This window comes from Acidiphilium iwatense (genome assembly GCF_021556475.1).
Lineage (GTDB): Bacteria > Pseudomonadota > Alphaproteobacteria > Acetobacterales > Acetobacteraceae > Acidiphilium > Acidiphilium iwatense.
Genome location: NZ_JAKGBZ010000013.1, coordinates 1 through 100,573, shown reverse-complemented (window position 1 = coordinate 100,573; position 100,573 = coordinate 1). Strand labels below are relative to the sequence as shown.

Sequence of the window (100,573 nt, the reverse complement as noted above, 5' to 3'; positions counted from 1 at the left end):
GGACCAGGCAGCTTCCCAGCCGCAAAAGCAGCCTCCTCCCCGCTCCACGCAACACTGCCCCCCAATACCGAAACCCCATACGATCTCAGCAATTCCTTCGCCTGATACTCATGTATGTTCATCGAACCGTCCCAATGCCCACGCTTTACCGGAAACCGTGTCCCTGGTGTGCAAGCTGTTATTTTGACTTACGAGATGAAAGCAAGGCAGGAGCGGCATCGCCGCCCCTGCCGGTCGCGACGAGCTAGATCAGCTTGGCGCCCCGCGCCCACTGATATTTCGCGCCGAGCACGGCGACCGGAATTTCAGTGGAATAGGCGTAGGACGGAATGCCGTGCGCATAGAGATATTCCGCGGCCTCTTCGACCTCCACATCTCCCGCGAGGGATGCCACGATGGGTTTTTCAATGCCTTTCGCGCGCATTTCCTCGACCACCTCGACCATGATCCTGGCGAACACCATCGGCGGGGTGATAATGGTGTGCCAGTAGCCCAGGATCAGGGCGTGAATGCGCGGGTCCTCAAGCCCGAGACGCACCGTGTTCTGGTAGGTCTTGGGCGGCTCGCCGCCGGTGATGTCGACCGGATTGCCCGCCGCGCCGAATGGCGGAATGAATTTCCTGAACGCCGCATCGAGATCCGCCGGCATGGTCATCAGCTTGAGGCCGTAATCCACGCAGGCATCGGATAGCAGGACGCCCGAACCGCCCGCGCCGGTGATGATGACGACATTCTCTCCCTTGGGAGTAGGCAGTTTTGGGATGCCCCTGGCGAAATCGAGCATTTCGCGCAGGGACCGGGCGCGGATCACGCCGACCTGCTTGAACACGTCCTCATAGATGCGGTCATTGCCGGCGAGCGCGCCGGTATGCGAGCTCGCAGCCTTCGCGCCGGCCGCCGTCCGTCCCGCCTTGAGCACCACGACGGGCTTTTTCTTGGTCACCCGGCGCGCCACTTCGGCGAAGGAACGGCCATCTTTCAGATCTTCCAGATGCTGCGCGACGATATGGGTTTCGTCATCCTGTTCGAAGAAGGTCAGCAGATCGTCTTCATCGAGATCGGATTTGTTGCCGAGGCCGACGATAGCGGAAACGCCCATCTTGGCCGACCGGCTGAAGCCGATGATCGCCATACCGATGCCGCCCGACTGCGAGGAGAGCGCCGCGTGACCCTTGACATCGTATGGCGTGCAGAACGTGGCGCAGAGATTGGCCGGCAGGTAATAGAATCCGTAGATATTCGGCCCCATCAGACGGATATTGTATTTGCGGCCGATCTCCTGGAGTTCGATCTGGCCTTCCTCATTACCCGTTTCGGCAAAGCCGGAGGGGATCAGCACGGCGCCGGAGATTTTCTTCTCGCCGCATTCGGTCAGCGCCGTCGCGACGAATTTCGCAGGAATCGCGAACACCGCGACATCGATCTCGCCAGGCACATCCTTCACCGATTTGTATGCCTTGTGACCCATGATCTCGTCGGCCTTCGGGTGAATCGGATAGATTTTGCCCTGGTATCCGCCATTGATGATGTTCTTCATCACCGAATTGCCGATCTTGCCGTCCTCCGCCGACGCGCCGATCACGGCGACCCCGCGCGGCCGCATGATGCGGGTCATCGAGGCGAGGATCTCCTCCCGGCTCGGCCGGGGCCGCGCCGCTTTCGGCGCAAAATCGAGCACGATGCGCACATCCGCCGCGATCGCCCCTTTCGCGGTCGCGAAGACCGGATTGAGATCGAGTTCGGTGATTTCAGGAAAGTCGCTGACCAGCCGGGAGACCCGCACGATCATATCGGCAAGCGCATCGCGATTTGCCGGCTCCGCGCCGCGCACGCCGCGCAGCATCTCGGCGGCCTGGATGCCGTCGATCATGCCCATCGCCTCTTGAGAATCGAGCGGAGCCAGACGGAACGTGATATCCTTCAGAACCTCGACCAGCACGCCGCCCATGCCGAAGGCGACCAGCTTGCCGAAACTGTCGTCGGTGACCGCGCCGATGATGACTTCCTGGCCGCCGGTCAGCATCTGCTGAACCTGGACGCCGTCGATCACCGCTTTCGCGTCGTAGTTGAGCGCATTGGCGAGAATGGTATCGTAGCCGCGTTTGACCTCGTCCGCCGATTTCAGGCCGACCAGCACGCCGCCCGCCTCGGTCTTGTGCAGAATATCGCGCGAGACGATCTTCAGCACCACCGGAAAGCCCATTGCCGCGGCCTGCTTCGCCGCTTCGTCGGCGGATTTGGCCAGCGCCTCTCCGGGCACCGCAATGCCATAGGCGTCGCACAGCGCCTTGCCCTCGGGTGCGGTCAGCGCGGTGCGGCCGTCTTTCCTGGCCTCGTCGAGAATCCGGCGTACCGCCTCGACCGATTGGTCTCCTCTACCCGTCTGCCCGTGCTGGGCAACGGCTGTCGCTGTGCTTGACATCATCTATCTCCTGGAAGTTTTAGGTCCCGCCATAAATTCATGGCGGTCGAAGCGGCACGGCCGGAACGGCGCGCCGAAACCATTCCGGCCGTGCCGCGAATCATTCGGCGGCGACCGCGGACGTCGAGCCGAGAGCCCCTGAATTATGCGCCTCATGCACCTGCCGGTCGTCGAATTTCAGGACGTCGCGCAGGATCTCGTCGTTGTGCTCGCCGAGCAGCGGCGACCGCCGAACCTCGCTCGGGCTGTCCGACAATTTGATGGGGTTGCCGACGGTAAGATATTTGCCGCGCGCCGGGTGATCGACCTCGACAAGGGTTCCGGTCGCGCGCAGCGACTGATCCTCGGCGATTTCCTTCATCGAAAGGATCGGCCCGCACGGAATGTCGTATTTGGTGACGATCTCCATCACCTCATATTTCGTCTTGGTCATCGTCCACTCCTCGATGACCGAGAAAATATGCTTGAGGCGCGGCAGCCTTGCCTTCGGTGTCGCATAGTCCGGGTCGGTGATCCATTCCGGCTTGCCGATCACCTCGCAGATCGATTTCCAGACCGGCGCCTGGGTGATGAAATAGATATAGGCGTTCGGGTCGGTCTCCCACCCTTTGCACTTGAGAATCCAGCCGGGCTGGCCACCGCCCGAGGCGTTGCCGGCGCGCGGCACCGCATCGCCGAATACTCCATCGGGATATTGTGGGTATTCCGTGAGCGGGCCGTGGGCGAGACGCTGCTGATCGCGCAGCTTGACGCGGCAGAGATTGAGCACGCCATCCTGCATCGCGGCGAGCACCTTCTGACCGCGCCCGGTTTTGGTGCGCTGATAGAGCGCCGTGACGATGCCGAGGGCAAGATGCAGCCCGGTGCCGCTATCGCCGATCTGCGCACCGGTGACCAACGGTGGACCATCATCGAATCCGGTCGTCGACGCGGCTCCTCCGGCGCATTGGGCGATATTCTCATAGACCTTGTAATCCTCGAACGGGCCGGGACCGAATCCCTTGATCGAGGCCAGGATGATGTGCGGGTTGAGAGTCTGGATGCGCTCCCAGGTAAACCCCATGCGGTCGAGGGTGCCAGGGGCGAAATTCTCGACCATCACGTCGCAGATCTTTACGAGTTCCTCGAGAATCTCTCGGCCCTTGCGGTTCTTCGTGTCGAGCGTGAGCGAGCGCTTGTTGCCGTTCAGCATGGTGAAATACAGGCTGTCGGCATTGGGCACATCACGCAACTGGCCGCGCGTGATGTCGCCCTCGCCCGGGCGCTCGATCTTGATGACATCGGCACCGAACCAGGCGAGCAACTGGGTACAGGTCGGCCCGGACTGGACATGGGTGAAGTCCAGGATACGCACGCCATCGAGAGCTTTTGTCATGGCTTCCTCCAATCGAATAGGCTGCGCGCGCCGGCAAGCGGCGCGGCGTCTTTTGTTAGATTCACTTATACATCGTCTGGGCTTTGGTTCCGGGGGCGTATTCCCGCGGATCGACCCAGATATTCACCACGGCCGAACGCCCGTCGCGCTTGACCGCCTCGCGCGCGCGGCGGAGTGCCGGCGCGATCTCGGATGCTTCGCGCACCTCCTCGCCATGGCCGCCGAGCATCGCGGCGAACGTGCCGAACGGCACATCGCCCAGCAGGTTGCCGACATTGCCGCGCTGTTCGCCGTATTTGGCGAGCTGTCCATAGCGGATCTGGTTCATCGCCGAGTTGTTGCCGATCACCGCGATATACGGCGCGCCGAACCGATTGGCGGTCTCCATGTCGAAGCCGGTCATGCCGAAAGAGCCGTCGCCATAGTAGCAAAGCACTTCCTTTTCGGGATGCGCGAGCTTGGCGGCCAGCGCGAAGCCGGTGCCGACACCGAGGCTGCCGAGCGCACCGGGGTCCATCCACTGACCCGGCCGGCGCGGCCGCACCGCCTGCGCCGAGATCGTCACCACGTCGCCGCCATCGCCGATATAGATCGTGTCGTCGTTGAGGAATTCGTTGAGTTCCCACGCCACCCGATACGGGTGGATCGGCGACTGGTCGGACTTGAACAGCGGCATCAGTTTTTCGGTCGCCGCCACCTCTGCACGGGTGAGTTCGGCCATCCATTCGCGCCGCTTCGCATGGGCGCCGCGATCGATCCGGCCGGATGCGGCATCGCGCAGCGCGGTGAGAATCGCACCCGGATCGCCCACCAGCCCAAGCTCGATGTCGCGGTTCTTGCCGACCGTGCGGTAATCCATGTCGATCTGCACGATCTTCGCTTCGCGGCTCAGCCGCTTGCCGTAGCCCATGCGGAAGTCGAACGGCGTGCCGACGATGATGATGAGATCGGCCTTGTCGAATCCGTAGCGGCGGGTGCGGTCGAAATGATGCGGATCGCCCGGCGGCAGCAGGCCACGGCCGGAGCCGTTGAAATAGGCCGGGATGTCGAGCGCGCGGACGAACTCGATCGCCGCATCGTGGCCCCGGCAGGTCCAGACCTGGGTGCCGAGCAGGATCACCGGGCGTTCCGAAGCGACCACCATGTCGGCGAGTTTCTCGATGTCGCGCGGATCGCCGACCGATTTGGTCGAGGCGCGGTAATGGCCCGGCTCGGGAATCACCGCGCGCGGCAGGTCGATCTCGCGGTCGAGCACGTCGCGCGGAATCTCCAGATAGGCCGGGCCCGGCGCACCCGCGAAACATTCCCGCGCCGCCATCGCGATCATGTCGGCAACCCGTTCGGTCGAGCGCACGCCGGCGGAGAATTTGGTGATCGGCCGCATCAGATCGACATGCGGCAGATCCTGCAGCGAGCCCATCATGTGCTGGGTCAGCGCGCCCTGGCCGCCGATATGGAGCACCGGGCTTTCCGAGCGGAACGCCGTCGCGATGCCGGTCACCGCATTGGTGCAGCCGGGGCCGGCGGTGGTCACCACGCAGCCGAGCTTGCCGGTCTGGCGCGCATAGCCATCCGCCGCATGCGCCGCGACCTGTTCATGGCGGACATCGATGATCCGAATCCCCTCGTCGATGCAACCATCGTAGATGTCGATGATGTGCCCGCCGCACAGAGTGAAGATCGTGTCCACGCCTTCATTCTTCAGCGCGCGCGCGACCAGGTGGCCGCCCGAGACGATATTGGGATCGCGGCTCTTGCGAACCAGCGTATCTTCCGCGGTCGAACTGGGTGCGGCGCCCTGCCGGGCACCCGGCAGTTGGGTCACATTGGCGGTCTGAGTGGACATGGACTGTTTCCTCTAGCAGTTACTCGGTCGTCGGAGCCGCCGCGACACGCCACGGCTTTCTCCGCTTGATGATCCGGCCGGCGGCGCGCCGGTCAGGCGTAGCGCCGCTTCCGGGTTTCGGTGCTCTGGAACTGATCCAGAAAATCGCCGTATTTCTCGATATGCGCGGCAAGCCCCAGCGTGTGCTCGCGTACCCGCCGCGCCGCCAGATCCGCGTCCCGCGCTTCCAGCGCGGCCACGATGTTCATGTGATCGACGATCGAGCGCTGCGCCCGGTCGCCCTGGCGCATCGTCACCGAACGAATCGCCCGCATATGGATGAACAGGTTCTCGGCCATATCCGACATCAGCCCGCAGCCGCTCATCCGAATGATCGTCTTGTGAAAGATCATGTTGGACTGCGAATATTCGTCGAGATGGGTGGACGGATTCTTCTTGAACTCGGCGATCGCGCGCAGCTCGGAAAGCTCCTCCGGCGTCGCCCGTTCGCAGGCGAGCCGCGCCGCCATGGCCTCGATCGCCGACCAGACGGTGATCATCTCGACGATCTCGCGCTTGTTCTTGCGCACGACATAAATACCCCGGCGCGGCACCGAGCGGACGAACCCCTCCTGCTCGAGCAGGCTCAGCGCCTCGCGGATCGGCGTGCGACTGACCCCGAGATCGCGCGAGAGCTGGCGCTCGTCGAGCCGGACCTCCTCGGGATGACTATAAATATCCATATTGGTAATCGCGTGCTTGATCGCGTCGGTCGCGAGCCGGCGCAGTCCGACGCTGGCTTCGAGCGGCTCGACCTTGATCTGCGGCAACTGGGGCGTGTCATCCATCGGGGCTTTTCCTGGCTGTGACGCGGCCACTGCCCCGAACGGGGAAACGTTCGCCGGGAGCGGCGGGTTTTCGACGGATTTTTGCATAGCAGGTATAATATACAACGGCAATCTTGCAATTTTCGCGGATTCATCAGAATCGCGCGAACAACCGGAGATACGCGCAACAACTGGTTCCAGAGCGCCCAAGTCAGTGAACCCGCGCATCGCCGGACGCGGCCGTTCCCTGTCCGAAGAACAGGATATCGGAAACGTCGATCAAGCCGATCGCCTGCTCTCGATCCATCACCAGCGCATGTTGGGCCGCCCGCTCGCGCATCATCTCGATCAGGGTCGGCAGTTCCTCGCCGATATCGCAGACCACAAGGCGTCCCTTGATCAATTTCGCTACCGGCATCGCGAAGGCCGCCGCCCCATGATCGGCCACGGCATCGGTAACATCCTGGCGAGTAAGCACACCCAGAACCGCCTCGCCCTCGGTCGCGCAGCGATCGATCACCACAACCGCATCGACCTGCTCCGCCCGCATCAGCGTCACCGCCGCCTGCAAGGTCTTGTCCATCGACAGGCTGACGATCCGCGGCCCCCGATGGCGCAACATGGTTTCGACGATCATCCCGCTCCTCCATTCCAACGCCGATCCGTCCGGGTTGAGGTTCCGTTGATGGATCATTGTATCGATGGGTAATGAATAAAGTATACCACGAAACAAGTCAAGTGCCTTTTGTGCGATTTCGTTCGTCGCCGCCGCACCAAGGTGTGAACAAAACTCGGGACCGGCTTACGCCGGCCCCGAGTCTCGCTTCAGTCCAGATTACTCAGCCGGCCGCTGCCGCTCCTCGAACCCCAATGCCACCTCGCCCGCGTGGTAGCGGGTTTCGGCCGGCCGCAGCACCAGAAGCACCAGCACCACCGCAACCACGTTGATCGCGGTGACCAGATAGAGGGCGGCGCTCCAGTTGTGGGTGCGCGCCACCAGCAGGCTCGCCAGAGGCACCAGGAATCCGGCTATCCCTTTCGAGGTGTAGAGGCAGGACAGGTTGGTGGTCGCGTATTTCGGCCCGAACAGGTCGGTGCACATCGTCGGGAACAGGCTGAAAATCTGCCCCCAGCACACGAAGATCAGTCCGGCGAACAGGATGAAGCCCACCGCGTAATGGCCTACCACCGTCATCATGAAATACGCGACGGCGCCCAGGCCGAACGAAATCGCCATGGTGTTGGAACAGCCGATATTGTCCGATACCCAGCCGAAGAGCGGCCGCGCCACCCCGTTCATCACGTTGGCGAAGATCAGCCCGACCGACAATGCGGTCGCGCCGGCGAACACCACGATATTGGCGACATGGTAGGATTTGGCGATCCCCGCCATATTCGCCGCCGCCATCAAGCCACCCGCCGCCATCAGTATGAACAGCACATACAATACCCAGAACACCGGCTGAGCCAGCATCTGCGGCGTGGTATGGCTGCGGGCCGATTGTTGCACCTTCACCTGGGTCACCGCGGGCGCCTCGCCCTGTTTCGGCGCCCGGATGAACTGCGAGACGATCAGCACGATACCGCCCTGGATCAGCCCGAACCAGAAGAGGGCCGTGGTATAGCCGCCCGCCGCGATCACCAAGCGGATCGGAATGATCGTCAGCGCGGCGCCAGCACCGAACCCCGCCGCGGTCAGGCCCACCGCCAGACCACGCCGGTCCTTGAACCATTTCACCGCATTGCCGACCGCCGTGGTGTAGACCGCACCGGCGCCGAGGCCGCCCAATGCGCCGCCCAGATACAGCATGCTCAGCGAGCCGGCGCGCGATTCGAGGATCCAGCCCAGCGCCACTAGCACCCCGCCGACTCCCATCACCACGCGCGGTCCCATGTCGGGACCCAGCGTATCGGCGAACCAGCCATCGATCGGCGTCGGCCAGGTTTCCAGCGCGATGAACAGGCTGAAGGCGACCTGGATGTCCGCCACCGCCCAGCCATGCGCCTTGTGGATCGGCAACACGAACAGCGTCCAGCCATATTGCAGGTTGGCGATCATCACCATGCAGATGATGCCCAGGATCAGGTACCACCAGCGCCGTTTGCTGACAGCCCCTCCCGCACTCCCAGGCCCACCAAAAACGTTACTGTCTGGAATTCCGTTGCTTGGCATTATTTCCTCCGTTCTCGACGTTCTGCGATGTTTATCGCTTGGAGCCACTTCGCCGCCCACTGGCGGCAACGTCTTGCGCACCTGCAACCCGAGCAGAATACCCGGATCGATCGCCAGGAATCTGCTCAGCGAAGTTAACGATACGCAACAAACTTTTCAGTCCGACTACATAGAAGTCAGTGCCGTCTTTTGCGCAATGTATACCACAATAATGAATATTGTCTAGTGTCAGATTTCAGATCGGCTCCCCGCTTACTGGACGCGACGAGAAACCAAACGCTCAGAAAGAAAAACACACGCGACGCGGCTTCGCCTCGCGTGAACGGTGCGCCGGGACGGTGTGAAATTTCAGGAATGGAAGGCTGCAACGGTTGCCCGATGCGGACCGCGCGATGCCGGCCGCAACCGGAATTTCCGTCGATGCAGCCGGGATCGACGCCCGGTTCGGCCGGGGCAGCTGCCGCATCCCGACCGTTTCAATAACGTCTATGAAGGCAGGAAAATTTTAGAACGGAATCTCATCGTCGAGATCGGCGCCGCTCTTCCCGGCATCCCAGCCGCCGCTGCGGGGTGCTGCTTGACCGCCGCCATAACCGCCCGCCGCGCGGGCATTGCCGCGCGGCATGTCGTCACCGCCGCCCGAGGCATTGGCGCGGTCGAGCAGCACCAGTTCGGCGCCGATTCGGCCGAGCATCACCTCGGTCGTGTATTTCTCCTGGCCGGACTGGTCGGTCCATTTGCGGGTCTGCAGCTTGCCTTCGAGATAGACCTTCGAGCCTTTTTTCAGGAAGCGCTCGGCGACATCGGCCAGCCGGTCGTTCATGATGACGACCCGGTGCCACTCGGTGCGCTCCTGGCGCTCGCCGCTGGTCTTATCGTTCCAGGTTTCCGAGGTGGCGACCGCGAGATTGACGATTTTCATGCCCGATTGGGTGGTCCGCACTTCCGGGTCCTTGCCGAGATTCCCGATCAGCGTCACCTTGTTCACGCTCCCCGCCATCACACACACCCCATGTTCTTCAACGCCGTTGAACCAAGCTCGTCCCCACGGCTTTAACCGATCGCCGCCGCCGAGACAAACCGCCCCCCTTTCCAGAGGACCGATTTTAGGCCATACCGACCGTGAACATATATGGAACATCGCCATGACAGGGTCCGGCTTCATCGCGGTGCGCGGTGCGCGCGAGCACAACCTCAAGAATATCGACGTGCGGATTCCGCGCGACCGCTTGACGGTGATCACCGGCCTGTCCGGCTCGGGTAAATCCTCGCTCGCGTTCGATACGATCTATGCCGAGGGCCAGCGCCGCTATGTCGAGAGCCTGTCGGCCTATGCAAGGCAATTCCTCGAATTGATGGGCAAGCCGGATGTCGATTCGATCGAAGGTCTGTCGCCGGCGATTTCGATCGAGCAGAAAACCACCTCGCGCAACCCGCGCTCGACCGTGGGCACGGTGACGGAAATTCACGACTATATGCGCCTGCTCTGGGCGCGGGTCGGCGTGCCGTATTCGCCGGCGACCGGGCTGCCGATCGAGGCGCAGACGGTGAGCCAGATGGTCGACCGGGTGATGGCGATGCCGGAAGGAACGCGGCTGCTGCTGCTGGCCCCGGTGGTGCGCGACCGCAAGGGCGAATACCGCAAGGAACTCGCCGAATTGCAGCGACGCGGGTTCACCAGGGTGAAAATCGACGGCAAGCTGTATGAGATCGGCGAGGTACCGGCACTGAACAAGAAGGTCAAGCACGAGATCGAGGCGGTGGTCGATCGCGTCGTGGTGCGCGGCGGCACCGAGCAGCGCCTGGCCGATTCGTTCGAAACCGCTTTGGGACTGTCGGACGGGATCGTCTATGCCGAAAACGCGGATAGCGGCGAGCGCACGGTGTTTTCGGCGCGGTTCGCCTGCCCGGTGTCGGGCTTCACCATCGAGGAAATCGAGCCGCGGCTGTTCAGCTTCAACTCGCCGCACGGGGCCTGCCCGGAATGCAGCGGCCTGGGCACTGAAACGTTTTTCGACCCCGCGCTGATCGTGCCCGACGAGACCAGGTCGCTGGCTGAGCAGGCGATCGCCCCCTGGGCGAACGCGCAATCGCCCTATTACGATCAGACGCTGGCGAGCCTCGCCAAGCATTTCAAGGTGAAGATGGCCACGCCGTGGGAGAAGTTGCCCGAGCGGGTGCGCGAGGCGATTCTGTTCGGCGCGGGCAAGGACGAAATCGCGTTTTCCTATAAGGATGGCGTGCGCGCCTATGGCGTGAACAAGGCGTTCGAGGGTGTGGTTCGCAACCTGGAACGGCGGATGCGCGAGACCGACAGCATCTGGGTTCGCGAGGAGTTGTCGCGGTATCAGGCGGAACGGCCGTGCAAGCGCTGCCACGGGGCGCGACTGCGCGAAGAGGCGCTGGCGGTGAAGATCAATGGTTGCAACATCGCCGAGGCTTCGGATCATGCGATCAGCGCGGCGCGGAATTGGTTCGCCACCGTGTTCGACACGCTGACGCCGCAGCGCCAGGACATCGCAAGGCGAATCCTGCGCGAAATCAACGACCGCCTGCAATTCCTGGTCGATGTCGGGCTCGATTACCTGTCGCTCGCGCGGGGATCGGCGACGCTGTCCGGCGGCGAGAGCCAGCGCATCCGGCTGGCGAGCCAGATCGGCTCCGGGTTGACCGGGGTTCTGTATGTGCTCGACGAGCCCTCGATCGGGCTGCATCAGCGCGATAACGAGCGGTTATTGGCGACGCTGCGCCGGCTGCGCGATCTCGGTAACACCGTGCTGGTGGTTGAGCATGACGAGGACGCGATCCGCCACGCCGATCATGTGATCGATATGGGGCCGCTTGCCGGCATCCATGGCGGCGAGGTGATCGCCGAAGGCACGCCGGCGGAGGTCGCGGCGAATCCGAAATCGTTGACCGGGGATTTTCTGTCTGGCCGGCGGGCGATCGCGGTGCCGGAGCAGCGGCGGGTGGTGGATTCCGGGCGGATGCTGAAACTTATCGGCGCGCGCGGGAATAATCTGAAATCCGTGACCGGAGAATTTCCGCTCGGCGTGTTCACCTGCATCACCGGGGTTTCCGGCGGCGGCAAATCGACCTTGGTGATCGACACGCTGTACAAGGCGGTGTCGCGCCGGCTGATGGGCTCTGGCCAGGTGCCCGCGCCCTATGACCGGATCGACGGGCTCGACCAGCTCGACAAGATCATTGAGATCGACCAGTCGCCGATCGGGCGCACGCCGCGCTCGAACCCGGCGACCTATACCGATCTGTTCGCGCCGATCCGCGACTGGTTCGCCGAACTGCCGGAAAGCCGGGCGCGCGGCTATAAATCGGGGCGGTTTTCCTTCAACGTCAAGGGCGGGCGCTGCGAAGCGTGCCAGGGCGACGGCGTGCTGAAGATCGAGATGCACTTCCTGCCCGACGTGTTCGTGACCTGCGATACCTGCAAGGGCAAGCGGTATAATCGCGAGACGCTGGAGATAAAATTCCGCGACAAATCGATCGCCGATGTGCTGGATATGAATGTCGAGGAAGCCCAAGGTTACTTTTCCGCCCAGCCGCGCATTCGCGACCGGCTGCGCCTGCTGATGGAGGTGGGGCTTGGCTACATCAAGCTCGGCCAGTCGGCGACCACGCTGTCGGGCGGCGAGGCGCAGCGGATCAAGCTGGCGAAGGAACTGGCGCGGCGGGCGACCGGGCGGACGCTGTATATCCTCGACGAGCCGACCACCGGGCTGCATTTCGAGGATGTGCGGAAATTGCTGGAAGTTCTGCACGCGCTGGTGGATGCCGGCAACACGGTGATCGTGATCGAGCATAATCTGGAAGTGATCAAGACCGCCGATTGGGTGATCGATCTCGGCCCCGAGGGCGGCGACGGTGGCGGCGAGATCGTCGCGGCCGGCACGCCGGAGGATGTCGCCGGAATCGCCCGCTCGCACACCGCGCGCTTCCTTACCCCCCTACTCGCCCCGCGCCGGCCGGAGCGGAAACGCAAGCGGGCGTGATGGTGGCGAGCGATTTTCTGTTGCTGCGCTGGCGGGTTTTTGCACTCGGCAATGCACTGCGAGATTTGACGCGGTTGGGAGGGCGCAGGTTGGTGGGATTCGGCATCCCGGCACTGGTTATAGCGTTTTATGGGTTTTTCTGGGTCAATTCAATGATTCGCCACGGCGTGGCTTCGCTGCACGTGGATGGGGAATTTTTGTTTGCCGCCGGCGGGCTGGCTTGCGTGGCCATGGGGATCGGTGCGGGACGGCTGGCGGTGATGCGTGATCGCGCCGCTATCGAATCTCCTTGGCTCGCTGTGCTGCCCTGGCCGGCATCGGCGCGACGACGTGCCTTGATCGTCTCCGTCGCCAGCGCTTTCCTGGTGCGAAGTCTCGCGATGGGGGTTGCTTTGGGGCTTGTCGTGATGTCGGCTCGGTTGGCGCATCCGGTTCGCGACGCAGTGATCGGCGCGTTGATGTTCGGCGTGGGTTTTGCGGGCGTGGCGGTTTTTCTCATGGCCTTTGAACGCCAAACGAAAGAGACGCACGAAGAGTCGGTCGGTGCCCCATCGCATGGCGTGCACGCCGCCCTTATCGATGCGATCGGGCGATATGACCAATCCAGCCCCCGCTGGGCGGGATCATGGACTCTGGGTCCGAGGCTTTGCGGCGTCGGCGCGGTGTGGCTTGCGACATTCGTGGTGGGTGTTCCGATCGCGTTTGCCGCCCATGCGGGCGATCCGCACGCCACCCTATCGCCGGCAATCGCCGTGATCGGCGCGGTCGCCGTGATGGTCGCGGCAACCCGCTGTGCGCCGCTGGTTTCGCCGGTGCTGCGCACCACATCGCTCGGCTATTGGCGTGCGTGTGCCGCGATGCTGCGGCTGCCGGCGCTGATGACGACGGCGTGGTTCGTCGGTGTCGTCGCGATCTCGCTGGCCGGCGGGTTGCTCAGCGCTCAAGCGATCGTCACGGCGGCGTTGAGCGCGGCCGGATTATGCGTATTTTATGCGATGGCGGCGCTGTCGATCCCCGCCTCGCCGCGTCTCGCTCTTGGGTTTTACCTGGCAGCCCTGGCGCTGGCCGCGGACGAATATTCCGAGATGCAGAATCTGGTATTTCTGATCCTGTTCGGGATTCTGGCGTTTCTGGTGCTGCGCGCAAGGACGATCTATCGTGCCGGGTGATAACGCGACGTTATTGATGGCGTCAGCGGTTTCGGCGGGATATCGGGGCGTTGCACGGGTCGCCGATATCGATCTGGCGGTCGAGCCCGGCGATTTTCTGGTTCTCCTGGGCGCCAACGGGTCCGGCAAATCGACGCTGATGCGCGCGGTCAGTGGGCAAATTTCACTCCTGGCAGGTGCCGTGCGGATTGACGGGATCGATATGGCGTCAACACCCGAGGCGGCGAAACGATCGATTGGGTATGCGGTCGAGCCGTACGATCTGCCGGAGACGCTGACGGGCGCGCAATATCTCGACCTGATCGCCTCGATCCGGGGCTGTTCGGCGCGGGACTGGCCGTGCGACGAGCTGGATGAGGTTTTGCAGTTCCGACCATGGCTGCGAACGACGATTTCGGCATACTCGCTGGGTACGCGGATGAAATTGTCGATCATGGGGGCGCTGCTCGGTGCACCGAAGCTGCTACTGCTCGATGAATCGCTCAACGGGCTCGATCCGCTGATGCTGTTTCGGGTGCGCAGAATATTTGCGGCGTTACGCGCGAAGGGGCATGGCGTCATTTTGTCCACCCATATGGTGGGGACGATCGGCGCGGATTGCACCGGCATCGTGTTTCTGGAACATGGGCGGTGCCGCCATCGATGGACACGACGCGAGATCGACGCGGCGCAGGGTCAACCGGGAGGGCTTGAGGCGATGGTGATCGCGGCACTGGAGATGGCGAATTGACCCTGCCTGCCTGGAAACGCGCGATGCTGCGCCTGCCGCCGCTGGCGCGGATCGCCGAACGCGAGGGGGCGTATCGCACGCGGATCGCCGAACTCGAAGCGCGTCACACCGCGCTGAAACCTCGCCTTCAGCCGGGTTTCGCGGTCGCCCATTGGGTCGATCATCTCTGGTGCGACATCCATGGGGTATTCGTCCGGGGCTGGGCGCACGCCTACGAGCGTCCGGTGCGGCGGGTCGGTTTGCGATCCGGCGATCATCGGGTGGCGACGGGGGAGTTTATAGCGCGCCCGGATGTCGCTGCGCATTATCCCGACCATGCGGGGGCGGCGCGAAGCGGTTTCGCGCTCTATCTGCCCTGCCCGCCCTTCGCGCCGGCGTTTCTCGACATCGAGACCGATGACGGCGTTGTTTCGGTGCCGCTCGACCTTCCGCCTCACCTGCAGCGGCAGGAACCCTACCCGCCGCTGCCGCCGCGCGCGATCGAACCGTTCATCGCCGAGATGAAGGCAAGGCGCGGCGCGGTGCTGGAAATCGGCGCGCGCATCGTCGGGCCGGAAAGTTTTGCGCGGATCGCCGAATTCACGCCGGAATGCCGCTACGTCGGCTGCGACATTCATGCGGCACCGGGGGTCGATCTGGTCGCCGACGCCCATGCGCTGTCGGCGGCGACCGGGTGCGGCGCGTTCGACGGGATTTTCTCGGTCGCGGTGATGGAACATATCGCGGCCCCCTGGATCGTCGCCGCCGAAATCAACCGCGCGCTCAGGCCGGGCGGGCTGACGTTCCACGTGATGCCGCACACCTATCCGCTGCACGAGACGCCGAACGATTTCTGGCGCTATTCCGACGAGGCGCTGAAGATCCTGTTCGGCCCGGCGACCGGCTTCGAGATCGTCGCGGCCGGGCTGCGCAAGCCGATCATGATGGCGCCCTACCCCGAATGGCGGGATTTGCAGGCGATGGAGATGACCAGCCTGCCCGGTTATTCGACCGCCCATGTGCTGGCGCGCAAGGTGGCCGAATTGCCGGACGGCGCGATCGCCATGCCGGCGGGATTCGATTTCGCCGCGCGCAGCCGGGCCTATCCCGCCCACGGGGCAGCGACGGGCGACTCCGAATAAATCAGGCTTTACGTCCGGCGCCGAGCGAAACCGATAGCCACGAGAGGCCTTTCGGGCCGTCGACCATGAGCGTGACCGAGCGCCGCTGCGCGAGCAGATCCTCGAGCGCCTTCGGGGTGGTGACGAAATCCGGCCCCACCGCTTCGATCACCATGTCGGGGCGCAGCCCGGCGCGCGCGGCGGGGCTGTGTTTGCCGACCTTGACGACGGTGACGCCCCGCGCACCCGGATGGGTTGTCACGGCGATACCGAGGGATGTGATATCGTATGGTTTGGGCAGGGCCTGAAGTGGTTTGGCGGAAGCTGCCGGCGACGCCGGATGCGGCGGCGGGGCAATGGTGATCGCGGCGTCATGGATGGCACCATCGCGCCGATAGGCGACATGAGCGACCTGGCCGGCCGGAATTTCCGCCAGAGCCACCTTGAATCCATGCGCATCGGCGATCGGTTTGCCGTCGATCGTGGTGATCACGTCGGATGGCGCGAGCTTGCCCGAAGCCGGCCCGTGCGGAACCACGCCGGCCACGACGACGCCTTTCGCCGATGCCAGATGCCAGGCCGTGCGCATATCCTCCGAGACGTGCTCGATCCTGAGCCCGGCCCAGCCGCGCGACATTTTGCCATGGGCGATGATCGCCTCGGCGACCGGCCGGACCATGCTGGAGGGGATTGCGAAGCCGATTCCCACCGAGCCGCCGGACGGCGAATAGATCGCCGAATCGACGCCGACGACATGGCCGTGCGCATCGAGCATCGGGCCGCCGGAATTGCCGCGATTGATGGCGGCATCGGTCTGGATGAAATCGTCATACGGGCCCGAACCGATATTGCGGTGCAGCGCGCTGACCACGCCGGCGGAAACGCTGAAACCAAGGCCGAACGGGTTGCCGATCGCGACCACCCAGTCGCCCAGCTCGAGTTTGCCGCTATCGCCGAAGCGCAGATAGGGCAGCGCGCGATGGGCGTCGATTTTCAGCACCGCGAGATCGGCCTTCTTGTCGGCGCCGATCCGTTTGGCGGTGAAAATCCGCCCGTCATGCAGGGTCACCTTGATTTCGGCCGCCCCGGCGATGACGTGGTGGTTGGTGACGATGTAGCCCTTGGGGCTGATGAAGAACCCGGTGCCGAGCGCCTGTTCGGCGCGCGGCGGGACGATCAAGGTGCCGGTATCGGCCTTGTGGGCGGTTGGTTTTCCGGCATGGGCCGGTTTTGCCAGCGCGCCCGGCTTCGGCTTCATCGGGTCGATGCTCTCGATATCGACCACCGCCGGAAGTGCGGCGCGCGCGATTTTCGCGATCGCCGGCGGCGCCGGGGGCGCGGCACGGCAAGAGGGCGCGACGGCGGCAAGTGCCACGACGGGCAGAAGCGGAACCAGGAGTTTCGGCAGAGTCATGCTCATCAGAGTGAGGCGATACGCCCGATCCGGCAAGAGATGATTTGCTTTATGTCCGCTTGCGTCATCCCCGAGGCGCGGAGGTCGCGCAGGGTCGCGGCCCGGTCGCGCTTGGCGAGGCGCCGTCCCGCTGGATCGGTGAGCAGCGCGTGATGAGCGTAAGCCGGCACCGGCCAGCCCATCAGGCGTTGCAGGAGAACGTGAATCGGCGTCGCCGCGCGCAGATCGGCGCCGCGCGTGACCAGGGTGACGCCCTGCACGGCATCGTCATGGGTGACGCAAAGGTGATAGCTGGCGGGAATATCCTTGCGCGCGAGCACGACATCGCCGAGCGGTGCCGGATCGGCGGCGATCCAGCCTTCGCCCACCTCGTGACAGCGCAGCACGCCTGCCTGGCGGATCGCCACGTCCATGCGCAGGCGCAGCGCGAACGGGTCGCCCTGCGTGATGCGATCGGCGCTGGCTGACCGGCCGAGATGCCGGCAAATCCCCGGATAGGGCGCATCGTACCCATGCGGCGCGCCCAGCGCGGCGGTGATTTCGGCACGGGTGCAGAAGCAGGGATAGAGCAGTCCCATCGCATCGAGCGCATCGAGCGCGGCGCGGTACTCCGCCATGTGGTCGGACTGGATGCGAATATCGCCGTCCCAGTCGAGGCCGAGCCAAGCCAGATCCTCGACGATCGCGGTGGTGTATTCGGGCCGGCAGCGGGTTGCGTCGATATCCTCGATGCGCAGCAGGTAACGTCCGCCCGCCTCTCGCGCGCGCCGCCAGCCGGTCAGCGCCGAGGCGGCGTGGCCGAGATGGAGATAGCCGGTCGGGCTCGGGGCGAAACGGGTGACGATGGACATCGGGACGCAGGGTGCTTACCTCGCGGCGAAATGCAAGGAGACGAGACCATGGCCATGCTGGACGGACCGCGCTTCGGCCCCGCGAGCGGCGAGGCGCCGAAACGGCTCGTGGTACTGTGCCACGGAGTCGGCGCGGACGGCAACGACCTGATCGATCTCGGCCCCTATTGGTCGCGCGCGATGCCGGACGCGGTATACGTCTCGCCCCATGCGCCGGAGCCTTACGACATGGCTCCGATCGGGCGGCAATGGTTTTCGATCGGCAATCTCGATCCGGCGACGCTCGGCAACGGCGTCCGGCGGGCTCGGGCGGCGCTCGACGGGTTCATCGATGCGGAACTCGCGCGGCTTGGCCTGCCGGACGATGCCTATGCGCTGGCGGGGTTCAGCCAGGGGGCGATGACCGTTTTGTTCACCGGGCTGCGCCGGACGACCAAGCCGCGCGCGATTCTGGCCTATTCCGGCGCCCTGATCGCGCCCGAGTCGCTGGGGGCGGAGCTTGCCGGCAGGCCGCCGGTGCTGCTGGTTCACGGCGAAGCGGACGAGGTGGTGCCGGTATCGCGTTCGCGCGATGCGGAGACGGTGCTGCGCGCGAACGAAGTGCCTGTGCAGAGCCTGTATGTGCCGAAACTCGGCCATGGAATCGACGAGTCCGGGCTTTCGGCGGGGGCGCTGTTCCTGCAGCGCGCCTTCGCATCCGATGCCCTCGCTTCATGACAAGCTGTTGACAAAGGCCGGTTATGCTTGCGGGCTTGGTCGGTCTTTGTCATAAAGCGGGCATGAATTCGGCGTGCCACCAGATATGGCGTGTGGGTTCCGGCAGCGCCCACCACATCTTGGCCCCGTTCTGGGACAGGTTCAGTCGTGCCTGACGGCGGGCAGAATTTTCCCGCTCTCGTGCTGAATGCGGATTTCCGTCCGCTCTCCTATTTTCCGTTGTCGCTCTGGGCCTGGCAGGATGCCGTGAAAGCGGTGTTTCTCGACCGCGTCTCCGTGCTGTCCGAATATGAGCACGAGGTGCATTCGGTCTCTTTCGCGATGCGCCTGCCCTCGGTGATCGCGCTCAAGGATTTCATCCCTTCGATGCGCCAGCCGGCGTTCACAAGGTTCAACGTGTTCCTGCGCGACGGCTTCACCTGCCAGTATTGCCATTATCGCCTGCCCGCGCCGGAGCTGACCTTCGATCACGTGATTCCGCGGGCGCGCGGTGGCCGCACGACATGGGAAAACGTAGTCACCGCCTGCGGCACCTGCAATCTGCGCAAGGGCTCGAAGCTGCCGCGCGAATGCCGGATGTTCCCGCGCGAGACGCCGCGCCGGCCGAATTCCTGGGAGCTGCAGGATCGCGGACGTGCCTTCCCGCCCAATTATCTGCATGAAAGCTGGCGGGATTTTCTCTATTGGGACAGCGAACTGGAGACGTGAGCATGGACGAACTGGTCTTCTATACCAACCCGATGTCGCGCGGGCGGATCATCCGCTGGATGCTGGAGGAAGTCGGGCACCCATATCGCACCGAACTCCTCGACTACGGCGCGACGATGAAGGCCCCCGATTATCTCGCGATCAACCCGATGGGCAAGGTTCCGGCGATCCGCCACGATGACGTGGTGGTGACCGAGGCGGCGGCGATCTGCGCCTATCTTGCCGATGCGTTCCCCGAAGCCGGGCTGGCGCCGAAACCGGGCGATAGGCTGCGCGGACCCTATTATCGGTGGCTGTTCTTCGCCTCCGGCCCGCTGGAAGCGGCGGCATCCAACAAGGCACTCGGTTTCGTCGTGCCGGAGGGTCGCGAGCGGATGATGAGCTACGGCTGCTATGAGGATGCCATGAACGTGCTCGAAGGCGCGGTGTCGCGAGGCGAATATTTGCTCGGCGAGAGTTTCACCGCCGCCGATCTCTATCTCGGGTCACATATCGGTTTCGGGATGCAGTTCGGCACGATCGAGAAGCGGCCGGCTTTCGAGGCCTATTGGGCGCGGATCGGCGCACGGCCGGCGGCGGTGCGGGCGCGCGCGATCGACGACGCGCTGGTCGCCGAGGCCGAAAAAGCGAAGGCTGGGTAGACCGAGCCGCGGTTTCGCTCGATCATCATATCGGCTATCCGGGCTGCAACGGAGAGCCGCGATGAACCAGCCCATTCCCAATTCCCTGCGCAACCTGCCCGACGAGCGCGGCCGGTTCGGCGATTTCGGTGGGCGATTCGTCGCCGAGACGCTGATGCCGCTGATCCTGGAGCTTGAGGCCGCCTATGAGGCGGCGAAGCGCGACCCGGCGTTTCAGCGGGAATTCGAGTATTATCTGAAACATTATGTCGGCCGGCCGAGCCCGCTGTGGTTCGCCGAACGGCTGACCGAAAAACTCGGCGGCGCGAAGGTTTATTTCAAGCGCGACGAGCTGAACCATACCGGCGCGCACAAGATCAACAATTGCATCGGCCAGATCCTGCTGGCCAAGCGGATGGGCAAGACGCGGATCATCGCCGAAACCGGCGCCGGCCAGCACGGGGTCGCGACCGCGACGGTCGCCGCGCTGTTCGGCCTGCCCTGCGTAATCTATATGGGCGCCACCGATATCGAGCGGCAGCAGCCCAACGTGTTCCGCATGAAGCTGCTGGGCGCCGAGGTGCGATCGGTGACCTCGGGTGCCGCGACCTTGAAGGATTCGATGAACGAGGCGCTGCGCGACTGGGTCGCGAATGTGCGCGACACGTTCTACATCATCGGCACCGCAGCCGGTCCGCACCCCTACCCGGCCATGGTGCGGGATTTCCAGTCGGTGATCGGCATCGAGGCGCGAGCGCAGATGCTGGAGGCCGAGGGGCGGCTGCCGGATGTCGCGATCGCGGCGGTGGGCGGCGGCTCGAACGCCATCGGGCTGTTTCATCCGTTCCTGGACGATGCGGTCAAGCTGATCGGGGTCGAGGCGGCGGGGCGCGGGCTGAATTCGGGCGAGCACGCGGCGTCGCTGTCGCGCGGGCGGCCGGGCGTTCTGCACGGCAACAAGACCTATCTGCTGCAGGACGCGGACGGCCAGATTCTGGAAGCGCATTCGATTTCGGCGGGGCTGGATTATCCGGGGATCGGACCGGAGCATTCCTATCTGCACGAGATCGGGCGGGTGGACTATGTCGCGATCACCGACGATGAGGCGCTGGACGCGTTCCAGCTTTGCTGTCGGACCGAGGGCATCATTCCCGCGCTGGAGCCGTCCCACGCGCTCGCGCATGTCGCGAAAATCGCGCCGGAAATGCCGCGATCTCAGATCATTCTGATGAATCTCTGCGGGCGGGGCGATAAGGACATCTTCACCGTGGCCAAGCATCTGGGAGAAAATCTGTGAGCCGGATCGCCGCGACCTTTGCCCACCTGAAAACCGAGGGACGCGCCGGACTGATCCCGTTCGTCGAGGCCTTCGACCCGGATCGGGCCACCTCGGCGGCGCTGCTCGCCGGCATGGCCGCGCGAGGCGCGGACATCATCGAGATCGGCATGCCGTTCACCGATCCGATGGCGGATGGACCGACGATTCAGGCAGCCGGGCGGCGCGCCTTGCGCGCGGGCGCGACCCTGGCGGGGGTGCTCGACCTGGTGCGGGAGTTCCGGGCGGTGAACGGCACGGTGCCGCTGGTGCTGATGGGGTATCTGAATCCAATCCTGTCCTATGGCGTCGAGCGCTTCGCGGCGGATGCGGCGAAGGCCGGGGTGGACGGGCTGATCGTGGTCGATCTGCCGACCGAGGAGGCCGATCTGATGCTGCCCGGCTTGCGGGCGAACGGGCTCGACCTGATCCGGCTGGTTGCACCCACCACGTCGGATGAGCGCCTGCCCGTGGTGCTGAAGGAGTCGTCCGGGTTCGTCTATTACGTGTCGATTACCGGGGTGACCGGCACGCGGACCGCCTCGGCGGAGGATCTCACGCGCGACATTCCGCGCATCCGAGCGGCGACCGATCTGCCGATCGCGGTCGGCTTCGGGGTGCGCACGCCCGAACAGGCGGCGATCGTGGCGCGCCACGCGGATGCGGCGGTGGTCGCCTCGGCGCTGATCGACCGGATGGCTTCGGGGCTGGATGAGTCGGGCCATGCGCCGCACGCGGTGATCGAGGCGGTGCTGGACGATGTTTCGGCACTGGCCGGCGCGATGCGCGGCGAGAAACGGGCGGCCTAATCACGCTTGACCGCAACGGATACTCTAACCGGATTTGCCTCAAGATTTCCCCTCGAAATCAGACGCAAGATTGTCGAGGGAATCCATGCCGCCACGATCTTGGAACACCCGGCTGGCCAGGATGTCTTCGGCTTCGATGATCATCAGCATCTCGGGCCTGACCGGGTTTTGCTGCGCCACCAGCCGGTTGGCCTGTCGCAGCCTTGCGCGGTCCAGGGCGTTGCGGATCGACCGGGCATTGGAAAAATGCGGCTGTTCACGCCGCCGGACAATGTAGCCTGTCATGGCTTCGCGCGCGCTGGGACTGAGCCGGTAATTCTGCCGCTCCAGCATGGTTTCGCCGATCGAGAACAATTCGCTGTCATTGTAGTCGGGAAAGTCGATGTGATGCGCGATGCGTGAGCGAAAGCCCGGATTGAGGGTGAAGAATTTGTCCATCCGGTCCGCGTATCCAGCCAGAATCACCACCAGATCCTCGCGCTGATTTTCCATCACCTGAAGCAGAATCTCGATCGCCTCCTGGCCGTAATCGCGTTCGTTGTCGGGCCGGTACAGGTAATAGGCTTCGTCGATGAACAGCACACCGCCGATCGCCTTTTTCAAAATCTCCTTGGTTTTCGGCGCGGTATGGCCGATATACTGGCCGACCAGATCGTCGCGCGTTACCGAGATCAGCTGCCCCTGACGCACAAAGCCCAACTGCCGGAGGATTTTCGCCATCCGCAAGGCGACCGTGGTTTTGCCGGTGCCGGGGTTGCCGGTGAACGACATATGCAGCGTCGGCGCTTCGGTGGTGAAGCCCAGCCTTTGCCGGATCTGTTCGACCAGAAGCAGCGACGATATTTCGCGAATCCGAGTTTTGACCGGCTTCAGCCCGACCAGATCGCGATCCAGTTCATCCAGGATCTCACCGATACCGACCTTCGCGAATTCCTCGCGAAAATCGATGTCGTCAATTGTCTTCGGAAACTCTTCCATTACAGCCGACATGATACGTCCTTACGGCTTGGCGTAGCGTGAGCCCTGCGGTTTCTCCATGACATAGGCGCGGGTTTCGTAGCGCAGGTTGCGGCCTTCCGTTTCCTGCCTCACCAGCATGAATCCGGGCTCATGGCTTGGCCGCTGCACGATGAACGAGATACGCAGCGACTCCCACGTATGGGACGCGTCGAATGCACTGAGGCGGATATAGCATTCCTCGTGCATTTTCCTACACTCGTTCAATTCGCCCATGATCGCCTTGGCATCGCGGATGTCGAACATCGGGTGGCCCCACATTTCCCAGAACGTGTTGCGGGGATGAGGATCGTCGGTATATTCGATGTTCACCGCCCAGCCCTGATCGAGACAATACTGGATCTGTCGGGTGATCTGAATCTCGGTCAGATCAGGCAGGAACGAAAAACAGCCTTGAGTGATGCGCATGATCGTTTTCCTTCAAACGGCCGGCATGGCGGTGGGCACGAAATCAGGCGTGTCGGTCGAGGCATAGTTGAAGGTCACATCCTTCCAGACCTCCAGCGCCTGGCGCAGCGGCAGGCAATGCTTTGCTGCGTCGGTCAGAATTTGCGGCCCTTCCGCCATGATGTCGCGCCCCTCGTTGCGCGCCAGCACCATCGCTTCCAGCGCCACCCGGTTGGCCGTCGCTCCCGCGGCGATGCCGAGCGGGTGGCCGATCGTGCCGCCGCCGAATTGCAGCACCGTATCCTCGCCCAGCAGATGCAGAAGTTCATGCATCTGCCCGGCATGAATGCCGCCCGAGGCAACCGGCATCACCTTGCGCGTGCTCGCCCAATCCTGATCGAAAAACACACCGTTCTCCAGATTCATCGGCACGCGGTTCTCGCGCAGGATATCGTAGAATCCGCGCGTGGTTTTCGGATCGCCTTCGAGCTTCCCGACCACGGTTCCCGCATGGATGTGATCGACCCCGGCAAGCCGCATCCACTTCGCGATCACCCGGAACGACACCCCATGGGTTTTCTGCCGCGTGTAGGTTCCATGCCCCGCGCGGTGCAGATGCAAGATCATGTCGTTGCGCCGCGCCCATTTCGACATCGACTGGATGGTGGTACAGCCGATCACCAGATCGATCATCACGATGTTGGAGCCAAGCGTTTTGGCGAACTCCGCGCGCTCGTACATATCCTCCATCGTTCCAGCGGTGACATTGAGATAGGTGCCTTTCACCTCGCCGGTGGCGGCCTGCGCCTTGTTCACCGCCTCCATGCAATACAGGAACCGATCGCGCCAATGCATGAAAGGCTGCGAATTGATGTTTTCGTCATCCTTGGTGAAATCAAGGCCGCCTTTCAGTGCCTCGTACACCACGCGCCCGTAATTGCGCCCCGAAAGCCCAAGTTTCGGCTTCACCGTCGCCCCCAGCAATGGCCGGCCGAACTTGTCGAGCCGTTCCCGCTCGACGACGATTCCCGTGGCCGGGCCATCGAAGGTTTTCACATAGGCGACCGGCAAGCGCATGTCTTCAAGGCGCAGCGCCTTGAGCGGCTTGAAGCCGAACACGTTGCCGATGATCGAGGCGGACAGGTTCGCGATCGAACCCGGCTCGAACAGGTCGAGATCGTAGGCGATATAAGCGAAATAGGAACCGGGCGCATTCGGCACCGGATCGACGCGGTAGCACTTCGCCCGGTATTTCTCACACGCCGTCAGCCGGTCGGTCCAAACCACCGTCCAGGTCGCGGTCGAGGATTCGCCGGCCACCGCCGCCGATGCCTCGATGGGATCGACGCCTTCCTGCGGTGTCACGCGGAACAGCGCAATGATATCGGTATCCTTGGGTTCGTAATCGGGCTCCCAATAGCCCATCTTGCGGTATTCCAGCACGCCGGAGCGGTAGCGGTCCTTGCCGCTCGGTTTCTTCGTGGCGGATGCTGCGATGTTCGTGTCCATGCTGGTCTCCTTATGCCGCCCGAGCGGCAGTGGTCCTGGGGTTGAGGCTGCCCGACGCATAACGTTTCGCCATTTCGGCGAGCGATGCAGGCTTGATTTTGTTGGCTTTGCCGGCGGTGCCGAAGGCTTCGAACCGCTCCCGGCAGAGTTGGGTCAGCGCCTTGGTGGCGGGAGCCAGAAACTTGCGCGGATCGAATTCCGCCTTGTTCTCAATCGCCGCGCGGCGCATCGCCGCGGCCATGACCAGCCGGCAATCGGTGTCGATATTCACCTTGCGGACGCCGAATTTTATGCCGGTCTGGATCTCCTCGACCGGCACGCCCCAGGTCTTCGGCATTTTCCCGCCCCAGCGGTTGAATTCCTCCTGCAAGGCCTCGGGCACCGAGGACGAACCGTGCATCACCAGATGCAAATCCGGCATGAGCGCATGAATCGCCTTCACCACATGCAACGCGAGGATGTCGCCATCGGGCTTGCGGGAGAATTTATAGGCGCCGTGCGAAGTTCCCATGGCGATCGCCAACGCATCGACGCCGGTTGCGGCTACGAATTCCACCGCCTGATCGGGGTCGGTCAGCAATTGATCGCGGCTGAAACTGCCTTCCGCGCCATGTCCGTCTTCGGCTTCGCCTTGGCCGGTCTCAAGACTGCCCAGCACGCCCAACTCGCCTTCCACCGAAACGCCGATCTTGTGCGCCATGTTGGCAACGCGCCTGGTGATTTCGATATTGTAGTCGTAACTTGCGGGGGTTTTCGCGTCCGCCATCAGGGAGCCGTCCATCATCACGCTGGTATAGCCGTGCTGGATCGCGGACAGGCAGGTGCCTTCATCATTGCCGTGATCCTGATGCAGGCAGATCGGAATATGCGGATAGGCTGCCTCCGCGGCGTTGATCATGCCGGCCAGCATCAGGTCGCCGGCATAGCTGCGCGCCCCGCGCGAAGCCTGTAAAATGACTGGCGCGTCGGCGGCATCCGCCGCGCTCATGATACCGATCACCTGTTCCATATTGTTGATGTTGAATGCAGGCACGGCGTAATTGTGATCGGCGGCGTGGTCGAGCAATTGCCGCAACGTGATGCGCGCCATTCTACGAAACTCCTTGTGTTGATTTCACCGTCATTTCGCCCGGTTCCGTCGCTCGATGAGCTGCATGATGACGGGCGTGAGGATGAGCTGCATCGCCAGATCGAATTTATTGCCGGGAATGGCGATGGAATTCGCCCGCGACATGAAGCTGTTGTGCAGCATCGATAACAGATACGGAAAATCGATGCCGTGAGGATTCCTGAACCGGACCACGACGATCGATTCATCCGCCGTCGGAATCCAGCGCGCGATGAACGGGTTGGAGGTATCGACCGTTGGCACGCGCTGGAAGTTGATGTCGGTCTGGGTGAACTGGGGGCAGATGTAATGCACGTAATCGGGCATCCGCCGCAGGATCGTTTCCATCACTTGTTCGGTTGTGTAGGATCGGCCCGAACGATCGCGATGGATTTTCTGAATCCATTCCAGATTGAGCACCGGCACGACACCGATTTTCACATCGGCGTATTGCGCGATGTCGATGTCGCCATGCACCACGGCGCCATGCAGCCCTTCATAGAGCAGAATGTCGGTATAGGCCGGCAGTTGCTCCCATTCGGTGAAGGTGCCGGGTTGCGCGCCATGGATCGCCGCCTCCTTCTCGTCATGGATATAATGGCGGGTCAATCCGGTGCCGGATTCGGAATAATTCCTGAACGTCGCCTGCAAATTTTCCAGCAGGTTCTCGTTCAGGCCGAAATGGCTGAAATGATTGTTGCCGGTCTTCTCTGCCTCGGCCATCCGCAGCTTCATCTCGGCGCGGTCATACCGATGGAACGCATCGCCCTCGATATAGGCGGGTTTTATATGCTCGCGCCGAAAAATCTGCTCGAATATGTTGCGCACGGACGTTGTGCCCGCGCCGGACGAACCGGTGACGGAGATGATCGGGTGTTTTACGGACATGCGAGACTATCCATCCGCATCGCCTGGGGTGTGGTGTGCTGGCGGAACAGGCCACGCTGGCCAAACAGGGGCGAGCGATCCGTGTTCGGTGCCCGAAACAACTCGATGATCCGCTCCACCTCGGCGGCGGCGCCGAACACCAGAGGAATACGCTGGTGGATGTCCTCTGGCACCAGGTCGAGAATATGACGCCGTCCGTCAGTCGCGGCACCACCGGCCTGCTCGATCAGAAAGGCGATCGGAAACGCCTCGTAGAGCAGGCGCAGGCGGCCATCGCGATAGGTTTCCCGCGCATCGCCAGGATAGAGATAGATGCCACCGCGAATCAGAATCCGATAGGCTTCCGCGACCATAGAGGCGATCCAGCGCGTGTTGAAATCGGCGCCGCGCGGCCCGGCCGTGCCCAGCAGACAATCGCCGATATAGCGCTGAACGGGCCGGTCCCAGTGCCGGCAGTTCGAGCCGTTGATGGCATATTCACGGGTCTCGCGCGGAATCACGACGGCATTGCCGCTGGAGACAAAACTGCCTGAAGCCGGATCAAGAGTAAAAATCAGCGTGCCATAACCGAGCGTCAGCACCAGTGCCGTGTGCGGCCCGTAGATCAGAAAACCGGCGGCAAGTTGCGCGTGACCCGAACAGAGGAAACTTCGTTCTGGCGGCCCTTGCGCGGGATCGGCGGGGAGAATGGTGAAAATCGTGCCGATCGGGGCATTGGTATCGATATTCGAAGAACCGTCGAGCGGATCGATCGCGACCGCGAGCGGCGCTTTCGGATCAAGCACGACCGGCGCATCGTCCTCTTCCGAAGCCAGCACCGCGACCGGCGAGGCCGCCAACACGTCATGCAGCATCGCATTGGCCAGAACATCGAACGCTTTCTGCACATCGCCATCACGTCCGATGTGCGGTTCAGCCCGAGCTGGACTCGAAAGATCGCCCAGGTCGCCTCTTGCCAGAAGCCGGGCCAGTTTGCGTCCGGCTTCGGCGATGGCCAGAACCACGGCGCCGACATCGGCATAATGACCACCATGCCTGGAAACGATCTGATCGAGATATTGCGCGAGGCGCACTGCGTGCGTCATCGAAACGGTCTCCTCCTCCAAGAATTGCGGCGCTCATTGGCTCCGCTTTCGGACGGATTTTCCCCGCGCATCGGTCCGTGGAAACTGTGGCAAGAATTCTATTGTCAGTAAAGTCAAATGATCTTATTCTCTAATTCAGAAAAACTTAAAATCAGCCGTCACCATGAAACATGTCACGCTGAAACAATTGCGCGCGCTCGCCGCCGTCGCCCAGCACGGCTCGGTCACCGTTGCGGCTCGTGCGCTCAACCTTTCAGCCCCTGCGGTGACTTTGCAGCTTCAGTTGCTGCAACGGCAGGCCGGCGCACCGCTGCTCCAGCGCACCGCGACCGGAATGCAGCCGACCAGGGCCGGGCTGGAAGTGATCGACGCTGCCGGCCATATCGAGGCGGCTTTGCGCGGCTGCGAAATCAATCTGGCCGCCCTCGCCGGCGCCGAACGCGGCACCATCAATGTCGGCGTCATCAGCACCGCCAAATACTTCGCACCGCGCAGCCTGTCCGCCTTCGCATCCGCCCATCCGGGGCTTGAGCTGAAACTTGTCGTCGGCAACCGTGCTGAAATCATCGAGGGATTGCGACATTACGAACTCGATCTGGCGATCATGGGCCGCCCGCCGAACGAGCTTGCGGTCAAGGCGGATATGATCGGCGATCATCCGCACGTCATCATCGCTCCGTCAGGACACGCGCTGACGGCACGGCGACGGATTGCGCCGCGCGATCTGAACCGCGAGACTTTTCTAGTCCGGGAACCCGGCAGCGGCACGCGCAGTCTGATGGAAAGTTTTTTCGTCGAAGCGCGGCTGACGCCAAGGATCAATATGCAGATCAGCAGCAACGAGACGATCAAGCAGGCGGTCATCGCCGGGCTCGGCATCGCCTTTCTGTCCGGCCACACGATCGAGATGGAGTTGGAGACAAACCGCCTCGCGGTGCTGGATGTGATCGGCCTGCCGATCGTGCGGCAATGGCATGTCGTCTATGCCGCGGACCGGACATTGTCGCCAGCCGCCCGCCTGCTCCGCACGTTTTTGACCAAGCAAGGGAAAAGCTATCTTCCGGGTTCGAAACCCGCCCAACGCTCCCGCGCTCGGCGTTAAAATAGTGCCCGCTTGATCGGGCGCTGAAAGGCATGACGTGGCCGATTCCGATCCGTTCGACCTGGGGCGTTTCCTGCGGGTGCAGGAATCCGTCTTCGGCGCGGTGCTCGCCGAATTGCAGGCCGGCCGAAAGCGAACCCACTGGATGTGGTTCATCTTTCCGCAACTGCGCGGACTGGGCCGTTCGCCGGCGGCCGAATATTACGGCCTGTCCTCGCTCGACGAGGCACGTGCCTATCTCGCCCATGCGCTGCTTGGACCGCGGCTGGATCATTGCGCCCGGATCGTGCTCATGGCCGAAGAACACTCGCTCCATGCAATCTTCGGTTCGCCCGACGACATGAAATTCCATTCGTCGATGACGCTTTTCGCGCTCGCCGCCGCGGACGAACAAAATCCGTACCGGCAGAACCTGGTCCGATGGTTCGGCGGGGGAATGGATGGCCAAACCCTTGGTCTGCTCCGGCGCACTGACCACCCTCGGTAGAGTTTCGCGCCACACCTTTGGGAGATGGTGCCGACACCCAGGATTGAACTGGGGACCTACTGATTACGAATCAGTTGCTCTACCGCTGAGCTATGTCGGCGACCGGCACCGCTATAGCGAGCCGCCGCCGCCCTCGCAAGACAATGCTCAAGCCGCGACGACGGCGCTCTCGCCCGACAGGATACGCCGCAAGGCAACCACCAGATCGTCCATCATCGCCTCGGTGTGCTTCGGTCCCGGCGTGAAGCGCAGCCGCTCGGTGCCGGCCGGCACGGTCGGGTAATTGATCGGCGTGGCATACATGCCGAACTCGCGGATCAGCCGCATCGAAACCTCGGTGGCCCGCGCGGCGTTGCCGATCATCAGCGGCACGATATGGCTCTCGCTATGCAGGCGCGGCAGTCCGGCGGCATCGAATTTTCGCTTGAGCAGGCTCGCCCGCTCGAACAGCACGGCGCGGCGCGCATCGTCCGCCTTGAGCCGGCGGATCGAGGCAAGCGCCGCTGCGACCGTGGGCGGCGGCAGGGCGGTAGTGAAAATGAACCCGGCCGCCGTCGAACGGATATAGTCGATCACGCTGGCATCGCCCGCCACATAGCCGCCATGGCAGCCATAGGCCTTGGCCAGCGTCCCCTCTATGATGGTCAGGCGCCCGGCCACGCCATCCCGTTCCGACACCCCGCCCCCGTGCGGGCCGTACATGCCGACGGCATGAACCTCATCGAGATAGGTGATGGCGTTGTATTTATCAGCCAGATCGCAGATCGCCCCGATCGGCGCGATATCGCCGTCCATCGAATACACGCTCTCGAACGCGATCATCTTCGGTGCGTCCCCGGGCGCCGCCGCGAGCAGCCGCTCCAGATCGGCCGGATCGTTGTGCCTGAACACATGCACCTTGGCCGGGCGGCCGCCCTTGATGCCGACGATCATCGAATTGTGGTTCTGCGCGTCGGAAAATACGTGCCAGTCCGGCAGCGAATTCAGGATCGCGCTGAGCGTGGCTTGATTCGACACGTAGCCCGAGGTGAACAGCAGCGCCGCATCCTTGCCGTGCAGCGCGGCGAGTTCCGCCTCCAGAGCCACATGAATCGGCGACGATCCGGCGATATTGCGCGTCCCGCCCGCGCCCGCGCCCATGGTGCGCGCCGCCGCGATCGAGGCCTCGATCACCTCGGGATCGGTGCCCATCGCGAGATAGTCGTTCGACGACCAGACCAGGATATCCTCGGTCTTGCCGTCCATGGTGACGCGGTAATACGGGAAGCGGTCGGCCAGCTTCTCCAGCGCCACGAACCGGCGATAGCGCCCGGCGGCGCGGATATCGGCCAAGGCCTTGTCGCATTGCGCGATAAACGGATGATCCCTGTTCATTCCCACACTCCAGCACGCAGCCCTTCGAGGCCGCGACATATCCCCGCATCCATCATATTCCGATTTTGGCTAAGTATGCGACAGGAAACGATCACATCCTTGCTATGCCCCGAGATGCCATGCGCAACGTCAGCGGCCCAGCACTGCCATCATTTCGGCCCATTCGCGCTTGGAAAGCCCCGATCCAGGCTGCTCCACCGCCTCGCCGGCCAGCATCCGGCGCAGCACGGCGAGCATCGACGCCGAAAAACTGGCCGCCCCCAACCGATACTCCTCGAAAGCCCGAAAACAGGCCGGCACCCAGGCGCGCACCATATCCATCATCGCCTCGGCATAGGCGCGGATTTCATATTGCGCATGAGGATCGGCCCGCAATGATAGGAAATGAAAAAGATTATGCAGATCGGTCTTCCAGTACCACTGGGTATAGGTGTTGAGGGTGAGGTTCATCCGCGCCAGCTCCCGCGCCAGCCCGCGCCGTGCCGGATCGGCCTCGCCCTCGTTCAACATGTGCTCGTAATGAGTATAATTCCGCTCCGCATCCTCGCGCAGCAGCGACAGCACCTCGGCAGCCTCATCGCCCGCGAGCACCGCGCCCCGGCCCTGGCGGTTGCTGGCCGACTGCGCCGCGAGATGTTCGGGGGCGGGGACATAAAACTCCCGATCCATCACCGAATAACGCGCGGAATACTCGTTCACGTTGGCGGTGCGATGCCTGATCCATTGCCGTGCCACGAAAATCGGCAGCTTCACGTGGAACTTGATTTCGCACATCTCGAACGGCGTGGAATGCCGGTGCCGCATCAGGTAGCGGATCAGCCCCTCATCCTCGCTCACCTTGCGCGTGCCGCGGCCGTATGAAACCCGCGCCGCCTGCACCACCGCCGTATCGTCGCCCATATAGTCGATCGCCCGGACGAAGCCGTGGTCGAGCACCGGGATCGGCGCGAACAGCATGGCTTCCAGCGCCGGCACGGTAGCACGCCGGGTCGAAGCGCTCTGGCCTCGCGCCGTGTCGATCTCGGCCTGGTCGGAATCGGAAAGCTGCATGGAGAGGTCCCTTTCGCCGCGCGATGCTATCACCTATATACGGGGTGTCGGGCAACCGACTACGGCGATAAACGGTGCGTGGAATAAGCGTTGTGGACCCGGGGGCAGTACCCGGCGCCTCCACCAAACTCTGCTGAAACCAGCAGAATACGGGGGCGAAACAGGCTCGACACGCGCGGTAAAGACCCATCTTTCGCTCGGCATGGTTCCGCCGTCATCGGGCCGTATCACAAGTGCCAACGATAACTTCGAGGCGCTCGCTATCGCTGCGTAAGCGATAAGCGCGGTTGGGGGGGCACCGGGCAACAGAAGCCCCCCGCTTTCACCGGGCAGCCTTTCAGGCATAAAAAAACGGCCGGTTTTTGGGCCGGCCGGCATCATTGCGATGCAATCTGAAGAGGCTCCCTAAACTTGGCGGCTGGCACTGTTCAGTCTCGACTTGCCGATCCCTCAAAGCGCCACGATCGTTAAATGACGGATAATCGTTTCCCAAGCAAGACCCTTTCGTGTCGTATATGGGGTTTTGAAAGAAAAAATGTATTACGTGCCGCGACGGTCATGCTTATTTATGATACATTTTCGGTCAGCCATACCGTCCGATCACCGCGAAACCAATGATGACAAAGCCGAGCAGCAGATCGATCGCGATCAGGCGGACAAGCCGCCGCGTCTCTGTCGTCTCTCTGTCACGATCGCGCGAGACTTCGGCGGCGCGCAGCAGCACCGGCTCTCCAAAGGCCGCGATCAGAAGCACCACACCCATCGCGATCCCCGCGGCCTGCATCGCATCGACCGCCCAGGGCCAGAGGCCCGGCGATCCGTCGGCCAGGAAAGCGAGTGCCCAGCCGGAGGCGAGCGTCACCGGCATCGCGAGCACGCCGCCGCGCAGCAACCGTTCCGCGCGCGCGCCGAACCCCGCCTCGTTGCGCGGAAGGAGCAAAATCCCGGCCAACAACCCGATCCATAGCGCCGCGCCGGCAAGATGAATGGCGAGCAGAGTCGAAATACCGATGAACGACAAGACTGAACCGCCTAAAAGAATTCGATTTTCGCCTGCCTCATAGCAAATCCCGCTCCTCCCGTCCCACATGGATTGTATGGAACCGCTCTTCACCCCGCGCGAGATGGCCGCGATCGACGCCGCCGCCCCGAATCGCGGCACCGCGTCGCTCGATCTGATGGAGAATGCCGGGCGAGCCGTCACCCGTGCGATCCTCCGCCGCTACCCGCCGTGCCGGGTCCTGGTGCTCGCAGGGCCGGGCAATAACGGCGGCGACGGCTATGTCGCCGCCCGCCTGCTCGCCGAGCGCGGCTGGCCGGTCGCCGTCGCCCCCATCGCGCGCCCACGCGCGGGGTCGGACGCCGCCATCGCCGCCGCACGCTGGGACGGCCTCCTCGTATCGCCCGAAACCGATCGCATCCGCGCCGCCGATCTCGTGATCGACGCGGTGTTCGGCTCCGGCCTCGCCCGCGAAATCGCGCCGGATATCGCCGAACAACTCGCCACGGCCGGAACCCTCGTCGCGATCGACATGCCGAGTGGGGTGGACGGCGCCACCGGCGCAATCCGGGGTTTCGCGCCGCGAGCCGCCCTCACCGTCACCTTCGTCGCGCGCAAACCCGGCCATCTGCTCTATCCGGGCCGCGCCCGGTGCGGCGAGGTCGTCTGCGCCGATATCGGCATGCCCGCCGGCGCGATCGCCCGTATCGCCCCAACCCTCTGGCGCAACGCACCCGGTCTATGGCGCCTGCCCGGCATCGCGGAAGCCGGCCATAAATACGATCGCGGCCATCTGACCATCCTCGCGGGCGCGATGCCCGGAGCGGCAATCCTCGCCGCCAATGCCGCCCTCCGCGCCGGTGCCGGGCTGGTAACGCTCTCGGCGGAACAAGCCATTGCCGGCGCACCGCCCGGCCTGATCGTCCGCACCGACCGATTGTCCGATCTCATCGCCGACACGCGCCGCCGCGTCTGGCTTTGCGGCCCCGGCCTCGGCGTCGAGCGCGCGGGCGCCGCGCTCGACGCGCTGATCGCCGCCGGCCGCGCCATCGTCGCCGACGCCGACGCGCTCACCGCCTGCGCCGATGCGCCCGAGCGCCTGCGCGGGGTTTCGGCGATCACCCCGCATGAAGGCGAATTCGCCCGGATTTTCCCAGGCATCGACGGCGACAAGCTATCGGCCGCCCGCGCCGCCGCCGCCCGAACCGATACCGTCGTCGTCCTTAAAGGCGCCGATACCGTCATCGCCGCACCGGACGGCCGCGCCGCGATCAACGACAACGCGCCGCCCACCCTCGCCACCGCCGGCTGCGGCGATACGCTGGCCGGCATCATCGCCGGGCTGCTCACCCGGAAAATGAATCCCTTCGAGGCGGCATGTGCCGCAGTCTGGCTGCATGGCGAAGCGGCGCGGCGGATCGGCCCCGGCCTGATCGCCGAGGATCTGGCAAACGCCCTGCCGGAGACGATCAAAGCATTGGCCGAGCGCCGCTCGTCATGACCGGCCGGTCTCGGGCGTGACCGGCGCCGGATCGATCGTCGCTTCCGGCGCGTCTTCCTCGGATCGGCCCAAAAATTCCATGACGATCCCGACCGCGTCCCGCAGTGAGGTGGGAAACCACTCTGCATCGATCGCCGCCTGAAACCTCGCATAGCGTTCGTAATCCTCGCTCGTGGTCCAGAAACCCACGGCCAGGGACGCGCCGGGCATCGCACCGTGGACGCGCCGCACGAGATAGCGCAGGCTCGAGGGCGCGGTGCCGGCATCCAGTGTGCAGATCGCGCCGACCTCGATGCCCGTGGTATCGAGCGCCGCGATCTGGCTGCGCGATACCGCATCGAACGATACCACCCGCGCACCGATCCCGCGCCAGCGCAGCAACTGCGTGAGCAGCGAAGCCGCCAGTTCGTCGAGCCGGCCGCGCCCGGCGAAGCATAGAACGGAGGGGGAAGCGAAATCGACGCGATGCAGCATTGCGGCAATCTCGTCGCGCTCGTCGAGCACTGTCATCAGTTCGTGAATCGTCGCCTCCACCCGCTCGATCTGACCCGGATAGAGAACGCCCCGGTCGGCATCCGCCGCCGCGAAGCGCAGCGCCGGCAGCACCACCTCATCGTAATACTCGCCGAGCAGGCGATCGCGCAGCACGATCTCCGCCTGGTCCGCCACATCGTCCGGGTCGCCGGCGAGAGCGCGCTGATAGAACGATTCGACCGCGGTCAACGCCGGCTGGTTGCCGAAAATAACGGCAAAAAATTCAAGCCGCTTGAAATGCTGGCCGAGCACGACGCCGCAGAGCGTCAGCGGTGTCGAGAGCAGCAACCCGATCGGTCCCCAGATGAAACTCCAGAAAATCGCCGCGACAAGCACCGAGATCGGCGACAGCCCGGTACTGTGCCCGTAAGCCATCGGCTCGACGACCTGTCCGGCGATCGCCTCCGTCACGATGAACAGCACGAGCGTCCAGATCACCATCGACCAGCCCGGTGCGATGGCGGCGGCAAGAAGAGCGGGAGGAACCGCGGCGATGACGCTGCCGATATAGGGAACGAATCGGGCCAGCATGGTGACCACGCCCCACAGAATAGCACCCGGCACACCGATCACCGCGAGCCCGACCCCGACGACGACGCCCGACCCCAGATTGATCAGGAACTTCGCCAGGAAATAGCGCGAAAGCCGGTGTGCGGCATCGTCGAGCGCGGTGGTTGTGCGGTGAAGATCGTGCGAACCGAACAGCCGGATGAGCCGGTCGCGCAGATCGTCCTGATAGACCAGAACGAAGCCCGCTACGGTAAAGACAAGGAATACCAGCGCGAGCGGGCCAAGCGTCGGCAGAACAATTCGCCGTGCCAGTTGCGTCCCGGATATCGGCCGATGCACGACGCGAACCCGCAGCGGCGGCGGTTGCGCGGGTGCGGCGGTCTGCTTCTTCGGCCTGGCGAGCGTGTCTCGTTTCAGTTCGTCACCGGCACCTTTGACCAGACGGCCGAGATTGCCGACGGTCATGGTCCGCAGCGTTTCCACCTTATGGACCAGCGCCGCCCGTTCCTGAGGTATATTCTGCACCAGACCGGCGACCTGCGTCCCGATGACCGCACCAAGTCCCGCCAGCACACCGAGCAGCAGAATCATCGTGACCAGCACCGCGGGGATCCGGCCGAGATGCCAGGAGCGCAGAACGTGAACGATGGGGGCGACGAGAAAACTCAGCAGCACCGCGAGCGTTATCGGAATCAGAACTTCGCGGCCCAGATAAAGTGCCGCGACGACAACGACACTGGCGACCAGCGTCGTCAACCCGTGCACGCCGGGAATCCCCGGTGCGGGTACCGGGATCACGGGTCTGAGCCGGCCTGTCGATCGCGTCTCTCTCATCAGGGTTTTCCTAAAGCATGCCCCCAATTCGACTCATTGCACAGCCGACGGCCATTGCGCGGGACGCTCGGCATGAGCGCGCTCCCAGATCCCCATCGTATCGCGAGTGATCGGCACGACGTCGCGACGCTTCGCAAGCTGCATCTGGAAGACAATGTTCGAGCGGTGCCGGAAGCCCACTTCGCAGAGAGCGAGATAGAACTCCCACATCCGGCAGAAGCGCTCGTCGTACAGCGCCGCCACCTCGTCGCGCCGCGCCATGAACCGCTCGCGCCACAGCCGCAATGTCCGCGCGTAGTGCAGGCGCAGGATTTCGAGATCGGTGACGATGAGGCCGCTGCGCTCGACCGCCGAGAACACCTCGGAAAGCGACGGCGTATCGGCGCCTGGAAAAATATATTTTCGGATGAACGGATTGATCGGACCCGGCACGCCATTATCCCCGATCGCGTGAAGCAATGCCACGCCGTCATCGACCAGAAGGTCGCGGAGACGCGCGAAGAACTCGGCATAGTTCTTCTTGCCGACATGCTCGAACATGCCGACCGAGACGATGCGGTCGAATGTCCCCTCCTGTTCGCGGTAGTCGCGCAAGGCGAACCGTACCTGATCGGTCAACCCTGCTTCGGCCACGCGCGCGGTGCTCATTTTGTGCTGTTCGGTGCTCAGCGTGACGCCGGTGACATCCGCCCCGGCCGTCTGCGCCAGATAAAGACCGAGGCCGCCCCAGCCGGAACCGATATCGAGAATCCGCAATCCGGGCTGGTCGAGCATCAGCTTGGACGCGATATGACGTTTCTTGTTCTGCTGCGCGGTCTCCAGGCTGTCGGTTTCGCTGGTGAAATAGGCGCAGGAATATTGCCGGTCGCGATCGAGGAAGATGTCGTAGAGTTTGTCGGACAAATCGTAATGGTGCGCCACGTTGCGGCGCGCCCGGCCGATCGGGTTGCGTTGCTGGATATGCGTGCCGAGCCGCGCGAGCAGGCCGAGCCAGGGATGGGTGCCGATGCGATCGGCGTTCCGCCCGATGACATCGAGGAAATCATAGAGTGTGCCCTGCTCGATCACGAACATGCCGTCCATGTAGGCTTCGCCGATCGAGAGGCTGGGGTTGAGCGCCAGCGTGATGTCGAGCCGGCGCGAGCGGAGCCGGACGGTGACGCGGGGTGGCGAGTCGTCGCCGATCGCATGGATGCGACCCGCGCCGTCGATCAGACGGAGACTGCCGGAGCGGACCACGTAATTAAGAATTTTTGCGAACATCCTGGACCGGCTCTCCGTGCGTCGTCGATCATGTGTTCACGAGAGGGTCCGGCCACAAGCCGTTCGACGGATTCGCGACCGAACAAAACCGGCGGGGAAAGCGTCTGTCCGCGCGCAGCGCCGGGTTGCGAAGCGGAAGCTTTCGGAGAACGCGGCACCGTCTATAGTCGGCCCATCATTCAAGGGGAGGACCGCCATGACCACCAATGCCAGCCTGCAAGCGCGCCGCGAAGCCGCCGTGCCGCGCGGGGTGGGCGTCGCCCATCCGGTATTCGCCGCACGCGCCGAGAATTCGGAGCTGTGGGACGAGGAAGGTCGCCGATACGTCGATTTCGCGGGCGGCATCGCGGTGCTCAACACCGGTCACCGGCACCCCAAGGTAATCGCCGCGGTCGAAGCTCAGATGGCGCGCTTCACCCATACCTGTTTCCAGGTTTCGCCCTACGAGCCCTATATCGCGCTCGCCGAACGGCTCAACGCGATCGCCCCGATCGAGGGGCCGGCGAAGACGATTTTTCTCACAACCGGCGCGGAAGCGCTTGAAAATGCGGTAAAGATCGCTCGCGCGGCGACCGGCCGGCCGGGCATCATCACCTTCGCCGGCGGCTATCACGGCCGCACCCTGCTGACCATGGCGATGACCGGCAAGGTGCTGCCCTACAAGAAGCATTTCGCGCCGATGCCGGCGGAGGTCTATCACGCGCCCTTCCCGTTCGAGCCGTTCGGTGTCACCGTCGCCGATTCCCTGCGCGCGATCGAGACGATCTTCCGCGCCGATATCGAACCGTCGCGCGTCGCGGCCATCGCGATCGAGCCGGTGCAGGGCGAAGGCGGATTCATCCCCGCCCCGACCGAACTGCTCCAGGCGCTGCGCAAACTCTGCGACCAGCACGGCATCCTGCTGATCGTCGACGAGGTGCAGACCGGCTTCGGGCGCACCGGCAGGATGTTCGCCGTCGAGCATTCCGGGGTGAAGCCCGACCTGATCGCGGTGGCGAAATCGCTCGCCGGCGGATTTCCGCTATCGGGCGTGATCGGCCGCGCCGCGGTGATGGACGCGCCGGAGCCCGGCGGCCTCGGCGGCACCTATGCAGGCAACCCGCTCGCCTGTGCGGCGGCGCTCGCGGTGCTGGACGTGATCGAGGAGGAAAAACTCGTCGACCGGGCCAATGCGATCGGCGCCGCCATCACGTCCCGCCTGCACAAAATCGCCGCGCGCAACGACGTGGCCCCGATCGCGGCGATCAGGGGACCTGGTGCGATGATCGCGTTCGATGTGGTCAAGGAGCGCGGCGGCTACGAGCCGGATGCGGAAAGGACCAAACAGGTTCTCGCCAAAGCACGCGAGCACGGGCTGATCCTGCTGTCCTGCGGCGTGAACTACAACACGGTCCGCCTGCTCGTGCCGCTCACCGTGAGCGACGCGGTGCTCGACGAGGGCCTCCTCGCGCTGGAACAAGCCCTCGCCGCATGAAGATCAGGTAAAGAACTTCACCGTCATCTTGATCATCTGCTTCACCCGCCCTGAATAGGGCGGGAACAGCATCGGGGTCGCGCTGAACTTGTCCGAGAGCACGGCCCGCTCATGCGAGAAGGCGCGAAACCCGTAGAACCCGTGGGCGTTGCCGATGCCCGAATTGTTCACCCCGCCGAAGGGCAGGTTGGCGTGAAGGAAATGCGCCATCGAGGCGTTCACGCAGGAGCCGCCGGCCGAGGTTTCAGTGATAACCCGATCCGCGATCGCCTTGTCCTTGGTATAGACATACAGGGCGAGCGGCTTCGGCCGCGCATTGATCTCGCGCACCGGCATGGCGAGATCGCCGTAGGGCAGGATCGGCAGAACCGGCCCGAAAATCTCCTCCTGCATGATCAATGAATCGGCCGAAACGTTCGATAGCAATGTGGGCGCGACGAAATTCTGCCCGGCATCGGCCGTACCGCCGGCATGGATCGTCGCCCCGCGCGTCGTCGCGTCGTCGATCAGATTCCGCACGCGCGCGAAATGCCGCGCATTGACGATGCGGCAATAATCCGGGCTTGCCGCCGCGTCGCCATACATAGCGGCGATCGCGCCGCGCGCCGCGTCGATGAATTGCGGCATCCGGCTTTCATGAACATAGGCATAGTCGGGAGCGATGCAGGTCTGGCCGTTATTGGCGAATTTGCCCCAGACGATGCTGCGCGCGGATTTCTTCAGATCGGCGGTCTCGTCGACGATCACCGGCGATTTGCCGCCAAGCTCCAGCGTGACCGAGGCGAGATGCTTCGCCGCCGCCGCCATCACGACCTTGCCGACCGCCGGGCTGCCGGTGAAGAAAATATGGTCGAACGGCAGATCGAGCAGAGCGGTCGCGACCGAGGCGTCGCCCTCGAACAGAGCGACATCGTCAGGCGCAAACGTGTCGCGCACGATTTCGGCCATCAGCGCGGCGCTGTGCGGCGTGAGTTCGGAGGGCTTGATGATCGCGGTACACCCGGCGCCGATCGCCGAGGCCAGCGGCCCGAAGGTCAGATTGAACGGGTAATTCCAGGGCGAAATGATCAGCGACACGCCTTTCGGCTCGTGACGGATCGCCGCTTTGGTACCGAGCATCGCGAGCGTGGCGGGCACCCGCCTCGGCGCCATCCAGGATTTCAGGTGCCGGCACGTGTGACGGATTTCCGACAGGATCGGCATGATCTCGGACAGATCGGCTTCCGCTTCCGGTTTGTGCAGATCGGCGGCGAGTGCGGCATAAATCGCGGCACGCCGGCCGAGAATGGCTTTTTCCAGGCGGCGCAACGTCGCGATCCGCTCATCGGCGGTGGAAACGCGAAGGGCGATCGCGCGCGTCCGCTGGCGCTCGAACACGTCTTCGATGCTCAGCGCCGGGGTGGCGGAACCGGGTCCCAGCGTGATCCTGCTGCCGACATTCATCGCGATTTCCCTCCATCTTTGTTTTTTTGCCGGGGGAGACAACCAGATAGTGACAAAAATGTCAATTTATTTCAGCTAACGATAGCGCGGCAAGGGATTCGCCGCCTCGATCCGCGTCCAGTGCGCGTGCAGCAGCGCGATCTTGTCGAACACGGCGGCCAGATCCATCATTTCCCGGTCGAGCCGGCGCGCTGCGGCAAGTCCGCGATGCGATGGTTCGCCCGAAATCAGCCGCGCCCCCGCCGACACCCGCAGCCAGCCGACCTGCCCGCCATCGCCGTCCGGCAATGCCACCGGCTGACCGATATGGCAGATCCGGGCGGCAAGGCGGCGCTCGTCAGCGGTATCGAACAGCGCGGAACAATCGGCATTCAGCCATTGATAGAGCTTGCGCATCGCGGCGGGATCGAGCAGCCGTCCCGACTCATCCGGCGAGCGCACGGCGAAGCCGAACACGCTGCGCAGCCCGTCCCATCCGTCGCCGTCGCGGCACGGGGCGGTCACGTTCTGGAGCACGAAAATGGAATGGCCGCGGATCGCCTCCCGCACCGTCGCCGCGAACCGCTCGAGCACCGCGATCTTGCGCATATCGCTCACCTTCGCGAAGGCGCGATATTCCGCCAGCGCCGCCCGCCAGCGGAGCACAAGCCCGTAATTGGCGGTCGGCGGCAGCAATCGTGCGGCGCGCGCGCCTTGCGGCCACTCGGCACGGCCGAAATAGGCATCGAGCCCTGCCGGCAGCGCGCCTGACGACAGGCGCTTCGCGAGCGCCGGCGGCAGCAGCGCCGCACCGGCGAACGGCGGTCCGGTGAGGAATTTCGAGCCGGTGATCTGCACCACCGCGCCGAGGTCGAGATAGGCCCGGATGTACGCGGGCGCGATGCGAAGCTGGCAGGCATCGACCACGATGTCGAGCACCGCGCCGAACCGCTCCCGCAACGCGCGCAGCAGTTCCATCGACGGCGCGAGCAGCCCGGTTTTCGACAAATCGAGTGCATGCAGGATCGCAAGCCGCCCGGCGCCGGTCGCATTGGCAACGGCCGCGACGATGTCGGCATGGATATCGTCCTGCGGCCGGATCGTCCCGGCGGCGTCGCGCAGCGGAATCGAAACCAGAACCGTGTCGGCCCTGAACCCCTCGATCGGCGCGGCACGCGACACGTCGTGCCCGTTCGCCGTATCGATCGCGAAATGCCGCCCGATCGCCGCCATCGGCACGCCGCTGCCGGTTTCCTCCGGCGCCAGCAGAATCGTGGTGATCGGCTTGCCCGCGTCCGGCAAATGGCCGAGCGCCAGGGCGAGCAATTCGCTGTCGGTGCCGGACGCCGCCAGCACCACCGCACCGCCGCGCGGAACCCCGAAGGCCCGGCCGATCGCGCGGCGCACCGCCGCCGCTTCCACCTGCACCGCGGTCCGATCACCGGTCGCGAGCATCGCCGCGGTCAGGCGCAGCCGCGCCCGGTCGGCCGCCTCGTAGCCACGCTCGGAGACCGACGACGCGGTCGAGGACGCGAAGGTGATCGCCCAGGGCCGAGGCCGGTGGCTGCACCCATAGCCGTTGAGGTCGGTCTGCGGGTCGCGCAGCAGGCGGATATCGCCGCCGGTTTCCATGATCGCCTCGGCGGTGCCGAGCACCGGCCACAGCGAAACGATCCGCACGGCGGCATCGGGCGGCAGGACACCGGACGCACCGGCGCAATGCGCCGCCAGCTCGCGCCAGATCGCCGCAAGGCGCTCGGCCGACGGCGGCAGATCGCCCGCCATGGTTTCGATCCAGCCGAATTGCGCCGGCCCAAGCCGCTCGGCCAGGGCGAACTGGGCGGCGGCGCGCGCGGCCGCCAACCCGGCCAAACCTATCGGCGCCCCGGCTTCGATCAGCCGGCCCCATTCGCCGGCGAGCCTGGCCGCGATCAGCAAACCGGTCTCATCGAGACGCTCATCGAGCACGACGGCACCGGCCGGACCGACCGAAAACGCCCGCCCGCACGGCCCGATCGTCCAAGGTCGTCCCCGCAGCGGCCAGAACGCGACATCGCGCCGGAACCGGGTTCGGATATCGGCGGCGACCCGGCCGCGCGAGCGAAGCGCCGGCGCACCGGCATCGTCAGATCGGTCTCTCATGCGTGCCTTTTATAAAGCAGATGTACAAACCCGCCATCCATGCTCTCATCCCGCCCAATCGCCGGGCCGAAACGCATCCTCGATCGGGATCACCGCATCGCCGACCACGAGAACCACGTCGAATCGTGCCCCGTCGCGCCACCAGGCGGGATTCTCGGCAAGGGCGATCTCCGCTGCGGCGGCCAGCCGCTTTTGCTGGCGGCGCGAAACCGACTCGGCCGCCGCGCGCACATGGCGCCTCGCCTTGACCTCGACGAAAATCACCAGCGTGCGGCTGGCAACAACCAAATCCAGCTCGCCGCCGCCTGTTCTCAATCTGCGCGCGAGAATCGCAAAGCCGCGTTCTTCGTACCAGGAGGCTGCGATCGATTCGGCATCGCGTCCGCACAGTTCGGCACGGCGGCGCTGCGCCGATTTCTGAAGACCAGGTAATGTCAAGTTCATTTTTCTTGTTACTGCCACTTCGTTGCCTTGTTAGCACAACCCTGCGTCGCCGCGCACCATTTCGGAAAATCATCTTGCAGTTGAATCACGCATTGCGTGCGATTAAAAATTAGATTTTGCTTAACAAGCTGTTGCCTCCGCCACAATGTATGAGTATGTCTAGGGGAGTTTCGCTATTTTTAGAGCAACTGTGACTTTAAATCGAATATCCCAATTTTGGCGTTTTTACTGACTTTGTTGTTAATAAACTGTAACTCCGGGGTATGCCGGGCAAACGGGTGTGGGAATGCACATGATGCACTTTAACGAAATAGGTCAGCAATTGCGGGCCTATCGGATGGAATCGGGCCTGAAGGCCGAGGAAATCGCCGCGCGGCTCGGCGTTTCGCGCGCCGCGCTCTATCGCTATGAGAAAGGCGAGGTGATTAAGCTGGACACCGTCAAGCGTCTTGCGGAACTTCTCAAAATTTCGCCGCTCACTCTTTTAGGAATCGGCGTCGAATATTATAGCCGCCCGATCGGCTATCTGGAGCGGATCAGGCAGATCGAGGAAACCGCCGACCAGATCCTCCAGTTTTTCGGCCCGATCTGCTATCTGACGACCTCCGACGAATACGACTCGGTGCTCGCGCAGATCTTCGAGGAACAGGCCGACCAGACCGGCGGCGACCGCACTCTCGCACGCACGGCCGCCGAGCAGGTGATGAGCGCGCTTACCGCGCGCAAGCGGATGTTTCTCGCCCGCCGCCCCTCGGTGATCGCGATCTTCACCTCCGGCGCGATCCAGAAATTCGTCGAAGACGGTGTCGCCGGCACCCTGCCGCTGTCCGATCGCCTGCGCGCGCTCGGGCGCGATGCCGCGCGGCACGAGATCGAGCGGATGGCCGACCTGATGGAAAGCGAGCCGATCGGGCTGCAATTCGGGCTGGTCTCCGGTGCGGAACCCAACGGCCCGTTCATGCTGCTGCGCACCCCGGAGCGCGCTTCGCTCGCGATCAACCCGTTCGCGACCGACGCCGCGCCGAACGCGCAGACCGGGGTTGCAATGATCACCAGCGCCGAGGATGCGGTGATGACCCATCAGCGCATCGCCGAAGCCACCTGGCGCGACGCGGTCAAGGGCCCGGCGGCGGCGAAGCAGATTCACGCCCTGCTGGCCGCCATTCCGGCCTGAGCAAGCGTTCCTTCCCTCATCCGGCACGCGGGGAGACAAGTTTTCCTCCGCGCGCTACACCGCGCCCATGGATCACCTGATTTCGACCGAACAGCTCGACCATGACCGCGCCGATCCGGCGCTGATCCTGCTCGACGCATCGTTCTACCTGCCCGCCGAGACGCAGAACGCCCGGGCGCTGTTCGCCGAAGCGCATATTCCGGGTGCGACGTTCTTCGACATCGAAACCATCGCCGATCGCGCCTCGTCCTTGCCGCATATGGTGCCGCGCGCGGCCGACTTCGCCGAAGCGGCCGAAGGCTTCGGCATCTCGAACGCCAGCCGCGTGGTGGTCTACGATCAGCGCGGCCTGTTCTCGGCCGCACGGGCATGGTGGATGTTCAGGCTGTTCGGCCACGATGCGGTGCGGGTACTCAACGGCGGCTTGCCGAAATGGCGGGCCGAAGGCCGGGCATTGGCAACGGGAGAAGCAACCGCCAGACCGCGCGGACGTTTCACGCCGCGCCTGCGGCCCGATCTGTTGCGCGATCGCGCCGCGATCGCGGCGAATCTCGCGGCACAGGCGGAAACCCTGCTCGACGCCCGCGCGGCGGGACGATTCTCCGGCGCCGTGCCGGAGCCGCGCCCCGGCATGCGCGGCGGCCATGTGCCGGGCGCCCGATCGCTGCCCTTTACCGACCTTCTCGGAGCCGACTTCACGCTGAAACCGCAAGCCGCCCTGCGCGCCGCCTTCGAGCAGCGCGGCATCGGCCCGGAAAGCCGCCCGGTGACCATGTGCGGCTCGGGCGTGACTGCGGCGGTGCTCACCCTCGGACTGGTTTGCGCGGGACTGCCGATGGGCGCACTCTATGACGGATCATGGGCGGAATGGGGCGGTGCGGCGGATACGCCGATCGAGACGACAGCATGAAGACCGATCGATTCGAGACGAAACTGGCACTCGCCGCGCGCCGGCCGGTCAAATCCCACGGCTTCGTCAACCCGAAGCTGGTGCGCGGCTCGACCGTGCTCTATTCGGATTGCGCCGAACGCCGCGCGATCGGCAAGCGCCGGCTGGAGCAGGAAGAAATCTACGGGCTGTACGGTACGGAAACCCATTTCGCGCTCCAGTCGATGGTCGCCGAAATCGAGGGCGGAACCCACTGCCAGATCGTCTCCTCCGGCCTCGCCGCCGTCACCGTGCCGCTGCTCGCCTATCTAAAAGCGGGCGATCACGTGCTGATGCCGGATTCGGTCTATGGCCCGACGCGGCAGTTCTGCAACGGCACGCTCAAGCGCTACGGCATCGAGACACAGTATTACGATCCGCTGATCGAGGAAGCCGCGCTGCGCGCGCTGATGCGCCCGGAAACCCGCGTGCTGTTCGCCGAAAGTCCCGGCAGCCACACTTTCGAGGTACAGGACGTACCGATGCTCGCGCGCGTCGCCCGCGCGCATGGCGCCAAACTGTTCATGGACAATACCTGGGGCATCCGCACGTTCCAGCCGTTCCGCCACGGCGTCGACGTGTCGATCCAGGCGCTGACCAAGTATGTCGGCGGCCATTCGGATATCGTGCTCGGCGCCGTCACCGTCGCGACCGACGCGGACTGGGAATGGCTGCGCAACGGCGCGCTCGATCTCGGCCAATACGCCTCGCCGGACGATTGCTGGCTGGCCTTGCGCGGCGCGCGCACGCTCGGCGTGCGGCTCGATCAGCAGGCGGCAAACGCGCTCGCGATCGCGCAATGGCTCGCCGGCCGCCCGGAAGTGCGGCGCGTGCTGCACCCGGCCCTGCCCTCCTGTCCCGGCCACGAATTCTGGAAACGCGACTTCACCGGCGCCTGCGGGCTGTTCGGCATCGTGTTCCAGTCCGAATACGATTACGAAGCGGTCACCGCCATGGTCGATTCGCTGCGCCTGTTCGGCATCGGCGCATCATGGGGCGGCTATGAAAGCCTGGCCCTGCCGACGAGCTTCACCATCACGCGCAGCGAAGGCACCGGCACGTTCGGCGGCGAAATGCTGCGGTTGCAGATCGGGCTTGAACATCTCGACGATCTGATCGCCGATATCGACGCGGGACTTGCCGTGCTGCGCGGCCAGAAGCGGATCGTCTGCGCATCGTCGCCCTGCCTCGCCGACGAGATCCAGGATCTCTATCGCGAAGAGCAGGCGCGATGACCGATACGGTCGCCGAACTGGCGCGGTTCAACGAGGCCGGCCTGATCCCGGCGATCGCGCAGCAGCACGACACCGGCGACGTGCTCATGCTGGCCTGGATGAACCGGGACTCGATCGCGGAAACATTGCGTACCGGCCAGGTCTGCTACTACAGCCGGAGCCGGCAAAAACTATGGTACAAGGGCGAAACCTCGGGAAACACGCAGCGTCTCGTGCAAATGCGCATCGATTGCGACGGCGACACGATCCTGCTTCTGGTCGATCAGACCGGCCCCGCCTGTCATACCGGCGCGCGCAACTGTTTCTATCGAAGCGTCAATTCAAACGGCGAGATCGCATAAAACAGGACACGTCATTGCGAGACGCAAAGCGTCGAAGCAATCCAGATGACGGACGACACCCTCAGACGTGAAAGCTTTCGCCGCAGCCGCAGCGGCCCTTCTCGTTCGGGTTCTCGAAGGTAAATCCAGAGGTAAACTTATCCGTCTTATAATCCATCACGGTGCCGATCAGGAACAGCGTCGCCTTGCGGTCGATCAGCACGGTCACCCCTTTGTCGGTCACCACCTCGTCGGTCGGCGCCGCGTCATCGACCCAATCCATCTGATAGGACATGCCGGAACACCCCTTGGTGCTCACGCCGATGCGCAATTTCTTGCCCGTCTCCGCCTTCGCATAAAGCGCGCTCAGCCGTTCCGCCGCTTCATCGGTCAGTTGCATCAGCGGCGGCAGGCTGCGCTTCGCCGGTTTGATATCCGTTTGTGTCGTGCTCATCGTCACACCGTTCAATACATGTTGAGCGCTAGCCGCGCTTCGTCGCTCATCCGCGATGGGTCCCAGGGCGGGTCCCACACGGTTTCGACATCGACCTCGGCAACCCCCGGCACGGTGCCGACGGCAAGGCGCACCGCCTCGGGCAGTTCCTGCGCGCTCGGGCATGCCGGCGCCGTCAGCGTCATTTCCACCTTCACCCGGCCCTGCTCGATCTCGATCGCATAGATCAAGCCAAGTTCGAAGATATTGACCGGAATTTCAGGATCGTACACCGTCGCGATCGCGGCGATCACCGCGTCTTCGGTCACCACCGGCGCGGTCTCGCCATCCGGCGTCCAGGTCGTCACCGGCTCGGATTTCATGAGATTGTCATCCATGACGATGCTCCGTCTTGCCGAGTGCGGCGCGCAGCGCCTGCCACGGCAGGGTCGCGCAGCGATGCCGCGACCGATATGTGTGCACGCCGGATAGCGCGCGCAAGTCGGCGAAATCGGGCCGGTCGGGCGTATTGCCGGTCGCGATCATCGTCTCGAACGCGTCGGCGAGTTCGCCGATTTCATCCTGACTTTTCCCGATCACCGCATCGCCCATCAAATCGGCGGCCGAGATGCAGATCGCGCAGCCGCGCGTCTCGTGGCTCAACGCGCCGATCCGGTTCCGGTCGCGCCTGATGCGGACATGCACGCGATCGCCGCACATCGGGTTGTCACCCTCCGCCTCGGCGTCGAACGCCGCGAGCGACCCGGCATGGCACGGCGCGCGGGCGCGCTCCATGATGAGGTTCTGGTAAAGATCCTCGATGCTGGCAACGTCCTGCATCAACCGAATACCTGCTTGACCCGGCGCAGCCCTGAAACGAGCGCATCGATTTCGCCATGCGTGGTATAGACGCCGAACGAGGCGCGCGCCGTGCTGTCCTGCCCCAGACGGCGTGTCAGCGGCTCGGCGCAATGGTGCCCCGCGCGCACCGCGATGCCCTGCTTGTCGAGCAAGGTCGCCACGTCATGCGCATGCACGCCGTCCAGCGTGAACGCCACCACCCCGCCGCGATCCTGCGCGCGGCCAAGCACGTGCAGCCCGTCGATATCGGACAGAACGGCAAGCGCGTGATCGGTCAGGCTGCGTTCATGCGCCGCGATCGCCTCGAAGCCGATCGCATTCACATAGTCGATCGCGGCACCAAGGCCGATGGTTTCGATAATCGCGGGCGTGCCCGCCTCGAACCGATAGGGCGGCTCGGCCCAGCTCGATTTTTCGTAGGAAACGCTGCGGATCATGTCGCCGCCGCCGAGGAACGGCGGCATCGCCTCCAGCAATTCGCGCTTGCCGTAGAGCACGCCGATCCCGCTCGGCCCGTAGAGCTTGTGGCCGGAAAATACATAGAAATCCGCATCGATCGCACGCACGTCGACCGCGCGATGCACCGCCGCCTGCGCGCCGTCGAGCAGGATCCTGGCGCCATAGGCGTGCGCGAAGGCGGCGAGCCGTTCCACCGGGGTATAGGTGCCGAGCACGTTCGACATATGGGTTATCGCCAGCAGCCGCACCCGGCCATCGGCGAAATTCCGCTCCAGATCGTGAAAGTCCAGTTCGCCGGCTTCGGTGATCTTGGCGATGCGGAGCTCGATGCCATGAGAATCACGCAGCATCTGCCAGGGTACCAGATTGGCGTGGTGCTCCATCTCGCTGACCACGACGGCATCGCCGGGCTGGAGCACGGTGCGGCCATAGCTGTGCGCGACGAGGTTGATCGCCTCAGTCGCATTGCGCACGAACACGATCTCCTCACGCGCGGCGTTCAGGAAAGCGGCAACCTTGTCGCGTGCGCCTTCGTAATCGTCGGAGCAGCGTTCGCTCATCCAGTGCAGGCCGCGATGGACATTGGCGTAGCGCGTCTCCATCGTGCGCACCATCGCATCGATCACCGCGCGCGGCTTCTGCGCCGAAGCGGCGCTGTCGAGAAACACCAGCTTCCTGCCGTGAACGCGCTCCGCGAGGATCGGGAAATCCGCGCGGATTCGTTCGACGTCGAAACCGATCCGTTCGATGGCGACGCTCATAAGACACCCTTTCGCCACCAGGCGTCGATGGCGTCTTCGAAAAGACGATGCGCCGTCGCGTCGGTCACCGGCTCCAGCGCCTCGTCGAGAAACGCGCGGATCAGCATCGCCCGCGCTTCCGCCTCGGGAATTCCGCGGCTGCGCAGATAGAATACCTGTTCGGGATCGAGCGCGCCGATGGTGGCCCCGTGGCTGCACTTCACGTCGTCGGCGAAAATCTCAAGCTCGGGCTTGCTGTCGATCTCGGCGTCGGGCGAAAGCAGCAGCGCCTGATTCATCTGATAGCCGTCGGTTTTCTGGGCGATCCGCGCAACCTCGATCCGCCCCTGGAACACCCCGCGCGCGGCACCCGACAGCACCGATTTCACCGTCTGGCGCGACGCGCAGTTCGGCGCGTCATGGGCGACGATGGTAGTGATGTCGCCATGCTGCGAGCCGGTCAGAAGCTGTGCCGCGTTCAGGTGAACATCGGCCTTGGCGCCGGCCAGCGTCGCGTGGGTTTCGTTGCGGCTGAGCCGAGCGCCGCAGTTGAGCGTGAACGAATCATAGCGCGCGCCGGACGCAAGATCGGCGAAGATCGTCGCGACATGAACCGCCGCCATCGCCTCGTCCTGCAGCCGGTAATGACGCAGCACCGCACCTTCGCCCAAAGCGATCTCGACCACCGGATTATGCAGATATTCGCCCTCGCCGCGCGCGATCTCGATCAGCGTCAGCGCAGCGCCGGCACCAAGCCTGATGCGATGGCGCGGCGCGATCGCAGCCTGGTGCGCCGCGTGCGCGATCGAGACCAGAAGCACCGTGCCGGCATCGACGGATTCGGCGATATCGAGCACCGCGCCATCCTGCGCGAGTGCCGCGTTCAGCGCGACCATCGGCTGATCGCGCCCTTCGGTCAGCGCCGCATCGCTGGCATAGCAGCCGAGGCCGGGCATTTTCGTGGACAGATCTTCCGCGAAACGCCCATTGACGAACACGATGCGCGGCAGATCGGTTTCCGGGATCAGTCCCGCGACCGAACCGGCTTCCGCCGGCAAGGCGAGATCGAAACTCTTCAGCCGCGCATTCAGATCGGTGTAGTGCCACGCCTCGTCGGCGCGAGTCGGCCAGCCCGTGGCACGAAACCGCGCGGCCGCCCGTGCGCGCCGGGAAACGGCTCCCGGTAGCGCCGCCAGATCGATCCGATCGAGAAAATCGCCGGCGTTCATGCCGCCTCCAGCCCGGCATAGCCGCGGGCTTCGAGTTCGAGCGCGAGTTCCGGGCCGCCCGACCGTACGATGCGCCCGGCGGCGAGAACATGAACCCGGTCCGGCACGATATGATCGAGCAGGCGCTGGTAATGGGTGATGACGAGTGCCGAGAAATCCGGCCCGCGCAGCGCGTTCACCCCGTCGGCGACGATTTTCAGCGCATCGATATCGAGGCCGGAATCGGTCTCGTCGAGCAGCGCCAGGGAAGGTTTCAGCAGCGCCATTTGCAGGATCTCGTTGCGCTTCTTCTCGCCGCCGGAAAACCCGACATTGACGTTGCGCTTGAGCATGTCGTCCGGCATGTGCAGCAGCTTGATCGCGGCCCGCGCCTCCTTGAGGAACGCCACCGCATCCAGTTCCTTCTCGCCGCGCGCGCGGCGCACCGCGTTCAGCGCCGTGCGGATGAAATTCGCATTGCCCACGCCCGGCAATTCGACCGGATATTGGAAGGCGAGAAACAGGCCGGCAGCGGCACGCTCCTCCGGCTCGATCGCCAGAAGATCGCGGCCATTGAAGGTCACGCTGCCGCCGGTGACTTCATAGCCCTCGCGCCCCGAAAGCACGTAGGACAAAGTGGATTTTCCCGCGCCGTTCGGCCCCATGATCGCGTGAATCTCGCCATCCGGCACGGTCAGATCGATCCCGCGCAGGATTTCCTTGTCGTCGATCGTCGCGGTCAGTCCCTTGATTTCAAGCATATCCGTTCCTCAACCCACCGAGCCTTCGAGCGACACGGCAAGCAGCTTCTGCGCTTCCACCGCGAACTCCATCGGCAATTCCTTCAACACATCGCGGCAGAAGCCGTTGACGATCAACCCCACCGCATCCTCTTCAGACAGACCGCGCGAGCGGCAATAGAACAACTGATCCTCGGCGATTTTCGAGGTCGTCGCTTCGTGTTCCACCTTCGCGCTCTGATTGCGGCTTTCGATATACGGCACCGTATGCGCGCCGCACTGATCGCCGATCAACAGGCTGTCGCACTGGGTGAAGTTCCGCGCGCCATGGGCACGCGGCATGATCCGCACCAGGCCGCGATAGGTGTTGTTGGAGTGGCCTGCCGAAATGCCTTTCGAGATGATCGTGCTGGTCGTATTGGGAGCAAGGTGAATCATCTTGGTGCCGGTATCGGCCTGCTGGAAATTGTTGGTCAGCGCGACCGAGTAGAACTCGCCGGTCGAGCCCTCGCCCTGCAGGATGCAAGACGGGTATTTCCAGGTGATCGCCGAGCCGGTTTCCACCTGGGTCCAGGAGATTTTCGAATTCCGCCCCCGGCACGCGCCGCGCTTGGTGACGAAATTATAGATCCCGCCGCGCCCCTGCGCATCGCCCGGATACCAGTTCTGCACCGTGCTGTATTTGATCGAGGCCTCGTCGAGGGCCACCAGCTCAACCACCGCCGCGTGCAACTGGTTTTCGTCGCGCATCGGTGCGGTGCAGCCTTCGAGATAGGAAACGCTCGCACCTTCCTCGGCGATGATCAGCGTCCGCTCGAACTGGCCGGTATTGCGCGCATTGATGCGGAAATAGGTGGAAAGCTCCATCGGGCAGCGCACGCCGCGCGGAATGAACACGAAACTGCCATCGGAAAACACGGCACTGTTCAGCGCTGCGAAATAGTTGTCGCCCGCCGGCACCACGCTGCCGAGATATTTGCGCACAAGGTCGGGATGCTCGCGCACCGCCTCGCTGATCGAACAGAAGATCACGCCCACTTTGGCGAGGCTTTCGCGGAAGGTGGTCGCCACCGAAACGCTGTCGAACACGGCATCCACGGCAACGCCGGCGAGTGCCGCCCGCTCGTTCAGCGGAATGCCGAGCTTGTCGTACATGCTGATCAGTTCGGGATCGACATCGTCGAGCGATTTCGGCGCCGGACGCTTCGGCGCCGCGTAATAATGCAGATCCTGATAGTCGATTTTCGGATGATGGATGCGCGCCCAATGCGGGTCTTCCATCGTCAGCCATGCGCGATAGGCTTTCAGCCGCCATTCGAGCAGCCATTCCGGCTCGCCTTTTTTCGCCGAAATCAGCCGCACGATATCCTCGTTCAGCCCTTTCGGCGCGAATTCCATCTCGATATTCGTCTCGAAACCGAATTTATAGCCGCCACCGGCGAGCCGGTCGATGGTTTCGATCGTTTCAGTAACCGCGGGCATGATATCCTCTATTCGACGATTGAAGTCGCAAGCGGCGTCGGTTCCGCGCCGGCCTCGAAGCGCAATGCCCTGGGAAGCGAAGCGCTCTGCATGTCGGCGAGCGTGATGCTTGCCAGCGCCTCGCTGATCGCGTCATTCACCACGCCCCAGCGCCCCGCCATCGGGCAAAGCGGCTGGCTTTCGCACGACAGCCCCGCCCCTTCGACGCAGGCGGTCATCGCGATCGGGCCATCGATCGCCACGATCACGTCCGCGACCGGGATGGCGGCGAGCGACCGGATCAGCCGATAGCCGCCATGCGCCCCGCGCTGGGATGCAACGAGGCCGCTCTGCGCCAAGCTCTTGAGAACCTTGGCGACGGTGGGTTCGGGTATCCCGGTGGAAGCGGCGATGCTCGGCGCGGTCTCGACCTTATCGGCCTGCGCGAGCCGCACCAGCACCACCACCGCATAGTCTGTCAGGCGCGATAATCTCAACATGGCTCACTCGATTGCGGACAAACCCGGTCCTGTTTCCGAAATGGGCCATCGCAGCGCGTCCGTCAAGGCCGATTCGACCCTTGATTTGGTTGAATCAGGCCTGCCCGCCCGCCGCCGGTTCGAGAATCCGCCGGACCGCCGGCACCAGCGCAGCCGCGTCGTCGATCATGATCGGCGCTTCGGCGCGGCCGTAGCCCCAGGTGACGAAAATCGCCGGCACCTCAAGGCCGGCGGCGGTCGCCAGATCGTTGGGATGATCGCCCACCATCACGGCGTGGTGTTTCGGTGCGCCCAGTCCGTCCAGCACGGCGGCCAGATGGCGCGGATCGGGCTTGCGATAAGGTGTTGCGTCGCCGCCGATCACCACGCCGAAAAATCGCTCCAGACCGAGCGCCGACAGCACTTTTCGCGCCGAAGCCTCCGGTTTGTTGGTGCACAGGCCGAGCCGGTAGCCGAGCGATGCCAGGGACGCGACCGCTTCCGGGATGCCCGGATAGGGCTCGGTCAGATCGGTCACATGCGCCTCGTAATCGGCGAGAAATTCCGCCTCGTCATCCTCGCCCGGTTCGAGGCTGCGGGCGGCATAGCCGCGTTTGAGCAGCATCCTGGCACCATCGCCCACCATGGGGGCGACATCGGCGCGCGCGATCGGTCCGGTATTATGGCGCGCGAGCGAGCGGTTGAGCGCCGCCGCGAGGTCCGGCAGGCTGTCGATCAGCGTGCCGTCCAGATCGAACACCACCGCCCTGGCATCATTCATGACATACTCCGAAACCCGATGTGACACGCCAACCCTTTGACACAGGCCGGCGCGCGGGGCTACCGCTTCGCGCATGCAACACGTCGCCGTGATCCTCGCCGCCGGCCTCGGCACCCGCATGAAGTCGAAACTGCCGAAAGTGCTGCACCGGATCGCGGGGGTGCCGATGCTGTCGCACCTCGTCCGCGCGGCGGAGCCGAAATTCGACCGGATCGTGGTGGTCACCGGCCCGGACATGAAGACGGTTGCCGAGGCCGCCGCCCCGCACGAGGTCATCGTCCAACACGAGCGCCGCGGCACCGCCGATGCCGCTCGCGCCGCCGCCGGCCGCTTCGGCGACGGCGTGGTGACGATCATCTATGGCGACAACGCGCTCGTCACCGGCGCCACGCTCGGCCGGCTTCGCGCGCGGCTGGCCGATGGCGACGCGGCGATGGCCCTGCTCGGCACCCGCCCGCCCGAACCCGGCGCGTATGGCCGTATCGTGGGCGATCCCGGTTTCGCGACGCGCATTGTCGAATACGCCGAGGCGACCGAGGCCGAGCGTGCCATCCCGCTCTGCAATGTCGGCGGGTTTTCCGCCCGTGCCGATAATCTGCGCCGCTGGCTGGGCAAGATCGGCGACGCCAATGCGAAGGGCGAATTCTACCTCACCGATCTGGTCGCCGTCGCCCATGCGGAGGGTGCGCGCGTCGCGGTGATCGAGGCGCCGTGGGACGAATGCCGGGGGGTGAATTCCCGTGCCGAACTTGCCGCCGCCGAGGCAACGATGCAGGCGCGGTTGCGCGCGACGGCACTCGCCGCCGGCGTGACCATGACCGCACCGGAAACCGTCTTCTGCTCCGCCGATACCGCATTCGCCCCGGATGTCGTGGTCGAGCCGCATGTGGTGTTCGGACCCGGCGTGCTGATCGAGGAAGGGGCGACGATCCGCGCCTTTTCGCATCTCGAAGGCTGCACGATCGGGCCGGGCGCGATCATCGGCCCCTACGCGCGGATCAGGCCGGGAAGCATTGTGGGGGATGGTGCGCATGTCGGCAATTTCGTCGAGTTGAAAGCGGCGCGGCTCGGTGCCGGGGTGAAGGCCAACCATCTCACCTATCTCGGCGATACCGAGATTGGCGCGCGCAGCAATATCGGCGCCGGCACCATCACCTGCAATTACGATGGCTATGCGAAACATCGCACGACAATCGGCGCGGATGTGTTCGTCGGCTCCGATGTCGCCCTGGTGGCACCGGTTTCGGTGGGCGACGGCGCCATCATCGGCGCGGGCAGCGTCATCACCGAGAATGTCGAGGCCGATGCGCTGGCCATCGCGCGCGGCCGTCAGGTCACGAAATCCGGCCGCGCGGCCACGATCCGATTAACAAAAGGAAAACACTGATGTGCGGCATCGTCGGCGTTATCGGCAAGGACGCGGCGGCGCCTTTGTTGCTCGATGGCCTCTCCCGCCTCGCCTATCGCGGCTATGACAGTGCCGGAATTGCCACACTGGTGAACGGAAAGATCGACCGGCGCCGCGCCGAGGGCAAATTGCGCAACCTCGCGGGAGCGCTTGAGGCCCGTAAGCTCGACGGCGCCACCGGCATCGGCCACACGCGCTGGGCGACGCACGGCGCCCCCACCGAGGCCAACGCGCATCCGCACGGTACCGATCGGGTCGCCGTGGTGCATAACGGCATCATCGAGAATCATGCCGCGTTGCGCACCGAACTTGAAGCCGAAGGCCAGGTTTTTCTAACCGAGACCGATACCGAAACCGTGGCGCAACTGGTCGATCTGCATCTCGCGCGCGGCATGGCGCCGATCGAGGCCGCCGCCGCCACATTCCGCAAACTCGAAGGCGCCTATGCGCTTGCCTTGATCTTTGCCGATCACCCGGAGTTGATCATCGGCGCGCAGCGTGGCGCACCTCTGGCGGTTGGTTATGGCGAAGACGAAATGTATCTCGGCTCGGACGCGCTGGCGTTAGCGCCACTGACCCGCCGCATCGCCTATTTGCAGGATGGGGATTGGGTGATCGTTTCCCGCACCGGCGCGGAATTCCGCGACGAGGCGGACCGCAAGGTGGAACGGGAAATCAAGCTGACGCGCCTGACCGGCGCCTCGATCGGCAAGGGCAATTTCCGTCACTTCATGGAAAAGGAACTGCACGATAACCCGGTGATGATCGGCGACACGCTCAACCGGATGATCGATCCGGCGACGCGGATGCCGGTGCTGCCCGATCTCGCGATCGATCTCGCCGCGATTCCGCGCATCACCATTTCGGCCTGCGGCTCGGCCTTCTATGCCGGGCTGACGGCGCGTTACTGGCTGGAGGAATACGCCCGCATCCCGGTCGATGCCGATGTCGCCAGCGAATTCCGCTATCGCGCCCCGCCGCTCGCGCGCGACCAGCTCGGCCTGGTGGTCAGCCAGTCGGGCGAAACCGCCGATACCATGGCCGCGTTGCGCTACATGAGGCAGCTTGGCTGCAAGGTCATGTCGGTGGTCAACGTGCCGGAAAGCACGATGGCGCGCGAGAGCGACCTCTTGCTGGAAACCATCGCGGGGCCGGAAATCAGCGTGGCGAGCACCAAGGCCTTCACCGCGCAACTCACGGTGCTGGCCGGCTTCACCCTGGCGCTCGCCCGCGCGCGCGGCACACGCGACGATGCGACGATCGGCGCCCTCGTCTCGGCACTGATGGAACTGCCGGCCAAGGCCGCACAGGTGCTCAACGACGACGAGATCATCCGCGCGCTGGCCGCCGAGATCCAGGATGCGCGCGACGTGCTGTTTTTCGGCCGTGGCTCGATGATGCCGATCGCGCTCGAAGGCGCTTTGAAACTCAAGGAACTGAGCTATATCCACGCCGAAGGCTATCCGGCCGGCGAGATGAAGCACGGACCGATCGCGCTGATCGACCCTTCGGTGCCGGTGATCGCGGCGATCCCCTCCGGCCCGCTCTTCGAAAAAACCGCGTCCAACCTTCAGGAAGCGGCGGCGCGTGGCGGGCATATCATCGTGTTCAGCGACAAGGAAGGCGCGGCCAAACTCGCCGGTATCGCCACACGCACGATCATCCTGCCCGATTGCGATCCGTTCGTGGCACCGATTCTGTACGCGATTCCGGTGCAGTTGCTCGCCTATCACGTGGCGATGCTGAAGGGCACCGATGTCGATCAGCCGCGCAACCTCGCGAAATCGGTCACGGTGGAATAGAACGCGGCGGCATCGTCGATATCGCGCAAATGGCGCAGATAGCGGATGCGATGGCCCGCAAAATTGGCGATCGTGTCGTCCAGCGCATGGGAACTCGACCAGCGTACATTGCCGAACGGCGCGGCCGGCCGGCGTCCGGTCATGCCGATCAGCCAGTAGCCGCCATCCATCGCCGGGCCGAATACCGCGTCGCACCCACGCAGCTTGCGTAAACCTTCGCGAATATCGACCGCACAAATACCGGGAATGTCGCTGCCGATCAGAACCACACGGCGGCGCGGAAACGTTCGGAACGCACGCGCCATTCGCGCGCCGAGATCGCCGCGTCCTTGCCCTATTCTGCGATATCGCGAAGCGAGATCGTCGCGCGCCCGATTCGGCGTGATCGCGATCACCACGTCAACGCCGCGCAAGTCGCGCAATTCGCGCAGCAATCGCGACAATGCGTTCCGATGAAAGCGCAGCGCCTCCCGCACACCGATATCCCGCGCCAGCCGCCGCTTGACCGTGCCGAGGCGCGGCGCGCGCGCAAAGACGATGACCACGGGCCGGCTCATCGCCGATATCGCGCGGCAAGAACCTCCGGGTCCGCGCCCGCGAAAAACCGCGCAAGCCGCCACATATTGCGCGCGGATCGCATGAACCAGCCATCGCGCATATAAGCCGACGCATCGGTCATCGCGATCACGTCCATCGGCGCGAGCCGGTCTCGCCTAAGCGCGCGCGCAAGCGCGACATCCTCCATCAGCGGCAGGAACGGCATGCCGCCGATCAAATCCAGCAGCGCGCGCGGGATCAGAAGTGCCTGATCGCCATAGGGCAGGCCCAGAAACCGGCTGCGCCAGTCAGCGAGTTTCTCGACGATGCGGGCACGCGGATCGGCACTCGCGAAGCGCAGCCTGCCATAATAAGCGAAACATTTTCCGCTCGCGATGGCACGTCGAACGCCCACGCACCAGCCCGGCGCCAGCACGGTATCGGCGTGCAGAATCAGCAGCCATTGTTCCCGGCTCGCCGCGACCCCGGCGGCAATTTGCGCGCCTCGGCCACGTGGTGCGGCGATCACAACCGCGCCCGCCGCCCGCGCGATGTCGCATGTCGCATCGTCGCTGCCACCGTCCGCGACGATGATCTCGCCGATCAACGCGCCGCCCTCGCGCAACGACGCAAGCGTCGCGGGCAGGTGCTCCGCCTCGTTCAGCGCGGGGATGACGACCGCGATCTTACCCCCGTCGCCAGGCATGGTATTTTTCAAGAATTGCGAGTCCCCGCGCGGAGGCGTGCTTCTGCCGCCAGGCACCGGCGACCGCGCGCACCGCCTCGCTCCGCGTGGGATAAGGATAGATCGCGCCGAGCAGTTTTTTTAGACCGAGCTTGTGCTGCATGGCAATGGTGAAGCCGGCGAGCATCTCGCCGGCATCCGCGCCGACGATGGTGGCGCCGAGGATGCGATCCTTCCCCGGCACGGTGAGCACCGAGACGAACCCTTGTGGCGTGCCCTCGATGATCGCGCGATCGAGATCGGCAAGCTCGTAGCGCGTTTCCTCGAACACGATGCCGGCTTCGCGTGCGGCGCTTGCGTTCAGCCCCACCCGCGCGACCTCGGGCGCGGTGAACGTGACCGCGGGTATCGCGCGATAATCCGGCCTGAACCGCCATATGCCCCCAAACAGCGCATTGAGCGCCGCGAAACCGCCCTGATACCCGCCGGCATGGGTGAATTGAAACGGGCCGGACACGTCGCCGCAGGCAAGAATGTTCGGTAATATCGTGCGCAGATACGCGTCGGTCTCGACCACGCCGGCGTCACCCATCGCAATCTCCAGCGCCTCAAGTCCGAACCCTTCGGCGCGCGGCTTGCGTCCGACGGCAACCAGAATGCGGTCAAACGCAATTCTGCTGCTGTTGCCTTGCGATTCGGCGATCAAGGCAAAACCGGCATCGTCCCGGTCAGCTCGCACGGCGCGATGCCCCGTCAGCACGCGCACACCATCGGCGCTCAGCGCGTCGCGGATCATCGCCGATACGTCGTCATCCTCGCGAAGCAGAACACGATCGGCGAACTCCACCAAGGTCACTTCGGCGCCGAGCCGGGCAAACCCTTGCGCCAGTTCGCAGCCGATCGGGCCGCCGCCGAGCACGACGAGGCGGCGCGGCAATTCCGCCATATCCCAGATCGTCTCGGAGGTAAGGTAGGGCGCCTCGGCAAGTCCTGGAATCGGCGGGATGATCGGTGCAGCGCCCGTCGCGATAATGATGCCGCGCGTGGTGATGATTTCGCCATCGACGCGCACCGACCACGGCGTTTCGATCATCGCCCTGCCCTGCCGCACATCGATGCCCATGGAAGCGTAGCGCGCGACCGAATCATGCGGTGCGATCACGGTGATCGCTTCACGGATACGCATCCGCGCCTCGGTGAAGCTCAGCCCCTCGCGCGCCGACCGCAGCAGCGATTTCGATGGCACACAGCCGGTATTCAGGCAATCGCCGCCCATGTGCCCGGCTTCGATCAATGTCACCTCGGCGCGCAACGCGTTAGCAACGTAGGCACTGACAAGCCCGGCCGATCCCGCGCCGATCACCACCACGTCGCGGTCGAACCGGCGCGGTCTTTGCCAGCGCGTATAGATACGTTTGCGCGCCAGCGCATCGCGCAGGCGGGTCGCGGCGATCGGCAGGATCGCCAGCAGCAGCAGGCCGATCAGCAGGCGCGGCGGCAGAATTTCCCCGCCCTCGCCAAGCCGTGCCAATCCCACACCCGCGTTCACATAGATGATCGTTCCCGGCAACATGCCGAACTGGCTCGCCCAGTAGAACCGCTTGAGATCGAGCCGCGTCAGCCCGGCAAGAGTGTTGATCAGCACGAACGGCACTGCCGGTACCAGGCGCAGCGACAGAATGTAGAACGCGCCATCGCGCGCGACGCCGCGATCGACCCGCTCGAACATCGCGGGGAAACGCGATGCCGCCCAATCGCGCAGCAGGAATCGCGACACCAGAAAAGCGATCGAAGCGCCGATGCTCGCCGCGAAAGAGACCAGAACAACGCCTTCCGCAAGGCCGAACAACGCGCCGGCGCCAAGCGTCAATGCGGCCGCACCGGGCACCGACAGGCCGGTCGCTACCACATAGAGCGCGAAATACAGCGCAAAACTCTCGACCGGATGCAATGCGATGAACCGTCCGAGTAGGGCCAGATGCGCGCGCAACGCGGCAACGGTCAAAACGTGCGCGCCACCCAGCGTGAAGAACAGGACGAAGACGATCGCGATCGCGCCCGCCGCGAACCAGCGCAACCAGGATCGACGTATGGGTCCGCTCATCGTGCGCCCGAGCAGGATGCGCCGCCGAAAACGCAGAATTGCGCGCAATGCCGGTGATCGATCGTCACCGCGCGAGATGCTTCGCGCAGCGTCGTCCCCAGGCTGAACCGCTCCTCATAGGGCAGCAAGGTGCAGGAGACGATTTCGGGCATCGCACTGCCCTTGCGATGCACCACCATGCGCGAGGTGCGGCACATCGCATCCCGCCCGCGCCGGCGCATCGCCCGCCACGCCGTCTCGGTGACGATCGGTACCGTGCCGGTCCCGGTCATCTCGGGAAACAGCACGAGTGCGGCTGGATCGGATGCATCGATCGGGATGTCCAGGACGTTGAAAAGCGCCGCGAACCCCGCGCGCATCGCGGCCTCGTCCTCGGTGCCGGAATCGAGCCTCGCCGCGACCGAAAGCGCGAAACCCTCCCGCGCCAGCCAGCGCAGCCCGTCGATCGCCGGTGTCCAGGTCGCATCGCCGCGCAGCCGTTCATGGCCAGCCTGCGTGTAGTGGTCGAGCGAAACCCGAATCGCGAGGCGCTGCCCATGTGCCGCGCGCAACGCGCGCAGCGCATCGCCATGGCGCCGCATCGGGCGCATCGCATTGGTCAGCACCAGCGCCCGATAACCGCGTGTCAGCGCGGTTCCGATCATCGCGACGATGTCGGGATTCATGAAGGGCTCGCCGCCGGTAAAGCCGATTTCCCGCAGGCCGGGATACAGTCCCGCCGCCTCATCGAGAACGGTCTCGAACGCGGCGCGGGTAAGATAGATCAGCCGGTCGTTGCGCGGGCCGCTCTCGATATAGCAGCCTTCGCACGCGATGTTGCACAAGGTTCCGGTATTGAACCAGAGTGTTTCCAGCGCGTCGAGTTCGACCGAAGCGGGCGGACTATCGGACAATCCGGCGGAAGCGGCCGGCGCCGTCTCGGGCCAGGCGATCGGCTCGGGGCTCAGGGGCGTCGCGGTCGCCGCCTGCTCGGCGATGGGCAGAATGTCGAAACTCGGCCAGATGCCGGTCTCGATCGCATCCGCGTAGTCTTCCGGCAGCCCCGCCGCGCGCATCGCCGCCGCCGCCGCGCGATAATCGTAGCCGAGCGGATGGACCGCGAGCGAAAAACCATCGCGGCGCGGCGTGAGTATCGAATACCAGCCGCGCGACGTGCCGTCGTTCGCCGGCAGGCCGATCGCGCCGGCATTGTGCCAGATCCGCCCGCCGACGATGCGGGTGAACCCGAGCCCGCAATGCCCGCCGATCACGCCGTCGGTGCCGGCAAGCGCAATCTCGGCGGCGAACCCGGCGTCATCGTCTGAAGCGAACAGGAAGCGGTTGATCCGGCTCGGCGCGCCGTGGACGATGGCGAGCCGCCGGCCGCCGATGATCAGGTCGATCCGGCGCGGCAGCATTGCCATGAACCGCCGCGCCTCGTCGGTGATCCGCGCCGCCGCGAAATCGAACCAGGCGGCGGAGAGCCGGTCGCACGCACTGCCGGAAACAAAACCGCAGCCGCAATCCGCCGCGCCAGCCGCGAGCTGCTCCTCGCAATTGCCCATCACGATCGCCACACCGGCACCGCGCAGCCGGTCGAGCGTCGCTCTCGGATCGGCGCCATAGGCGATCACGTCCCCGGTGCAGATGATGCGCGCGGGCGGAATACCGTGCCGATCGGCGGCTGCGAGTAGCGCTTCGGTCGCCTGCAGATTGCTGTAGCTGCCGCCGAACGCCAGCACCGGCTCGTCGGCGTGAATCACCGGCATGTCGGACGGAAGCGCGAACGCGGTGGCGTCAGGCATCGGCGATGGTTTCCAATGCAAGCCCGCGCGCCTCGATCCCGCCGCCAAACCGCCAGACCAGGATCACCGCGGCACCCAGAAGCCAGAACCCGGCGAGCAGCAGCAATGCCGCCTTCATGCTGAAACTCCCGGCATAGGCGACCAGAAACGGCGAAGCCATGGCGCCGATCCGTCCCACCGCGACGCTCGCGCCGATCCCGGTGGCGCGCAGCGTCGTGGGGAAAAGTTCGGAAAAGGTCGGATAGGCGGCGATCCAACTTCCGGTGGCAAGGCAATTGACCAGGGCGAACCCGGCCATGATCGCGCCCGCGCCCAGGCCGGTGATGGCGGCAAAGCCGATCGTGCCGATCGCGGTGGCGAGATAGAAGCCGCCGACGGTCCAACCCCTGCCGATCCGGTCGAGCAGGGCCGCGGCGGCGAAACCGCCCGCCAGCGCGCCGAGGCTGCCGGCAAGGTAGAATACCGGCAGGCGCGCCGCCGGCAGGTGCAGCGCGGGCAGAACGACGATGGGCAGAAAGGCGAACAGCCCGTAATAGCCGGAGGCTTCGGCGAAATCGAGCAGTGCGCCCAGAGCGAGTCGGCCGGGATGGCGGCGGATCAGGGTTGCCAGCATGGCGCCCTGAAAGCCGACCCGCCGGCGGAACGGCGCCGCCTCGGGCGCGGGCAGCCGGGTCAGCCCGGCCTCGATCGCGTCGATCACGGCGTGCGCCTCGTCCGTCCGGTCCACCGCGATCAGCCAGCGCGGGCTTTCAGGCAGATGCCGGCGCAGCCATGCCGCCGACAGGGCGATCACCCCGCCGAAACCGAACACCACACGCCAGCCGAGATCGGGCGGCACGGCGGAGAGCACCAGCCAGGACAGGAGCGCGGCGGCGAGGCTGCCGACCGGCCAGAAATTCAGCACGATCGCGGCGGCGCGGCCGCGCGAGCGGCTCGGCACCAGTTCGGTGATCGCCGCGTTGATCGCGGCATATTCGGCGCCGACCCCGATGCCCGCGAGCAATCTCAGGGCGAGAAGCGCCGCGAGGCTCGGGGCAAAGGCGGTGGCGAGCGTCGCGATGCCGTAGAGAACCAGGCTCGCGAGAAACACGCGGCGGCGGCCATACCGGTCGGAGAGAATGCCGAACCCGGAAGCGCCGAGCATCAGCCCGGCAAACCACGCGGCAAGGATCACGGACATCGCGTCGGCACCGAGATGGAACCGGCTGCGCAACGCACCCAGTACATTGCCGATCAGCGTGACCTCGAACGCATCCATCGCCCAGCCCATGCCGAACAGCAGCACCACAACGGTATGAAACCGGTTCCAGGGCAGATCGGCGAGCCGGGCGAGGGACGGGCCGGAACGAGCGGATTGATCGGTATCGGTCATGGCGGCGGCTCCGGTCCCTCGGTCGATGCAACCGGACCATACAGGCGGAAACCATCCGCGTCCCCTGGAGTATTCGCCATCCCATTATTTTTACCCACACGATGATGATCCGGCGCAAGATGCGTTATCCTGCTTCAAGCCGCGCCGATCGCGCAAAACGGAGAGTGCGCCATGCCGAACGCTTTCGCCCGCCTCTGCCTCGGCTTCGCCGCCGGGGTGATCTCGGTTCTCGTCTTCCATCAAGGCATGTGGGAAGCCTTGCATCTGGCCGGCATGATGCCGCCGCCCTACCCGACCGGCCCGGTGCCGCCGTTCGGCGTGCCGGCGATTCTCGATATGTGCTTCTGGGGCGGCGTATGGGGCGCGGCGTTCGGGTTGGTGCTGCCCGCCTTGCCGCGCGCGCCGCTCTGGGTGCTCGGGCTCGGGCTCGGCGTCGCGGCGGCGCTGACCGGGATTTTCATCGTACCGCTGATCAAGGGGCTGCCGGTGTCGCACAACCTGGCTGCCGGCGTGTTCGAGCGGTCGTTCCTGATCAACGGATGCTGGGGTATCGGCGTCGGGCTGATCCTTCCGCTGCTGATGCGCGGATCATCGCGTCGGCGCGCGCGAATCGCCTGACATCCCTGCCCCGACCGTCCGGCGGGCGAAGGCGAAACCGAGCGCATGAAAAAAGGCGCGCTGCGCGGCATCCGCCCCGGCGCCATGACCGCCTTCCGCCTGTTCATAATAGAGCGCGTCATAGCCCATGGCCTGCAGTGTCGCGGCCATCTTGCGCGCGTGGCCCGGATGCACCCGGTCGTCGCGCCGCGTGGTGTTGATGAACACCGGCGGATAATTCCGCCCTGGCTCGACCAATTGATAGGGGGAAATTTCCCGCAGGAATGCCCAGTCCTCGGGTTTGTCCGGGTCGCCATATTCCGCGATCCAGGAGTGCCCGGCGAGCAGCTTGGTGTAGCGCTTCATGTCGAGCAGCGGCACCGCGCACAATATCGCGCCAAACGCCTCGGGATGCCTTGTCAGCATATTGCCGACCAGCAGCCCGCCATTGCTGCCGCCGGAACCGAGGATGCGGGAGGGCCGCGCAAGGCCGCGTTCCACAAGATCGGCGGCGACGGCGGCGAAATCGTCCTGGGCAACCTTTTTGCCCTCGCGAATGCCCGCCTTGTGCCAGTCCGGGCCGAATTCGCCGCCGCCGCGAATGTTCGCCTGCACGAATGCGCCGCCTTTCGCGCACCACAGCGCGCCCTGAGCCGCGAGATAACCGGGCGTCAGCGATACCTCGAACCCGCCATAGCCGGTAAGATAGACCGGCCAGCCACCTTCCGGCGGCGGCGCGTCGGGGCTGACGACGAAATACGGAATCGCCGTGCCGTCCCGCGCGGTGGCTTCATATTGCCGCACCTCCAGGCCCGATGCGTCGAACTGCGGCGGCAGGCGCTTCAGCACCTCCGGCTTCGCGTCCGGGCCGCCGAGCATCAGCGCATCGGGCGCGAGAAATCCGCCCACATCGAACAGAAGCGTCTCGGACTCGGGGTCATCCGGTGCGAGTTGCCGCACATGAACGGCACTGTTCGCCGGCAAACCTTCGATCGGACGGTGCCGCCAGCCATCTTCCGCATCGGCGAATTCGATCGTGCTCGCGACATTGTCGAGAATCGCGAGCACGATGCAAAATTTGAGATTGACCCAGCTTTCGAGCGCACGCCGTGCGCCCGGCGCATAAATCGCCGCGAAATCGTGCGACCCGGCAAGGAAGTTTTCGATGGTGATGGCAAGAAGGCTGCCCGCCGCGAACGTCTTTTCGTTGATAATCCATTCCGACCGGAGGCGGACCAGCATTCGCCGGTGCCCGATATCGATATCGGCATCGATCGGAAGATCGAGTTTCACGCGCGGGCCCCCGTCCGGCTGATAATGATACTCCGCCCGATAGAATTCGATGGTTCGGACGAACAGCGTGAAACGGTGCGCCGGATCATGGCTCCGATAGACCGAAGCGGCTATGTCGGTCGGCTCGACCTCGAACACGATGGGCGCGTCTTCCAGCCGGGTGCCGCGCCGCCAGCGCCGCACCGTGCGGGCATAGCCCGATTCGGTGGTATCGCCGCCATGGGCTGTCGCGATCAGGATCGTGTCGGGATCGTCCCAGACCGCCGAGGTTTTGGCGACCGGCACGGTAAATCCATCGCTCGTGAAACGCCGTGCGGCAAGGTCGAATTCGCGCAGCATTCCGGCGTCCGACCCTCCGGCCGACAGATGGATCAACGCCCGGTCATGGGCGGGTGGCAGGGTTTGCGCGCCGTGCCAGACCCAGCTTTGGCTCTCCCTGTCGCAGAGTTCGTCGAGATCGAGCAGGATGTCCCAATTCGGCGTTTCGTGCCGGTAGTCGTCGAGCGTCGTGCGCCGCCAGACGCCGCGCTTGTGGCCGGTATCGGTCCAGAAATTATAGACCTGTCCGCCGCGCTGGACGATGGCGGGGATGCGCGTGTCGGCGTCGTAAATCGCGGTCAGCGCGGCTTTGTCGGTGTCGAAACCGGCATCGCAGAGCCGTTCGCAGGTGCGCCGGTTCTGCGCCTCGACCCAGGCGACAGCGCGGTCACCATCGATCTCCTCGAGCCAGAGATAGGGGTCGTCGAATTCGGCGATGTCGTTCATCCGCCGATTAGACCGCGCCCCCGCGGCCAGGTCCACCGTGAGGGCGCCGGAATCGGTGATCAGTAACCAGGCCCGCCATTGTAATAGCCGGGCGGCGGCGGCGGGTTATTATTGTAATAGCCGGGCGGCGGCGGAGGCGGGTTGTTATTGTAATAGCCGCCCTGATTGCCGTTACCGCCATTGTAATAGCCGGGCGGTGGCGGTTGCGGCGTGGTCAGCGCGCCGCCGAGCGCACCCACGGCGCCGCCGATCAGCGCGCCGGCCGCCGGGCTGCCGCCGGTCGCTGCCCCGATCGCGGCACCCGCACCGGCGCCGATCGCACCGCCGCCGAGCGCCCTTTGGGTCGGGCTATAGGGGTTGGTGCAGCCGGCCAGCCCGAGCGCGGTCACGATCACCGCTCCGGTCAGGCCGATCCGGCGCGCGCGCCGTGCGTTCATGCTCATGGTCATGGTCTTCTCCTCCATCGAACCACCCATCAGATAGGCACGAATCATGGCCGGCGCAGGGTCGAAATGTGGCAACGCCGCGGGGCCGGCTATCGCCAAGCTGCCTTGCGGCTCGGGGTCAATTCATGGGCGACGAAGAGCGGGCCGACCAGAAGATAGCGAAGATCGTCGAAAAACGAGGGTTTCCGCCCCTCCAGATGATGGCCGACGAACTGGCCGATCCAGGCGAGCACGAAAATCGCCACCGCCGCCGCGAGCCGCTCGCCCGGCGGCACCAGCACGAGCCAGACGACGAGCATCGCCACCATCATCACCGCCATGGTCGCCGCCGCCCGGATGCCCACCGCGCGATCCGGGTCGATCCGGGCGTAATAGACGGTCGCGACGATCATCGCGGCGATGGCGACGAGGATGTTCAGCGCCATCAGCAGCCCGATCACCGCGAACACGATGGCCGGCACGCAGATGCAATGGATGATGACGTTGCGCCGGTCCCGATGGCTTTCCGCGTAATGTGCGAGCTTGGCCTGCAGGGTCGTTTCCATGCCGGGTTCATATCACGGCTGATCCGGCTTGTTTAGTTTTTTGTTCGCAACCGCGCCGGTCACCTGCCCGTTCTTCTTGAACGCGACCGGCAGCACGAAGGCGACCATGGGTGGCGAATTCTTCGGCAATTGCCTGACATGGCCTTTCTGGAGCTGGGCAAGGATTTTCCGGTCCAGCGCCGTGTTGCCCGAGGACCGGGCGACGGAGACCGCGACGATAGCGCCGGCGCGGTTCACGATCATTTCATAGAACCCGACACGGGTGACGCCCGGCTCGCGGAGCAATTGCGCCGCCTGCCGGGCGATCGCCTGTCGCGCGGCGGCGGACAACGCGGGCGGCGGCGCGCCATCCGCCAGGGCGAGGGCGGGCAGCAGCAGCCAGATCAAGGCCAGGCAAACCGGATAGCGCATCGAGAAGCCTTTCGCGATCGTCGAATTACGCTGACATCAAATAAGGCATCCGTCGAATTCGACGACCATCGAACCGAATCCGGGTCCGGGATGGCGGCTCGCAATCGGCCCCGCCGGTCCCCACCTTCCGGTCAGTGTGCAGTCAGGAGGTCAGGATGGGCAAGATTCTTATCGTCACCACGTCGCATACCAGCATTCCGGGCACCGACGACGCGACCGGCGTGTGGTACGAAGAGCTCGCGGCGCCGTATTGCGCCTTCGCCGATGCCGGGTACCAGGTCGCGCTCGCCTCGATCCGCGGCGGCGAGGTGCCGATCGACGCCAGAAGCCTCGCCGAAACGCCGCTGCCCGAGCCGGTCCGGCGCTTCCACGACGATCCCGCCGCGATCGAGGCGGCGCATCACAGCAAGCCCGCCACCAGTGTCGATCCGGGTGATTTCGAGGCGATTTTCCTGCCCGGCGGCCATGGCACGATGTGGGATTTTCCGAACAATCCCGTCCTCGCGACACTGATCGCCACCATGCTGGACGCGGGCAAGATCGTCGCCTCGGTGTGTCACGGGCCGGCCGGGTTCATCGGCGTGACCCGTCTCGACGGGTCGCCGCTGATCAAGGGCCGCTCGATCACCTGCTTTTCCGACAGCGAGGAGCGCGCGGTGCATCTGGACGACAAGGTGCCGTTCCTGCTGGAAACCACGCTGCGCGGTCTCGGCGCGCAGGTCTCGGTCGGTCCCGATTTCACCCCGCACATCATGGAGGACGGCAATCTGCTGACCGGGCAGAACCCGAAATCCTCCGAACCCCTGGCTCAGGCGGTGATCACCGCGCTGAAGGCGAAGCAGACCAAGGCGGCGTAGCCCTACAATGCTCCGCCTCGGCGGCCCACGGCGGCGCCGAGCCGCAGGCGCAGCGCGTTCAGCTTGATGAATCCGGCGGCGTCCTGCTGGTTGTAGGCGCCCTGGTCGTCCTCGAACGTCACCATGCGGGCCGAATACAGCGAGTTCGGACTCTCCCGCCCGGTGACGATCACGTTACCCTTGTAGAGTTTGAGCCGCACGCGGCCCGCCACCGAATGCTGGCTGGTGTCGATCAAAGCCTGGAGCATCCGGCGCTCCGGGGAGAACCAGAACCCGTTATAGATCAGCTCAGCGTAGCGCGGCATCAGACTGTCCTTGAGATGCGCCGCTTCGCGATCCAGGGTGATGCTTTCGATCGCGCGATGTGCCGCGAGCAGGATGGTGCCGCCGGGGGTTTCATAGACGCCGCGCGATTTCATCCCGACGAAACGGTTTTCCACCAGGTCGAGCCGGCCGATCCCGTTGTCGCGCCCCAGCGCGTTCAGCCGGGTGAGCAGGGTTGCCGGCGACAGGGTTTCGCCGTTCAGGCCGACCGGATCGCCTTCGGCAAAATCGATGCTGATCTCGGTCGCGATATCGGGCGCGGCTTCCGGGCTGATGGTGCGCTGATAGACGATCTCATCGGGTTCCTGGGCCGGATCTTCGAGGATTTTGCCCTCCGAGGAGGAGTGCAGCAGGTTGGCGTCGACCGAAAACGGAGCCTCGCCGCGCTTGTCCTTGCTGATCGGGATTTGATGGGCCTCGGCGAATTCGAGCAGCCTGGTCCGGCTGGTCAGGCTCCATTCGCGCCACGGCGCGATCACCTTCACGTCGGGCTTGAGCGCGTAATAGGCGAGTTCGAAGCGCACCTGATCGTTGCCCTTGCCGGTCGCGCCGTGCGCCACCGCGTCGGCCCCGACCGCTTCGGCGATTTCGATCTGGCGCTGGGCGATCAGCGGGCGGGCGATCGAGGTGCCGAGCAGATACTGGCCCTCGTAGAGCGCATTGGCGCGGAACATCGGGAACACGAAGTCGGCAGTGAAGGTTTCGCGGAGATCCTCGACGAAAATCTCCTTGATGCCGAACAATTCGGCCTTGCGGCGCGCGGGTTCGAGTTCCTCGCCCTGGCCGAGATCGGCGGTGAAGGTGACCACCTCGGCGTTGTATTCGGTCTGCAGCCAGCGGAGGATGACGCTGGTATCCAGCCCGCCCGAATAGGCGAGCACCACTTTCTTCACACTCTTGTCGGCCATCGCAACAATTCTCCTCGGCTGGGACGCGACCTATCAGCCGGCTGACGCTCTGCCAAGCGCGGATCAGGTTTGCGTGACCGGCGGTTTCGCGCCGCCGACCAGCCGGCGGACCTTGGCGGCGGTTGCCGGCGTGTTCCAGTCGCCCGCGCCTTCCAGCCGGGCGACCATGTCGCCCTTTCGGTCGATCAGAACGGTGAGCGGAATGCCGTCGACATGAAACGCCGCCAGCGCGCTCGACGAAGGGTCGACCAGCACCGGCAACCCCTCGATATGATGCTTCGCGTAATAGGGCTCGACCGCGCGCGCGCCGCTTGAATCGACCGAAATCGGCAGAACCCTGATCCCGTCGGGCAGCAGCACCTTGTTCAAGGCCGCGAGCGTGGGCAATTCGCGGGTGCAGGGGCCGCACCAGGTCGCCCAGAAATTCACCACCAGCCCCTCGCCGCGATAATGCGCGAGGGTGAGGCGCCGCCCACCCGCGTTCATGAAGTGAAACGGCGGCGGCGGCACCGGCATGATCTCGCCGAGCGCGCCAGCCGCGTCGGGCAGGTCCGAAGCACGGGCGGATTTGCCGAACCCGGCCAGCGAAGCTAATCCTGGCGCTGCCAGACCCGCGCCGATTGCCGCGAAATGCCGCCGAGATAATGTGAGTGCCATGGACCGCCGAACTCCGAAAACCGATATGCCTCCCCCCATCTCTGGCGCGGCATCCGCCCGGCTGCAATGGGCCAATCTGCAATGGGGCGGCCGGTTCGCCGAAGGCCCCGCCGCGATCATGCAGGCGATCAACGCCTCGATCGGTTTCGATTACCGGCTGTGGCGCGAGGATATTGCCGGAAGCCTCGCCCATGCGGCGATGCTGGCGAAGCAGGGCATCATTTCCGAGGCCGACGAAGCGGCGATCCGCCAGGGTCTGAGCGAAATCGGTGCCGCGATCGCGGAGCAGAAATTCACCTTCGATCCGGCGCTGGAGGACATCCACACCAATATCGAGGCCTGGCTGGTCGGCCATATCGGCGAGGCCGGGCGTAGGCTGCACACCGGGCGCAGCCGCAACGACCAGGTGGCGACCGATTTCCGGCTCTGGGTGCGCGCGGCGGTCGATGCGCTGGACGGGCAGTTGCGCGATCTGATGCGCGCCCTGGCCGGGCGCGCGGCGGAACATGCCGCGACGATCATGCCCGGTTTCACCCATCTGCAGACCGCCCAGCCGGTGACGTTCGGGCATCACCTGCTCGCCTATGTGGAAATGCTCGCGCGCGACCGGGGCCGGCTCGCCGATTGCCGGGTTCGGCTGAACGAATGCCCGCTGGGGGCGGCCGCGCTGGCCGGCACCACCTTCCCGATCGACCGGGCGATGACCGCGCGAACGCTCGGCTTCGACCGGCCCACCGCGAACTCGCTCGATTCGGTGTCCGACCGGGATTTCGCGATCGAGTTTCTCGCGGCGCTGTCGATCCTGGCGATGCATCTCTCGCGCTTCGCCGAGGAAATCGTGATCTGGACCAGCGCACCCTATCGATTTGTGCGGCTGTCGGACGCGTTCACCACCGGCTCCTCGATCATGCCGCAGAAGCGCAACCCGGACGCGGCGGAGCTGGCCCGCGCCAAAACCGGGCGGATTTTCGGCGCGCTGACCGGCTTGCTCACGGTGATGAAGGGCCTGCCGCTCGCCTATGCCAAGGACATGCAGGAGGACAAGGAGGCGGTGTTCGACGCCGCCGATGCCGCCGAACTGGTGCTCGCGGCGATGGCGGGGATGGTGCGCGACATGCAGCCGGACCCGGCGCGGATGCGCGCGGCGGCGGGGGCGGATTACGCGACCGCGACCGATCTCGCCGATTATCTGGTGCGCGAACTCGGTCTGCCGTTCCGCACCGCGCATCACGCGACCGGCCGGATCGTGAGCGCGGCCGAGGCTCGCGGGCTGGAGCTGGCGGATTTGCCGCTGGCGGCAATGCAGGAGATCGAGCCGCGCATCACGGAAAAAGTGTTCGAGGTGCTGACCGTCGAGGCTTCGGTCGCCGCGCGCAGCGCCCAGGGTGGCACCGCGCCGGAGAATGTCGCGCGCGAGGCCGCGCGGTGGCTGGAGGCCCTGGCATGAGGCCGGTTCTATTGCTTGCCCTGCTCGCCTGTCTTGCTCTGGCGTCCTGCGGTCGGGCGGGTGCCCCCTCGCCGCCCGGCCCGGCGAGCGCGATCACCTATCCGCACCAGTATCCATCGAACTGACGATGGACGCTCTCGCGCGCGATCGGGAATGGCACCGGCTGATCGCTGCAAGGCCGGGTCTGGCCTGGAACGCAATGGCCGGGCTGGGTTTCGAGGATGTTCCGCTAGCCGCGATCGCGGCGGAGCACGGCACGCCGTGCTGGGTTTACGGCGCCGACACGCTGCGCGCGCGGCTCGCGACCTTGCGCGACGCCTTCGCCGCCGAAGGGCTGGCGCCCGCGATCCGCTACGCGGTGAAGGCGAACGACCATCTGGCGATCCTGTCGGTCCTGCGCATGGACGGCGCGGGCGCCGATGTGACCAGCACAGGCGAATTCGCTCGCGCCGAAGCCGCCGGCATCGCGCCGGGAGCGATGGTGTTCTCGGGCGTCGGCAAACGGTCTGACGAGATCGAACGGGCGATCGGCGCCGGGATCGGCCAGATCAACGTCGAGAGCGCGGAAGAACTCGGCATGATTTCGGCAATCGCATCCGCGATGGGACGGACGACGCCGGTTTCGCTGCGGGTGAACCCCGATATCGAAGCCGGGGCGCATGACAAGATCAGCACCGGGCGGGCGGGCGATAAATTCGGTATCGCCTATAGCGATGCGGTATCGCTCTATCGTCATGCCGCGGCGCTGGCCGGCATCGCGCCTTGCGGGTTCTCCACCCATATCGGCAGCCAGATTTTTTCGCCCGAGCCGTTCGAGGCGGCGTACCGGCGCGTGCTCGATCTGATCGATGCGCTGCGCGCCGACGGGGTTGCGGTCACCCGGCTCGACCTCGGCGGCGGATTTGGGATTCCCTATGACGACGGCATTGCGTTCGCGCTGCCCCCCTACGCGTCGATGGTGCGGCGCGTGGCGGGCAACCGGGGGTTGGAGCTGATCGTCGAACCAGGCCGCTGGCTGGTGGGACCGGCGGGGCTGCTGCTGGCACGGGTAACCCTGGTCAAGCGCACGGCGCAACAACGTTTCGTGGTGCTCGATGCCGGGATGAACGATCTGCTGCGCCCGGCCTTGTACGACGCGCGGCACGGCATCGTGCCGGTGAGTGCCGTGGATGCCGCCGGCGTCGCGCATCCCGCCGAGGTGGTCGGGCCGGTGTGCGAGAGCAGCGACCGGTTCGGCGATTATGCGCTGCCGGAGCTCGCACCCGGCGCGCTGGTCGCGATCCTCGATGCCGGTGCCTATGGGGCGGCGATGAGCAGCACCTATAATGGACGGCCCTTCGCCGCGCAGCTCTTGATCGAGCGTGGAACGCCCCATGTGATCAGGATGCGGCAAGGCATCGAAGATCTATGGCGCGACGAGATCGTGCCCGACCGGCTGGGATAGATGGTCTCCCGCCTCGCCCGGTTGCGCAGGCGGGCGCGCATCGTGCTCTGGGTCGAGGCCCTGGCGATCGCGGCGATGGTGCCGGTCGGGGTGATTGTGCTGTTCCTGATCCTCGCCCTGACCGGTGCGGGCGGCTGGATCGTCGACATTCTGGGGCTGGCCGGGCTGGCCGCGACGGTCTGGCAGGCGTATCGGCGCTTCCGCGCGCCCGAGCCGGCCGCGATCGACCGGCGGATCGAGCGCGATTCGGGGCTGGCGCACCGGCCGATCGCGGCGATCGAGGACCGTCCCGCGCCGCTCGAGGGTGCCGAGGCGCCGTTATGGGCGGCGTATCGCGCGCGGCTGGACCGGGCGATCGCGGGTGCGAAGGTGGGTGTGCCGGCGCCCGATTTCGCGGCGCACGATCCGTTCGCGCTGCGCGCCTTGCTGCTGCTGGGGCTGATCGCCGCCTGGATCGCCGCCGGGCCGCAGGCAGGGTCGCGGCTTGCCGGGCTCCTCGCCCCGCCGCGCCTGTTCGCCGGCCCCGCCATGTCCGTGCAGGCCTGGATCACGCCGCCGCGCTGGACCCGCGGGGCGCCGCGCCTGATCGGCGCGCGGGACCGGATCGTTCATGCCCTGGCCGGTTCCTCGCTCTCGCTGATCGTGACCGGCGCGGGCGGCGGCGCGCCCGCCGCCTGGATCGGCGGGAAACCTCTCGGCTTCGCCACGCTCGACCGGGGCAGCTACCGGGCGACGCAGCCGCTCCTGGTCTCGACGCGCGTGGTTGTCGGGCCGTTCTGGCATCGCGCGGCACGGTTCCGCATCGACGTGACGGCACCCACACCGCCGCTCATCGGTTTCACCGTCCCGCCGCATCCCGATGCGGACGGCAGGCGGATCGATCTGTCGTGGCGGGCCGAGAGTCGCTACGGGCTGAAATCCCTGGCATTGCGCTACCTTCCGGTGTCCGCGCCGAATGCGCGCACGGAAAGCGCCTCGCTCGCTCGCGGCAAACGCCTGTCGGGCGCGGCGCGGCTCGACCTGCTCGCGAGCCCCTATGCCGGGCTCGCGGTGTCCGGCCGGCTCGCCGCGATCAATCCGGCCAATCTGACTGGGCGATCGGCGGAGGCGAAATTCACCTTACCGGCACCGCATCTGGTCAATCGCACGGCGCAGGCGCTGGAAGACGTGCGCCGTGCCCTGGCGCTGACCCCGACGCTGCGCCCCGCACTGGCGAAAACGCTCATCGCGATCGGCCAGTCGCCGCCGGGGGCGGTGACGCCGGGAACCGGCAAGGCGATCCGGCGATTCGCCGCGGCTTTCGCCGCCGGCGGCGGCAAGGCCGCGCATCCCGAGGCGCAGCTCTGGACCCTGGTGCAGCGCGCCGAACAGGGCGCGGCATACCGGTCGGCGCAGCAGCTCGACGCCGCGCGGCGCGCGCTGGAACAGGCCCTCGAGCGCGCGCTGGATGGGCGGCCGGAGACCGCGCGCCAGTTGCGCGCCCTGCTCGATCGGCTGAACCGGACCACCGAAGCGCATCTTTCGGCCCTGGCACAGCAGGCACAGGCGCGGAATCAACAAGCGCAGCCGATGTCGATGTCGGCGATCGACCGGCTGGCCCAGCGCATCGCCCATGAAGCGGCTGCCGGAGAAGAAGCGCAGGCGCGGCGCGACATGCGCCGGCTGCGCCACATGCTGAACCAGTTGCAGAACGCCGCGCCGATGAGCGCGGCCCAGGCGGCGGCGCAACGGGCGGAGCAGAACGCCGCCCAGGCATTGTCGCGCCTGATGCGCCGGGAATCCCGGCTGATGGACCGCACCGGACGGCGCAGCCTGCCGCCGATGGGCAATACCGCCGGACAGAAACCCGGACCGCGCAGTCAGGCGCTCGCCCAGGAACAGCAAGGCTTGCAAATGGCCCTGCAGGCGATCCGGCGGGCGATGGCGAATGCCGGCCTGCCCGCGATGCCGGAACTCGGCAACGGCAAGCGGGCGATGGCAGGCGCGGAAGCGCATCTCAAGGCCGGCGACCGCGCGGGCGCGGTGCCGCCGGAACGCGCCGCGATCACAGCATTGCAGCAGGCTTCCGGCGCGCTGCAATCGATGCAGGCGGGGCATGGCACCGGCGGCGGGCCGGTCGGGCTTGGCCGGCATGCGCCGGGCGGCCATGGCGAGTTCGGCAATGAGAATCGTGGCGTGCTGAGCCTGGGCCGGGCCGGCGCGCATTCGGAGGCGCGGCAGATCGAGAACGAACTGATCCGGCGCGACGCCGAGCCCGGCCTGCCGCCGCCGGCGCATCTTTATTACCACCGGCTGCTGGGCAATCGTTTCTGATCGGAGCTGGCTGGGGTGGGAGGATTCGAACCTCCGCATGGCGGAATCAAAATCCGCTGCCTTACCGCTTGGCTACACCCCATGCGCGCAAGGTCTGATATGGCGTCGCGCGCCGCTCGGCAAGGGCCGCACGGCAGATGCGGCGTTCGAAGGATGTTCAAGCAGGGCAATCCACGTTAGATGACGTGCGTTTTCCGGGGAGAAACAGAAATGGACCTGATCGCCGCGCGTTTGAACCGCATCAGCCCGAGCCAGACCATCGCGATTTCGACCAAGGCGCGGCAGCTCAAGGCCGCGGGACGCGATATCATCAGCCTTTCGGCCGGCGAGCCGGATTTCGACACGCCCGACCACATCAAGCGCGCCGCGATTGCCGCGATCGAGGCGGGCGAGACCAAATATACCGATGTCGCCGGCACCATGACCCTGCGGAAGGCGGTCGCGGAAAAGTTCAAGCGCGACAGCGGAATCGACTACAAGCCGGAGGAGATCATCGTCTCGACCGGTGGCAAGCAGGTGATTTTCAACGCCATGCTCGCGACCATCGAGGCGGGCGACGAGGCGATCATCCCGACGCCGTGCTGGGTGAGCTATCCCGACATCGTGCAACTGGCCGAGGGCAAGCCGGTCTTCGTTCCCTGCGGCCAGAACAACGGGTTCAAGCTGCGCGCCGAGGATCTGGAAGCCGCGATCACGCCGCGCACCAAATGGCTGATCCTGAACTCGCCGTCCAACCCGACCGGGGCGGCCTATTCGGCGGAGGATCTGCGGCCGATCTGCGATATGCTCCTGCGCCACCCGGATGTCTGGGTGTTCACCGACGATATCTACGAAAAACTGGTCTATGACGGGTTCAGGCCGGCCACCATCGTCGAGGTCGAGCCGCGGTTGCGCGACCGCACGGTGACGATGAACGGCTGCTCGAAAGCCTATGCGATGACCGGCTGGCGCATCGGCTTCTGCGGCGCGCCGGTGGCACTCATCAAGGCGATGGACAAGCTACAGAGCCAATCCACCTCGAACACCTCGTCGGTGTCGCAGGCGGCGGCGGTCGCGGCGCTGACCGGGCCGGAGGATGCGATCGCGACGATGCGGGCGGCCTATCGCGAACGGCGCGATCTGGTGGTCGAGATGCTGAACGCGGCACCCGGCCTGACCTGTGCGAAGCCCGAGGGCGCGTTCTACGTATTCCCCTCGATCCATGGCTGCATCGGCAAGACCAGCGCGGGCGGGACCAAAATCACCGATGACGAGGCGTTCGTCACCGCGCTGCTGGAGGAGCACGGCGTCGCCGCCGTGCACGGATCGGCCTTCGTCTATCCCGGCTATTTCCGGGTCAGCTACGCGACCAGCACCGAGGCGCTGCGCGACGCCTGCACCCGGATCCAGAATTTCTGCAAGGACATGCGCTGATCCACCAGCACAGGTGACCGCGCCCTGGGGCTGGGGCGCGGCGAGCGTGGCATTGCCATGCACGCGACAACCAGCGGTTCGCCTGGTTGTCGCGACGACCAATCACCACATGAATGTCATCGAGTCGGGGCGTCTTGCCGGGATTGCGCCCTGAGTATAATGGAACAAATCATGAACGATTTAGCCCGGCTTGACCCCGACTCGGTGCAAGCGAATTTTGTGATGGAACCCGATGTAGTAGGTCATTGCGTGGGACCCCCTCTATATGTTGTTATGGTGGACGCGAACCCGAGCGGAGACGAAGCAGCGATGAACGCGATCACCCGAACCGAACCGTCGATGCTCGACGACCTCGACGATATCGTCCAGATGCCGGGACGGCATCAGGTGCGGGTCGACCGGTCGCGCGATTCGCTGCTGACCGATTTCGGCCGGGCGACCCTGGACGACCGCTACCTGCTGCCCGGCGAGGGCTATCAGGATCTGTTCGCCCGTGTCGCCTCCTATTATGGCGACGATACCGCGCACGCGCAGCGGCTCTACGACTATATCAGCCGGATGTGGTTCATGCCGGCGACGCCGGTGCTCTCCAATGGCGGCACCTCGCGCGGGCTGCCGATTTCCTGCTTCCTGAACGAGGCGTCGGACAGTCTGGAGGGGATCGTCGATCTCTGGAACGAGAATGTCTGGCTGGCGAGCAAGGGCGGCGGCATCGGCTCCTATTGGGGCAATCTGCGCTCGATCGGCGAAAAGGTCGGCCAGAACGGCAAGACCTCGGGCGTGGTGCCGTTCATCCGGGTGATGGACAGCCTGACGCTTGCAATTTCCCAGGGCTCGCTGCGGCGCGGCTCGGCGGCGGTGTATCTGCCGGTTTCGCACCCGGAAATCGAGGAATTCATCGAGATCCGCCGGCCGACCGGCGGCGACCCGAACCGCAAGGCGCTCAACCTGCATCATGGCATTCTGATTTCGGACGCGTTCATGCGCGCGGTCGAGGGCGACGAGATGTGGTCCCTCACCTCGCCCAAGGATAACGCGCATGTGCGCAGCGTGTCGGCGCGCGCGCTGTGGGTGCGGCTGCTGACCGCGCGGATCGAGACCGGCGAGCCGTATCTGGTGTTCTCCGATCATGTGAACAACGCGCGGCCGGAGCATCATAAACTGGCCGGACTCGAAGTGAAGACCTCGAATCTGTGCTCCGAGATCACCCTGCCGACCGGGCTCGACCAGCACGGCGCGCAGCGGACCGCGGTGTGCTGCCTGTCCTCGATCAATCTGGAAACCTGGTTCGAGTGGCACGACAATCCGCAGTTCATCGAGGATGTGATGCGCTTCCTCGATAATGTGCTGCAGGATTTCATCGACCGCGCGCCGGACAGCATGAGCCGGGCGAAGTATGCGGCGATGCGCGAGCGTTCGGTGGGGCTTGGGGTGATGGGGTTCCATTCGTTCCTGCAGGCGCTGAACATCCCCTTCGAGAGCGCCATGGCGAAGGTGTGGAACATACGGATTTTCAAGCATATTCGGTCTGGGGCCGATGCGGCGTCGCACAAGCTGGCCGCCGAACGCGGGCCGTGCCCGGATGCCGCAGATTACGGGATCATGGAGCGGTTTTCCAACAAGATGGCGATCGCGCCGACCGCCTCGATCTCGATCATCGCGGGCAATGCGAGCCCCGGAATCGAGCCGATCGCCGCCAATGTGTTCCTGCAGAAGACACTCTCCGGCAGCTTCTCGGTCCGCAACCGCCACCTGCAGCAACTGCTGGCCGCCAAAGGCCGCGACGACGACGAGACCTGGTCGAACATCACCGTCACCAAGGGGTCGGTGCAGCATCTCGATTTCCTGACCGACGACGAGAAATCGGTGTTCAAGACCGCGTTCGAGCTGGATCAGCGCTGGGTGGTCGAGCACGCGGCGGATCGGACGCCGTATATCTGCCAGAGCCAGTCGGTCAACGTGTTTCTGCCCGCCGACGTGCATAAGCGGGATCTGCACCAGATCCATTATCAGGCGTGGAAGCGCGGGGTGAAGTCGCTGTATTATTGCCGGTCGCTGTCGATCCAGCGCGCCGATACGGTGAGCGAAAAGGTCGAACGGCGCAGCCATGACGAGGCGGCCAACGATACGGCGCCCCTGCCGCTGGTTGCGGCGGCGAGCCCGACCAATTACGAGGAGTGCCTGGCGTGTCAGTGATGATATTTTGATCTTCCCCCCGTCAAATTTCGACTCTCTCGAATTAAACCACCTTGAAATTTCAGCCGCGTCGATGCTTCCAGCAACAGAGGTTTGGTTCATGTCCGCCATCGTTTCCGCCCCGTCATCCGTCCCGTCCACAGCGCAAAAATACGACCTGCTGACCGAAAATCCGGTCTATAAGCCGTTCCGCTACCCGTGGGCCTATGAGGCGTGGCTGACCCAGCAGCGGGTGCATTGGCTGCCCGAGGAAGTGCCGCTGGCCGACGACGTGAAGGACTGGCACAAGAATCTGACGTCCGGCGAGCGCAATCTGCTGACCCAGATTTTCCGCTTCTTCACCCAGGCGGATGTCGAGGTGAACAACTGCTACATGAAGCACTATTCGCAGGTGTTCAAACCGACCGAAGTGCTGATGATGCTGTCGGCGTTTTCCAATATCGAGACCGTGCATATCGCCGCCTATTCGCATCTGCTCGATACCGTGGGAATGCCGGAACTCGAATACTCGGCCTTCATGAAATACAAGGAAATGAAGGACAAGTACGACTACATGCACGGCTTCCGGGTCGACAGTAAGCACGAGATCGCCAAGACGCTGGCGGCCTTCGGCGCCTTCACCGAAGGGCTGCAACTGTTCGCCTCCTTCGCGATCCTGCTGAATTTTCCGCGTTTCAACAAAATGAAAGGGATGGGCCAGATCATCTCCTGGTCGGTGCGCGACGAGAGCCTGCACTGCATCTCGGTGATCCGCCTGTTCCGCACCTTCATTTCGGAAAACCCGGAGATCTGGACCGAGGAGCTGCGGCGCGAACTCTATCTGTCGTGCGCAACCATCGTCGATCACGAGGATGCGTTCATCGATCTGGCGTTCGAGTTCGGCGCGGTCGAGGGGCTGACCGCCGCCGATGTCAAGCGCTATATCCGCTTCATCGCCGATCGCCGGTTGCAGCAACTCGGCCTCAACGTGCTGTTCCATATCGAGAAGAACCCGCTGCCCTGGCTCGACGAGATGCTCAACGCGGTGGAGCACGCGAATTTCTTCGAAAACCGGGCGACCGAATACAGCAAGGCCTCGACCACCGGCTCCTGGGAAGATGCCTTCGCCGATTTCGTGTTTTCGTCCGAAACGCCGGCCTCGGTTTCGTAAATCCGACCGATTCGCGCCGATCCCGCAGGAAAATCATTGTGCGACTAAACTTGTAAAAATTTTGGAACCATGCCTTTATAACCTGGAAATCTATCCAAAAATCTGCGCGCCGGCGGGCCTGACCGGCTCAGGCCTGCCGGAAAATCGCGCGTTGATTGCAATTGGTGCTATTTTCGGACGATTTTCGGATGGCGCAACGACTAAAAATCAGTAAGGTGACGAACCGTTCATCTTCAGATTGGGTGTAACCGTGGTGGATGAGGATTCTGTCGACCAAGTGACCGACAACGCAAAACCGGACCGATCGCAGTCGCGCTACAGCCGACGCCTGTCCGACAAGATTCTCATCGCCTTTCACCATGCCTGCGATCAGGACGATTACGACGTCGCGGAACAATTGCTGGTGATCCTGGAAAAGATGCTGTCCCGGCGCACCGTCAACCCCGACACCAATCGGCGCAAAAGCATCGAAAGCCTGGTCGCCGCCCATGAGCGGCTCTGGCATCTGCGCCATCCCGAGCAGAGATACGGCTGAGGCCGCGCTGGCCTGGCGGCCTCTCGCCGCCGGCGCGATCGGCAACGTGCTCGAATGGTATGATTTCGGGCTATACGGCTTCCTTGCCCCCACGCTGGGCCGGCTGTTCTTCCCCTCGCATGACCGCATCGCCTCGCTGCTCGGGGTGTTCGCCGGATTCGCCATCGGTTTTCTGATGCGCCCGCTGGGCGGCATTGTTTTCGGCTATCTCGGCGATCGGATCGGCAGGCAGTTCGTCCTGCTGCTTTCGGTGACCATGATGGGCAGCGCCACGGTTCTGGTCGGCCTGCTGCCGACCTATGCAGAGGCCGGGGTCGCGGCCCCGGTTCTGCTGGTCCTGGTGCGCATCCTGCAGGGAGTTTCGGTGGGCGGCGAGTTCACCGGATCGGTGACCTATCTGGTCGAGACCGCGCCCGAAAATCGCCGGGGCTTCGCCGGCAGCTTCGCCAATATCGGCTCGATGGGCGGCTCGCTGCTGGCGGCCGGGCTCGCGGCACTCACCGCGGCGGTCGGCGGCGCCCATGCCCTCGATGCCGGCGCCTGGCGCATCCCGTTTCTCGCCGGCGGCGCGCTCGCCGCGATCGCGTTCCTGCTCCGCCGTCATATCGAGGACAGCCCCTACCGGCCCGACCCGAACGAGAGAATCGCTCCGCTGCGGGTGGCTTTCGCCGAAAATCCGCGCGGGCTCGGCCTCGCGACCCTGTTCGCCTTCGGCTATGGCGGCAGCTTCTATCTCGCCATGGTGTTCCTGCCGACCTTCGCGACCAGTTTCGGCCATACGGACGCGGCGCGCGCGCTCGGCATCAACACGATCGCCCAGGCGCTGACCATCCTGGTCATTCCCCTCGCCGGCTGGAGCACCGATCGTCTGATCGGACGCACGACTCTGATCGCGCTCGCTTTCGCGGCACTGGCGCTGACCGCCTGGCCCGGCTTCGCCGCCGCGCGCGATGCGGCGTCATCCGGCCTCTGGGCAGTGCAGATCGGGTTCGCGCTGCTGCTCGCGCTGGTGATGGGCGCGGCGCCCGCCATGCTCTCGGGACTGTTTCCGCCCCGCTACCGGCTGTCGGGCTATTCGCTGGCGTTCAATCTCGGCATGGGGTTCGGCGGCGGCACCGCGCCGATGATCGCGACCGCGCTGATCGGGGTGACCGGCAGCAAGCTGGCCGCCGGGGTCTATCTGCTGGCCACCGCATCGCTTGCCGCGATCGCTTCCGCCTTGCTGGGCAAGCCCTCGGTCAGCAAGGGACCGAAGCCGCGCCGGTGATGCACGGTGATGCCGAGCGAGGCGATCGCCGCGCGGTGTGCCGGCGTGCCGTAGCCGGCGTTGCGCGCCCAGAAATAGCCGGGGTAGCGGGTATCCAGCCGCGTCATCAGCCGGTCCCTGGCGATTTTGGCCGCGATCGAAGCCGCCGCGATCGACAGCGAAATACCGTCGCCGCCGATCAGCGTGGTGCAGGGCATCGGCAGCGACGGCGCGATGTGGCCGTCGATCAGCACGTGATCCGGGCGGCATTTCAGCCGCGAGACCGCCCGGCGCATCGCGAGCAGGCTCGCGTGCAGGATGTTGAGGCGGGCGATTTCGGCGACCGATGCGGCGCCCAGCGCGACGAACGCGCCAGAATCGATCAGCGCGGCCAGAGCACGCACGCGCTGGGCGGCGGAGAGTTTCTTGGAATCGTCGATCAGCGCGGCCAGTCCTGCAGGCAGCACGTCCGGCAGGATCGCCGCCGCCGCCACCACGGGGCCGGCGAGCGGCCCGCGCCCCACCTCGTCCACCCCGGCGACCACGCCGCCGATCCGGGTTTCGTGGCGGCAGTCAGGCATAAGATCAATATGGCTTCTGGTTGAATCGCGCAGCAATCCAGCCAGAAGCCATGAAATTGATCGTCAAGACAAATCGAAAGCGTGCTTGATGCATAGTCATCACGCTTTCGGTTCGATCCGTCGAGGCGTTCTGCGGACCGGGGCGGCGTTGGCTTCGAGCAGTGCGAGCAATCCGGCGATGATCTGACGCGGCGTCGGCGGGCAGCCGGCGATGAGCAGATCGACCGGCAGGATGCGTTCCGCACCGCCGAGAACCGGCGCCGAGCCCTTGAACACTCCGCCATCCACCGCGCAATCGCCCATCGCGACGACGAAGCGCGGCGGCGCCATCGCCGCCAGGGTGCGCTGTGCGGCCTCGGCGAGGTTGGTCGTGGCGACGCCGGTGATCAGGAGCACATCCGCCGCCCGCGGGTCGTCGGTAAAGGTGATCCCGGAGCGTGAAAGTCCGTCGCGCAGCACGCGCACCGCCGCCAATTCGATTTCGCAGCCGCCGCAGCTGCCTGCATCGACGTGGCGGACGGCGAGGCTGCGGCCGAGCAGCGCCTGACCGGAGGCGGCGAGGCGTTCGGCGAGAACCCGCACCGTCGAGTCGGGCGTGGCCGGGTCGGGATCGGGGTTCATAGATCGACTGCTCCGAACGAAATCCCATAAATTTCTGACAACAAAGCAAATTCATCGAAATTCATACCCACCGAAGCGGCCTCCAGCGCGGGCAGCAGCCGTGTTGCCGGGTCGATCACGAAAACATCGGCGATCTGGCCGGCTTCGAGCATGACCCAATGATGGATCATGCCGGTGGCACTTGCTGCGGCGCCGATCGCCATGCCGGTCGCCGCCGGCAGTGGATGGGCGATGATGCCTTCGGGGAGTGCGGCCAATGCGTCGCGCGCGGTTGCGGCGAGGTTGATCGCCGAGCGGGCGCGGGCCAGCGCGAGCGGCGCCGCGCCGCGCAGATCGCGCCGCACCGAGACGCGGCCGATGCCGCGAACCGCGCGCGATGCCGCTGCCAGCGCGGCGGTCAGGCGCGGGAATTCGTCCGGTCTTGCATCGGCGGCGAGACCGCCCGGTACCACCAGATCCATCATCAGCCGATGGCCGAAGACCAATGCCAGCGCCGCCGCGATCTCCGCCCGCACGCGGCCCAGAACGGTGGCGCGCCGGAGGTGGCCGGCAGCCTCGGCGGTTGCGGCGAGAGCGGAGAGATCGGAGGTAATCCGTTCGATATTCAGCATGATCGCGCGCAACGTTTCGGCGCGCGGCGGAGCGGTGGTGCCGCTCGCCGCCTCGGCGGCACGGGCGAAGGCGAGCGCGTGGGCGACCGTCGCGCCGCCGGCGATGCGCGCGGCGAAGCGGGCGGCGGCGCGTGGCGACTTGCCGCGCATCAAGGCGAGGATGCCGCGATGCGCGTAGCCGAGACGGTGCTCCAGCCGGGCGATCCTCGCGCCGTCGAGGGTGAAGCGGCGATGCGCCGGGGTGGCGATCAGGCCGGAGACCGGGCCCTGGCCGATCTGATAAAACCCCTCACCCGGTGTTTCGATAAAGCGTGGCCACGCGGCATCGGTTCCCGCCACACCGTGGCGGATCGCCGGACGCGTATCGGCGGCGTTGTTGGCGATCGCGCCGGTGAGGTCGTGGGCGAGGCGCTCGAACCAGGCGGCGAGAGTCCAACCCGGTGAGAGCGCGGCATAGCGCCTTTCGACCAGAGGTGAGGCCAGAAATAGTGGAGAACCATTGTGCTCGAACAAAGCGTGGACGCGATCGCGCGCGATCCAGAGGCCGAGGAACCGCGCGGTGGCGTCGCCTGCGGCGAGACGCGCCCAGGACTCCGGCGGCAGCACGCGCAACGCGACCGGGGATGCGGGCTCGGTGGCGGCGGAGCCGATCAGGATGGCGAAATCGGCGGTCATCCGGCACCGCCGATCAGCGAAGGTGCCACCCCCAGCGCGACGAGAAGTGCGAGCAGCAGCGCCGCCGCCGCGAGCACGGCGGGCGCATGTTTCGGCTGCCGGGGCGCAGCGCCGGGCGACAGGCGGGCGATCAGCAGGATCGCCGAGATCGCGAGAACCAGGGTGAGACAGATGCCGAACGGGAGGGATGCGGCAAAGGCGGCACGCAGCACCGCGAAATCCCCGGCGAACAGGCCGAACGGCGGCAGACCGGCCAGGGCCGTCATGCATCCCGCCTCGATCCAACGGCGCCCAAACGCGGTTTTGTGGCGTTCGGCGAGGAACCCGGCGAGCCGGGCGAGGACGATGCCGGCAAGAATCAGCCACCCGGCCTCGGCAGCGCCGAGCCCGAAGCCGATCAACGCCGCGCCCGCCTGGGTGAAGCTCGCGGCTTCGAGGGGCGGCGCGCGCCGCCAGAGGCGAACGACGCCGAATACGACGAAGATGCCACCGATCGCGATCAGCAGGCCGGCCCAGGAGAAGTTGTCGGCGAAAACCATCGCCAGTGCGACGAACGCGAGCGGCAAGGCAAGGCGTGCGGTCCGGCGCGGCGCGATGTCGGCGGCGAGGGTCGCGGCAAGGAGCAGAACAACCAGTTTCGCGATCCAGATGGCGAGACCGAGCGGCCAGGACAGGATGAGCCTAGCATCCGCCATGCCGAAGGGGACGGCCACATCGATCAGCGCGGCGAGCAGCACCACCTGGCGCAGCATGGACTCGGCGATGAAGATCGCGCGATCCGGCCCGGCATAGTCGGTGGCGGCGTCATCGCGGAAGCCGCGCGCGGCGATCAGGGCTGCGAACCCGGCGGGAACCAGCACTTGCGGCCCGCCCGGCGCGGCGGCACCGATCCGGCTGATCGACAGGCTCTGGGCGGTGACGGCGAGTGCCGCCATGGCGATCAGCCAGACGGCTTCGGCGAGGCAGGCGCCGGTTGCCGCCTGGGCGGCGGCGCGGCCGCGCGCGCCCCCCCCCGATTCCAGCGCGGCGAGCACGCGGGCGGCACGTCCCAATGCGAGAAGTCCGACGAGCAGAGGCAGACGGGCCAAGGGCTGGGTGATCAGATGATCGGCAAAACCGGGAAGGATACAAGCCGCCGCGCCGGTCGCGGCGAAAGCGAGGATCGGCCATGTGGAATAGAGCGGCGAGGCGAAGGCGGGACGCAGCCGCCGCTTGCGCAGCAGTTTGACCAGATCGTGACCGATCTGAGCCGCCGGCGCGGGCGCGATTCCGGCGCGGCGCGCCGCGATCCATCGCGTGAGCGCTTCGAGAGCGAAAGCCATCGCGAGCATCGCGGCGAGGCCGATCAGCGCGGCAAAGAACTGGGCGGCGAGGATCATCGGGCCGCGATCGTGGCGCGCAGCCGGGCCCAGGCGCCGTGCAATTTTGCCGTCCAGGGGCACGGTGCGGTGCGGAAGGCGGCGGCGAAGCCGGTGGCGGTGATCTGGGTCGCCGGGTCGCCGAACGGCAGCCAGGCGGGCGGTTTGGCGAAGCCGCCGCCGAATTCGGCGGACTCCAGCGGGCCGGAGACGATCGCAAAGCGGCGGATCAGCGCGGCGAGCCCGAGCAGAACGAGACAAATCCAGGCATTTTCGGCTGATTCGAATAGCGCCAGGACGAGCCCGGACAGCGCGAGAACTATCATCGCGGTGATGGTCGCGCGCGGCGCATCTTCGGCGGCGGCGGCGCGCAGGCTGCGCGGGCGGCCAAGGCAGGCGAGGCCGAAGGCACGGATCGCGGCGAAGCCCATCAGGGCGAACCAGAGCGCCAGAGCGACCGCGCTCACGGCACCGATCGGGTTTCCCATGATCGCCGGGCGCAGCACAGCGAGGAAAGCGGCGAAGCCCGGCCCCGGCGGCAGCGGGGCGGCGAAACCGAGACCGGCGAGGAGCAGCAGCGAAAAGCGCGGCATGCCGCGCGCGAGCCCGCCCAGCCAGTCGAGCGAACGCGTGCCGGTAGCCTCGAAGATCATCGCGGCGGCGATCGCCAGAAGCGGGGCGGTCAGCGCATTGGCGGCGAGGCAGAGACGCGCCGCCCCATCCGATCCAAGGCCGAATGCGATGAATCCCAGCCCGGTGAAACCAAGGGCGACGGCGCGGGCGAGTCTGGCGAGGTCGAGCGTGGTCGCGGCGCGCCAGCCCGCGGCCACCGCGGCGATCGCGCCGGCAAGAACGAGCAATGGATCGGGCGGCGGATCGGCGATGGCGAGGCCGATCGCGATGGCGGGGATCGCGGCCAGGGCGAAACTTTCGGCGGCGCGGACGCGCACCGCGATCAGCAATGCCAGCAGGGCGAAGAAGGCGGTGGCGTAGGCGTCCAGCGCCAGGATCGCGAGGGTCGTGACGGCGACGAGGACGATCAGCCCCACCCGTCCGGCTGGTGAGGTTTCGATGTCGATCGCGGCGAGGAGCGATGCGGCACCGGCGAGCAGCACCGGCGCCAGGATGGCGGCGCGCGCCGGAAAGATGGCGAAACCGACCGTGCCGGAGATCCCGAGATCCGGGACGCTGGCGGTGATGGGGGGCGCCTGCAGCAGGATGAACGCCACACAGGCCAAGGCGCCGATCAGCGCGATCGCGGCGGCGACCGGCAGCGTCAGGAGTCGTCTCAGGCTGGAGCGGGACATGCCCCGTGGTAGCAGGGCGGCGCGTGAGTCGGAAGGATGCGCGTCAGCTTCGAGCGAGACGCTTCTGGGTGCGCCGGGCCGCGACGATGACGATCAGGAAGGCGAGGTCGGCGGCGACGAACATGGCCGCGGTCGGCCGCGCGGTGGACAGATTGGCGGCGAGCACGCGCCACGGGTCGATGCCGGAGTTCAGCACATACCACCCGGCCTCGCCGAAGGCGGTGATCGCCACGGCACCCGCCGCGAGCGCGATCAGCCCCGCGAGCGAACGGCGGAATGCATGGGGGGTGGCGCGCCAGAGCATCAGCCAGACGAACAGGCCGGCGGGAACCATGGCGATGCCGATGTCGATCTTCTGGGTCAGGAAGAAATGCCAGAGCGACAAGGCGGCGATCGGGTAGATCAGCCGGTGCAGGCTTTTCCAGTTGCGGCCGAGCCGCGCGATCGCCGCGTCGGTCGAGGTCAGCGACAGGGCGATGAAGCCGATCGTCGCGATGGTGCCGAGGATCAGGTAGAACACGGTGACCATCTGGCCGAGCACGAAGCCCGCGGCAAAACCCTCGTCGGCGGCGTAGAGGATGATATGGGCGAAGGTGTAGAACGCGGCGGTGAGGCCGAGCATCCGGCGCAGCATCATCACGCGCGGCCAGTCGAACAGGGAGCGCGCCGGGGTGACGGCGAGGCAGAGGATCAGGAAGCGGATTGCCCAGAATCCGGTTTCCAGCATGGCGTGATGCACCGGACGGCCGCCGAGATCGCCGGTATCCCATTGCCAGAGGATGAACGGCGCGGGCGCGACGCAGAGCGCCAGCGTGACGGTTTTCAGCCAGGAAAACCGCCCGGCCGGCGTGCGCCAGGGCGGAGCGAAGATCGACGGGTGGCGGCGCGGCCGGGTTGTGGTTGCGGCGGTCATGAGAAATTCGGGTCCGGTTTCACCATCGATACGCGATCGGGGCCGGATCTGGACGCTGAATCCAGACCGCGGCAAGCGCACATTCGCGCGAGCAGGGCCGCGCTTGACCGGCGCATCCCGGCACTCCCATAAGACGGAACCATGACCGATCATGCTTCCCGGTGGGCGATCGCCCGGCGAATTACCCGCCCGGCCCTGATATAGGGGCCGGGTCAGCCCGCCTGTAGTTTCTTCCGCCGGAATTTTTATCATGAACGACGCCCAGACGACCCAACGCGATTATCGCGCCACCGTATTTCTGCCGCGCACCGAATTCCCGATGCGCGGCGATCTGCCCAAGCGCGAGCCCGAGGCGCTGGCGCGCTGGCAGGCGATGGGGCTGTTCCGGCGGCTGCGCGAAATCTCGGCCGGGCGGACGGCGTTCATTCTGCATGACGGGCCGCCCTATGCGAACGGCAATCTGCATATCGGCCACGCGCTGAACAAGATCCACAAGGACGTGATCAACCGGGCGCGCCAGATGGCCGGGTTCGATGCGAATTACGTGCCCGGCTGGGACTGCCACGGGCTGCCGATCGAATGGATGATCGAGGCGCGATATCGCAAGGCGGGGAAGGACAAGGACGAGGTTCCGGTGCTGGATTTCCGCGCCGAGTGCCGCGCCTATGCCGCGCACTGGCTGGAGGTGCAGGCGGCCGAGTTCAAGCGCCTCGGGGTCGAGGGCGACTGGGCGAACCGTTATGCGACGATGGATTTTGCCTCCGAGGCGGCGATCGCGGCGGAGATTCATAAATTCGCGGCGAATCGCGCGCTGTATCGCGGGTTGCGGCCGGTGCTGTGGAGCCCGGTGGAAAAGACCGCGCTGGCCGAGGCCGAGGTCGAGTATCAGGATAAGACGGATACCGCGATCTGGGTAAGGTTTCCGGTGGTTTTAGGCGACTTCGCCGGCAGTTCGATCGTAATCTGGACGACGACGCCCTGGACGATTCCCGGCAATCGCGCGGTCGCGGCGGGACCGAAGATCGATTACGTCCTCGTCAAGGTCGAAGCGGTCGCGGATGCAAGTCTGGCGCGCGTCGGCGACACACTGTTCGTCGCGGCCGCCCTGCTCGACGCGTTTAGCGCCGATGCGGGTATCATCGCGCGTTCGACGTTGCGAACGATAAAGGGACACGATCTTGCCGGTTCGGTTTGCGCGCATCCGCTGCGCGGGCGCGGCTACGATTTCGACGTGCCTATGCTGCTTGGCGATTTCGTCACGACGGAGGCCGGAACCGGGTTCGTTCATATGGCGCCCGCGCATGGCGAGGACGATTTTTTTCTCTGCCACGAACATGGGATCGATGTGCCGGAGACAGTCCAGGATGACGGCGTCTATGCGCCGGATGTGCCGCTGTTTGCCGGCATCCATGTGTATAAGGCGGCCGATCCGGTGTGCAAGGCGCTCGAAGACGCCGACGCTTTGCTCAAGCGCGAGGAGTTTCTGCACTCCTATCCGCATTCCTGGCGCTCGAAGGCGCCGCTGATCTATCTGGCTCGGCCGAACTGGTTCATCCGCATGGACGGCGCCGAACAAATCCGCGCCAAGGCGCTGGACGCGATCGATAACACCGCGTTCGTGCCCGAAGCCGGGCGCAACCGCATCCGCTCGATGGTGGAAAGCCGGCCGGACTGGTGCATTTCGCGCCAGCGCGCCTGGGGCGTGCCGATCGCGATTTTCGTGCGCAAATCCGACAAACAGGTTCTGGCGGACCCGGCGGTGTTCGCGCGGACTCGCGCGATTTTCGCGACCGAGGGCGCCGATGCGTGGTATGCGCGGCCGGCGGCGGATTTCCTTGGCAATGATTATAATCCCGACGATTTCGAGCAGGTGTTCGACATCGTCGATGTCTGGTTCGAGAGCGGGTCGACCCATGCGTTCGTGCTGGAAGCGCGCGGGATGCGATGGCCGGCCGATCTGTATCTCGAAGGGTCGGACCAGCATCGCGGCTGGTTCCAGGCATCTTTGTTAGAGGCGGTGGGGACGCGCGGGGTGGCGCCGTTCAAGGCGATCGTGACGGATGGATTCGTGCTCGATGAGCAGGGCCGGAAAATGTCGAAATCGCTTGGCAATGTCACCGCGCCGCAGGAGGTGATCGGTCAGTATGGCGCGGATATTCTGCGCCTGTGGGTGATGAATTCGGACATCCACAACGATTTACGGATCGGCAAGGATATCCTGAAGCAGCAGGCCGATCTCTATCGGCGGATCAGGAATACGCTGCGCTGGATTCTGGGAGGACTGGAGGGTTTTTCGGACGCCGAGCGGGTCGAGCGCGACGCGATGCCGGAGCTTGAACGGTTGATGCTGCACAGGCTCGCCGAACTCGACGCGATGGTGAAGCGCGCAGTCGACACCCATGACTGGACCGGGGTGTATCCGGCGATTCACCAATTCTGCAACACCGATCTCTCGGCGTTCTACTTCGACATCCGCAAGGACGCGCTGTATTGCGATGTCGCGCTCGATGCCGAAGGGCGGATGCTCCGGCAGAGCGACACGCGGCGGGCATGCCGCACCGTGCTCGATAGTTTGCACCGCTGCCTGACCACATGGCTGGCGCCGGTGCTGCCGTTCACCGCCGACGAGGCGTGGCGCGCGCGATTCGGCGAAGATGCCTGCGTGCATTTGGAGAGTTTCCCGGATGTGCCGGTGGAGTGGCGCGATGATGGGCTGGATGCGGGATGGGCGGAGATGCGCGCGGTCCGCAAGCTCGCGACGATGCAACTGGAGGAGAGCCGCCGCAATGGCGATATCGCATCGTCCCTACAGGCGAAGCTGACCGTCACCCTCGCGATCGACGCGCCGGATGCGCTGCAAAGCGTCGACTGGGCCGAACTCTGCATTACCTCCGCTGCTGAGACGCTGATCTCGTCGGATGCCGCGGGTGCGGGCGACTCGGCGCCGCTACGCGCGGTTCCTCGGGTTGAAATCGCCCCAGGCACCAAATGCGCACGGTGCTGGAAGGTGCTACCGGAGGTTGGCGAGAACCATGCCCATCCGACATTGTGCCGCCGCTGCTGCGACTACGTCGAATGATCGGGGTGGCGCGATCCCTCCACCGTCATTGCGAGGCCGCGACGCGGGCGAAGCAATCCAGCGCGCCGCAAGCGATGCCGTGGACGCGACTGTCCATTTTGTTTCCCGACGGATTGCTTCGCTTCGCTCGCAATGACGGTGCGGGACGATGAGCGTGGTGAGCCGCCGCTTCGCCGGCCTTGTCGTGGCCATCGTCGTGCTGGCGGCGGATCAATTATCGAAAGCCTGGATTCTGTACGGGCTCGATCTGCCTTCGCGCGGCGTGGTGCGGATTCTGCCGGTGCTGAATTTCGCGCTGGTATGGAACCATGGCGTGACCTTCGGGATTCTGGCGGGCGATAATGCGACGATATTGCTGATCGCGATCGCCGCGGCGGCGATCGTGGCGCTGGCGGTTTGGCTCTGGCGGGCGACCCATCTGGTCACCACCCTGGCGATCGGCGCGATCATCGGCGGGGCGATCGGCAACGTGATTTCGCGCCTCCGCTATGGCGCGGTGGTGGATTTCATCGATGCCCATATCGGCGCCTGGCACTGGTATGTGTTCAATGTGGCGGATGCCGCGATCGTCTGCGGGGTGACGGCGCTGATCGTCGAGGGCATGGTCCGGCGCGACAATCCGGGCAGCGCATCTCCCTTGCCGGACGCCGCGCGCGGCGATAAGGAAGCGCCATGATGCTGAAATTCCGGCCGACCAGCCCTGCCCTGCGCGCCTCGACCCCGGTTCTGCTTGGGGTGATCGCGATCGGTTCGACCCTGGGCCTCGCCGGGTGCAGCGGTGCGGCGAAAACCTTCGGCCTGGAGGTTACGCCGCCCAACGCCTATGAGGTGGCGACCGAGGCACCGCTGTCGATACCGCCGGAACTCGGCACCTTGCCGGCGCCCCAGCCGGGCGCGCCGCGGCCGCAGCAGATTTCCGCTTCGCAACAGGCCGAGGAAGTGCTGGCGCCGCAGACCGCGCTCGCCAATGCCGATACCAGCATGGGTCCCGGCCAGCAGGCCCTGTTGCAGGAAGCCGGACCGACCCCGCCGGCGGGCATCCGCGCAGAGGTCGATCGGCAGGCCAATCTGCAAAGCCGGAGTCCGGATTTCCTGCATTCACTGATGTCGTTCGGCGGATCGGGCCAGACCAGCAGCGTGGTCAACGCCTCGGCCGAGCAGCGCCGCCTGCAGGAAAACGCGGCGCTTGGCGAACCGGCGACCAAGGGGGCGACACCGCATCAGAGCGCCACGCAATCCAAGGGATTGCTGAACCGCCTGCTCGGGATTTTCTGATCCGCGATTGAAGCGGCGGGCCGCCGGGATCATATCCCCCGCCATGTTGCAATGCACAACGATCGATAGGGCGGACCCGCGCGCGGCGCCCTCCGCCGGGCTGGTTACCCTGTTCGCCGCCGCGACCGGGGCAATCGCCGCAAATCTTTATTACTCCCAGCCGCTGGTCGGGCTGATCGCGCCCGCGCTGCATCTGCCGAAACCGGCGGCGAGCCTGCTCGTCACCCTCACCCAGCTCGGCTATGCCACCGGGCTGCTGTTCCTGGTGCCGTTGGGCGATCTCTTGGAAAACCGGACCTTGATCGTGCGGCTGGTGGGCGCCACGGTGGTCGCGCTGGCGGCGGCGGCGGTCTCTTCAGGCTGGGCGATGTTTCTCGGCGCGGCCCTGCTGATCGGCATCAGTTCCAGCGCGGTGCAGATATTGGTGCCGATGGCGGCTTCGCTCACGCCGGATGCGGTGCGTGGCCGGGTGGTCGGCAATGTCATGGGCGGGCTGGTGTTCGGCATTCTGCTCGCCCGCCCGTTCGCGAGCCTGATCGCCTACGCGGCCGGCTGGCGGGCGGTATTCGGCCTCTCGGCGGTGGGCATGGCCGGATTGGCGCTGCTGCTGCGGGCAAGGCTGCCGCGCCTGACCCCGAAGGCGGATCATTCCTACGTGTCGCTGATCGCCAGCCTGTTCGTGCTGTATGTCACCGAGCCGACGCTGCGCCGCCGGGCCGCTTATCAATGCGCGGCGTTCGGCGCATTCAGCCTGTAATGGACCGCCGTGCCGCTGCTGCTGGCCTCCGAGTTTCACTATACCCAGCGCGGCATCGCGGTGTTCGCGCTGGTGGGCGCGGCGGGGGCGCTGTCCGCGCCGCTGGCCGGACGGCTGGCGGATTCCGGGCATGGCAGGCTGGGCAGCGCGGTGTCGCTCATGCTGATCCTGGCCTCGTTCGCGCTCTCCGCGCTCGGCGCGGCGGCGCATAATGTGGTGCTGCTGGCGCTGGCGGGCGTCGCGCTCGATTTCGGCGTGCAGGCGAACAACGTGTTCGGCCAGAGGGCGATCTACGCGCTGGCGCCGGAGCTGCGCGCGCGGCTCAACGGCGCCTACATGGCGGCGTTTTTTCTGGGCGGGGCGGCCGGTTCGGCGATGGCCAGCCCCCTGCTGCTGCGCGGCGGCTGGCCGTTGGTGGCGATTGTCGGCGCGGTGCTGCCCGCGCTCGCGCTGACCTATTTCGGCATCAACGAGCTGCGCCGACGGCACCGCGTATGAACGCGGCGCTTTCGTCGAGCGTCTGGCGGCCCTCCGGCAGGATCGCGTTGAACATCGGCCAGACATGGGCGACCACCGGCCAGACGCGCAACAGGCTCGTGACGCCGGCGGCGCGCGCCGTTGCGTCGAACCGCACGGAATCGTCACGCAGCACCTCGTTGTCGCCGACATGGATCATCAAAGGCGGCAATCCGGCCAGATCGCCGTAGAGCGGCGAGGCGAAGGGCTCGCGCGGATCGGCGCCGGCGAGGTAGATCTCCGCACCCTCCGCCACCTTGCTGCCCTTGATCATCGGATCGCGCTTGTCGTTCTCGACCGTGCTGGCGCCGGTCGCGGCGAGATCGGTCCAGGGCGAGAACAGAACGGCGCGCGCGGGCATCGGCAATCCCTCCTGCTTTGCCTTCAGCAGCACGGCCAGCGCGAGGCCGCCGCCCGCCGAATCGCCGGCGATGGCGAGGCGCTCGGGTGCGGTGCCCTGGTCGAGCAGCGCCTGGTAGGTGGCGAGCCCGTCTTCCAGCGCCGCCGGATAGGGATTTTCCGGCGCGAGCCGGTAATCGGGCGCGAAGACTCGTACGCCGCGCCGGGCGAAGCCGCCGGTGATCGGCCGATGGCTGCGCGACGAGCAGGCGATATAGGCGCCGCCATGGAGATAGAGCAGGGTCAACGCCGGCGATGCTCCGGCGGCCGGCTCCGCCCATTCGCCCGCGATACCGACCACCGCCGCGGTGAAGCGCACGCCGCGCGGTCCGGGCAGCGACGCGTTGAACGCCCTGCGCAGCTCCCGCGCCTCGGTCGCCCTGGCGAGCCTGCGCTTGACCTGAAAGCGCAGGACCGGATTGAGGAGATGCGCGGCGAGGCTGGCCATGGCGGTGTCCTTAATTCTGTTCGGCGGGAGCTTTGACCAGCCCGCCGAGTTTGCCAAGCCGGCGCTGCATCGGTCGCCAGTAGCGCGCCGGCATCAGCCGCTGCAGCGCGTCGATCGCATAGGCGTCGGAGCCGATCAGTACGCGGTCCGCGCCGCGCTCGACGCCGCGCAGAATCGTGCTGGCGGCAACCTCCGGCGTGGTTTTCAGCATGGTCTCGAAGGCGCGCACGCCCGCTGCCGCCTCTTCCGGGTTCATGCCAGCGGCGAGCCGGGCCGAGCGGGCGATGTTGGTGCGGATACCGCCGGGATGCACCACGGTAACGCCGATTGGCGTATCGGCGAGTTCGTGGCGCAGCGCTTCGGCGAAGCCGCGGATCGCGAATTTCGAGGCGGCATAGGCGCATTGGCCGGGCGGTGCGATGATGCCGAACACCGAGGAGAGAAACACGATCCGCGCGCCACCCGCGCGACGGAGGGCGGGCAGGAAGGCGCGGGTCATCCGCACGCCGGCCCAGAAATTGATGTCCATCAGCCAGTCGAAATCCGCCGCATCCATCTGGTCGAACCGCCCGACCAGGGCGACGCCGGCATTGTTGATCAGCAAAGCCGGCGCCGCGTGAGTCGCGGCAATTGCGTCGGGCAGCGCCGCGATCGCGGCGGGGTCGGCGAGGTCGGCGACATGGGTGGAAACCGTGGCGCCGAACAACCGGGCTTCGGCGGCGACCCGTTCCAATCCGTCCTGGTCGCGGTCGATCAGCGCGAGCGACGCGCCGCGCGCGGCGAGCTGTCGGGCGAGCGCGGCGCCGATGCCGCTGGCGGCACCGGTCAGGACCGCGACCTTGCCTTTGACTGTTATGCGCATCATTCCCTCCGGTTCGGCTTTCGGCCTGTCACGAAATGACAATTTTGTCTATAGTGGCGTTGCCGAACGCTTGGACAGAGCGCGGCGCAAGGCGCTACACTCCATCATGCCCATCAGACGACTCGCGCCGGAGACGGTCAACCGCATCGCCGCCGGCGAGGTGATCGAGCGCCCGGCGGCGGCGGTGAAGGAACTGGTCGAGAACGCGCTCGATGCCGGCGCGCGACGCATTGCGGTGGCGATTGCGGGCGGCGGGATCGCGCGGATCGAGGTGACCGACGACGGCAACGGCATTCCCGAGATCGAACTGGCTTTGGCGATCGAGCGGCACGCCACCTCGAAACTCGCCGACGAGGCGCTGATCCGCATTGCGACCCTGGGGTTTCGCGGCGAGGCGCTGCCCTCGATCGGCGCGGCGGCGCGGCTGACCCTGATCTCGCGGCCGCGCGGGCAGGATGTCGCGGCGCGGATCACTGTGGCCGGTGGGGCGGTGGGCGAGGTGGCGCCCGTTGCCGCCCCGTTCGGGACGCGGGCGATCGTCGAGGATTTGTTCTATGCCACTCCGGCGCGGCGCAAATTCCTGCGTTCCACCGCCGCCGAAACCGCCGCCTGCGTCGAGGCGGTGCGGCATCTGGCGCTCGCCGCGCCCGAGGTGGCGTTCGCGCTGAGCATCGACGGCGTGGTTAGCTTCGACCTGCCCGCACAGGACCGGCGCGCGCGGGTCGCCGCCCTTTACGGGCGCGGCGAAATGGAGGCGCTGGTGCCGATCGAGGCGGTGCGCGAGGGGGTGATGCTTTCGGGGTTCATCGGTCCGGCCAGCCTGACCAGGGCGACGGCGCGGCATCAGAATTTCGTGGTCAATGGCAGGCCGGTGCGCGACCCGTTGCTGCGGATGGCGTTGCGCATCGCCTATCGCGAGGTGATCCCGCAGGGCCGGCATCCGGTGGCGGCACTCTGGCTCGATCTCGGGCATGACCGGCTCGACGTGAACGTGCATCCGGCCAAGGCCGAACTGCGCTTCGCCGAGCCGGACGGGGTGCGCAGCCTGGTGATCGGCGCGATCCAGCGCGCACTCGCGGCCCCGGCCGATCTCGCGCAGGCGCCGGCGCTCCGGCTCGCGCCGCGCGGCCCGGCACCGTCCTGGTCCTATGCGGCGGCGCCGGCCCAGCAGGCGCACGGCTTCGCCGAGGCGGAGATCGGGTTCGGGCTCGACCTGAAACCGGTGATGCGCCGGCAGGAACTGCCCGAAGAGCCGTCGGAGTATCCGCTTGGCGCGCCGATTGGGCAGATTCTGGACACCTATATCCTGGCGCTCGCAGGCGATGGATCGCTGGTTCTGGTCGATCAGCACGCGGCGCATGAGAGGCTGACCGAGGAGAGGCTGCGTGCCGAACGCGATGCGGGCGGGATCGCGCGCCAGGGGCTGCTGGCCCCGGTGCCGGTCGATCTGCCGGCCGACGATGCCGCGCGGCTTCTCGGATCGGCAAGCGCGCTTGCCGAACTTGGGCTGGACATCGAGGGTTTTGGACCGGGTGCGGTGCTGATTCGCGCGATTCCGGCGGCGCTTGGCCCGGCCGATCCGGCGGGGTTGCTGCGCGACATCGCCGACACAATGGCCGAATCCGGTGAGGCGACCGCGCTGTCCGCCCGGCTGGACGCGGTGCTCGCGCGGATGGCGTGCCATCGTTCGATCCGCGCCGGGCGGCGGCTCGAAATCGCGGAAATGGCGGCTTTGCTGCGCCAGATGGAGGCGACGCCGCGCGCCCAGACCTGCCCGCATGGGCGCCCCACCGTGCTGAAGCTGACGCGGGGCGATCTGGAGCGGATGTTCGGCCGCGCCGGCTGAGCTTGCGCGGCGGCACGAGACTTGGTTTGAACGGGGATGGACACGCAAACCCCGATCCGATTCGCCGATATTGCCGCACCGACACCCGACCGGGAGTCGCTGGCGCGGGATTACACCGCCCTCAACGCCCTGCTCGACGATGGCGAAATCGCCGAAGCCGTTGCACAATTCGATCGGGTGCGGCGGGAAATTTCGACGTGGGACAATCTGGTCGGGCTGCGGTTTCAGCAGAACACGGCGGATGCGGACGCGGCGCAGGCGCGCGACTATCGCGATGCGCTGCTCCCCGCCGCGAAGGATCACGAGACCGGCTTCAAGAAGCGCCTGCTCGGCCATCAGGACCGGACCGCGATCCTCGATGCCGTGGGTGCTCACGCGCTTGCACTCTGGGAGGTCGATGTCTCGACGTTCCGGCCCGAAATCGCCGCCGACCTGGAGCGGGAAGCCAAGCTCAGCGCGCGCTATACCGAACTGACCGCGTCCGCGAAAATCGAGATCGACGGCACGATCGTCAATCTCGAAGGCATGGCGCCGTATCGCGAGCAACTGAACCGCGCGACGCGGCATGAGGCAGAGCTGAAAATCGACCGGTTCTTCACCGCGAACGGCGCCGAATTGGACCGGATTTACGACGATCTGGTGAAATTGCGCCATGGCATGGCGCGCAAACTGGGTTATCGGAATTTCGTCGAACTCGGCTATCGGCGGATGCGCCGGCTCGATTACGGACCGGAGGATGTCGCGCGCTATCGCGACGCGATCGCCGCGGATGTCACGCCCCTGGTCGCGGAATTGCTGGAGCAGCGACGGAAGGATTTCGGCTGGGACGAACTCCATTTCTGGGACGAGGCGATCGTCGATCCCTTGGGCAATCCAACGCCGCTCGGCGGCCATGACGAACTGGTTGCCGCCGGTCAGGCGATGTATGACCGGATGGACCCCGAAATCGCGGGGTTCTACCGCGCGATGAACCAGGGCGGGTTTCTCGATCTGAAAAACCGCCCCGGCAAGGGCAATGGCGGGTTCTGTACCGATTTTCCGACCGTCGGGATGCCGTTCATTTTCGCGAATTTCGTCGGTACCAGCGGCGATATCGACGTGCTGACCCATGAAATGGGCCACGCGTTCCAGGGTTTTTCCAGCCGCGATCTGCCGGGTATCGACTATCTCTGGCCGGGCATGGAAAGTGCTGAAATCCACTCGATGAGTTTCGAGCTGCTGACCCATCCGCACGCGGATCTGCTGGTGGGTGCCGACGCGGCGGAACGGTATCGACGGATGCATCTGATTCAGACGATGTATCGGCTACCTCATATCGCGTGCTTCGATCATTTCCAGCATGAGGTTTATGCGAAGCCGGAAGCGACGCCCGCCGAACGTCATGCGATATGGCAGACTCTGGAAAAACGCTATCTGCCGTGGCGTCACTATGGCGATCTCGACCATGGCGCCAAGGGCGGCGCGTGGCAGCGCGTGCTGCATTTATATCTTCTGCCGTTCTACATGATCGACTATGCGCTGGCGCAGTGCTGCGCGCTGCAATTCTGGGTGCGGTCGCGCAAGAATTATCAGGTCGCGCTGGAGGATTATATCGCGCTGTGCCGGCGCGGCGGCTCGGCGCCGTTTCTGGACTTGGTGTCAGGCGCGGGGCTGATTTCACCGTTCGAGCCGGGCGCGCTCGAAGCCTCGGTCGCGGAGGTCGCCAAAATACTCGCGTGACAGGATGGATCGCGTCGTCGCTGCGCGCCTCGCGATGACATCAGTGCGGCCTGGGGACGGGATCGCAACGGATTAAATTGCCGCCGAAGTTCCGATCCGGGTGGGTGCATGTCTAAAATTTTCCGGCCCACCCCGCCATCCGTCAGGTTCATATCAGCGACCTGAAATCTTGTTTCTCTTATCGGCGGTCAGGCCGTTGTTGGGGTGGTATTTCATTGATTTTGCCGCCGCAGCCACCACACCAAGCCGCGCGGGTAGCGGCATGAATTGCTCGATCAGTTCCCAGTCGCCATCCGTCAAATCACTTGCGTAACGCAGTCCGTTCCGACGATACTGCCGCCGAGTAATCTCAATCCACGAGATCGTGCTTCCGTCTGTCACGGTAAACCGACAGAATCCTAACCCTCTGAAATTACTCAATAATTCTTTTCTGGTTCTTAACTCAGGAGGACGCTGATGACTGGCAAGCAGACTATCCTGTTGGTGCACGGCGCATGGGGCGACGGCTCCCACTGGCGTCATGTCATTCCGCCGCTGCATGCCAAAGGCTATCGGGTCTGTGCGGTGCAAAATCCGCTCACATCGCTGGCCGACGATATCGACCGCACAAGCAAGCTTGCCGCGGCGCAGGACGGCCCGACCCTGCTGGTCGGCCATTCCTACGGTGGTGCCGTCATCACGGGTGCAGGCCACGGGCCGAATGTTGTTGGCCTCGTCTATGTGGCGGCATTTGCCCCCGACGAAGGAGACAGCCTCGGGAGCATTTTCGGACGGCAAGCGTCTCCTTCGGGCGGCAATATCCGTCCTGACAAGGACGGGTTTCTCTGGATCACCCCCAACAAATTTCGTGAAAGTTTCTGCCAGGACCTCAATGAAACGGAGGCACTGGTGATGGCGCTGTCGCAAAAACCGATCGCGGCCCGCTGTTTTGATGACAAGTCGGGACCGCCGGCGTGGAAAGTAAAACCGAGCTGGTACCAAATCTCGGCGAACGACCGCATGATCCCGCCGGAAAGCGAAAAGTGGATGGCGGAGCGTATGAACCCTAAGAAGACGATCACGTTGCAAGCGAGCCATGCGTCCCTGGCCTCGCATGCTGACGATATCATTGCACTGATCGAGGAAGCTGCCGGCTCCGTTGCGTGAGGGTTTGTTCAGAGGCGCTCCGACTGCCTGACCTATTTCGGCCATCGCCTTCGGCCAGCCCCGGCCGGCATGAGGGGCTTGACTAGGGTGTGTCGTCATTTGACCGGGGGGATTGAACAAAACCGCTCTGCGGTAGTGATTTCCGGCTGATTTTGCGGCGCCGTTGATGGCGCACTTCACGCGACGGTCTCCTGTCTGAGAAGTTT

The 100,573-nt window shown here is 65.3% G+C and carries 89 protein-coding genes, 2 tRNA genes, 1 other RNA gene and 2 pseudogenes; 39 read left to right on the top strand and 55 right to left on the bottom strand.

What is annotated here, in order from left to right:
* From sucC to ssb, 8 genes and pseudogenes are all read right to left on the bottom strand, one after another.
* Nucleotides 1-122: pseudogene (gene sucC / locus L2A60_RS08880) on the bottom strand (succinate--CoA ligase subunit beta); the annotation flags it as partial.
* Between the two features lie 122 nt (nucleotides 123-244).
* Complete coding sequence (locus tag L2A60_RS08875; RefSeq protein WP_235704022.1) at nucleotides 245-2,422, bottom strand: acetate--CoA ligase family protein; 2,178 nt, start codon at nucleotides 2,420-2,422, stop codon at nucleotides 245-247.
* Nucleotides 2,423-2,522: 100 nt separating this feature from the next.
* Entirely contained in the window at nucleotides 2,523-3,797 is a 1,275-nt protein-coding gene (gene frc, locus L2A60_RS08870) for a formyl-CoA transferase (protein ID WP_235704021.1), read from the bottom strand.
* A 61-nt stretch (nucleotides 3,798-3,858) separates the two neighbouring features.
* The gene (locus L2A60_RS08865) at nucleotides 3,859-5,643 is read right to left on the bottom strand and encodes a thiamine pyrophosphate-binding protein (protein ID WP_235704020.1); all 1,785 of its coding nucleotides are present in this window, start codon (nucleotides 5,641-5,643) and stop codon (nucleotides 3,859-3,861) included.
* Between the two features lie 92 nt (nucleotides 5,644-5,735).
* Nucleotides 5,736-6,470: a GntR family transcriptional regulator gene (locus L2A60_RS08860; RefSeq protein ID WP_235704019.1), complete on the bottom strand. Its 735-nt coding sequence runs from the start codon at nucleotides 6,468-6,470 to the stop codon at nucleotides 5,736-5,738.
* A gap of 190 nt (nucleotides 6,471-6,660) precedes the next feature.
* Complete coding sequence (locus L2A60_RS08855; RefSeq protein WP_235704018.1) at nucleotides 6,661-7,086, bottom strand: CBS domain-containing protein; 426 nt, start codon at nucleotides 7,084-7,086, stop codon at nucleotides 6,661-6,663.
* A 198-nt stretch (nucleotides 7,087-7,284) separates the two neighbouring features.
* A complete protein-coding gene (gene oxlT / locus L2A60_RS08850) occupies nucleotides 7,285-8,622 on the bottom strand; it encodes an oxalate/formate MFS antiporter (protein ID WP_235704017.1) in 1,338 nt (445 codons plus the stop codon).
* Between the two features lie 505 nt (nucleotides 8,623-9,127).
* Nucleotides 9,128-9,622 (bottom strand): single-stranded DNA-binding protein, encoded by a 495-nt coding sequence (ssb, locus tag L2A60_RS08845; RefSeq protein WP_235704016.1) that lies wholly within the window; start codon nucleotides 9,620-9,622, stop codon nucleotides 9,128-9,130.
* A gap of 145 nt (nucleotides 9,623-9,767) precedes the next feature.
* On the opposite strand from ssb, the gene uvrA reads away from it, so the two are divergent.
* Genes uvrA through L2A60_RS08825 form a run of 4 tightly spaced genes read left to right on the top strand, consistent with a single transcriptional unit; the run spans nucleotide 9,768 to nucleotide 15,652 of the window.
* Nucleotides 9,768-12,632: an excinuclease ABC subunit UvrA gene (uvrA, locus tag L2A60_RS08840; RefSeq protein WP_235704015.1), complete on the top strand. Its 2,865-nt coding sequence runs from the start codon at nucleotides 9,768-9,770 to the stop codon at nucleotides 12,630-12,632.
* Entirely contained in the window at nucleotides 12,632-13,801 is a 1,170-nt protein-coding gene (locus L2A60_RS08835) for a hypothetical protein (protein WP_235704014.1), read from the top strand. The genes uvrA and L2A60_RS08835 overlap by 1 nt, the downstream gene beginning before the upstream one ends.
* Nucleotides 13,802-13,817: 16 nt before the next feature.
* Nucleotides 13,818-14,531, top strand: a complete 714-nt coding sequence (locus L2A60_RS08830; RefSeq protein WP_235704013.1) for an ATP-binding cassette domain-containing protein — start codon at nucleotides 13,818-13,820, stop codon at nucleotides 14,529-14,531.
* Nucleotides 14,528-15,652 carry a class I SAM-dependent methyltransferase gene (locus L2A60_RS08825; RefSeq protein WP_235704012.1) on the top strand — a complete coding sequence of 375 codons (1,125 nt, stop codon included), beginning with the start codon at nucleotides 14,528-14,530 and terminating at the stop codon, nucleotides 15,650-15,652. The genes L2A60_RS08830 and L2A60_RS08825 overlap by 4 nt, the downstream gene beginning before the upstream one ends.
* 1 nt (nucleotide 15,653) lies before the next feature.
* Here L2A60_RS08825 and L2A60_RS08820 read toward each other — a convergent pair whose 3' ends face one another.
* Nucleotides 15,654-17,051 carry a trypsin-like peptidase domain-containing protein gene (locus tag L2A60_RS08820; RefSeq protein WP_235704011.1) on the bottom strand — a complete coding sequence of 466 codons (1,398 nt, stop codon included), beginning with the start codon at nucleotides 17,049-17,051 and terminating at the stop codon, nucleotides 15,654-15,656.
* Nucleotides 17,051-17,896, bottom strand: coding sequence for a tRNA glutamyl-Q(34) synthetase GluQRS (gene gluQRS / locus L2A60_RS08815; protein ID WP_235704010.1), 846 nt, complete (start codon nucleotides 17,894-17,896; stop codon nucleotides 17,051-17,053). The genes L2A60_RS08820 and gluQRS overlap by 1 nt, the downstream gene beginning before the upstream one ends.
* A 48-nt stretch (nucleotides 17,897-17,944) precedes the next feature.
* Between gluQRS and L2A60_RS08810 the strand changes: the two genes are divergently transcribed.
* The 5 genes from L2A60_RS08810 to trpA all read left to right on the top strand — a co-directional run bounded on the left by L2A60_RS08810 (nucleotide 17,945) and on the right by trpA (nucleotide 22,065).
* On the top strand, nucleotides 17,945-18,613 hold the full coding sequence (locus L2A60_RS08810; protein WP_235704009.1) for an alpha/beta hydrolase: 669 nt from the start codon (nucleotides 17,945-17,947) through the stop codon (nucleotides 18,611-18,613).
* Nucleotides 18,614-18,760: 147 nt separating this feature from the next.
* Entirely contained in the window at nucleotides 18,761-19,321 is a 561-nt protein-coding gene (locus L2A60_RS08805) for an HNH endonuclease (protein WP_235704008.1), read from the top strand.
* A 2-nt stretch (nucleotides 19,322-19,323) separates the two neighbouring features.
* On the top strand, nucleotides 19,324-19,962 hold the full coding sequence (locus L2A60_RS08800) for a glutathione S-transferase family protein (protein WP_235704007.1): 639 nt from the start codon (nucleotides 19,324-19,326) through the stop codon (nucleotides 19,960-19,962).
* Nucleotides 19,963-20,023: 61 nt separating this feature from the next.
* The gene (trpB, locus tag L2A60_RS08795) at nucleotides 20,024-21,238 is read left to right on the top strand and encodes a tryptophan synthase subunit beta (RefSeq protein WP_235704006.1); all 1,215 of its coding nucleotides are present in this window, start codon (nucleotides 20,024-20,026) and stop codon (nucleotides 21,236-21,238) included.
* Complete coding sequence (gene trpA, locus L2A60_RS08790; RefSeq protein ID WP_235704005.1) at nucleotides 21,235-22,065, top strand: tryptophan synthase subunit alpha; 831 nt, start codon at nucleotides 21,235-21,237, stop codon at nucleotides 22,063-22,065. Before trpB ends, trpA begins: the two co-directional genes overlap by 4 nt.
* A gap of 39 nt (nucleotides 22,066-22,104) precedes the next feature.
* On the opposite strand, the gene cbbX is transcribed toward trpA, so the two are convergent.
* Genes cbbX through L2A60_RS08760 form a run of 6 tightly spaced genes read right to left on the bottom strand, consistent with a single transcriptional unit; the run spans nucleotide 22,105 to nucleotide 28,059 of the window.
* Nucleotides 22,105-23,055 (bottom strand): CbbX protein, encoded by a 951-nt coding sequence (cbbX, locus tag L2A60_RS08785; RefSeq protein ID WP_235704004.1) that lies wholly within the window; start codon nucleotides 23,053-23,055, stop codon nucleotides 22,105-22,107.
* A gap of 9 nt (nucleotides 23,056-23,064) precedes the next feature.
* Entirely contained in the window at nucleotides 23,065-23,490 is a 426-nt protein-coding gene (locus L2A60_RS08780; protein WP_235704003.1) for a ribulose bisphosphate carboxylase small subunit, read from the bottom strand.
* A 12-nt stretch (nucleotides 23,491-23,502) separates the two neighbouring features.
* Complete coding sequence (locus tag L2A60_RS08775) at nucleotides 23,503-24,978, bottom strand: form I ribulose bisphosphate carboxylase large subunit (RefSeq protein ID WP_235704002.1); 1,476 nt, start codon at nucleotides 24,976-24,978, stop codon at nucleotides 23,503-23,505.
* Between the two features lie 10 nt (nucleotides 24,979-24,988).
* Entirely contained in the window at nucleotides 24,989-26,068 is a 1,080-nt protein-coding gene (fba, locus tag L2A60_RS08770) for a class II fructose-bisphosphate aldolase (protein ID WP_235704001.1), read from the bottom strand.
* Between the two features lie 30 nt (nucleotides 26,069-26,098).
* Complete coding sequence (locus L2A60_RS08765; protein WP_235704000.1) at nucleotides 26,099-26,974, bottom strand: phosphoribulokinase; 876 nt, start codon at nucleotides 26,972-26,974, stop codon at nucleotides 26,099-26,101.
* Nucleotides 26,965-28,059 (bottom strand): class 1 fructose-bisphosphatase, encoded by a 1,095-nt coding sequence (locus L2A60_RS08760; protein ID WP_235703999.1) that lies wholly within the window; start codon nucleotides 28,057-28,059, stop codon nucleotides 26,965-26,967. The genes L2A60_RS08765 and L2A60_RS08760 overlap by 10 nt, the downstream gene beginning before the upstream one ends.
* Nucleotides 28,060-28,222: 163 nt before the next feature.
* On the opposite strand from L2A60_RS08760, the gene L2A60_RS08755 reads away from it, so the two are divergent.
* Both L2A60_RS08755 and L2A60_RS08750 read left to right on the top strand, forming a co-directional pair.
* Complete coding sequence (locus L2A60_RS08755; RefSeq protein WP_235703998.1) at nucleotides 28,223-29,161, top strand: LysR family transcriptional regulator; 939 nt, start codon at nucleotides 28,223-28,225, stop codon at nucleotides 29,159-29,161.
* A gap of 37 nt (nucleotides 29,162-29,198) precedes the next feature.
* Nucleotides 29,199-29,648 (top strand): DUF1810 domain-containing protein, encoded by a 450-nt coding sequence (locus L2A60_RS08750; protein WP_235703997.1) that lies wholly within the window; start codon nucleotides 29,199-29,201, stop codon nucleotides 29,646-29,648.
* Between the two features lie 25 nt (nucleotides 29,649-29,673).
* On the opposite strand, the gene L2A60_RS08745 is transcribed toward L2A60_RS08750, so the two are convergent.
* The 3 genes from L2A60_RS08745 to thyX all read right to left on the bottom strand — a co-directional run bounded on the left by L2A60_RS08745 (nucleotide 29,674) and on the right by thyX (nucleotide 32,072).
* Nucleotides 29,674-29,748 (bottom strand) — tRNA-Thr (locus L2A60_RS08745).
* A gap of 47 nt (nucleotides 29,749-29,795) precedes the next feature.
* A complete protein-coding gene (hemA, locus tag L2A60_RS08740) occupies nucleotides 29,796-31,022 on the bottom strand; it encodes a 5-aminolevulinate synthase (RefSeq protein ID WP_235703996.1) in 1,227 nt (408 codons plus the stop codon).
* A 129-nt stretch (nucleotides 31,023-31,151) separates the two neighbouring features.
* Nucleotides 31,152-32,072 carry an FAD-dependent thymidylate synthase gene (gene thyX, locus L2A60_RS08735; RefSeq protein WP_235703995.1) on the bottom strand — a complete coding sequence of 307 codons (921 nt, stop codon included), beginning with the start codon at nucleotides 32,070-32,072 and terminating at the stop codon, nucleotides 31,152-31,154.
* Nucleotides 32,073-32,079: 7 nt separating this feature from the next.
* On the opposite strand from thyX, the gene ssrA reads away from it, so the two are divergent.
* Nucleotides 32,080-32,393, top strand: a transfer-messenger RNA (tmRNA) gene (gene ssrA / locus L2A60_RS08730).
* Nucleotides 32,394-32,655: 262 nt separating this feature from the next.
* Here the strand turns inward: ssrA and L2A60_RS08725 are convergent.
* On the bottom strand, nucleotides 32,656-33,093 hold the full coding sequence (locus tag L2A60_RS08725) for a hypothetical protein (RefSeq protein WP_235703994.1): 438 nt from the start codon (nucleotides 33,091-33,093) through the stop codon (nucleotides 32,656-32,658).
* Between the two features lie 67 nt (nucleotides 33,094-33,160).
* On the opposite strand from L2A60_RS08725, the gene L2A60_RS08720 reads away from it, so the two are divergent.
* Nucleotides 33,161-34,573, top strand: a complete 1,413-nt coding sequence (locus tag L2A60_RS08720; RefSeq protein ID WP_235703993.1) for an NAD(P)H-hydrate dehydratase — start codon at nucleotides 33,161-33,163, stop codon at nucleotides 34,571-34,573.
* Here L2A60_RS08720 and L2A60_RS08715 read toward each other — a convergent pair.
* A complete protein-coding gene (locus L2A60_RS08715) occupies nucleotides 34,568-36,415 on the bottom strand; it encodes an AI-2E family transporter (RefSeq protein ID WP_235703992.1) in 1,848 nt (615 codons plus the stop codon). The genes L2A60_RS08720 and L2A60_RS08715 overlap by 6 nt on opposite strands.
* 69 nt (nucleotides 36,416-36,484) lie before the next feature.
* The gene (locus L2A60_RS08710; RefSeq protein WP_235703991.1) at nucleotides 36,485-37,714 is read right to left on the bottom strand and encodes an SAM-dependent methyltransferase; all 1,230 of its coding nucleotides are present in this window, start codon (nucleotides 37,712-37,714) and stop codon (nucleotides 36,485-36,487) included.
* A gap of 196 nt (nucleotides 37,715-37,910) precedes the next feature.
* Between L2A60_RS08710 and gabT the strand changes: the two genes are divergently transcribed.
* Nucleotides 37,911-39,188 (top strand): 4-aminobutyrate--2-oxoglutarate transaminase, encoded by a 1,278-nt coding sequence (gabT, locus tag L2A60_RS08705; RefSeq protein ID WP_235703990.1) that lies wholly within the window; start codon nucleotides 37,911-37,913, stop codon nucleotides 39,186-39,188.
* A gap of 3 nt (nucleotides 39,189-39,191) precedes the next feature.
* On the opposite strand, the gene L2A60_RS08700 is transcribed toward gabT, so the two are convergent.
* The 3 genes from L2A60_RS08700 to L2A60_RS08690 all read right to left on the bottom strand — a co-directional run bounded on the left by L2A60_RS08700 (nucleotide 39,192) and on the right by L2A60_RS08690 (nucleotide 43,196).
* Complete coding sequence (locus tag L2A60_RS08700) at nucleotides 39,192-40,631, bottom strand: aldehyde dehydrogenase family protein (RefSeq protein ID WP_235703989.1); 1,440 nt, start codon at nucleotides 40,629-40,631, stop codon at nucleotides 39,192-39,194.
* A gap of 75 nt (nucleotides 40,632-40,706) precedes the next feature.
* On the bottom strand, nucleotides 40,707-42,752 hold the full coding sequence (locus L2A60_RS08695) for a hypothetical protein (RefSeq protein ID WP_235703988.1): 2,046 nt from the start codon (nucleotides 42,750-42,752) through the stop codon (nucleotides 40,707-40,709).
* Between the two features lie 45 nt (nucleotides 42,753-42,797).
* Nucleotides 42,798-43,196 (bottom strand): YraN family protein, encoded by a 399-nt coding sequence (locus L2A60_RS08690; RefSeq protein ID WP_235703987.1) that lies wholly within the window; start codon nucleotides 43,194-43,196, stop codon nucleotides 42,798-42,800.
* A gap of 295 nt (nucleotides 43,197-43,491) precedes the next feature.
* Between L2A60_RS08690 and L2A60_RS08685 the strand changes: the two genes are divergently transcribed.
* The 4 genes from L2A60_RS08685 to hisI all read left to right on the top strand — a co-directional run bounded on the left by L2A60_RS08685 (nucleotide 43,492) and on the right by hisI (nucleotide 46,874).
* Nucleotides 43,492-44,370, top strand: a complete 879-nt coding sequence (locus L2A60_RS08685; protein WP_235704023.1) for a helix-turn-helix domain-containing protein — start codon at nucleotides 43,492-43,494, stop codon at nucleotides 44,368-44,370.
* A gap of 67 nt (nucleotides 44,371-44,437) precedes the next feature.
* A complete protein-coding gene (locus L2A60_RS08680; RefSeq protein WP_235703986.1) occupies nucleotides 44,438-45,280 on the top strand; it encodes a sulfurtransferase in 843 nt (280 codons plus the stop codon).
* Nucleotides 45,277-46,533 carry a cystathionine beta-lyase gene (gene metC / locus L2A60_RS08675; RefSeq protein WP_235703985.1) on the top strand — a complete coding sequence of 419 codons (1,257 nt, stop codon included), beginning with the start codon at nucleotides 45,277-45,279 and terminating at the stop codon, nucleotides 46,531-46,533. Before L2A60_RS08680 ends, metC begins: the two co-directional genes overlap by 4 nt.
* Nucleotides 46,530-46,874 (top strand): phosphoribosyl-AMP cyclohydrolase, encoded by a 345-nt coding sequence (gene hisI, locus L2A60_RS08670; RefSeq protein ID WP_235703984.1) that lies wholly within the window; start codon nucleotides 46,530-46,532, stop codon nucleotides 46,872-46,874. Before metC ends, hisI begins: the two co-directional genes overlap by 4 nt.
* 61 nt (nucleotides 46,875-46,935) lie before the next feature.
* Here the strand turns inward: hisI and L2A60_RS08665 are convergent, their stop codons facing one another.
* The 9 genes from L2A60_RS08665 to L2A60_RS08625 form a co-directional block, all read right to left on the bottom strand.
* Nucleotides 46,936-47,307: a HesB/IscA family protein gene (locus tag L2A60_RS08665; protein ID WP_235703983.1), complete on the bottom strand. Its 372-nt coding sequence runs from the start codon at nucleotides 47,305-47,307 to the stop codon at nucleotides 46,936-46,938.
* A gap of 11 nt (nucleotides 47,308-47,318) precedes the next feature.
* Complete coding sequence (locus L2A60_RS08660) at nucleotides 47,319-47,684, bottom strand: SUF system Fe-S cluster assembly protein (RefSeq protein WP_235703982.1); 366 nt, start codon at nucleotides 47,682-47,684, stop codon at nucleotides 47,319-47,321.
* On the bottom strand, nucleotides 47,677-48,126 hold the full coding sequence (gene sufU / locus L2A60_RS08655; RefSeq protein ID WP_235703981.1) for a Fe-S cluster assembly sulfur transfer protein SufU: 450 nt from the start codon (nucleotides 48,124-48,126) through the stop codon (nucleotides 47,677-47,679). Before sufU ends, L2A60_RS08660 begins: the two co-directional genes overlap by 8 nt.
* On the bottom strand, nucleotides 48,126-49,367 hold the full coding sequence (locus tag L2A60_RS08650) for an aminotransferase class V-fold PLP-dependent enzyme (RefSeq protein WP_235703980.1): 1,242 nt from the start codon (nucleotides 49,365-49,367) through the stop codon (nucleotides 48,126-48,128). Before L2A60_RS08650 ends, sufU begins: the two co-directional genes overlap by 1 nt.
* Nucleotides 49,364-50,575 (bottom strand): Fe-S cluster assembly protein SufD, encoded by a 1,212-nt coding sequence (gene sufD, locus L2A60_RS08645; protein ID WP_235703979.1) that lies wholly within the window; start codon nucleotides 50,573-50,575, stop codon nucleotides 49,364-49,366. The genes L2A60_RS08650 and sufD overlap by 4 nt, the downstream gene beginning before the upstream one ends.
* Nucleotides 50,572-51,315, bottom strand: coding sequence for a Fe-S cluster assembly ATPase SufC (sufC, locus tag L2A60_RS08640; protein WP_235703978.1), 744 nt, complete (start codon nucleotides 51,313-51,315; stop codon nucleotides 50,572-50,574). Before sufC ends, sufD begins: the two co-directional genes overlap by 4 nt.
* A 9-nt stretch (nucleotides 51,316-51,324) precedes the next feature.
* Nucleotides 51,325-52,776, bottom strand: coding sequence for a Fe-S cluster assembly protein SufB (gene sufB / locus L2A60_RS08635; protein WP_235703977.1), 1,452 nt, complete (start codon nucleotides 52,774-52,776; stop codon nucleotides 51,325-51,327).
* An 8-nt stretch (nucleotides 52,777-52,784) separates the two neighbouring features.
* Nucleotides 52,785-53,255 carry an SUF system Fe-S cluster assembly regulator gene (locus tag L2A60_RS08630; RefSeq protein ID WP_235703976.1) on the bottom strand — a complete coding sequence of 157 codons (471 nt, stop codon included), beginning with the start codon at nucleotides 53,253-53,255 and terminating at the stop codon, nucleotides 52,785-52,787.
* Between the two features lie 94 nt (nucleotides 53,256-53,349).
* Nucleotides 53,350-54,015: an HAD family hydrolase gene (locus tag L2A60_RS08625; RefSeq protein ID WP_235703975.1), complete on the bottom strand. Its 666-nt coding sequence runs from the start codon at nucleotides 54,013-54,015 to the stop codon at nucleotides 53,350-53,352.
* Between the two features lie 73 nt (nucleotides 54,016-54,088).
* Between L2A60_RS08625 and glmU the strand changes: the two genes are divergently transcribed.
* Together glmU and glmS are read left to right on the top strand one after the other, a co-directional pair.
* Nucleotides 54,089-55,402 carry a bifunctional UDP-N-acetylglucosamine diphosphorylase/glucosamine-1-phosphate N-acetyltransferase GlmU gene (gene glmU / locus L2A60_RS08620; protein WP_235703974.1) on the top strand — a complete coding sequence of 438 codons (1,314 nt, stop codon included), beginning with the start codon at nucleotides 54,089-54,091 and terminating at the stop codon, nucleotides 55,400-55,402.
* Nucleotides 55,402-57,225: a glutamine--fructose-6-phosphate transaminase (isomerizing) gene (gene glmS / locus L2A60_RS08615; RefSeq protein WP_235703973.1), complete on the top strand. Its 1,824-nt coding sequence runs from the start codon at nucleotides 55,402-55,404 to the stop codon at nucleotides 57,223-57,225. The genes glmU and glmS overlap by 1 nt, the downstream gene beginning before the upstream one ends.
* Here the strand turns inward: glmS and L2A60_RS08610 are convergent.
* Genes L2A60_RS08610 through L2A60_RS08590 form a run of 5 tightly spaced genes read right to left on the bottom strand, consistent with a single transcriptional unit; the run spans nucleotide 57,186 to nucleotide 63,707 of the window.
* Complete coding sequence (locus L2A60_RS08610; protein ID WP_235703972.1) at nucleotides 57,186-57,782, bottom strand: TIGR04282 family arsenosugar biosynthesis glycosyltransferase; 597 nt, start codon at nucleotides 57,780-57,782, stop codon at nucleotides 57,186-57,188. The genes glmS and L2A60_RS08610 overlap by 40 nt on opposite strands.
* The gene (locus L2A60_RS08605; protein ID WP_235703971.1) at nucleotides 57,779-58,468 is read right to left on the bottom strand and encodes a glycosyltransferase; all 690 of its coding nucleotides are present in this window, start codon (nucleotides 58,466-58,468) and stop codon (nucleotides 57,779-57,781) included. The genes L2A60_RS08610 and L2A60_RS08605 overlap by 4 nt, the downstream gene beginning before the upstream one ends.
* Complete coding sequence (locus L2A60_RS08600; protein ID WP_235703970.1) at nucleotides 58,449-60,551, bottom strand: FAD-dependent oxidoreductase; 2,103 nt, start codon at nucleotides 60,549-60,551, stop codon at nucleotides 58,449-58,451. Before L2A60_RS08600 ends, L2A60_RS08605 begins: the two co-directional genes overlap by 20 nt.
* Nucleotides 60,548-62,335: a radical SAM protein gene (locus tag L2A60_RS08595; protein WP_235703969.1), complete on the bottom strand. Its 1,788-nt coding sequence runs from the start codon at nucleotides 62,333-62,335 to the stop codon at nucleotides 60,548-60,550. Before L2A60_RS08595 ends, L2A60_RS08600 begins: the two co-directional genes overlap by 4 nt.
* Nucleotides 62,328-63,707: an MFS transporter gene (locus tag L2A60_RS08590; protein WP_235703968.1), complete on the bottom strand. Its 1,380-nt coding sequence runs from the start codon at nucleotides 63,705-63,707 to the stop codon at nucleotides 62,328-62,330. Before L2A60_RS08590 ends, L2A60_RS08595 begins: the two co-directional genes overlap by 8 nt.
* 171 nt (nucleotides 63,708-63,878) lie before the next feature.
* Here L2A60_RS08590 and L2A60_RS08585 point away from each other — a divergent pair, with 171 nt between their 5' ends.
* Entirely contained in the window at nucleotides 63,879-64,325 is a 447-nt protein-coding gene (locus L2A60_RS08585) for a hypothetical protein (RefSeq protein WP_235703967.1), read from the top strand.
* Here the strand turns inward: L2A60_RS08585 and L2A60_RS08580 are convergent.
* The 4 genes from L2A60_RS08580 to L2A60_RS08565 are packed head-to-tail and all read right to left on the bottom strand — an operon-like array spanning nucleotide 64,296 to nucleotide 67,764.
* Entirely contained in the window at nucleotides 64,296-66,362 is a 2,067-nt protein-coding gene (locus tag L2A60_RS08580) for a prolyl oligopeptidase family serine peptidase (RefSeq protein WP_235703966.1), read from the bottom strand. The two genes, L2A60_RS08585 and L2A60_RS08580, sit on opposite strands and share 30 nt — an antisense overlap.
* 59 nt (nucleotides 66,363-66,421) lie before the next feature.
* Nucleotides 66,422-66,856 carry a hypothetical protein gene (locus L2A60_RS08575; protein ID WP_235703965.1) on the bottom strand — a complete coding sequence of 145 codons (435 nt, stop codon included), beginning with the start codon at nucleotides 66,854-66,856 and terminating at the stop codon, nucleotides 66,422-66,424.
* Nucleotides 66,857-66,897: 41 nt separating this feature from the next.
* Nucleotides 66,898-67,353 (bottom strand): Mpo1 family 2-hydroxy fatty acid dioxygenase, encoded by a 456-nt coding sequence (locus L2A60_RS08570; RefSeq protein ID WP_235703964.1) that lies wholly within the window; start codon nucleotides 67,351-67,353, stop codon nucleotides 66,898-66,900.
* A gap of 12 nt (nucleotides 67,354-67,365) precedes the next feature.
* A complete protein-coding gene (locus L2A60_RS08565; RefSeq protein WP_235703963.1) occupies nucleotides 67,366-67,764 on the bottom strand; it encodes an energy transducer TonB in 399 nt (132 codons plus the stop codon).
* 155 nt (nucleotides 67,765-67,919) lie between these two features.
* Between L2A60_RS08565 and L2A60_RS08560 the strand changes: the two genes are divergently transcribed.
* The gene (locus L2A60_RS08560) at nucleotides 67,920-68,621 is read left to right on the top strand and encodes a type 1 glutamine amidotransferase domain-containing protein (protein ID WP_235703962.1); all 702 of its coding nucleotides are present in this window, start codon (nucleotides 67,920-67,922) and stop codon (nucleotides 68,619-68,621) included.
* Between the two features lie 2 nt (nucleotides 68,622-68,623).
* Here the strand turns inward: L2A60_RS08560 and L2A60_RS08555 are convergent, their stop codons facing one another.
* The gene (locus L2A60_RS08555) at nucleotides 68,624-69,853 is read right to left on the bottom strand and encodes an argininosuccinate synthase (protein ID WP_235703961.1); all 1,230 of its coding nucleotides are present in this window, start codon (nucleotides 69,851-69,853) and stop codon (nucleotides 68,624-68,626) included.
* Nucleotides 69,854-69,916: 63 nt separating this feature from the next.
* A complete protein-coding gene (locus tag L2A60_RS08550) occupies nucleotides 69,917-70,510 on the bottom strand; it encodes a TlpA disulfide reductase family protein (RefSeq protein WP_235703960.1) in 594 nt (197 codons plus the stop codon).
* A gap of 25 nt (nucleotides 70,511-70,535) precedes the next feature.
* Here L2A60_RS08550 and argH point away from each other — a divergent pair, with 25 nt between their 5' ends.
* The 4 genes from argH to L2A60_RS08535 are packed head-to-tail and all read left to right on the top strand — an operon-like array spanning nucleotide 70,536 to nucleotide 75,714.
* Complete coding sequence (gene argH, locus L2A60_RS08545; RefSeq protein WP_235703959.1) at nucleotides 70,536-71,957, top strand: argininosuccinate lyase; 1,422 nt, start codon at nucleotides 70,536-70,538, stop codon at nucleotides 71,955-71,957.
* Nucleotides 71,954-72,082, top strand: coding sequence for a hypothetical protein (locus tag L2A60_RS20585; protein WP_262311937.1), 129 nt, complete (start codon nucleotides 71,954-71,956; stop codon nucleotides 72,080-72,082). Before argH ends, L2A60_RS20585 begins: the two co-directional genes overlap by 4 nt.
* A 2-nt stretch (nucleotides 72,083-72,084) precedes the next feature.
* Complete coding sequence (gene lysA, locus L2A60_RS08540) at nucleotides 72,085-73,401, top strand: diaminopimelate decarboxylase (RefSeq protein WP_235703958.1); 1,317 nt, start codon at nucleotides 72,085-72,087, stop codon at nucleotides 73,399-73,401.
* Complete coding sequence (locus L2A60_RS08535; protein ID WP_235703957.1) at nucleotides 73,402-75,714, top strand: DUF4175 family protein; 2,313 nt, start codon at nucleotides 73,402-73,404, stop codon at nucleotides 75,712-75,714. It abuts the gene before it with no gap.
* Between the two features lie 7 nt (nucleotides 75,715-75,721).
* On the opposite strand, the gene L2A60_RS08530 is transcribed toward L2A60_RS08535, so the two are convergent.
* A tRNA-Gln gene (locus L2A60_RS08530) sits at nucleotides 75,722-75,796 on the bottom strand.
* Between the two features lie 128 nt (nucleotides 75,797-75,924).
* Here L2A60_RS08530 and L2A60_RS08525 point away from each other — a divergent pair.
* The 5 genes from L2A60_RS08525 (at nucleotide 75,925) to L2A60_RS08505 (ending at nucleotide 82,275) form a co-directional block, all read left to right on the top strand.
* The gene (locus L2A60_RS08525) at nucleotides 75,925-77,127 is read left to right on the top strand and encodes a pyridoxal phosphate-dependent aminotransferase (RefSeq protein ID WP_235703956.1); all 1,203 of its coding nucleotides are present in this window, start codon (nucleotides 75,925-75,927) and stop codon (nucleotides 77,125-77,127) included.
* A gap of 309 nt (nucleotides 77,128-77,436) precedes the next feature.
* Entirely contained in the window at nucleotides 77,437-79,323 is a 1,887-nt protein-coding gene (locus L2A60_RS08520) for a ribonucleoside-diphosphate reductase subunit alpha (protein ID WP_235703955.1), read from the top strand.
* Between the two features lie 100 nt (nucleotides 79,324-79,423).
* On the top strand, nucleotides 79,424-80,473 hold the full coding sequence (locus tag L2A60_RS08515) for a ribonucleotide-diphosphate reductase subunit beta (protein WP_235703954.1): 1,050 nt from the start codon (nucleotides 79,424-79,426) through the stop codon (nucleotides 80,471-80,473).
* Nucleotides 80,474-80,750: 277 nt separating this feature from the next.
* Complete coding sequence (locus L2A60_RS08510) at nucleotides 80,751-81,008, top strand: hypothetical protein (protein ID WP_235703953.1); 258 nt, start codon at nucleotides 80,751-80,753, stop codon at nucleotides 81,006-81,008.
* On the top strand, nucleotides 80,962-82,275 hold the full coding sequence (locus tag L2A60_RS08505; RefSeq protein WP_235703952.1) for an MFS transporter: 1,314 nt from the start codon (nucleotides 80,962-80,964) through the stop codon (nucleotides 82,273-82,275). The genes L2A60_RS08510 and L2A60_RS08505 overlap by 47 nt, the downstream gene beginning before the upstream one ends.
* On the opposite strand, the gene L2A60_RS08500 is transcribed toward L2A60_RS08505, so the two are convergent.
* The 6 genes from L2A60_RS08500 to L2A60_RS08475 all read right to left on the bottom strand — a co-directional run bounded on the left by L2A60_RS08500 (nucleotide 82,185) and on the right by L2A60_RS08475 (nucleotide 88,320).
* A complete protein-coding gene (locus L2A60_RS08500) occupies nucleotides 82,185-82,835 on the bottom strand; it encodes a ribonuclease HII (protein ID WP_235703951.1) in 651 nt (216 codons plus the stop codon). The genes L2A60_RS08505 and L2A60_RS08500 overlap by 91 nt on opposite strands.
* A 99-nt stretch (nucleotides 82,836-82,934) precedes the next feature.
* Nucleotides 82,935-83,456 (bottom strand): NADH-quinone oxidoreductase subunit B family protein, encoded by a 522-nt coding sequence (locus tag L2A60_RS08495; protein ID WP_235703950.1) that lies wholly within the window; start codon nucleotides 83,454-83,456, stop codon nucleotides 82,935-82,937.
* Nucleotides 83,453-84,742 (bottom strand): nickel-dependent hydrogenase large subunit, encoded by a 1,290-nt coding sequence (locus tag L2A60_RS08490; protein ID WP_235703949.1) that lies wholly within the window; start codon nucleotides 84,740-84,742, stop codon nucleotides 83,453-83,455. The genes L2A60_RS08495 and L2A60_RS08490 overlap by 4 nt, the downstream gene beginning before the upstream one ends.
* The gene (locus L2A60_RS08485) at nucleotides 84,739-86,121 is read right to left on the bottom strand and encodes a hypothetical protein (protein ID WP_235703948.1); all 1,383 of its coding nucleotides are present in this window, start codon (nucleotides 86,119-86,121) and stop codon (nucleotides 84,739-84,741) included. Before L2A60_RS08485 ends, L2A60_RS08490 begins: the two co-directional genes overlap by 4 nt.
* Complete coding sequence (locus L2A60_RS08480) at nucleotides 86,118-87,407, bottom strand: hypothetical protein (RefSeq protein ID WP_235703947.1); 1,290 nt, start codon at nucleotides 87,405-87,407, stop codon at nucleotides 86,118-86,120. Before L2A60_RS08480 ends, L2A60_RS08485 begins: the two co-directional genes overlap by 4 nt.
* 43 nt (nucleotides 87,408-87,450) lie before the next feature.
* On the bottom strand, nucleotides 87,451-88,320 hold the full coding sequence (locus tag L2A60_RS08475; RefSeq protein ID WP_235703946.1) for a protein-methionine-sulfoxide reductase heme-binding subunit MsrQ: 870 nt from the start codon (nucleotides 88,318-88,320) through the stop codon (nucleotides 87,451-87,453).
* Nucleotides 88,321-88,570: 250 nt separating this feature from the next.
* Here L2A60_RS08475 and ileS point away from each other — a divergent pair, with 250 nt between their 5' ends.
* From ileS to L2A60_RS08450, 5 genes are all read left to right on the top strand, one after another.
* Nucleotides 88,571-91,399, top strand: a complete 2,829-nt coding sequence (ileS, locus tag L2A60_RS08470; RefSeq protein ID WP_235703945.1) for an isoleucine--tRNA ligase — start codon at nucleotides 88,571-88,573, stop codon at nucleotides 91,397-91,399.
* A gap of 148 nt (nucleotides 91,400-91,547) precedes the next feature.
* A complete protein-coding gene (gene lspA / locus L2A60_RS08465; protein ID WP_235703944.1) occupies nucleotides 91,548-92,075 on the top strand; it encodes a signal peptidase II in 528 nt (175 codons plus the stop codon).
* Entirely contained in the window at nucleotides 92,072-92,674 is a 603-nt protein-coding gene (locus tag L2A60_RS08460; RefSeq protein WP_235703943.1) for a DUF3035 domain-containing protein, read from the top strand. The genes lspA and L2A60_RS08460 overlap by 4 nt, the downstream gene beginning before the upstream one ends.
* A gap of 43 nt (nucleotides 92,675-92,717) precedes the next feature.
* Nucleotides 92,718-93,431, top strand: a complete 714-nt coding sequence (locus tag L2A60_RS08455) for an MFS transporter (RefSeq protein ID WP_235703942.1) — start codon at nucleotides 92,718-92,720, stop codon at nucleotides 93,429-93,431.
* A gap of 9 nt (nucleotides 93,432-93,440) precedes the next feature.
* Nucleotides 93,441-93,929, top strand: coding sequence for an MFS transporter (locus L2A60_RS08450; RefSeq protein WP_235703941.1), 489 nt, complete (start codon nucleotides 93,441-93,443; stop codon nucleotides 93,927-93,929).
* On the opposite strand, the gene L2A60_RS08445 is transcribed toward L2A60_RS08450, so the two are convergent.
* Both L2A60_RS08445 and L2A60_RS08440 read right to left on the bottom strand, forming a co-directional pair.
* Nucleotides 93,898-94,794, bottom strand: a complete 897-nt coding sequence (locus tag L2A60_RS08445; protein ID WP_235703940.1) for an alpha/beta hydrolase — start codon at nucleotides 94,792-94,794, stop codon at nucleotides 93,898-93,900. The two genes, L2A60_RS08450 and L2A60_RS08445, sit on opposite strands and share 32 nt — an antisense overlap.
* A 10-nt stretch (nucleotides 94,795-94,804) precedes the next feature.
* A complete protein-coding gene (locus L2A60_RS08440; protein WP_235703939.1) occupies nucleotides 94,805-95,656 on the bottom strand; it encodes an SDR family NAD(P)-dependent oxidoreductase in 852 nt (283 codons plus the stop codon).
* A gap of 106 nt (nucleotides 95,657-95,762) precedes the next feature.
* Between L2A60_RS08440 and mutL the strand changes: the two genes are divergently transcribed.
* Together mutL and L2A60_RS08430 are read left to right on the top strand one after the other, a co-directional pair.
* Complete coding sequence (gene mutL / locus L2A60_RS08435) at nucleotides 95,763-97,502, top strand: DNA mismatch repair endonuclease MutL (protein ID WP_235703938.1); 1,740 nt, start codon at nucleotides 95,763-95,765, stop codon at nucleotides 97,500-97,502.
* 36 nt (nucleotides 97,503-97,538) lie between these two features.
* On the top strand, nucleotides 97,539-99,221 hold the full coding sequence (locus tag L2A60_RS08430) for a M3 family oligoendopeptidase (RefSeq protein WP_235703937.1): 1,683 nt from the start codon (nucleotides 97,539-97,541) through the stop codon (nucleotides 99,219-99,221).
* Nucleotides 99,222-99,461: 240 nt separating this feature from the next.
* Here L2A60_RS08430 and L2A60_RS20745 read toward each other — a convergent pair.
* A pseudogene (locus L2A60_RS20745) lies at nucleotides 99,462-99,584 on the bottom strand (IS5/IS1182 family transposase); the annotation flags it as partial.
* Nucleotides 99,585-99,677: 93 nt separating this feature from the next.
* Here L2A60_RS20745 and L2A60_RS08420 point away from each other — a divergent pair.
* Nucleotides 99,678-100,367 carry an alpha/beta hydrolase gene (locus L2A60_RS08420; RefSeq protein WP_235703936.1) on the top strand — a complete coding sequence of 230 codons (690 nt, stop codon included), beginning with the start codon at nucleotides 99,678-99,680 and terminating at the stop codon, nucleotides 100,365-100,367.
* Nucleotides 100,368-100,573: the final 206 nt, after the last annotated feature.

Coding starts and splice junctions, on each gene's coding strand:
- mutL (WP_235703938.1), top strand. CDS start 95,763: ATGCCCATCAGACGACTCGCGCCGGAGACGGTCAACCGCATCGCCGCC.
- L2A60_RS08810 (WP_235704009.1), top strand. CDS start 17,945: ATGGCCATGCTGGACGGACCGCGCTTCGGCCCCGCGAGCGGCGAGGCG.
- argH (WP_235703959.1), top strand. CDS start 70,536: ATGCCTCCCCCCATCTCTGGCGCGGCATCCGCCCGGCTGCAATGGGCC.
- L2A60_RS08710 (WP_235703991.1), bottom strand. CDS start 37,714: ATGTTCGCAAAAATTCTTAATTACGTGGTCCGCTCCGGCAGTCTCCGT.
- L2A60_RS08605 (WP_235703971.1), bottom strand. CDS start 58,468: ATGCCTGGCGACGGGGGTAAGATCGCGGTCGTCATCCCCGCGCTGAAC.
- cbbX (WP_235704004.1), bottom strand. CDS start 23,055: ATGTCGGCTGTAATGGAAGAGTTTCCGAAGACAATTGACGACATCGAT.
- L2A60_RS08650 (WP_235703980.1), bottom strand. CDS start 49,367: ATGAGCGTCGCCATCGAACGGATCGGTTTCGACGTCGAACGAATCCGC.
- sufU (WP_235703981.1), bottom strand. CDS start 48,126: ATGCAGGACGTTGCCAGCATCGAGGATCTTTACCAGAACCTCATCATG.
- gabT (WP_235703990.1), top strand. CDS start 37,911: ATGACCACCAATGCCAGCCTGCAAGCGCGCCGCGAAGCCGCCGTGCCG.
- L2A60_RS08495 (WP_235703950.1), bottom strand. CDS start 83,456: ATGAACCCCGATCCCGACCCGGCCACGCCCGACTCGACGGTGCGGGTT.
- gluQRS (WP_235704010.1), bottom strand. CDS start 17,896: ATGTCCATCGTCACCCGTTTCGCCCCGAGCCCGACCGGCTATCTCCAT.
- sufB (WP_235703977.1), bottom strand. CDS start 52,776: ATGCCCGCGGTTACTGAAACGATCGAAACCATCGACCGGCTCGCCGGT.
- L2A60_RS20585 (WP_262311937.1), top strand. CDS start 71,954: ATGAGGCCGGTTCTATTGCTTGCCCTGCTCGCCTGTCTTGCTCTGGCG.
- lysA (WP_235703958.1), top strand. CDS start 72,085: ATGGACGCTCTCGCGCGCGATCGGGAATGGCACCGGCTGATCGCTGCA.
- L2A60_RS08440 (WP_235703939.1), bottom strand. CDS start 95,656: ATGCGCATAACAGTCAAAGGCAAGGTCGCGGTCCTGACCGGTGCCGCC.
- L2A60_RS08455 (WP_235703942.1), top strand. CDS start 92,718: ATGTTGCAATGCACAACGATCGATAGGGCGGACCCGCGCGCGGCGCCC.
- sufC (WP_235703978.1), bottom strand. CDS start 51,315: ATGCTTGAAATCAAGGGACTGACCGCGACGATCGACGACAAGGAAATC.
- L2A60_RS08500 (WP_235703951.1), bottom strand. CDS start 82,835: ATGCCTGACTGCCGCCACGAAACCCGGATCGGCGGCGTGGTCGCCGGG.
- glmU (WP_235703974.1), top strand. CDS start 54,089: ATGCAACACGTCGCCGTGATCCTCGCCGCCGGCCTCGGCACCCGCATG.
- L2A60_RS08855 (WP_235704018.1), bottom strand. CDS start 7,086: ATGATCGTCGAAACCATGTTGCGCCATCGGGGGCCGCGGATCGTCAGC.
- L2A60_RS08680 (WP_235703986.1), top strand. CDS start 44,438: ATGGATCACCTGATTTCGACCGAACAGCTCGACCATGACCGCGCCGAT.
- L2A60_RS08780 (WP_235704003.1), bottom strand. CDS start 23,490: ATGCGCATCACTCAAGGCTGTTTTTCGTTCCTGCCTGATCTGACCGAG.
- L2A60_RS08755 (WP_235703998.1), top strand. CDS start 28,223: ATGAAACATGTCACGCTGAAACAATTGCGCGCGCTCGCCGCCGTCGCC.
- trpB (WP_235704006.1), top strand. CDS start 20,024: ATGAACCAGCCCATTCCCAATTCCCTGCGCAACCTGCCCGACGAGCGC.
- L2A60_RS08800 (WP_235704007.1), top strand. CDS start 19,324: ATGGACGAACTGGTCTTCTATACCAACCCGATGTCGCGCGGGCGGATC.
- L2A60_RS08460 (WP_235703943.1), top strand. CDS start 92,072: ATGATGCTGAAATTCCGGCCGACCAGCCCTGCCCTGCGCGCCTCGACC.
- L2A60_RS08445 (WP_235703940.1), bottom strand. CDS start 94,794: ATGGCCAGCCTCGCCGCGCATCTCCTCAATCCGGTCCTGCGCTTTCAG.
- L2A60_RS08505 (WP_235703952.1), top strand. CDS start 80,962: ATGAGCGGCTCTGGCATCTGCGCCATCCCGAGCAGAGATACGGCTGAG.
- L2A60_RS08580 (WP_235703966.1), bottom strand. CDS start 66,362: ATGAACGACATCGCCGAATTCGACGACCCCTATCTCTGGCTCGAGGAG.
- L2A60_RS08475 (WP_235703946.1), bottom strand. CDS start 88,320: ATGACCGCCGCAACCACAACCCGGCCGCGCCGCCACCCGTCGATCTTC.
- L2A60_RS08420 (WP_235703936.1), top strand. CDS start 99,678: ATGACTGGCAAGCAGACTATCCTGTTGGTGCACGGCGCATGGGGCGAC.
- glmS (WP_235703973.1), top strand. CDS start 55,402: ATGTGCGGCATCGTCGGCGTTATCGGCAAGGACGCGGCGGCGCCTTTG.
- L2A60_RS08690 (WP_235703987.1), bottom strand. CDS start 43,196: ATGAACTTGACATTACCTGGTCTTCAGAAATCGGCGCAGCGCCGCCGT.
- L2A60_RS08600 (WP_235703970.1), bottom strand. CDS start 60,551: ATGAGCGGACCCATACGTCGATCCTGGTTGCGCTGGTTCGCGGCGGGC.
- hemA (WP_235703996.1), bottom strand. CDS start 31,022: ATGAACAGGGATCATCCGTTTATCGCGCAATGCGACAAGGCCTTGGCC.
- uvrA (WP_235704015.1), top strand. CDS start 9,768: ATGACAGGGTCCGGCTTCATCGCGGTGCGCGGTGCGCGCGAGCACAAC.
- L2A60_RS08480 (WP_235703947.1), bottom strand. CDS start 87,407: ATGTCCCGCTCCAGCCTGAGACGACTCCTGACGCTGCCGGTCGCCGCC.
- lspA (WP_235703944.1), top strand. CDS start 91,548: ATGAGCGTGGTGAGCCGCCGCTTCGCCGGCCTTGTCGTGGCCATCGTC.
- L2A60_RS08570 (WP_235703964.1), bottom strand. CDS start 67,353: ATGGAAACGACCCTGCAGGCCAAGCTCGCACATTACGCGGAAAGCCAT.
- sufD (WP_235703979.1), bottom strand. CDS start 50,575: ATGAACGCCGGCGATTTTCTCGATCGGATCGATCTGGCGGCGCTACCG.
- L2A60_RS08430 (WP_235703937.1), top strand. CDS start 97,539: ATGGACACGCAAACCCCGATCCGATTCGCCGATATTGCCGCACCGACA.
- L2A60_RS08610 (WP_235703972.1), bottom strand. CDS start 57,782: ATGAGCCGGCCCGTGGTCATCGTCTTTGCGCGCGCGCCGCGCCTCGGC.
- L2A60_RS08520 (WP_235703955.1), top strand. CDS start 77,437: ATGAACGCGATCACCCGAACCGAACCGTCGATGCTCGACGACCTCGAC.
- L2A60_RS08550 (WP_235703960.1), bottom strand. CDS start 70,510: ATGGCACTCACATTATCTCGGCGGCATTTCGCGGCAATCGGCGCGGGT.
- L2A60_RS08875 (WP_235704022.1), bottom strand. CDS start 2,422: ATGTCAAGCACAGCGACAGCCGTTGCCCAGCACGGGCAGACGGGTAGA.
- L2A60_RS08485 (WP_235703948.1), bottom strand. CDS start 86,121: ATGATCCTCGCCGCCCAGTTCTTTGCCGCGCTGATCGGCCTCGCCGCG.
- L2A60_RS08765 (WP_235704000.1), bottom strand. CDS start 26,974: ATGTCCGTAAAACACCCGATCATCTCCGTCACCGGTTCGTCCGGCGCG.
- L2A60_RS08865 (WP_235704020.1), bottom strand. CDS start 5,643: ATGTCCACTCAGACCGCCAATGTGACCCAACTGCCGGGTGCCCGGCAG.
- L2A60_RS08695 (WP_235703988.1), bottom strand. CDS start 42,752: ATGAGAGACCGATCTGACGATGCCGGTGCGCCGGCGCTTCGCTCGCGC.
- L2A60_RS08700 (WP_235703989.1), bottom strand. CDS start 40,631: ATGAATGTCGGCAGCAGGATCACGCTGGGACCCGGTTCCGCCACCCCG.
- fba (WP_235704001.1), bottom strand. CDS start 26,068: ATGGCGCGCATCACGTTGCGGCAATTGCTCGACCACGCCGCCGATCAC.
- L2A60_RS08820 (WP_235704011.1), bottom strand. CDS start 17,051: ATGAGCATGACTCTGCCGAAACTCCTGGTTCCGCTTCTGCCCGTCGTG.
- oxlT (WP_235704017.1), bottom strand. CDS start 8,622: ATGCCAAGCAACGGAATTCCAGACAGTAACGTTTTTGGTGGGCCTGGG.
- ssb (WP_235704016.1), bottom strand. CDS start 9,622: ATGGCGGGGAGCGTGAACAAGGTGACGCTGATCGGGAATCTCGGCAAG.
- frc (WP_235704021.1), bottom strand. CDS start 3,797: ATGACAAAAGCTCTCGATGGCGTGCGTATCCTGGACTTCACCCATGTC.
- L2A60_RS08625 (WP_235703975.1), bottom strand. CDS start 54,015: ATGAATGATGCCAGGGCGGTGGTGTTCGATCTGGACGGCACGCTGATC.
- metC (WP_235703985.1), top strand. CDS start 45,277: ATGAAGACCGATCGATTCGAGACGAAACTGGCACTCGCCGCGCGCCGG.
- L2A60_RS08515 (WP_235703954.1), top strand. CDS start 79,424: ATGTCCGCCATCGTTTCCGCCCCGTCATCCGTCCCGTCCACAGCGCAA.
- thyX (WP_235703995.1), bottom strand. CDS start 32,072: ATGCAGCTTTCCGATTCCGACCAGGCCGAGATCGACACGGCGCGAGGC.
- L2A60_RS08575 (WP_235703965.1), bottom strand. CDS start 66,856: ATGATTCGTGCCTATCTGATGGGTGGTTCGATGGAGGAGAAGACCATG.
- L2A60_RS08590 (WP_235703968.1), bottom strand. CDS start 63,707: ATGACCGATACCGATCAATCCGCTCGTTCCGGCCCGTCCCTCGCCCGG.
- ileS (WP_235703945.1), top strand. CDS start 88,571: ATGAACGACGCCCAGACGACCCAACGCGATTATCGCGCCACCGTATTT.
- L2A60_RS08860 (WP_235704019.1), bottom strand. CDS start 6,470: ATGGATGACACGCCCCAGTTGCCGCAGATCAAGGTCGAGCCGCTCGAA.
- L2A60_RS08830 (WP_235704013.1), top strand. CDS start 13,818: ATGGCGTCAGCGGTTTCGGCGGGATATCGGGGCGTTGCACGGGTCGCC.
- L2A60_RS08560 (WP_235703962.1), top strand. CDS start 67,920: ATGGGCAAGATTCTTATCGTCACCACGTCGCATACCAGCATTCCGGGC.
- L2A60_RS08585 (WP_235703967.1), top strand. CDS start 63,879: ATGCCGAACGCTTTCGCCCGCCTCTGCCTCGGCTTCGCCGCCGGGGTG.
- L2A60_RS08760 (WP_235703999.1), bottom strand. CDS start 28,059: ATGACGCACGCAGTGCGCCTCGCGCAATATCTCGATCAGATCGTTTCC.
- L2A60_RS08775 (WP_235704002.1), bottom strand. CDS start 24,978: ATGGACACGAACATCGCAGCATCCGCCACGAAGAAACCGAGCGGCAAG.
- L2A60_RS08630 (WP_235703976.1), bottom strand. CDS start 53,255: ATGTTGAGATTATCGCGCCTGACAGACTATGCGGTGGTGGTGCTGGTG.
- L2A60_RS08835 (WP_235704014.1), top strand. CDS start 12,632: ATGGTGGCGAGCGATTTTCTGTTGCTGCGCTGGCGGGTTTTTGCACTC.
- L2A60_RS08660 (WP_235703982.1), bottom strand. CDS start 47,684: ATGGATGACAATCTCATGAAATCCGAGCCGGTGACGACCTGGACGCCG.
- L2A60_RS08535 (WP_235703957.1), top strand. CDS start 73,402: ATGGTCTCCCGCCTCGCCCGGTTGCGCAGGCGGGCGCGCATCGTGCTC.
- L2A60_RS08490 (WP_235703949.1), bottom strand. CDS start 84,742: ATGACCGCCGATTTCGCCATCCTGATCGGCTCCGCCGCCACCGAGCCC.
- L2A60_RS08525 (WP_235703956.1), top strand. CDS start 75,925: ATGGACCTGATCGCCGCGCGTTTGAACCGCATCAGCCCGAGCCAGACC.
- L2A60_RS08595 (WP_235703969.1), bottom strand. CDS start 62,335: ATGCCTGACGCCACCGCGTTCGCGCTTCCGTCCGACATGCCGGTGATT.
- L2A60_RS08685 (WP_235704023.1), top strand. CDS start 43,492: ATGCACTTTAACGAAATAGGTCAGCAATTGCGGGCCTATCGGATGGAA.
- L2A60_RS08555 (WP_235703961.1), bottom strand. CDS start 69,853: ATGGCCGACAAGAGTGTGAAGAAAGTGGTGCTCGCCTATTCGGGCGGG.
- hisI (WP_235703984.1), top strand. CDS start 46,530: ATGACCGATACGGTCGCCGAACTGGCGCGGTTCAACGAGGCCGGCCTG.
- L2A60_RS08665 (WP_235703983.1), bottom strand. CDS start 47,307: ATGAGCACGACACAAACGGATATCAAACCGGCGAAGCGCAGCCTGCCG.
- L2A60_RS08565 (WP_235703963.1), bottom strand. CDS start 67,764: ATGCGCTATCCGGTTTGCCTGGCCTTGATCTGGCTGCTGCTGCCCGCC.
- L2A60_RS08720 (WP_235703993.1), top strand. CDS start 33,161: ATGGATTGTATGGAACCGCTCTTCACCCCGCGCGAGATGGCCGCGATC.